Origin of the sequence: Pseudomonas helleri, assembly GCF_045830615.1 — a bacterium.
In the GTDB taxonomy this organism is placed as follows: Bacteria; Pseudomonadota; Gammaproteobacteria; order Pseudomonadales; family Pseudomonadaceae; genus Aquipseudomonas; species Aquipseudomonas helleri.
The window spans coordinates 4,807,413-4,922,755 of sequence record NZ_CP174501.1; the positions used below are offsets into that span (position 1 = coordinate 4,807,413).

The 115,343-nt window shown below is 58.1% G+C and carries 87 protein-coding genes, 2 tRNA genes, 6 rRNA genes and 1 pseudogene (2 of these 96 cut by a window edge); 40 read left to right on the forward strand and 56 right to left on the reverse strand.

Translation table 11 applies throughout. The annotated features are described in order from the left end of the window. The 15 genes from ACJJU9_RS21730 to ACJJU9_RS21800 form a co-directional block, all read right to left on the reverse strand. A protein-coding gene (locus ACJJU9_RS21730) for a diguanylate cyclase domain-containing protein (RefSeq protein WP_407729503.1) crosses the window boundary here: on the reverse strand, positions 1–694 show its 5' portion. 578 nt of this gene lie to the left of the window's left edge; only the first 694 of its 1,272 coding nucleotides appear in the window; the start codon lies at positions 692–694; the stop codon falls past the left edge of the window. Beyond that, positions 691–1,266 (reverse strand): YfiR family protein, encoded by a 576-nt coding sequence (locus ACJJU9_RS21735; protein WP_407729504.1) that lies wholly within the window; start codon positions 1,264–1,266, stop codon positions 691–693. The genes ACJJU9_RS21730 and ACJJU9_RS21735 overlap by 4 nt, the downstream gene beginning before the upstream one ends. Before the next feature lie 114 nt (positions 1,267–1,380). After that, positions 1,381–3,465 (reverse strand): exodeoxyribonuclease V subunit alpha, encoded by a 2,085-nt coding sequence (gene recD / locus ACJJU9_RS21740; RefSeq protein WP_407729505.1) that lies wholly within the window; start codon positions 3,463–3,465, stop codon positions 1,381–1,383. Next, a complete protein-coding gene (recB, locus tag ACJJU9_RS21745) occupies positions 3,462–7,151 on the reverse strand; it encodes an exodeoxyribonuclease V subunit beta (protein WP_407729506.1) in 3,690 nt (1,229 codons plus the stop codon). Before recB ends, recD begins: the two co-directional genes overlap by 4 nt. Then, positions 7,151–10,600 (reverse strand): exodeoxyribonuclease V subunit gamma, encoded by a 3,450-nt coding sequence (recC, locus tag ACJJU9_RS21750; RefSeq protein ID WP_407729507.1) that lies wholly within the window; start codon positions 10,598–10,600, stop codon positions 7,151–7,153. The genes recB and recC overlap by 1 nt, the downstream gene beginning before the upstream one ends. Before the next feature lie 377 nt (positions 10,601–10,977). Then, a 5S ribosomal RNA gene (gene rrf / locus ACJJU9_RS21755) occupies positions 10,978–11,093 on the reverse strand. Between the two features lie 160 nt (positions 11,094–11,253). Then, positions 11,254–14,144: ribosomal RNA gene (locus ACJJU9_RS21760) — 23S ribosomal RNA — on the reverse strand. Positions 14,145–14,389: 245 nt separating this feature from the next. Further along, positions 14,390–14,465, reverse strand: a tRNA-Ala gene (locus ACJJU9_RS21765). A gap of 30 nt (positions 14,466–14,495) precedes the next feature. Then, positions 14,496–14,572 (reverse strand) — tRNA-Ile (locus tag ACJJU9_RS21770). Positions 14,573–14,695: 123 nt separating this feature from the next. Further along, positions 14,696–16,232, reverse strand: a 16S ribosomal RNA gene (locus ACJJU9_RS21775). Positions 16,233–16,702: 470 nt separating this feature from the next. After that, positions 16,703–16,818 (reverse strand): 5S ribosomal RNA (rrf, locus tag ACJJU9_RS21780). 160 nt (positions 16,819–16,978) lie between these two features. Beyond that, positions 16,979–19,870: ribosomal RNA gene (locus ACJJU9_RS21785) — 23S ribosomal RNA — on the reverse strand. A gap of 323 nt (positions 19,871–20,193) precedes the next feature. After that, positions 20,194–21,730, reverse strand: a 16S ribosomal RNA gene (locus ACJJU9_RS21790). Together the 16S, 23S and 5S rRNA genes with 2 tRNA genes alongside form the textbook arrangement of a ribosomal RNA operon. 565 nt (positions 21,731–22,295) lie before the next feature. After that, the gene (locus ACJJU9_RS21795) at positions 22,296–23,789 is read right to left on the reverse strand and encodes a CoA-acylating methylmalonate-semialdehyde dehydrogenase (protein WP_153434661.1); all 1,494 of its coding nucleotides are present in this window, start codon (positions 23,787–23,789) and stop codon (positions 22,296–22,298) included. A gap of 81 nt (positions 23,790–23,870) precedes the next feature. Beyond that, positions 23,871–25,220 (reverse strand): aspartate aminotransferase family protein, encoded by a 1,350-nt coding sequence (locus tag ACJJU9_RS21800; RefSeq protein WP_048366455.1) that lies wholly within the window; start codon positions 25,218–25,220, stop codon positions 23,871–23,873. Positions 25,221–25,343: 123 nt separating this feature from the next. Here ACJJU9_RS21800 and ACJJU9_RS21805 point away from each other — a divergent pair, with 123 nt between their 5' ends. The 3 genes from ACJJU9_RS21805 to ACJJU9_RS21815 all read left to right on the forward strand — a co-directional run bounded on the left by ACJJU9_RS21805 (position 25,344) and on the right by ACJJU9_RS21815 (position 28,078). Then, complete coding sequence (locus tag ACJJU9_RS21805; RefSeq protein WP_048390343.1) at positions 25,344–26,264, forward strand: LysR family transcriptional regulator; 921 nt, start codon at positions 25,344–25,346, stop codon at positions 26,262–26,264. Between the two features lie 44 nt (positions 26,265–26,308). Further along, a complete protein-coding gene (locus tag ACJJU9_RS21810; protein WP_153331932.1) occupies positions 26,309–26,911 on the forward strand; it encodes a YigZ family protein in 603 nt (200 codons plus the stop codon). A gap of 483 nt (positions 26,912–27,394) precedes the next feature. Further along, the gene (locus ACJJU9_RS21815; protein WP_407729508.1) at positions 27,395–28,078 is read left to right on the forward strand and encodes an SDR family oxidoreductase; all 684 of its coding nucleotides are present in this window, start codon (positions 27,395–27,397) and stop codon (positions 28,076–28,078) included. A gap of 36 nt (positions 28,079–28,114) precedes the next feature. On the opposite strand, the gene ACJJU9_RS21820 is transcribed toward ACJJU9_RS21815, so the two are convergent. After that, positions 28,115–29,200: a calcium:proton antiporter gene (locus tag ACJJU9_RS21820; protein ID WP_407729509.1), complete on the reverse strand. Its 1,086-nt coding sequence runs from the start codon at positions 29,198–29,200 to the stop codon at positions 28,115–28,117. A 224-nt stretch (positions 29,201–29,424) separates the two neighbouring features. Between ACJJU9_RS21820 and ACJJU9_RS21825 the strand changes: the two genes are divergently transcribed. Next, a complete protein-coding gene (locus ACJJU9_RS21825) occupies positions 29,425–30,378 on the forward strand; it encodes an adenosine deaminase (protein WP_048366460.1) in 954 nt (317 codons plus the stop codon). 75 nt (positions 30,379–30,453) lie between these two features. Here ACJJU9_RS21825 and ACJJU9_RS21830 read toward each other — a convergent pair whose 3' ends face one another. Beyond that, entirely contained in the window at positions 30,454–31,368 is a 915-nt protein-coding gene (locus ACJJU9_RS21830) for a LysR family transcriptional regulator (protein WP_407729510.1), read from the reverse strand. A 118-nt stretch (positions 31,369–31,486) separates the two neighbouring features. Here ACJJU9_RS21830 and ACJJU9_RS21835 point away from each other — a divergent pair, with 118 nt between their 5' ends. Then, positions 31,487–32,500, forward strand: a complete 1,014-nt coding sequence (locus tag ACJJU9_RS21835; RefSeq protein WP_407729511.1) for a zinc-binding alcohol dehydrogenase family protein — start codon at positions 31,487–31,489, stop codon at positions 32,498–32,500. Positions 32,501–32,621: 121 nt separating this feature from the next. Further along, a complete protein-coding gene (locus ACJJU9_RS21840; RefSeq protein ID WP_164488133.1) occupies positions 32,622–32,792 on the forward strand; it encodes a hypothetical protein in 171 nt (56 codons plus the stop codon). Between the two features lies 1 nt (position 32,793). Here ACJJU9_RS21840 and ACJJU9_RS21845 read toward each other — a convergent pair whose 3' ends face one another. Beyond that, positions 32,794–33,990, reverse strand: coding sequence for a multidrug effflux MFS transporter (locus ACJJU9_RS21845; RefSeq protein WP_407729512.1), 1,197 nt, complete (start codon positions 33,988–33,990; stop codon positions 32,794–32,796). A gap of 260 nt (positions 33,991–34,250) precedes the next feature. Then, entirely contained in the window at positions 34,251–34,451 is a 201-nt protein-coding gene (locus ACJJU9_RS21850) for a heavy-metal-associated domain-containing protein (protein WP_123751255.1), read from the reverse strand. 146 nt (positions 34,452–34,597) lie between these two features. On the opposite strand from ACJJU9_RS21850, the gene ACJJU9_RS21855 reads away from it, so the two are divergent. From ACJJU9_RS21855 to cueR, 3 genes are all read left to right on the forward strand, one after another. Next, complete coding sequence (locus ACJJU9_RS21855) at positions 34,598–34,978, forward strand: hypothetical protein (protein ID WP_048366465.1); 381 nt, start codon at positions 34,598–34,600, stop codon at positions 34,976–34,978. A 90-nt stretch (positions 34,979–35,068) separates the two neighbouring features. Beyond that, positions 35,069–37,462, forward strand: coding sequence for a heavy metal translocating P-type ATPase (locus ACJJU9_RS21860; protein WP_407731022.1), 2,394 nt, complete (start codon positions 35,069–35,071; stop codon positions 37,460–37,462). 13 nt (positions 37,463–37,475) lie between these two features. Then, positions 37,476–37,898 (forward strand): Cu(I)-responsive transcriptional regulator, encoded by a 423-nt coding sequence (gene cueR, locus ACJJU9_RS21865; RefSeq protein WP_153331927.1) that lies wholly within the window; start codon positions 37,476–37,478, stop codon positions 37,896–37,898. Positions 37,899–38,033: 135 nt separating this feature from the next. Here cueR and ACJJU9_RS21870 read toward each other — a convergent pair whose 3' ends face one another. The 3 genes from ACJJU9_RS21870 to ACJJU9_RS21880 all read right to left on the reverse strand — a co-directional run bounded on the left by ACJJU9_RS21870 (position 38,034) and on the right by ACJJU9_RS21880 (position 40,807). Next, complete coding sequence (locus ACJJU9_RS21870; RefSeq protein WP_048366467.1) at positions 38,034–38,834, reverse strand: sulfite exporter TauE/SafE family protein; 801 nt, start codon at positions 38,832–38,834, stop codon at positions 38,034–38,036. A gap of 8 nt (positions 38,835–38,842) precedes the next feature. Beyond that, entirely contained in the window at positions 38,843–40,408 is a 1,566-nt protein-coding gene (locus tag ACJJU9_RS21875) for a TIGR01244 family sulfur transferase (protein WP_407729513.1), read from the reverse strand. A gap of 69 nt (positions 40,409–40,477) precedes the next feature. Beyond that, on the reverse strand, positions 40,478–40,807 hold the full coding sequence (locus tag ACJJU9_RS21880; RefSeq protein WP_048366468.1) for a helix-turn-helix transcriptional regulator: 330 nt from the start codon (positions 40,805–40,807) through the stop codon (positions 40,478–40,480). Positions 40,808–40,900: 93 nt separating this feature from the next. Between ACJJU9_RS21880 and ACJJU9_RS21885 the strand changes: the two genes are divergently transcribed. Continuing rightward, entirely contained in the window at positions 40,901–41,764 is an 864-nt protein-coding gene (locus ACJJU9_RS21885) for an MBL fold metallo-hydrolase (protein ID WP_314918712.1), read from the forward strand. 51 nt (positions 41,765–41,815) lie between these two features. Here ACJJU9_RS21885 and ACJJU9_RS21890 read toward each other — a convergent pair whose 3' ends face one another. Further along, a complete protein-coding gene (locus tag ACJJU9_RS21890; RefSeq protein WP_048366470.1) occupies positions 41,816–42,709 on the reverse strand; it encodes a PA4780 family RIO1-like protein kinase in 894 nt (297 codons plus the stop codon). A gap of 253 nt (positions 42,710–42,962) precedes the next feature. Next, the gene (locus ACJJU9_RS21895) at positions 42,963–43,754 is read right to left on the reverse strand and encodes an AraC family transcriptional regulator (RefSeq protein WP_407729514.1); all 792 of its coding nucleotides are present in this window, start codon (positions 43,752–43,754) and stop codon (positions 42,963–42,965) included. A gap of 82 nt (positions 43,755–43,836) precedes the next feature. Here ACJJU9_RS21895 and ACJJU9_RS21900 point away from each other — a divergent pair, with 82 nt between their 5' ends. After that, positions 43,837–44,865, forward strand: coding sequence for a bile acid:sodium symporter family protein (locus ACJJU9_RS21900; protein WP_153330325.1), 1,029 nt, complete (start codon positions 43,837–43,839; stop codon positions 44,863–44,865). 24 nt (positions 44,866–44,889) lie between these two features. Here ACJJU9_RS21900 and ACJJU9_RS21905 read toward each other — a convergent pair whose 3' ends face one another. After that, positions 44,890–46,167: an acetyl-CoA C-acetyltransferase gene (locus ACJJU9_RS21905; protein ID WP_407729515.1), complete on the reverse strand. Its 1,278-nt coding sequence runs from the start codon at positions 46,165–46,167 to the stop codon at positions 44,890–44,892. Between the two features lie 122 nt (positions 46,168–46,289). Between ACJJU9_RS21905 and ACJJU9_RS21910 the strand changes: the two genes are divergently transcribed. The 7 genes from ACJJU9_RS21910 to ACJJU9_RS21940 all read left to right on the forward strand — a co-directional run bounded on the left by ACJJU9_RS21910 (position 46,290) and on the right by ACJJU9_RS21940 (position 53,161). Continuing rightward, a complete protein-coding gene (locus tag ACJJU9_RS21910; RefSeq protein WP_407729516.1) occupies positions 46,290–47,642 on the forward strand; it encodes a 3-oxoacyl-ACP reductase in 1,353 nt (450 codons plus the stop codon). Between the two features lie 3 nt (positions 47,643–47,645). Further along, positions 47,646–48,500, forward strand: a complete 855-nt coding sequence (locus ACJJU9_RS21915; RefSeq protein ID WP_407729517.1) for a MaoC family dehydratase — start codon at positions 47,646–47,648, stop codon at positions 48,498–48,500. Positions 48,501–48,663: 163 nt separating this feature from the next. Then, on the forward strand, positions 48,664–48,969 hold the full coding sequence (locus ACJJU9_RS21920) for a nucleotide pyrophosphohydrolase (RefSeq protein ID WP_048390322.1): 306 nt from the start codon (positions 48,664–48,666) through the stop codon (positions 48,967–48,969). Next, positions 48,966–49,715 (forward strand): methyltransferase domain-containing protein, encoded by a 750-nt coding sequence (locus tag ACJJU9_RS21925; RefSeq protein WP_407729518.1) that lies wholly within the window; start codon positions 48,966–48,968, stop codon positions 49,713–49,715. The genes ACJJU9_RS21920 and ACJJU9_RS21925 overlap by 4 nt, the downstream gene beginning before the upstream one ends. Before the next feature lie 21 nt (positions 49,716–49,736). Then, positions 49,737–50,351 carry a DUF4136 domain-containing protein gene (locus ACJJU9_RS21930; RefSeq protein WP_048390317.1) on the forward strand — a complete coding sequence of 205 codons (615 nt, stop codon included), beginning with the start codon at positions 49,737–49,739 and terminating at the stop codon, positions 50,349–50,351. Positions 50,352–50,378: 27 nt separating this feature from the next. Further along, positions 50,379–50,978 (forward strand): DUF4136 domain-containing protein, encoded by a 600-nt coding sequence (locus ACJJU9_RS21935; RefSeq protein WP_407729519.1) that lies wholly within the window; start codon positions 50,379–50,381, stop codon positions 50,976–50,978. Positions 50,979–51,211: 233 nt separating this feature from the next. After that, a complete protein-coding gene (locus ACJJU9_RS21940; protein ID WP_407729520.1) occupies positions 51,212–53,161 on the forward strand; it encodes a pilus assembly protein TadG-related protein in 1,950 nt (649 codons plus the stop codon). Here the strand turns inward: ACJJU9_RS21940 and ACJJU9_RS21945 are convergent. Further along, positions 53,158–55,893: an ATP-binding protein gene (locus ACJJU9_RS21945; protein ID WP_407729521.1), complete on the reverse strand. Its 2,736-nt coding sequence runs from the start codon at positions 55,891–55,893 to the stop codon at positions 53,158–53,160. The two genes, ACJJU9_RS21940 and ACJJU9_RS21945, sit on opposite strands and share 4 nt — an antisense overlap. Then, the gene (locus tag ACJJU9_RS21950; protein WP_273222328.1) at positions 55,890–56,330 is read right to left on the reverse strand and encodes a TadE family protein; all 441 of its coding nucleotides are present in this window, start codon (positions 56,328–56,330) and stop codon (positions 55,890–55,892) included. The genes ACJJU9_RS21945 and ACJJU9_RS21950 overlap by 4 nt, the downstream gene beginning before the upstream one ends. Before the next feature lie 70 nt (positions 56,331–56,400). Here ACJJU9_RS21950 and ACJJU9_RS21955 point away from each other — a divergent pair, with 70 nt between their 5' ends. Together ACJJU9_RS21955 and ACJJU9_RS21960 are read left to right on the forward strand one after the other, a co-directional pair. Continuing rightward, positions 56,401–56,874 (forward strand): prepilin peptidase, encoded by a 474-nt coding sequence (locus ACJJU9_RS21955; protein WP_407729522.1) that lies wholly within the window; start codon positions 56,401–56,403, stop codon positions 56,872–56,874. A 123-nt stretch (positions 56,875–56,997) separates the two neighbouring features. Further along, positions 56,998–57,774 carry a response regulator transcription factor gene (locus tag ACJJU9_RS21960; RefSeq protein ID WP_407729523.1) on the forward strand — a complete coding sequence of 259 codons (777 nt, stop codon included), beginning with the start codon at positions 56,998–57,000 and terminating at the stop codon, positions 57,772–57,774. A gap of 349 nt (positions 57,775–58,123) precedes the next feature. On the opposite strand, the gene ACJJU9_RS21965 is transcribed toward ACJJU9_RS21960, so the two are convergent. From ACJJU9_RS21965 to cpaB, 8 genes are read right to left on the reverse strand one after another with little or no spacing between them, the layout of a single operon-like run. Next, on the reverse strand, positions 58,124–58,390 hold the full coding sequence (locus ACJJU9_RS21965) for a DUF3613 domain-containing protein (RefSeq protein WP_407729524.1): 267 nt from the start codon (positions 58,388–58,390) through the stop codon (positions 58,124–58,126). Between the two features lie 17 nt (positions 58,391–58,407). Next, entirely contained in the window at positions 58,408–59,103 is a 696-nt protein-coding gene (locus tag ACJJU9_RS21970) for a lipopolysaccharide assembly protein LapB (protein ID WP_048366484.1), read from the reverse strand. A gap of 14 nt (positions 59,104–59,117) precedes the next feature. Further along, entirely contained in the window at positions 59,118–60,002 is an 885-nt protein-coding gene (locus ACJJU9_RS21975; protein WP_407729525.1) for a type II secretion system F family protein, read from the reverse strand. Between the two features lies 1 nt (position 60,003). Continuing rightward, a complete protein-coding gene (locus ACJJU9_RS21980) occupies positions 60,004–60,888 on the reverse strand; it encodes a type II secretion system F family protein (protein ID WP_407729526.1) in 885 nt (294 codons plus the stop codon). A gap of 10 nt (positions 60,889–60,898) precedes the next feature. Next, entirely contained in the window at positions 60,899–62,173 is a 1,275-nt protein-coding gene (locus ACJJU9_RS21985) for a CpaF family protein (protein WP_048366486.1), read from the reverse strand. Next, on the reverse strand, positions 62,170–63,369 hold the full coding sequence (locus ACJJU9_RS21990) for a pilus assembly protein (protein WP_048366487.1): 1,200 nt from the start codon (positions 63,367–63,369) through the stop codon (positions 62,170–62,172). The genes ACJJU9_RS21985 and ACJJU9_RS21990 overlap by 4 nt, the downstream gene beginning before the upstream one ends. Continuing rightward, on the reverse strand, positions 63,366–64,592 hold the full coding sequence (locus tag ACJJU9_RS21995) for a type II and III secretion system protein family protein (RefSeq protein WP_048390302.1): 1,227 nt from the start codon (positions 64,590–64,592) through the stop codon (positions 63,366–63,368). Before ACJJU9_RS21995 ends, ACJJU9_RS21990 begins: the two co-directional genes overlap by 4 nt. Before the next feature lie 28 nt (positions 64,593–64,620). After that, entirely contained in the window at positions 64,621–65,565 is a 945-nt protein-coding gene (gene cpaB, locus ACJJU9_RS22000) for a Flp pilus assembly protein CpaB (RefSeq protein WP_407729527.1), read from the reverse strand. Positions 65,566–65,897: 332 nt separating this feature from the next. Here cpaB and ACJJU9_RS22005 point away from each other — a divergent pair, with 332 nt between their 5' ends. The 3 genes from ACJJU9_RS22005 to ACJJU9_RS22015 all read left to right on the forward strand — a co-directional run bounded on the left by ACJJU9_RS22005 (position 65,898) and on the right by ACJJU9_RS22015 (position 66,820). Continuing rightward, a complete protein-coding gene (locus tag ACJJU9_RS22005) occupies positions 65,898–66,122 on the forward strand; it encodes a Flp family type IVb pilin (RefSeq protein WP_407729528.1) in 225 nt (74 codons plus the stop codon). Positions 66,123–66,183: 61 nt separating this feature from the next. Next, a complete protein-coding gene (locus ACJJU9_RS22010; RefSeq protein ID WP_407729529.1) occupies positions 66,184–66,405 on the forward strand; it encodes a Flp family type IVb pilin in 222 nt (73 codons plus the stop codon). A 4-nt stretch (positions 66,406–66,409) separates the two neighbouring features. Then, positions 66,410–66,820: a response regulator gene (locus ACJJU9_RS22015; RefSeq protein WP_048366492.1), complete on the forward strand. Its 411-nt coding sequence runs from the start codon at positions 66,410–66,412 to the stop codon at positions 66,818–66,820. A 74-nt stretch (positions 66,821–66,894) separates the two neighbouring features. Here the strand turns inward: ACJJU9_RS22015 and ACJJU9_RS22020 are convergent, their stop codons facing one another. The 3 genes from ACJJU9_RS22020 to pbpC all read right to left on the reverse strand — a co-directional run bounded on the left by ACJJU9_RS22020 (position 66,895) and on the right by pbpC (position 72,820). Continuing rightward, the gene (locus ACJJU9_RS22020; RefSeq protein ID WP_407729530.1) at positions 66,895–68,577 is read right to left on the reverse strand and encodes a ShlB/FhaC/HecB family hemolysin secretion/activation protein; all 1,683 of its coding nucleotides are present in this window, start codon (positions 68,575–68,577) and stop codon (positions 66,895–66,897) included. A 184-nt stretch (positions 68,578–68,761) separates the two neighbouring features. Next, positions 68,762–70,204: a collagen-like triple helix repeat-containing protein gene (locus ACJJU9_RS22025; protein ID WP_407729531.1), complete on the reverse strand. Its 1,443-nt coding sequence runs from the start codon at positions 70,202–70,204 to the stop codon at positions 68,762–68,764. 288 nt (positions 70,205–70,492) lie between these two features. Next, positions 70,493–72,820: a peptidoglycan glycosyltransferase PbpC gene (pbpC, locus tag ACJJU9_RS22030; protein WP_407729532.1), complete on the reverse strand. Its 2,328-nt coding sequence runs from the start codon at positions 72,818–72,820 to the stop codon at positions 70,493–70,495. Positions 72,821–72,905: 85 nt separating this feature from the next. Here pbpC and ACJJU9_RS22035 point away from each other — a divergent pair, with 85 nt between their 5' ends. Continuing rightward, positions 72,906–73,199, forward strand: coding sequence for a hypothetical protein (locus ACJJU9_RS22035; protein ID WP_048366495.1), 294 nt, complete (start codon positions 72,906–72,908; stop codon positions 73,197–73,199). Between the two features lie 69 nt (positions 73,200–73,268). Here ACJJU9_RS22035 and ACJJU9_RS22040 read toward each other — a convergent pair whose 3' ends face one another. After that, a complete protein-coding gene (locus tag ACJJU9_RS22040; protein WP_407729533.1) occupies positions 73,269–78,161 on the reverse strand; it encodes an alpha-2-macroglobulin family protein in 4,893 nt (1,630 codons plus the stop codon). A gap of 187 nt (positions 78,162–78,348) precedes the next feature. Here ACJJU9_RS22040 and ACJJU9_RS22045 point away from each other — a divergent pair, with 187 nt between their 5' ends. Next, positions 78,349–79,677 carry an MATE family efflux transporter gene (locus tag ACJJU9_RS22045; RefSeq protein ID WP_153351505.1) on the forward strand — a complete coding sequence of 443 codons (1,329 nt, stop codon included), beginning with the start codon at positions 78,349–78,351 and terminating at the stop codon, positions 79,675–79,677. A gap of 84 nt (positions 79,678–79,761) precedes the next feature. Here the strand turns inward: ACJJU9_RS22045 and speA are convergent, their stop codons facing one another. The 4 genes from speA to ACJJU9_RS22065 form a co-directional block, all read right to left on the reverse strand. Next, on the reverse strand, positions 79,762–81,675 hold the full coding sequence (speA, locus tag ACJJU9_RS22050) for an arginine decarboxylase (protein ID WP_048366498.1): 1,914 nt from the start codon (positions 81,673–81,675) through the stop codon (positions 79,762–79,764). Between the two features lie 217 nt (positions 81,676–81,892). Then, a complete protein-coding gene (locus tag ACJJU9_RS22055) occupies positions 81,893–82,264 on the reverse strand; it encodes a translation initiation factor Sui1 (RefSeq protein ID WP_048366499.1) in 372 nt (123 codons plus the stop codon). A gap of 762 nt (positions 82,265–83,026) precedes the next feature. Next, positions 83,027–83,569 carry an NUDIX hydrolase gene (locus tag ACJJU9_RS22060; protein WP_048390900.1) on the reverse strand — a complete coding sequence of 181 codons (543 nt, stop codon included), beginning with the start codon at positions 83,567–83,569 and terminating at the stop codon, positions 83,027–83,029. Between the two features lie 3 nt (positions 83,570–83,572). Further along, positions 83,573–84,532 (reverse strand): DUF2333 family protein, encoded by a 960-nt coding sequence (locus ACJJU9_RS22065; protein ID WP_371929025.1) that lies wholly within the window; start codon positions 84,530–84,532, stop codon positions 83,573–83,575. Between the two features lie 397 nt (positions 84,533–84,929). Here ACJJU9_RS22065 and ACJJU9_RS22070 point away from each other — a divergent pair, with 397 nt between their 5' ends. From ACJJU9_RS22070 to accC, 7 genes are all read left to right on the forward strand, one after another. Next, a complete protein-coding gene (locus ACJJU9_RS22070) occupies positions 84,930–86,546 on the forward strand; it encodes a diguanylate cyclase (RefSeq protein ID WP_407729534.1) in 1,617 nt (538 codons plus the stop codon). Between the two features lie 1,109 nt (positions 86,547–87,655). Beyond that, positions 87,656–88,615, forward strand: a complete 960-nt coding sequence (locus ACJJU9_RS22075; RefSeq protein WP_407731023.1) for a methyl-accepting chemotaxis protein — start codon at positions 87,656–87,658, stop codon at positions 88,613–88,615. Positions 88,616–88,744: 129 nt separating this feature from the next. Further along, positions 88,745–89,266 (forward strand): hypothetical protein, encoded by a 522-nt coding sequence (locus tag ACJJU9_RS22080; protein WP_407729535.1) that lies wholly within the window; start codon positions 88,745–88,747, stop codon positions 89,264–89,266. 111 nt (positions 89,267–89,377) lie between these two features. Then, a complete protein-coding gene (locus ACJJU9_RS22085) occupies positions 89,378–91,156 on the forward strand; it encodes a protein-disulfide reductase DsbD (protein ID WP_407729536.1) in 1,779 nt (592 codons plus the stop codon). Positions 91,157–91,286: 130 nt separating this feature from the next. Continuing rightward, complete coding sequence (gene aroQ / locus ACJJU9_RS22090; RefSeq protein ID WP_003439222.1) at positions 91,287–91,742, forward strand: type II 3-dehydroquinate dehydratase; 456 nt, start codon at positions 91,287–91,289, stop codon at positions 91,740–91,742. 25 nt (positions 91,743–91,767) lie between these two features. Next, the gene (accB, locus tag ACJJU9_RS22095; protein WP_048366506.1) at positions 91,768–92,229 is read left to right on the forward strand and encodes an acetyl-CoA carboxylase biotin carboxyl carrier protein; all 462 of its coding nucleotides are present in this window, start codon (positions 91,768–91,770) and stop codon (positions 92,227–92,229) included. A 17-nt stretch (positions 92,230–92,246) separates the two neighbouring features. Continuing rightward, entirely contained in the window at positions 92,247–93,605 is a 1,359-nt protein-coding gene (gene accC, locus ACJJU9_RS22100; RefSeq protein WP_048390888.1) for an acetyl-CoA carboxylase biotin carboxylase subunit, read from the forward strand. Positions 93,606–93,730: 125 nt separating this feature from the next. Here accC and ACJJU9_RS22105 read toward each other — a convergent pair whose 3' ends face one another. The 3 genes and pseudogenes from ACJJU9_RS22105 to ACJJU9_RS22115 all read right to left on the reverse strand — a co-directional run. After that, a complete protein-coding gene (locus ACJJU9_RS22105; protein ID WP_407729537.1) occupies positions 93,731–94,174 on the reverse strand; it encodes a hypothetical protein in 444 nt (147 codons plus the stop codon). Further along, a complete protein-coding gene (locus tag ACJJU9_RS22110) occupies positions 94,171–95,094 on the reverse strand; it encodes a DUF6402 family protein (protein WP_407731024.1) in 924 nt (307 codons plus the stop codon). The genes ACJJU9_RS22105 and ACJJU9_RS22110 overlap by 4 nt, the downstream gene beginning before the upstream one ends. A 24-nt stretch (positions 95,095–95,118) precedes the next feature. Continuing rightward, positions 95,119–95,370, reverse strand: a pseudogene (locus ACJJU9_RS22115) (PAAR domain-containing protein); the annotation flags it as partial. Between the two features lie 415 nt (positions 95,371–95,785). Between ACJJU9_RS22115 and prmA the strand changes: the two are divergent. From prmA to ACJJU9_RS22150, 7 genes are all read left to right on the forward strand, one after another. Next, positions 95,786–96,664: a 50S ribosomal protein L11 methyltransferase gene (prmA, locus tag ACJJU9_RS22120; RefSeq protein WP_407729538.1), complete on the forward strand. Its 879-nt coding sequence runs from the start codon at positions 95,786–95,788 to the stop codon at positions 96,662–96,664. A 30-nt stretch (positions 96,665–96,694) separates the two neighbouring features. Beyond that, complete coding sequence (locus ACJJU9_RS22125) at positions 96,695–97,951, forward strand: DUF3426 domain-containing protein (RefSeq protein WP_407729539.1); 1,257 nt, start codon at positions 96,695–96,697, stop codon at positions 97,949–97,951. A 217-nt stretch (positions 97,952–98,168) separates the two neighbouring features. Then, on the forward strand, positions 98,169–99,182 hold the full coding sequence (gene dusB, locus ACJJU9_RS22130) for a tRNA dihydrouridine synthase DusB (protein WP_048366512.1): 1,014 nt from the start codon (positions 98,169–98,171) through the stop codon (positions 99,180–99,182). Next, a complete protein-coding gene (gene fis / locus ACJJU9_RS22135) occupies positions 99,179–99,499 on the forward strand; it encodes a DNA-binding transcriptional regulator Fis (RefSeq protein ID WP_019408796.1) in 321 nt (106 codons plus the stop codon). The genes dusB and fis overlap by 4 nt, the downstream gene beginning before the upstream one ends. 81 nt (positions 99,500–99,580) lie before the next feature. Further along, entirely contained in the window at positions 99,581–101,188 is a 1,608-nt protein-coding gene (purH, locus tag ACJJU9_RS22140) for a bifunctional phosphoribosylaminoimidazolecarboxamide formyltransferase/IMP cyclohydrolase (protein ID WP_048366513.1), read from the forward strand. Positions 101,189–101,323: 135 nt separating this feature from the next. Further along, entirely contained in the window at positions 101,324–102,619 is a 1,296-nt protein-coding gene (gene purD / locus ACJJU9_RS22145; RefSeq protein ID WP_407729540.1) for a phosphoribosylamine--glycine ligase, read from the forward strand. A gap of 103 nt (positions 102,620–102,722) precedes the next feature. Next, a complete protein-coding gene (locus tag ACJJU9_RS22150; RefSeq protein WP_407729541.1) occupies positions 102,723–105,500 on the forward strand; it encodes a response regulator in 2,778 nt (925 codons plus the stop codon). A gap of 502 nt (positions 105,501–106,002) precedes the next feature. On the opposite strand, the gene ACJJU9_RS22155 is transcribed toward ACJJU9_RS22150, so the two are convergent. Both ACJJU9_RS22155 and ACJJU9_RS22160 read right to left on the reverse strand, forming a co-directional pair. Continuing rightward, on the reverse strand, positions 106,003–106,845 hold the full coding sequence (locus ACJJU9_RS22155) for an IS3 family transposase (RefSeq protein WP_407731025.1): 843 nt from the start codon (positions 106,843–106,845) through the stop codon (positions 106,003–106,005). Next, positions 106,842–107,150, reverse strand: coding sequence for a transposase (locus ACJJU9_RS22160; RefSeq protein ID WP_076965378.1), 309 nt, complete (start codon positions 107,148–107,150; stop codon positions 106,842–106,844). The genes ACJJU9_RS22155 and ACJJU9_RS22160 overlap by 4 nt, the downstream gene beginning before the upstream one ends. Before the next feature lie 179 nt (positions 107,151–107,329). On the opposite strand from ACJJU9_RS22160, the gene ACJJU9_RS22165 reads away from it, so the two are divergent. Further along, on the forward strand, positions 107,330–107,926 hold the full coding sequence (locus ACJJU9_RS22165) for a MarC family protein (RefSeq protein WP_048366516.1): 597 nt from the start codon (positions 107,330–107,332) through the stop codon (positions 107,924–107,926). A gap of 45 nt (positions 107,927–107,971) precedes the next feature. Here the strand turns inward: ACJJU9_RS22165 and ACJJU9_RS22170 are convergent, their stop codons facing one another. The 8 genes from ACJJU9_RS22170 to ACJJU9_RS22205 form a co-directional block, all read right to left on the reverse strand. Continuing rightward, positions 107,972–108,634 carry a hypothetical protein gene (locus ACJJU9_RS22170; protein WP_407729542.1) on the reverse strand — a complete coding sequence of 221 codons (663 nt, stop codon included), beginning with the start codon at positions 108,632–108,634 and terminating at the stop codon, positions 107,972–107,974. Beyond that, positions 108,594–109,337 (reverse strand): hypothetical protein, encoded by a 744-nt coding sequence (locus ACJJU9_RS22175; protein ID WP_407729543.1) that lies wholly within the window; start codon positions 109,335–109,337, stop codon positions 108,594–108,596. The genes ACJJU9_RS22170 and ACJJU9_RS22175 overlap by 41 nt, the downstream gene beginning before the upstream one ends. A 27-nt stretch (positions 109,338–109,364) precedes the next feature. Beyond that, a complete protein-coding gene (locus tag ACJJU9_RS22180) occupies positions 109,365–110,273 on the reverse strand; it encodes a hypothetical protein (RefSeq protein ID WP_407729544.1) in 909 nt (302 codons plus the stop codon). Between the two features lie 368 nt (positions 110,274–110,641). Next, on the reverse strand, positions 110,642–112,309 hold the full coding sequence (gene cobJ, locus ACJJU9_RS22185) for a precorrin-3B C(17)-methyltransferase (RefSeq protein ID WP_407729545.1): 1,668 nt from the start codon (positions 112,307–112,309) through the stop codon (positions 110,642–110,644). After that, positions 112,306–113,037: a precorrin-2 C(20)-methyltransferase gene (locus ACJJU9_RS22190; protein ID WP_407729546.1), complete on the reverse strand. Its 732-nt coding sequence runs from the start codon at positions 113,035–113,037 to the stop codon at positions 112,306–112,308. The genes cobJ and ACJJU9_RS22190 overlap by 4 nt, the downstream gene beginning before the upstream one ends. After that, a complete protein-coding gene (locus ACJJU9_RS22195) occupies positions 113,037–113,663 on the reverse strand; it encodes a precorrin-8X methylmutase (protein WP_048366522.1) in 627 nt (208 codons plus the stop codon). The genes ACJJU9_RS22190 and ACJJU9_RS22195 overlap by 1 nt, the downstream gene beginning before the upstream one ends. Then, positions 113,656–114,987, reverse strand: a complete 1,332-nt coding sequence (cobG, locus tag ACJJU9_RS22200; RefSeq protein WP_407729547.1) for a precorrin-3B synthase — start codon at positions 114,985–114,987, stop codon at positions 113,656–113,658. Before cobG ends, ACJJU9_RS22195 begins: the two co-directional genes overlap by 8 nt. Positions 114,988–115,077: 90 nt before the next feature. After that, positions 115,078–115,343 carry the 3' end of a dermonecrotic toxin domain-containing protein gene (locus ACJJU9_RS22205; RefSeq protein WP_407729548.1) on the reverse strand. Its footprint extends 4,990 nt past the window's final position, so 266 of the gene's 5,256 nt are visible here — the last part of the coding sequence; its start codon lies off the right edge, out of view — the gene reads right to left on this strand; its stop codon occupies positions 115,078–115,080.

A 115,343-nucleotide genomic window follows, 5' to 3' on the forward strand; every position in this document is an offset into this window, starting at 1 on the left:
ACTCCAACTCGTCCAGCAATGCATTGAAGTCATTGCCCAGGCTGTCCATTTCAGCAATCTTTGCCGCGGGCACGCGGCGGTTGAAAGCTCGTTCACTGCGTGCAGCGTGGGCCACTTCAGCCAGTTTGTGCAAAGGCCCGGTGATGCCATTGAGCAAGCGCCGCGACAAGTACAGCGCACTCCAGGCGCTGAGTGCGGTACAGACGATGACGCCAAACAATCCGCTGAGCAAAAAGCGCAACAGATTAGCACCGTGCCCGCTGACGATAACCGCCCCTACCTGCTTGCCCTGATGCTCAATCGGCACGCTAATCGGTTGTTCGAGCAAACCATTGGCCAAGAGCATTTCGACCCGCGACAGAAAGCCGCTTTCCGGGCGGCGCCAGTAGGCCAGCAACTCACCCTCGACGTTGTAGATTTTGGCTTCGGCCACGGCTTCGGTGGACGCGATCATGGCCAGCGCTTCGGACGCGGCTGTTTTGTCATCAAACACCACGGCGGCCTCGACGGTGTAGTTGATGGCCCGCGCAATCAAATGCAGATTGTGGTCGGCGTATACCTTGAGCGCAAGGATGCCCAGCAGCGTCAAAGAAAGGCTGGCCAGCACCACGGCGACCAACGCCACGCTCAAATGCCCGCGCCGCAACACCGAGCGCAGCCTGCGACGGTTACGAGAACGCTTAATCAGGCTCATGGCTGCGCGACCCGACGGCGTGACAGTTGCAACACGCTGGGGTGAATACGCACGCCGCTGCGGGCAACCGAGTCGAGGTTCACTTCAAACGCCACTTGATCATCGCGCACGTTCAGGCAAAACAAGCTGCCGACCGTGCACTGGCTGACCTCTTCGCTAATGCTCAGCACGGCTTGGCCAGCCAGGATGTCGAACACGTACGTGCGCTCTTCTGTGCTTAATTTGCCCAGATAGACGGCGTGACAGGCGGTGGCAATGGCCGGATTGTTCGCCAGTAAACGAGTGACATGGACCGGCCTGCCGCTGGATTGAGTCGTACCTTTGAGTAAGTCGTCGGTGTATTCGGTAGGACCGATCACGCACAGTTCCAACTGGGCGGGCTCGGCAGGCCAACGCGCATAACTGAGGATGCCGAGCACCACTTGGGTCACAGCCTTGGCGCGCTGATCCGCCAGATTAACGGAAGTTTCAGGCTGGGCCAGACAGGGAGTGCTGAACAGCAACAGGCAAAGAGACAGGCATCGCAGCCAACCTCCAAAACGCTGCTCTGTCGATGAGACAGCCACATCCATGCAGGAAATCTCTGTATTCATTCCAGGAATAAAGTCGAAACGATACCACAGCCCGTCTAGGGGCTGTGATATCGGCCGCCTTATTGCCGGCTCAGTTCGTCCCTTTCAGGGCACTCACCCCAAGCCCAACATCAGGCCACTCAGGCGTTTGACCTTGCGCTGCACAGCCTCTTCAAAGACCCCGGCGCGGGGTTCGACCAGGCTGAACCAGTGTTTGGCGCGGGTGATGCCGGTGTAGATCAGCTCTTTGGTCAGCACGGGGTTAAGCGCTTCGGGCAGTACCAGCGCTGTGTGCGAAAACTCCGAGCCTTGGGATTTGTGCACGGTCATGGCGTACACGGTTTCCACATCATTCAGACGGCTTGGTAGCACAAAGCGGATGCCGCCCTGCCCGTCATTGCGAGCAAAGGCCACGCGCAAGACGTGGCGTTGGCTCTGGCCGTCCTGCTCGGGCAGTTTGAGGGCGATGCCAATGTCGCCGTTCATCAGCCCCAGGCCGTAGTCGTTACGGGTCATCAGCACCGGCCGCCCCTCGTACCAATGCTGGTCGCTGTCAATCAGCTTGCGGGCGAACAAGGCTCGGGTAATTCGCTCGTTGAGGCCTTCAACACCCCAGGGCCCTTTACGCACGGCGCACAGCACCTGAAACGCTTCGAAGGCTTCCAGCACTTTGCCGGCCCACGCTGCCCAGCAGGGGTCTTCAAGGCCCGCCGCCGCGAGCGGACGCTGATCGCGCAGAACCTCAAGATAATGCCGATAGCCTTTGGTCTCTGCCCCTCGGCCTTCCAGCGCCAGACGCTCAAAGGCCCGGTCTTGCTCGCCCTTGAGCGCCAAGGCAAAGAGGTCGGAGTAAGTACCCGCCGTCAACAGCGCCCGAGCTTCTTGCGGAAGTTGCTGGTTGACCCGGCGCGACAGTTGGCCGATGCCGCTGCCTTCACCAAAGCGCCGCGAATGGCGCAGCATGACCACCTGCTGAGCCAGCGGGTGGGTGCCATCGAGGTCTTGTTGCAAGCCGCTGGCGGCAAGGTTTTCACCGCTGACGCGCTCCAGCCACTCACGGGTGTGCGGGGTGTACCAGCCCGCTTCGGCATCGCGGCACAAATCGCCCAATACCGCACCCGCTTCGACCGAGGCCAACTGGTCCTTGTCACCCAGCAGCACCAGCCGGGCATGTTCGGGTAAGGCGTCCAACAGGTTGGCCATCATTTCAAGGTCGATCATCGAGGCTTCATCGACGACCAAGACGTCCAGCGGCAGGCGATTGCCTGCGTGATGCCGAAAATGCCGCGTACCGGGGCGACTGCCCAGCAAGCGGTGAACGGTGGTGACATCGCTGGGGATTTTTTGCCGAACCTTGTCGTCCACTTCCAACGATTTAACTTGCAGGCTGATGGACTCGGTCAAGCGCGCAGCCGCTTTGCCCGTGGGCGCCGCCAGACGAATCCGCAAGGGAGCGCCCGCTTCAACCGCCGGGGCCTGGAGCAGCGCCAGTAAACGCACCACGGTGGTGGTTTTGCCGGTACCCGGGCCGCCTGTGACGATGCTGAAGGCACCGCGTGTGGCCAACGCGCAGGCCAGCTTTTGCCAGTCAATCGGCGCATTGCCCTGCGCAGCACCGAAAAGCCCGTTCAGCCGCGCAGGCAAATCGGCCGGCGTGGATTCGGGAGATGAAAGACGCTGGCGCAATGCGCTGTCGATTCGTCGCTCATAGGCCCAATAGCGGCGTAGGTACAGGCGGCGTTCGCAGAGCACCAAAGGGCGGCTCGACGAGTCGGCCGATGGCTCGCCCGCCTGCTCAACCAACGCGCTGTTCTGTAGGGCTTTGCACCAAGTATCGCCATCCAGCGCCTCAAGCAGTTGCGAGGGCAACAACATGGCACCGGTTTGCGGGTCGCCTTCGGGCGGCAATGACAGCGCGAAGTCCGGTTGTTTAAGGGTTTCAAACAGGTCGAGGCAGACGTGGCCGTGGCCCAACTGGTGACTGGTCAGGGCCGCGGCCAACAGCACCAATGGGTCGCCCTGAGGGTCGCGTTCATGCACAAACGCAACAAAGGCTTTGTCCAGTGCGCGCAGCCAGCCGCGCTCAACCCAACGCTCAAGCAACAGCAGCAAATCGGCGGCGTGTTTCAAGGGCTGGAGCTGGGCCAGGCTTTCGGCCGTTAGTGGCGTGGGCAACAGTTCGGCAAACGAACGACTCATAACAACACTCCCTGTTCCCACGCCGGTTCAGCGGGTTTGAGCTGCGGTTTGCCCTGGAACAGCAAGTCCAGGTTTTCGATCAATTGTTTGGGTGGTCGGGCAAAAAACACCCCTTGGCTTTGCGAGCGCGTGCCACGCAAGAACAGGTACAGCGCGCCGCCCATGTGCTGGTCGTAGTTGTAATCCGCCAGGCGGGCCTTGAGTTGACGGTGCAGGGCCAGCAGGTACAAGACGTATTGCAGGTCGTAGCGGTTGTCCAGAATCGAGGTGTTCATCGCCTGTTCGGTGTAGGCAGAATCGTCAGCACCCAACCAATTGGATTTGTAGTCCGCCACGTAGTACCGGCCTTCGTGTTCGAATGTCAGGTCGATAAAGCCTTTGAACATGCCATTGAGCAGGCTCGGCTCAGCAGCCGCTCGCGCCGCGCCGCCGTGGGTGTGTTCGCGCACGAGCTGGTCCAGTTGCAAGACATCAACTTTGTGGCTGGCGAACCAGAATTCCATTTCGATTTGATACTGGTTCAGTTCACTCAGTACCACAGCAGGCTGGCCGTTATTCAGACGCAATGGCTCATGCTGCAGATGCTGCAACCAGTCGCTCAGGGTGTCGATCCAGCCTTGCCAGCCGCGTCGGTTACAGCGCCGGGCTACGGCGTCTTTGACGGTGTCGGCATCGGCGTTGAAGCCTTCACTGCCCGCCCACTCCAGCAAGCCGTGAAGGAAGGTCCCGGGATTTGGCCCACGCGGGAATCGGTGGATATCGCCACCGCTGAGTAACACATCACGCGGTGCGTCCGGGTCCAGTCGTTCATCGTCCGAGAGTTTTTGCGCCAGGGCGCTGTCAGGGGCTTCGGCAGGGCTGAGGCTGTCACTAATGCGCAATGCGCTGTAGGACGCAATCCACCAGTTTTCTGCCGCACGGCGCGTCGGCACCAACGGTTTGAGCAAGGTGGCCTGGTTGAGCGGTGGGTAAAAGCGGTCATCATTGACGGCTGGAACGGGGCCGTACTGGATCGCCGTGCAGTCTTGCTGCAAGTCCGCCAGCCAGCGTTCCAACGCCGTAGACTCGGCCAACAGCGCACCACCGCCCAACAGGTAGCCCAAAGCTGAAAGGTGCAGGACCGAACGATTGTTGTTGCCGCGTTTAAGATCGGCAACGCCCAGCCAGCAGGCATACTCGGCACGCGTCAGCGCCACGTAAAGCAAGCGTAGGTCTTCGGCCAGACGCTCGTCATCCGCTTGAGTGATCAGCTCGGGCGTCGGCTTCAAGCTGACGTGAGCGTTGCCCTGCGCATCGTGGTAATGCAGCGGCAAACGGCTGCCATCCACAGGTTTGGTCGAGCAGATAAACGGCAAAAATACCAAGGGGTATTGCAGGCCTTTGGATTTGTGGATGGTCACCACTTTGACCAACTGTTCATCGCTTTCAAGGCGCAGGATTTGTTCTTCGCCCGCTTGCCCGGACAAGGCCAGGTGTTCGGCCAAGTGCCGGATCAATGCTTGCTCGCCATCCAGTTCCGCAGCGGCTTGCTGCAACAGTTCCGACAGGTGCAACAGGTTGGTCAGCACGCGCTCACCGTCCGGGCGGGCGATCAAGGTCTGAGGTAATTCAAAGTCATGCAACAGGCGGCGCAACATGGCGAGTACACCCTGCTTGCGCCAGGTTTCGCGGTAGCCACGGAACTGCATGACGCGCCGCTCCCAGGCCAGTTCGTCCTGGTTCAGGCGTTCGAGTTCAATCAGCGGCAAGTCCAGGGTGATGCAGGCCAGTGCGGCGCGTAGCGGGCGCTCAACGTCCGGCTCGGCGCAGGCTTTGAGCCAGGCCAAGACATCGTGGGCTTCTTGCGCGGCGTAGACCGAATCCTTATCCGACAGGTAAACGCTGCGTACACCCCGTGCTGATAATTCTCGCCGTACGGCCTGAGCTTCCTTACCGTCGCGGACCAGAATGGCAATGTCAGCGGGCAACAGACCTTTTAAGGGCTGGTCTTCTCTGGCGAAACCACAGCGACCTTGTTGCCCGCCATTGAGCAACTCGACAATTTGGCTGGCACACACCGCCGCTAGTTGCTGGCGATACACGATGCCCGAGACGGGCTGCTCGGATGGCAATTGCCAAAATGTTAAAGGCGTGATGGGCTGGCCATCCAGTTGCAACGTGTCTTTGCGCCCAGAGGATTTAACCGGAGCAAAAGGTACCGGATTTTCAGCGCCGTCACGGAACAAAAAAGCGCCGCGCCCGGTGTCTCGCTGCTCGGCCCGCTCAAAGACCAGGTTGACCGCTTCGACCATGGCATGACTGGAGCGAAAATTGGTGTCCAGCGTATGCAGCCGGCCACTGGTGGCCTGACGGGCGCGCAAGTAGGTGTAGATGTCCGCGCCACGGAAGGCATAAATCGCCTGTTTGGGGTCGCCGATCAGGAACAAGCCCGTTTCCGGGGTGTTGTCTTCGATGCGGTAGATGGTTTCGAAGATGCGGTACTGCACCGGGTCGGTGTCCTGGAACTCATCGATCAACGCGACAGGGAATTGCTCGCGGATCAAGGTCGCCAATCGCTCACCGGCCTCAGCCTGCAGTGCGGCATCGAGCCTGAGCAGCATGTCATCAAAGCCCATCTCGGCACGGCGGCGCTTTTCTGCTTCAAAGCGTGCGCTCACCCAGCGGGCTGCGTGCTCCAGCACGGCAGCATCAGGGCTGGGCAATGCATCCAGCGCTGTTTTCAGCCCTGCCATGGCGTCCAGCCCAGGGTGATGAGGGGGTTCGCCCTTCCAGGCTTCGGCCATGCCGTCTGGTGTCAGGCGGGTAAAGCCGGTGCCCAGATCAAGTGGCTCTTGGGACTCGTCAGACGCCCACGCGCTGAGCTTTTCAAACCAGGGTTCGAAGTAACGCGCTTGCATTTTCCGACCATCAACGGCTTTGGCGGCCACGCCTTGCAGGCAGATATCGCGTAGCTCTTGAGCCCATTGCAACCATGGGGTTTTGAGCTGTGACAGCGCCTGACGACGCTCTTGCAAGCAGGCTTCAATGATCTCAGCCGGGGTTTGTTCTGCATTAGCAGTAGGACGAGAGCTGCCAAACAAGGCGCGAACACGTGGCATTAAAGCGCCAGGGCCGCCCCAGTTAGCTCGTACCCAGTTCAGCGCGTCACCGTACATGGGGTAGCAGAACAGTCGCCAGTAATCGCGCAGCACTTCGCCGAGCAAATCGCTATGGTCGGTTTCGAGGGTTTGGGTGAACAGGCTGCCACTGTCGAAGGCGTGCTCGCGCAGCATGCGTTGGCACCAACTGTGGATCGTTGAAACGGCAGCTTCATCCATCCATTGCGCGGCGATGTCGAGGCGGCCAGCACAGGCGGCCCACTGCTCAGGCGGGAACTCGTCGCGCAGTTGTTCAACCAGCGCATCCGGGGCCTTGATTTCGTCACGGAAGAACCGCGCCGCTTCAGCGAGCCGAGTGCGGATGCGATCACGCAGTTCTTTGGTGGCGGCGTCGGTGAAGGTCACTACCAAAATTTGCGGGGGCAATAACTCACGGCCAAACCCGGTCTCGGCGCCGCCATGGCCCAAGATCAGGCGCAGGTAGAGGGCCGAGATGGTGAAGGTTTTGCCGGTCCCGGCGCTGGCTTCGATCAGTTGGCTGCCACGTAGGGGAAAAGCCAGCGCTAAAGGTACTTTTTGCTCGCTCATTAGCGGGACTCCTCGCTGTTTAATGAGCGCCAAGGCGCATCAAAGAGTGGGCGATAGAGTGCATCGCACCAGTCTTCAAATTCACCGTCGGCCATCAATGCGGCGTAATCGGGGAACTGGCGCGCCAGTGCTGCACTTTCACGGCGCTCGCCGTCGCTGGTTTGACCGTCACCTTCGTAGGCTTTTTGCGCGGCGGCATCGGCCTTGGCCGGATCGCTTTGGGCCAGCCAGGCGAACGCCGTTTTTACTGCAACGGGCAGCGGACGGCCCATGCCGACCTTCCAGGCCATGAGTAAATTACCCAGAATATCGCGGGCCTGGTCGGGGCTTAGCGGGGCGAGCAGCAAGGTGTCATCACTGGCAACCAGGGCGGTAGACATGTCCAGGCCACTGGCGCAGGCCACCAAGTGATTGACCCATGAGCGCGTCAGACGATGCCATTTGCGCGTTTTAATCGCCCCAATGCTGTTAGGAATCGTGACGATAGACAGTAGGCCGTTGTCACTGCGTTGATGCAGATTGCTCAGCCACCCTTCCAGCATCAGCCCGTGCCCTTCAAAACTCACCGGCAGCGCGCTATTGAGCGGCGTTGGCCACAAAGCCAGAAGCTGTTGGTAGCGCTGCAAAACATCGGGGAGTGGCTCAATCAGTTCGTGTTGCAGGCACTCACCAAAGCCTGCCATCGGTAACAAACCACTGCCTTGAAGACGTCGGGCGCGGTGTTCTAAAGCCTGTTCCGGCTGATCTGGCTGAGCCAGGGCCGCTTCAAGCAGGCTGTCGCTGAGGGTGTAACGCTGCAGCGCGTCGAGCACGAAAGGTTCTTCATCTTCCAGCGGTACTTCAGCCGCTTCAAAGAAGACTTTCAGACGCTGACTAAAGAAGTGGCGCACAGGGTTTCGCAAGAAGTCCTGCAACTGAGTGAGGTTTAAAGGCTCTTCCTGCACGTGGGCCGCCAGTGTTCCGGGCAGCACCGGTGCAGTCTGTGGTTCGTGCAGTTGTTGCCATTCACGGGCATAGCTGAACAGGCGAGGATCACCTTCGTGAAAGTAACGCGTGCTGAAGGGCTGCAGCGGGTGCTCTTGAGTCATGGCCTCAAGCAGGTCATGGCCCGCTTGAAGGTGCCAGCCACTGGCAAGGTGATCGCGCAATTGGCCAATCAAAACGCAGGCCGGACGCTCGCTGTTGTCGCGAATACTGCGCCCTACCCAACTGATATAAAGCTGCTCGCGGGCAGATAACAGCGCCTCAAGCAGTAGGTAACGGTCATCCTCGCGGCGGGAACGATCGCCCGGGCGGTAGTCACTGCCCATCAAGTCGAAGTCCAGCGGCGGCTGCGCACGAGGGTAGTCACCATCATTCATGCCGAGCAGGCAGACGAGTTTGAAGGGGATCGCACGCATCGGCATAAGGGTGCAAAAGTTGACGGCCCCGGCGAGAAAGCGCTGAGACAACTTGCCTTGGTCAAGGCCCGCCAACCAGGCTTCACGTACCACGGTTAACGGTAATTCGTCTTGCAGGCCAACCAGTTCACAGGTTTCGAGCCAGGTCTCACGCAGCTCCTCGAGCTGGGCCAGCAAGTAGTCGTCGTGCTCGGTTTCGGCCAGGAAGAACAACTGCATCAACGCTTGCAGGCGCTCGCCCCATTGCTGCGGCAATGCTGGCTGCGACAGTTCTTGGTGGGCGATTTCCAGTGCATCAAGCAGGGCGACCAACGGGCCGATCAATACCGCATCCAGGCCGCCGATTTCATCGTAAGGCTCAATACCATCACACGCTTCACCACTGCCGACGGCATAACCCAGCAACATGCGGCGCAAGCCGAACCGCCAACTGTTTTGCTCCAGGTCCGTCGGCAAACCGAGGCCTGCACGCTGCTGTGCATTGAGCCCCCAGCGAATGCCTGCGCCTTCGATCCAACGGTGCAGCGTCGGTAAATCACGCTCTTGCACGTTGAAGCGGGCCCGCAAGGCCGGAACGTCCAGCAGGTCAAGAATTTCGCTGACCGGGAAACGGCTGTCAGGCAATTTGAGCAGGTGTTCAATGGCAATCAGTAGCGGGTCACGGCCGCGCTGACCTTGGTCGGCCAGGGTGTAGGGGATGAAGCGACGGTCGTCGCGCTCGATCTGACCAAAAACGGCTCGGATATGCGGAGCGTAGCTGTCGATGTCCGGCACCATCACGATCACATCACGCGGTTGCAGGTCCGGGTTGTCGCTAAATCGCTTGAGCAACTGGTCGTGAAGGATCTCGACTTCTCGTTGCGCACTGTGGGCAATGTGGAAGCGGATGGAGTGATCTGTTTCTAAATCGACAGCGGGCCACAGTTCACGGGTTTCGTTAAGGGGGCGCAACTCAAGAATGTCGTCTTGCAGTTGATTAAGCAGGTTGCGTGGCTCAACTTCACTGAACAGGTCGATGCGGCCATCACGAAACGCACTGCGATAGCTGTTGGGATCGTCGTAGCTATCGAGCAAGTTGATGTAGTCGCGACCTTGTTTACCCCACGCAGCAAGCAGTGGATGCGCGTGTTGGTGAAGGATGTCGAGATCCAGCGCTGTGGGCATCCCGGCTTTGCGTGCTTGGCGTTTGTACTGATGGCGTAGCAGATCTTTGTCCGCAACGATGTCAGACCAATGGTGGCGACAAGGATTGTGCACGCACAACAGGACTTGGCTAAAACGTGCGAGCCCTGCCAGGGCTTCCAGCGCTTGAGCGGGCAGTGACGAAATACCGAAAACGATCACCCGTGCAGGCAGGCCGGGCGGTGCTTGTTCGAGGCTGTTTATCTTCTCGATAAAACGTTGGTGAACCCCGGCACGGCTTTGCGACATGCCTTCCTCGCCAACGTCGAGCAGCAAGGCTCGCCATAGTTCGGCTTGCCAGCAGTTGGCAGGGCTTAAGGCTGGGCTTTCACCTCGAGCATTGCGTAATTGATGGCGACCGGCGGCCCAGTCTTCCAGCCAGTCTGCGCGATAAACCTGATATTGGTCGAACAGATCGGCCAGGCGTTCTGACAGTTGATAGCGTTTACGCAGATCGGTGTCGTGAGTCAGAAAGCGCTGTAAGGGCTCGAAGTGTGGCTGATCAATAAGGGCCGGGAGCAAGCGCATCAGACGCCACGTCAGGGGCGCTTTATCGAGCAGCGATTTGGCGGGGATTTCCTCGCTGCCTAATACCATCCGATACAACTGCCACATGAAACTGCCGGGCAATTGCACGTCTACTGCCGCCGCAATACCGCAGCCGCCCAGATCATCATCTTGAGCATCTTCGGCCAGAGCCAGCTTTAGCCATTGGGCAATACCGTTGCTCTGCACCAGAGCAATTTCGTTCTCCAGAGGCGCCAAGGGGTAGAGGCGCATCCAGCTCACGACCAGGCTGCGTAACTCATCAAGGCGGTTACCGTGGACCACCATAAAACCTGCATTGAGAGACGTAGTAACCGGCATGACGGCATCCTTAGGAGAAAGCAAAATCCAAAGGCGAACCTTAACATTGCTCGGGGGAATTGGCGCATTGCAAGCTGCAAGCTGCAAGCTGCAAGCTGCAAGCTGCAAGCTGCAAGCTGCAAGCTGCAAGCTGCAAGCTGCAAGCTGCAAGCTGCAAGCTGCAAGCTGCAAGCTGCAAGCTGCAAGCTGCAAGCTGCAAGCTGCAAGCTGCAAGCTGCAAGCTGCAAGAGCGTGGGGGCCTGGGTGGGGGTGTCCAGTGCTGATTGGGGGTTTCGCAGGGTTTATCGATTGTTTGTTGCAGGGGGATGCTCAGTGTTTTTTCGAGCACAAAAACAAAATCCCCGTCTGCGTGAGCAGACAGGGATTTTGGAATTTAATCTTGACGATGACCTACTCTCACATGGGGAAACCCCACACTACCATCGGCGATGCATCGTTTCACTACTGAGTTCGGGATGGGATCAGGTGGTTCCAATGCTCTATGGTCGTCAAGAAATTCGGTAGCCAGGTCGTTACGTGCGTAACGCTCCAGCGAATGGGTATGTAATAGAGTCGGTGTTTTGTGAGTTGCAAACTTTCGGTTTGTATCGTCTTCACACACCGCAATCTGGTCGCTTTGCTTACAAAGCCTACTCAAATTGCTTGGGTGTTATATGGTCAAGCCTCACGGGCAATTAGTATTGGTTAGCTCAACGCCTCACAGCGCTTACACACCCAACCTATCAACGTCGTAGTCTTCGACGGCCCTTTAGGGAACTCAAGGTTCCAGTGAGATCTCATCTTGAGGCAAGTTTCCCGCTTAGATGCTTTCAGCGGTTATCTTTCCCGAACATAGCTACCCGGCAATGCCACTGGCGTGACAACCGGAACACCAGAGGTTCGTCCACTCCGGTCCTCTCGTACTAGGAGCAGCCCCTCTCAAATCTCAAACGTCCACGGCAGATAGGGACCGAACTGTCTCACGACGTTCTAAACCCAGCTCGCGTACCACTTTAAATGGCGAACAGCCATACCCTTGGGACCGGCTTCAGCCCCAGGATGTGATGAGCCGACATCGAGGTGCCAAACACCGCCGTCGATATGAACTCTTGGGCGGTATCAGCCTGTTATCCCCGGAGTACCTTTTATCCGTTGAGCGATGGCCCTTCCATACAGAACCACCGGATCACTAAGACCTACTTTCGTACCTGCTCGACGTGTCTGTCTCGCAGTCAAGCGCGCTTTTGCCTTTATACTCTACGACCGATTTCCGACCGGTCTGAGCGCACCTTCGTACTCCTCCGTTACTCTTTAGGAGGAGACCGCCCCAGTCAAACTACCCACCATACACTGTCCTCGATCCGGATAACGGACCTGAGTTAGAACCTCAAAGTTGCCAGGGTGGTATTTCAAGGATGGCTCCACGCAAACTGGCGTTCACGCTTCAAAGCCTCCCACCTATCCTACACAAGCAAATTCAAAGTCCAGTGCAAAGCTATAGTAAAGGTTCACGGGGTCTTTCCGTCTAGCCGCGGATACACTGCATCTTCACAGCGATTTCAATTTCACTGAGTCTCGGGTGGAGACAGCGCCGCCATCGTTACGCCATTCGTGCAGGTCGGAACTTACCCGACAAGGAATTTCGCTACCTTAGGACCGTTATAGTTACGGCCGCCGTTTACCGGGGCTTCGATCAAGAGCTTCGCGTTAGCTAACCCCATCAATTAACCTTCCGGCACCGGGCAGGCGTCACACCCTATACGTCCACTTTCGTGTTTGCAGAGTGCTGTGTTTTTAATAAACAGTCGCAGCGGCCTGGTATCTTCGACCGACGTGAGCTTACGCAGTAAATGCTTCACCCTCATCGGCGCACCTTCTCCCGAAGTTACGGTGCCATTTTGCCTAGTTCCTTCACCCGAGTTCTCTCAAGCGCCTTGGTATTCTCTACCCAACCACCTGTGTCGGTTTGGGGTACGGTTCCTGGTTATCTGAAGCTTAGAAGCTTTTCTTGGAAGCATGGCATCAACCACTTCGTTGTCTAAAAGACAACTCGTCATCAGCTCTCGGCCTTAGAATCCCGGATTTACCTAAGATTCCAGCCTACCACCTTAAACTTGGACAACCAACGCCAAGCTGGCCTAGCCTTCTCCGTCCCTCCATCGCAATAACCAGAAGTACAGGAATATTAACCTGTTTTCCATCGACTACGCTTTTCAGCCTCGCCTTAGGGACCGACTAACCCTGCGTCGATTAACGTTGCGCAGGAAACCTTGGTCTTTCGGCGTGGGTGTTTTTCACACCCATTGTCGTTACTCATGTCAGCATTCGCACTTCTGATACCTCCAGCAAGCTTCTCAACTCACCTTCACAGGCTTACAGAACGCTCCTCTACCGCATCACCTAAGTGATACCCGTAGCTTCGGTGTATGGTTTGAGCCCCGTTAAATCTTCCGCGCAGGCCGACTCGACTAGTGAGCTATTACGCTTTCTTTAAAGGGTGGCTGCTTCTAAGCCAACCTCCTAGCTGTCTAAGCCTTCCCACATCGTTTCCCACTTAACCATAACTTTGGGACCTTAGCTGACGGTCTGGGTTGTTTCCCTTTTCACGACGGACGTTAGCACCCGCCGTGTGTCTCCCATGCTCGGCACTTGTAGGTATTCGGAGTTTGCATCGGTTTGGTAAGTCGGGATGACCCCCTAGCCGAAACAGTGCTCTACCCCCTACAGTGATACATGAGGCGCTACCTAAATAGCTTTCGAGGAGAACCAGCTATCTCCGAGCTTGATTAGCCTTTCACTCCGATCCACAGGTCATCCGCTAACTTTTCAACGGTAGTCGGTTCGGTCCTCCAGTTAGTGTTACCCAACCTTCAACCTGCCCATGGATAGATCGCCCGGTTTCGGGTCTATTCCCAGCGACTAGACGCCCTATTAAGACTCGCTTTCGCTACGCCTCCCCTATTCGGTTAAGCTTGCCACTGAAAATAAGTCGCTGACCCATTATACAAAAGGTACGCAGTCACCTAAAAAGTAGGCTCCCACTGCTTGTACGCATACGGTTTCAGGATCTATTTCACTCCCCTCTCCGGGGTTCTTTTCGCCTTTCCCTCACGGTACTAGTTCACTATCGGTCAGTCAGTAGTATTTAGCCTTGGAGGATGGTCCCCCCATATTCAGACAAAGTTTCTCGTGCTCCGTCCTACTCGATTTCACTGCAAAGATGTTTTCGCGTACAGGGCTATCACCCACTATGGCCGCACTTTCCAGAGCGTTCCGCTAACATCAATACAGCTTAAGGGCTGGTCCCCGTTCGCTCGCCACTACTAAGGGAATCTCGGTTGATTTCTTTTCCTCAGGGTACTTAGATGTTTCAGTTCCCCTGGTTCGCTTCTTAAGCCTATGTATTCAGCTTAAGATACCTAACTTATGTTAGGTGGGTTCCCCCATTCAGACATCTCCGGATCAAAGTCTGTTTGCCGACTCCCCGAAGCTTTTCGCAGGCTACCACGTCTTTCATCGCCTCTGACTGCCAAGGCATCCACCGTATGCGCTTCTTCACTTGACCATATAACCCCAAGCAATCTGGTTATACTATGAAGACAACATTCGCCGAAAATTCGCACACTCAATTAAGAGAATCACAAATTTTACCTTAGCCTGAATAAACACCAGTGAAAGTGTCATTCAGTCTATCTTTCTATCACATACCCAAATTTTTAAAGAACGATCTAATCAAAAGATCAGAAATCAACATTCACCATCGCTTGATGGAATGCTCATTTCTAAGCTTTACGATACAGAAGCAGTTTATGGTGGAGCCAAACGGGATCGAACCGTTGACCTCCTGCGTGCAAGGCAGGCGCTCTCCCAGCTGAGCTATGGCCCCATATTTCTACAGGTACTTTCCACACAAAATTGGTGGGTCTGGGCAGATTCGAACTGCCGACCTCACCCTTATCAGGGGTGCGCTCTAACCAACTGAGCTACAGACCCAATTTCGAGCTTGCAACTGTTAGCGTGAGCTATCAGCTTGTAGCTTAAAGCTGCTTATCGTCTTCTTCTTCAATGAATCAAGCAATTCGTGTGGGAACTTATGGAGCAGCTGATGTCGTCGATTAAGGAGGTGATCCAGCCGCAGGTTCCCCTACGGCTACCTTGTTACGACTTCACCCCAGTCATGAATCACACCGTGGTAACCGTCCTCCCGAAGGTTAGACTAGCTACTTCTGGTGCAACCCACTCCCATGGTGTGACGGGCGGTGTGTACAAGGCCCGGGAACGTATTCACCGTGACATTCTGATTCACGATTACTAGCGATTCCGACTTCACGCAGTCGAGTTGCAGACTGCGATCCGGACTACGATCGGTTTTATGGGATTAGCTCCACCTCGCGGCTTGGCAACCCTTTGTACCGACCATTGTAGCACGTGTGTAGCCCAGGCCGTAAGGGCCATGATGACTTGACGTCATCCCCACCTTCCTCCGGTTTGTCACCGGCAGTCTCCTTAGAGTGCCCACCATTACGTGCTGGTAACTAAGGACAAGGGTTGCGCTCGTTACGGGACTTAACCCAACATCTCACGACACGAGCTGACGACAGCCATGCAGCACCTGTCTCAATGTTCCCGAAGGCACCAATCTATCTCTAGAAAGTTCATTGGATGTCAAGGCCTGGTAAGGTTCTTCGCGTTGCTTCGAATTAAACCACATGCTCCACCGCTTGTGCGGGCCCCCGTCAATTCATTTGAGTTTTAACCTTGCGGCCGTACTCCCCAGGCGGTCAACTTAATGCGTTAGCTGCGCCACTAAGAGTTCAAGACTCCCAACGGCTAGTTGACATCGTTTACGGCGTGGACTACCAGGGTATCTAATCCTGTTTGCTCCCCACGCTTTCGCACCTCAGTGTCAGTATCAGTCCAGGTAGTCGCCTTCGCCACTGGTGTTCCTTCCTATATCTACGCATTTCACCGCTACACAGGAAATTCCACTACCCTCTACCATACTCTAGCTTGCCAGTTTTGGATGCAGTTCCCAGGTTGAGCCCGGGGATTTCACATTCAACTTAACAAACCACCTACGCGCGCTTTACGCCCAGTAATTCCGATTAACGCTTGCACCCTCTGTATTACCGCGGCTGCTGGCACAGAGTTAGCCGGTGCTTATTCTGTCGGTAACGTCAAAACAGCAAAGTATTAATTTACTGCCCTTCCTCCCAACTTAAAGTGCTTTACAATCCGAAGACCTTCTTCACACACGCGGCATGGCTGGATCAGGCTTTCGCCCATTGTCCAATATTCCCCACTGCTGCCTCCCGTAGGAGTCTGGACCGTGTCTCAGTTCCAGTGTGACTGATCATCCTCTCAGACCAGTTACGGATCGTAGCCTTGGTGAGCCATTACCTCACCAACTAGCTAATCCGACCTAGGCTCATCTGATAGCGCAAGGCCCGAAGGTCCCCTGCTTTCTCCCGTAGGACGTATGCGGTATTAGCGTCCGTTTCCGAACGTTATCCCCCACTACCAGGCAGATTCCTAGGTATTACTCACCCGTCCGCCGCTCTCAAGAGAAGCAAGCTTCTCTCTACCGCTCGACTTGCATGTGTTAGGCCTGCCGCCAGCGTTCAATCTGAGCCATGATCAAACTCTTCAGTTCAAACATCTTTGGGTTTTTAAGAAACCCTAAACTTGGCTCAGCAATCGTTGGTTACATCTTTGATTTCTCGCGGAGCAACTTGTGATGCTGATAATCTTTTTGACTATCAGTCTGACTCCACAAGCACCCACACGAATTGCTTGATTCAGTTGTTAAAGAGCGGTTGGTTAAGCTTTCGCTCAACCGAGGCGCGCATTCTACAGCAGCCTCTGTTGCTGTCAAGCGGTTATTTTGAGATGTTTTCAAAGTTTCCTCTGTAACATCAACCACTTGCGCTTTCGATCTCTCGTTAGCGGGAGGCGAATTCTACAGCGTTACACGCTGCTGTCAACACCTCATTTCCTGCTACTTTCAATCGACTTGCTAACCAGGTCATTGACCTAACTAGCAGTACAGCTTTTTACAAAGCTTGTACTTATACAAAAACAAAATCCCCGTCTGCGCGAGCAGACAGGGATTTTGGAATTTAATCTTGACGATGACCTACTCTCACATGGGGAAACCCCACACTACCATCGGCGATGCATCGTTTCACTACTGAGTTCGGGATGGGATCAGGTGGTTCCAATGCTCTATGGTCGTCAAGAAATTCGGTAGCCAGGTCGTTACTTACGTAACGCTCCAGCGAATGGGTATGTAATAGAGTCGGTGTTTTGTGAATTGCAAACTTTCGGTTTATATCGTCTTCACACACCGCAATCTGGTCGCTTTGCTTACAAAGCCTACTCAAATTGCTTGGGTGTTATATGGTCAAGCCTCACGGGCAATTAGTATTGGTTAGCTCAACGCCTCACAGCGCTTACACACCCAACCTATCAACGTCGTAGTCTTCGACGGCCCTTTAGGGAACTCAAGGTTCCAGTGAGATCTCATCTTGAGGCAAGTTTCCCGCTTAGATGCTTTCAGCGGTTATCTTTCCCGAACATAGCTACCCGGCAATGCCACTGGCGTGACAACCGGAACACCAGAGGTTCGTCCACTCCGGTCCTCTCGTACTAGGAGCAGCCCCTCTCAAATCTCAAACGTCCACGGCAGATAGGGACCGAACTGTCTCACGACGTTCTAAACCCAGCTCGCGTACCACTTTAAATGGCGAACAGCCATACCCTTGGGACCGGCTTCAGCCCCAGGATGTGATGAGCCGACATCGAGGTGCCAAACACCGCCGTCGATATGAACTCTTGGGCGGTATCAGCCTGTTATCCCCGGAGTACCTTTTATCCGTTGAGCGATGGCCCTTCCATACAGAACCACCGGATCACTAAGACCTACTTTCGTACCTGCTCGACGTGTCTGTCTCGCAGTCAAGCGCGCTTTTGCCTTTATACTCTACGACCGATTTCCGACCGGTCTGAGCGCACCTTCGTACTCCTCCGTTACTCTTTAGGAGGAGACCGCCCCAGTCAAACTACCCACCATACACTGTCCTCGATCCGGATAACGGACCTGAGTTAGAACCTCAAAGTTGCCAGGGTGGTATTTCAAGGATGGCTCCACGCAAACTGGCGTTCACGCTTCAAAGCCTCCCACCTATCCTACACAAGCAAATTCAAAGTCCAGTGCAAAGCTATAGTAAAGGTTCACGGGGTCTTTCCGTCTAGCCGCGGATACACTGCATCTTCACAGCGATTTCAATTTCACTGAGTCTCGGGTGGAGACAGCGCCGCCATCGTTACGCCATTCGTGCAGGTCGGAACTTACCCGACAAGGAATTTCGCTACCTTAGGACCGTTATAGTTACGGCCGCCGTTTACCGGGGCTTCGATCAAGAGCTTCGCGTTAGCTAACCCCATCAATTAACCTTCCGGCACCGGGCAGGCGTCACACCCTATACGTCCACTTTCGTGTTTGCAGAGTGCTGTGTTTTTAATAAACAGTCGCAGCGGCCTGGTATCTTCGACCGACGTGAGCTTACGCAGTAAATGCTTCACCCTCATCGGCGCACCTTCTCCCGAAGTTACGGTGCCATTTTGCCTAGTTCCTTCACCCGAGTTCTCTCAAGCGCCTTGGTATTCTCTACCCAACCACCTGTGTCGGTTTGGGGTACGGTTCCTGGTTATCTGAAGCTTAGAAGCTTTTCTTGGAAGCATGGCATCAACCACTTCGTTGTCTAAAAGACAACTCGTCATCAGCTCTCGGCCTTAGAATCCCGGATTTACCTAAGATTCCAGCCTACCACCTTAAACTTGGACAACCAACGCCAAGCTGGCCTAGCCTTCTCCGTCCCTCCATCGCAATAACCAGAAGTACAGGAATATTAACCTGTTTTCCATCGACTACGCTTTTCAGCCTCGCCTTAGGGACCGACTAACCCTGCGTCGATTAACGTTGCGCAGGAAACCTTGGTCTTTCGGCGTGGGTGTTTTTCACACCCATTGTCGTTACTCATGTCAGCATTCGCACTTCTGATACCTCCAGCAAGCTTCTCAACTCACCTTCACAGGCTTACAGAACGCTCCTCTACCGCATCACCTAAGTGATACCCGTAGCTTCGGTGTATGGTTTGAGCCCCGTTAAATCTTCCGCGCAGGCCGACTCGACTAGTGAGCTATTACGCTTTCTTTAAAGGGTGGCTGCTTCTAAGCCAACCTCCTAGCTGTCTAAGCCTTCCCACATCGTTTCCCACTTAACCATAACTTTGGGACCTTAGCTGACGGTCTGGGTTGTTTCCCTTTTCACGACGGACGTTAGCACCCGCCGTGTGTCTCCCATGCTCGGCACTTGTAGGTATTCGGAGTTTGCATCGGTTTGGTAAGTCGGGATGACCCCCTAGCCGAAACAGTGCTCTACCCCCTACAGTGATACATGAGGCGCTACCTAAATAGCTTTCGAGGAGAACCAGCTATCTCCGAGCTTGATTAGCCTTTCACTCCGATCCACAGGTCATCCGCTAACTTTTCAACGGTAGTCGGTTCGGTCCTCCAGTTAGTGTTACCCAACCTTCAACCTGCCCATGGATAGATCGCCCGGTTTCGGGTCTATTCCCAGCGACTAGACGCCCTATTAAGACTCGCTTTCGCTACGCCTCCCCTATTCGGTTAAGCTTGCCACTGAAAATAAGTCGCTGACCCATTATACAAAAGGTACGCAGTCACCTAACAAAGTAGGCTCCCACTGCTTGTACGCATACGGTTTCAGGATCTATTTCACTCCCCTCTCCGGGGTTCTTTTCGCCTTTCCCTCACGGTACTAGTTCACTATCGGTCAGTCAGTAGTATTTAGCCTTGGAGGATGGTCCCCCCATATTCAGACAAAGTTTCTCGTGCTCCGTCCTACTCGATTTCACTGCAAAGATGTTTTCGCGTACAGGGCTATCACCCACTATGGCCGCACTTTCCAGAGCGTTCCGCTAACATCAATACAGCTTAAGGGCTGGTCCCCGTTCGCTCGCCACTACTAAGGGAATCTCGGTTGATTTCTTTTCCTCAGGGTACTTAGATGTTTCAGTTCCCCTGGTTCGCTTCTTAAGCCTATGTATTCAGCTTAAGATACCTAACTTATGTTAGGTGGGTTCCCCCATTCAGACATCTCCGGATCAAAGTCTGTTTGCCGACTCCCCGAAGCTTTTCGCAGGCTACCACGTCTTTCATCGCCTCTGACTGCCAAGGCATCCACCGTATGCGCTTCTTCACTTGACCATATAACCCCAAGCAATCTGGTTATACTATGAAGACAACATTCGCCGAAAATTCGCATACTCAATTAAGAGAATCACAAATTTTACCTTAGCCTGAATAAACACCAGTGAAAGTGTCATTCAGTCTATCTTTCTATCACATACCCAAATTTTTAAAGAACGATCTAATCAAAAGATCAGAAATCAACATTCACCATCATTTGATGGAATGCTCATTTCTAAGCTTTACGACAGAAAAACCACAGAGTAACTCTGCAGTTATCGTCTTCTACAATGAATCAAGCAATTCGTGTGGGAACTTATGGAGCAGCTGATGTCGTCGATTAAGGAGGTGATCCAGCCGCAGGTTCCCCTACGGCTACCTTGTTACGACTTCACCCCAGTCATGAATCACACCGTGGTAACCGTCCTCCCGAAGGTTAGACTAGCTACTTCTGGTGCAACCCACTCCCATGGTGTGACGGGCGGTGTGTACAAGGCCCGGGAACGTATTCACCGTGACATTCTGATTCACGATTACTAGCGATTCCGACTTCACGCAGTCGAGTTGCAGACTGCGATCCGGACTACGATCGGTTTTATGGGATTAGCTCCACCTCGCGGCTTGGCAACCCTTTGTACCGACCATTGTAGCACGTGTGTAGCCCAGGCCGTAAGGGCCATGATGACTTGACGTCATCCCCACCTTCCTCCGGTTTGTCACCGGCAGTCTCCTTAGAGTGCCCACCATTACGTGCTGGTAACTAAGGACAAGGGTTGCGCTCGTTACGGGACTTAACCCAACATCTCACGACACGAGCTGACGACAGCCATGCAGCACCTGTCTCAATGTTCCCGAAGGCACCAATCTATCTCTAGAAAGTTCATTGGATGTCAAGGCCTGGTAAGGTTCTTCGCGTTGCTTCGAATTAAACCACATGCTCCACCGCTTGTGCGGGCCCCCGTCAATTCATTTGAGTTTTAACCTTGCGGCCGTACTCCCCAGGCGGTCAACTTAATGCGTTAGCTGCGCCACTAAGAGTTCAAGACTCCCAACGGCTAGTTGACATCGTTTACGGCGTGGACTACCAGGGTATCTAATCCTGTTTGCTCCCCACGCTTTCGCACCTCAGTGTCAGTATCAGTCCAGGTAGTCGCCTTCGCCACTGGTGTTCCTTCCTATATCTACGCATTTCACCGCTACACAGGAAATTCCACTACCCTCTACCATACTCTAGCTTGCCAGTTTTGGATGCAGTTCCCAGGTTGAGCCCGGGGATTTCACATTCAACTTAACAAACCACCTACGCGCGCTTTACGCCCAGTAATTCCGATTAACGCTTGCACCCTCTGTATTACCGCGGCTGCTGGCACAGAGTTAGCCGGTGCTTATTCTGTCGGTAACGTCAAAGCAGCAAAGTATTAATTTACTGCCCTTCCTCCCAACTTAAAGTGCTTTACAATCCGAAGACCTTCTTCACACACGCGGCATGGCTGGATCAGGCTTTCGCCCATTGTCCAATATTCCCCACTGCTGCCTCCCGTAGGAGTCTGGACCGTGTCTCAGTTCCAGTGTGACTGATCATCCTCTCAGACCAGTTACGGATCGTAGCCTTGGTGAGCCATTACCTCACCAACTAGCTAATCCGACCTAGGCTCATCTGATAGCGCAAGGCCCGAAGGTCCCCTGCTTTCTCCCGTAGGACGTATGCGGTATTAGCGTCCGTTTCCGAACGTTATCCCCCACTATCAGGCAGATTCCTAGGTATTACTCACCCGTCCGCCGCTCTCAAGAGAAGCAAGCTTCTCTCTACCGCTCGACTTGCATGTGTTAGGCCTGCCGCCAGCGTTCAATCTGAGCCATGATCAAACTCTTCAGTTCAAACATCTTTGGGTTTTTAAGAAACCCTAAACTTGGCTCAGCAATCGTTGGTTACATCTTTGATTTCTCGCGGAGTAACTTGTGATGCTGATAATCTTTTTGACTATCAGCCTGACTCCACAAGCACCCACACGAATTGCTTGATTCAGTTGTTAAAGAGCGGTTGGTTAAGCTTTCGCTCAACCGAGGCGCGCATTCTACAGCAGCCTCTGTTGCTGTCAAGCGGTTATTTTAAGATGTTTTCAAAGCTTCCTCTGTAACATCAACCACTTGCGCTTTCGATCTCTCGTTAGCGGGAGGCGAATTCTACAGCGTTACACGCTGCTGTCAACACCTCATTTCCTGCTTCGGTGAATTGAAGCTAGCACCGTCAAAATCATCCAACTCATTGATATTCAAGGAGTTTTCCGTTTCGACTGCGCCGGAAGTGGTGCGAATTATAGGCCGCTAGAATTCTGAGTCAAGCCCTAAATTCATAATTCTGTCACAACGCGCCAAAAGCCATAAAAGTAGAGGCCAGCCTAACGGCTGGCCTCTCTTCTTCTATATACAGCTGCAACCCAACTTACAGACTCGGGAATGCAAACTGCGACGCTTCATGGCTGGCACGTTGCGGCCAACGCTGAGTGATCGCCTTGCGGCGCGTATAAAACCGAACACCGTCCGGACCATAGGCATGCAGGTCACCGAAAAGGGAACGCTTCCAACCACCAAAACTGTGGTACGCCACAGGCACTGGCAGCGGAACGTTCACCCCGACCATACCCACTTCGATCTCGTCGCAGAACAGGCGAGCCGCCTCACCATCACGGGTGAAGATGCAGGTGCCGTTACCGTATTCGTGATCGTTGATCAGTTGCATCGCCTCTTCCAGGCTATTAACCCGCACGATGCACAGCACTGGACCAAAGATCTCTTCTTTATAGATGCGCATCTGTGGCGTCACACGATCAAACAGGCAGCCGCCCAGGAAGAAGCCATCTTCATGATCCTTGACGCTCAAGCCGCGACCATCGACGACCAGCTCTGCACCGGCAGCAACACCATCCTCGACATAGCCGCTGACCTTGTCACGCGCCTGCCCCGAGACCAAAGGCCCCATGTCCAGACCGCACGAAGTGCCTGCACCGATTTTCAGCGCCTTGATTTGCGGTACCAGCTTGGCCACCAACGCATCAGCAACCTGATCGCCAACACACACCGCAACCGAAATGGCCATGCAACGCTCGCCGCAAGAACCGTAAGCCGCCCCCATCAGCGCACTCACAGCGTTATCCAGATCCGCATCCGGCATCAGCACCGCGTGGTTCTTCGCCCCGCCCAACGCCTGCACACGTTTGCCGCGCTTGGTGCCTTCGGCATAAATGTATTCAGCAATCGGCGTTGAACCCACAAAACTCAGCGCTTTAACTTCCGGCGCTTCAATCAACGCATCCACAGCGCCTTTGTCACCATGCACCACGCTCAGCACGCCCTTGGGCAGACCGGCTTCATGCAGCAACTGTGCAATAAATAAGGTCGAGCTTGGATCGCGTTCCGACGGTTTGAGGATGAAACAGTTACCGCACACAATCGCCAGCGGGTACATCCACAGCGGAACCATAGCCGGGAAGTTGAAAGGCGTAATGCCTGCAACCACACCCAGCGGTTGGAAATCCGACCATGCATCAATGTTCGGTCCAACGTTACGGCTGTATTCACCCTTCAGGATTTCTGGCGCAGAGCACGCAAACTCAACGTTCTCAATTCCGCGCTTCAGTTCACCCGCAGCGTCTTCCAGGGTCTTGCCGTGTTCTTCGCTGATCAACTGGGAGATGCGCGCTTCGTTCTGCTCCAGCAACTGCTTGAAGCGGAACATCACCTGAGCACGCTTGGCCGGTGGCGTATTGCGCCAAGCCGGGAAAGCAGCCTTGGCTGAGTCGATGGCTTTTTGAATGGTTTCGCGACTGGCCAGCGGCACTTGATGAATCACTTTACCGGTCGACGGGTTAAACACATCAGCGGTACGACCAGAGTCGCTCAGAAATTCGCCATTGATGAAATGTTGAATGGTGCTCATGGGTGCTCCAAAAAGTTGTCCACAGGCGCGAACGCTGCGCGCCTGCCTCTATTCCCAAAACCGCTTCTATAGATAGAAGGATCAGTCAATCTGGTTCAGCGCTTCACCGACCGCATCGAACAAACGATCCAGGTCTTGCGGCTTGCTATTAAAGGTTGGGCCGAACTGCAGGGTGTCGCCACCAAAGCGTACGTAGAAACCCGCCTTCCACAATTTCATCGCCGCATCAAACGGACGAACAATTGCGTCACCATCACGCGGGGCAATTTGAATGGCACCCGCCAAGCCATAGTTACGAATGTCGATGACGTTTTTCACGCCCTTCAAACCATGGATCGCATTCTCAAAGTGCGGCGCGACTTCAGCAACGCTCTGCACCAGGTTTTCCTTTTGCAGCAGATCCAGCGCAGCCAGGCCCGCAGCACAGGCCACAGGGTGAGCCGAATAGGTATAGCCGTGTGGGAATTCAACCGCGTATTCAGGCGTCGGCTGATTCATGAACGTCTGATAAATCTCAGTGGTGGCAATCACCGCGCCCATCGGGATCGCGCCGTTGGTCACTTGCTTGGCAATACACATCAAGTCCGGAGTTACGCCGAAGCTGTCAGCACCAAACATCGAGCCTGTACGACCAAACCCGGTGATCACCTCATCGAACACCAACAGGATGTTGTGTTGATCGCAGATTTCACGCAGACGTTTCAGATAACCCTGAGGCGGCACCAGTACACCTGCCGAACCTGCCATAGGCTCCACAAACACCGCCGCGATATTCGACGCGTCATGCAACTCGATCAGCTTGAGCAACTCATCAGCCAGCGCAATACCACCCTGCTCCGGCATGCCGCGTGAGAACGCGTTGCTCGCCAAAAGCGTGTGCGGCAAGTGATCAACATCACTCATCGCCTGGCCAAACAGCTTACGGTTACCGTTCACACCGCCCAGGCTCGTGCCGGCAATGTTCACCCCGTGATAACCACGGGCACGGCCAATCATCTTGGTTTTGGTCGACTGGCCTTTCAAACGCCAGTAAGCCCGCACCATCTTCACCGCAGTATCCGCACACTCAGAACCCGAGTCAGTGAAAAACACGTGGTTCAAATTACCTGGGGTCAGCGAGGTGATTTTCTCTGCCAGCTGGAATGACAGCGGGTGCCCGTACTGGAACGCAGGCGAATAATCGAGGGTGCCCAGTTGCTTGGCCACTGCTTCCTGGATTTCTGTGCGTGTATGCCCAGCACCACAGGTCCACAGACCTGACAGCGAATCGTAGATTTGCCGACCTTTATCGTCCGTCAGATAACTACCTTTCGCGCCAACGATAAAACGCGGATCGCGATGGAAGTTACGGTTAGCGGTGTAAGGCATCCAATGAGCATCCAGCTTGAGCTGGCTAGTCACTGAGATTTCGGCATTTTCGGGCATGTTCATCGGCAAAACCTCGCAAAGCAGAAAGCGGCGTGGGATTGAAAGCGTTGTTGCAGCTAAATTGCCACGGCTATAAAGTCGATGAAATCCAACTCTTCTAACCTTTAGTTAGGCCCGGACTAAACTATGAGCACCCGTCGTCCCGATGCACTGGCCCAAGTCAGCGACTTTGATATTCGATTGCTCCGGATCTTTCGCAGCGTTGTCGAATGCGGTGGTTTTTCAGCCGCAGAAACCGTGCTCGGGATTGGCCGCTCGGCCATCAGCCAACAGATGAGCGACCTCGAACAACGCCTCGGTTTACGTCTGTGCCAACGGGGTCGAGCAGGGTTCTCCCTGACAGAAGAAGGCCGCGAGGTGTATCAGTCAGCGCTGCAGTTATTAGGTGCACTGGAAAGTTTTCGTACCGAGGTCAACGGCCTGCACCAACACCTGCGCGGTGAGTTGACCATTGGCCTCACCGACAACCTGGTCACCCTGCCCCACATGCGTATCACCCATGCGCTGGCACAACTCAAGGAACGCGGACCTGACGTGCAAATCCACATTCGTATGATCGCCCCCAACGAAGTGGAACAAGGCGTTCTCGACGGCCGCCTTCATGTAGGCGTCGTTCCCCAGGCCAGCGCACTCTCCGGGCTTGAATATCAGCCACTGTACAGCGAGCGCTCACTGCTTTACTGCGCCGTCGGCCACCCGCTGTTTTATGTCGATGACCGGCAACTGGAAGACCAGCGCCTCAATGACCAGGACGCCATTGCCCCGACCTTTCGCCTGCCAGCCGACATCCAGGCGCACTACCAGGCACTCAACTGCACCGCCAGCGCATCCGACCGAGAAGGCATGGCGTTCTTGATTTTGACCGGGCGCTACATCGGCTACCTGCCCGATCACTACGCCAGCTTCTGGGTACAGCAAGGCCGCCTGCGCGCCTTGAAAGCCAAAACGCGTTTTTATGACTTAAGCCTCGCCTCGGTCACCCGCAAAGGCCGACGGCCACACCTGGTGCTGGAAAGTTTCCTTGAGAGCCTGGAAGCGACGCGCTAACGTAAACGGCGGCTTCAAGCCTCCAGCCAATGTTCGGAAACCACATGCCCTCGACCCTCACCGGCCTTTGCGAATACCGCGAAGAAATCCGCAAAAGCCGCTTCATCACACTGGCCGCCCCGATTACCAGCGCCCAGCAAGCCCAAGACTTCATCGAACAACACAGCGACCTCAACGCCACCCACAACTGCTGGGCCTGGAAACTCGGCGCCCAATACCGCAGCAGCGATGATGGCGAACCTGGTGGCACCGCAGGGCGGCCGATCCTGTCGGCGATTGAAGCGCAAGACTGCGATCAAGTCGTGGTACTGGTTATCCGTTGGTACGGCGGCATCCAACTGGGCACCGGGGGGCTCGCGCGCGCCTATGGCGGTGGCGCCAATAAGTGCCTGCAAGGGGCAGAGAAACTCCCGCTCATCAGCCGCGTCCCCCTGCAGTGCACCTGCCATTTCAGTGAACTGGCCTTGGTTAAATTGCGTCTGGCCGAACTGGATGGCCTGCTCACCCAAGAAACCTTTACCGCCAACGGGGTTGATTTACAGCTGGAGCTAGGCGAAGAACACATTCCAGCTCTGCAGCAACAACTGGCCGGCATCAGTCGCGGCAGAATCCTGTTGCACCGGGACACCACAAACAGCGACGCGTAAGCGTGTAATAACCTGCGCCTCACCACTTGCCCACAATCACTGTGCACCCAACTGTGGATAACCTGAGCACACACGGCTACAGCCCTTTTATTACGGGCCTTTCAGCCATTTGTACGTTTTTTATCCAAATCAGCCGCGCTTTGAGAAAAACACAGACAAAACAATACTTTAGCGTTGCATATCGCGGTTAGAACAAAGGGATGCAGTGCTTATACCGGTGCATTCAAGTTGCGCACAGATACTGTGGAACAACCTGTGGATAACCCGTGTAAAGTCCCCGGCGATTCAGCCCCCATAACGCTTACTTAATCTTGTGCGTTTTTTAATCAATTACAGATATTCAAGACCATCACCTGACCTCTGCCTGCCTATCGTTCCTACTCATCATTTGATGAGAGCGCACACACAAGCGCTGGGCACTCGCACAGGGAAGGCGTAAAAACAGCTAACGGTGACTTCCTTAACGCTAAAGAGGGCGAATTCATGGCAGCAAAAAAAGCACTAATCGTAGGCGCCTCACGTGGGCTGGGTCTGGGACTGGTGACAGCGCTTTCCCATGACGGCTGGCAAGTAACCGCAACCGTTCGGGACCCTCAGCGCGCAGAGGCATTAAAAAAACTGGATAACGTGCAGGTCGAGCAACTCGACATCGACAACCTGCAAGCCATCAACGCCCTGCACCAGCGCTTGAGCGCAGACGTGTTTGACCTGGTTTTTATTAACGCCGGCATCAAGGGCCCGGACGATCAAACCTCCGGGGCCGCCAGCCTCGCCGAGATTGGCCAATTGTTCCTGACCAACAGCGTGGCGCCCGTTAACGTGGCTCAAGCCTTTGTCGGCAGTATCAAAAAGGACAATGGCGTTCTGGCATTCATGAGCTCAAGGCTGGGCAGCATCACCAATCCCAACGCCCCGTATCTTGCACTCTACAAAGCTAGCAAGGCCGCGCTCAATTCATTGACCAACACCTTTGTGACGCAACTCCCGGAGCCGCGACCAACCGTGCTCTCCATCCACCCGGGCGTCGTCAAAACCGACCTGACTCGCGGTACCGGCGACATTGACGTCGACACCAGCATCCGAGGCATCGTCGAACAGCTCTATGCGTATGCCGGTAAAGGCGGTCATCACTATATCGACTACAAGGGTCAGACCATTCCCTGGTAGCCGTGTGAAGGGCAGCCGTCACAGGCTGCCCATCGCTTAAAGCCCCAGCAGCGACAACATGATGAACGTGGCAAACAATACGAAATGCGTCATGCCCTCAATGGCATTGGTCTCACCGTCATTCAAATTGATCGCGCACACCACCAGCGTAATCAGCACCATCACCGTCTGCACCGGGGTCATCGCCATCTGAAAGGGTTGGCCGGTATACAGCGCCATCGCCTCCATGGCAGGCACCGTCAAAATCACCGTGGACAACGAAGCGCCCAAGGCCACATTCACCACCGATTGCATGCGGTTGGCCAACGCGGCCCGTAGCGCCGTCAGAATTTCCGGTGCCGCCGAGATGGCCGCAACCACAATTGCCGTCATCACCGGCGGCGCGCCCGTCCCCTCAAGGCCAAGGTCCAGCGCCTTGGACATCACCTCCGCCAGGGCACCGATCACAATCACCCCCAGCCCGAGAATGGCGATCGACAGCTTTACATTGGTCGGCGTCCCTTCTGGCTCGCGCTTGCGGCCTTTTTTTTCCGGGTAGCTGTAACTGAAAAAGTAACTGTGCGGCCCCACCTGCATGCGCAAAAACACCGCATACAGCAGCACCATCGCGCCAATGGTGAAGGCGGAGTAAATTTTCCAGTCGGCCTCAGGGATAAATTCCGGCACCACCATCGACACACCCATGGCCGTCAGAATCATCACGCTGTACGTGCGGGCCGAATCGTCGTTGTAGGACTGCTCGCCATGTTTGATCCCGCCCATCAGCGCGGCCAAACCGAGGATGCCGTTGATATCGAGCATCACCGCCGAATAAATCGTGTCACGCACCAAGGTCGGCGACGGCTCGTTGCTCATCATGATGGCCAGGATGACCACTTCTACCAGCACCGCAGACAGCGTAAGAATCATCGTCCCATAAGGGTCGCCGACCTTTTCAGCCAGGACCTCAGCGTGATGCGCTACCCGCATCGAAGCGCAGACAATCGCCGCAATCAGGACCAAGCCCCCGATCAGCGCCGTGGCCTGACCACTGCCCAATAACCAATGTTCCAGCGGGAAAGCCACGCCGACCATCGCCACCGCCAGGAGGAGGAGTTTTTCATCTTTCAATAAAGTCAGCATCGCAGGCCTTTTGCCGAGAGTCGAATACACGTTGTGAGGTCACAGACTGCCAAAACTCACTAACGTTTCGTTACACCTTAGTTCACAGGCACGCCATTAGAAGGGTCTGACTGGCCGCTCAAACGCAGTTGGTGCGACAAATGGCGGGGGCATTTTTACAAGCTGTGTCGTCCGACGCCTGTAGAATGCCGCCATCTGCACCTGATCTGATGAGAAAAACGAATATGTATGACTGGCTGAACGCCCTGCCAAAAGCAGAACTGCACCTGCACCTTGAAGGTTCTCTAGAGCCCGAGTTGCTGTTCTCGCTGGCCGAGCGCAACAAAGTCGCCCTCCCCTGGAACGATGTTGAAACCTTGCGCAAGGCCTATGCCTTCAATAACCTGCAAGAGTTTCTCGACCTCTACTACAAAGGCGCAGACGTACTGCGCACCTCTCAGGATTTCTACGACCTGACCTGGGCTTACCTGTTGCGCTGCAAGGCTCAGAACGTTATTCACACCGAACCCTTCTTCGACCCGCAAACCCACACCGATCGTGGCGTGCCGTTTGAAGTGGTACTGAATGGCATCGCCGCTGCACTCAAAGACGGCGAACAGCAACTGGGCATCACCAGTGGCTTGATCCTGAGCTTCCTGCGCCACTTGAGCGAAGAAGAAGCGCAAAAAACCCTCGACCAGGCACTGCCATTTCGCGATGCATTTGTCGCCGTAGGCCTGGACAGTTCAGAAATGGGCCACCCGCCGAGCAAGTTCCAGCGCGTGTTTGACCGTGCCCGCCACGAAGGTTTTCTGACCGTGGCCCACGCCGGCGAAGAAGGCCCGCCGGAGTACATCTGGGAAGCCCTCGACCTGCTGAAAATCCAGCGTATCGACCACGGCGTGCGCGCGATTGAAGACGAGCGCTTGATGCAACGCATCATCGACGAGCAAATCCCGCTGACCGTCTGCCCGCTGTCCAACACCAAACTGTGCGTGTTCGATCACATGTCGCAACACAACATTCTCGACATGCTCGAGCGCGGCGTGAAAGTCACCGTCAACTCCGACGACCCGGCCTATTTCGGCGGTTACGTGACCGAGAACTTCCACGCGCTGTACACCGACCTGGGCATGACCCAAGACCAAGCCAAGCGCCTGGCGCAAAATAGCCTCGACGCACGCCTGATCAAACCGTAAAAACCCGGCCTTGTAGGAGCGAGCTCGCCTCGCGATCTTTTGATCCTTTAAAAAGATCGCGAGACAAGCTCGCTCCTACAAGGCACTACGCTGCCCCGCCAACCCCGCACACCGCTCAATCAGCATATCGCGCAGCAACTTCACCGGTTTGCTCAACTGGGCGCGATGCCCGCACAGCAAATTCAATGGCGCATGCTCGCAGGTCAACTCCGGCAATAACACCTTGAGCCTGCCCGCCGTCACATCCTGCGCCACGTCCAGCCACGACTTGTAGGCAATCCCCGCTCCGGCAATCGCCCACAAACGCACCACATCGGCATCATCACTAAAACGGTCACCGCTCACCGTCAGCCCCAGCTCGCGCTTACCATCGTTAAATTGCCAATGGTCATGCACGCGCGTCCCGAGCATGTACAGCAGGCAGTTATGTTGCAGCAAATGTTCAAGCTGACGCGGCTCGCCTCGGCGCGCCAAATAGTCGGGTGATGCGCACAGTACGCGGCGGTTGTCGGTGGCAACCGGTAGCGCCACCAGACTGGAGTCTTCCGGCTCACCGTAACGCAGGGCGATATCCACAGGCTGGCGGAACAGATCGGCAATCCGGTCGCCCAGCAATAGACGTACGGTCAACTGCGGGTGTTCACGCTGAAACGCGTCCAGCCAGGGCAACAACAGGTTACGTCCAAAGTCTGACGGCGCGGATAGCTGCAACACCCCGCTCACTTGGTCTTGCCCACGGGCTAAAAGGCGGCGCCCTTCATCCAGGCTGCTCAAGGCCGTACGCGCATAATCGAGAAAGCCTTGGCCCTCCGCCGTCAGGCGCAAACTGCGCGTAGAACGTGCCAACAATCGAACCCCTAACTGCGCTTCGATCCGCTTGAGGGCTGCACTGGCCACCGCTGGCGACAAATCCATCACCCGCGCAGCTGCCGACAAACTGCCCAAGTCAGCAGCACGCACAAACAGTTGCAGGTCATCGAAGCGCAGCATTCATCGCCACCATTATCAAAAAAACATTGAAAGAGACTGCTGTTTTAGCCGGTTTTATCGCCCAGCGAAATGGTTAATCATCGATTCACTTTTCGTACTCACTGTCAGGACATGCCCCATGAAAGCTATCGCCTATTACCAGTCGCTGCCGATCCAGGACCCTAACGCCCTGCAAGACATCGAACTGCCCGAGCCAGTAGCCGGCCCGCGCGACGTGTTGGTTGAAGTCAAAGCCATCTCGGTCAACCCGGTGGACACCAAGGTTCGCCAAAACGCACAGCCGGAAGGCGGTGCCGCCAAAGTGCTGGGTTGGGACGTGGCCGGGGTGGTCAAGGCGGTCGGCAGTGACGTCAGCCTGTTCAAGGTCGGTGACAACGTGTTCTACGCCGGGTCTATCGCCCGGGCGGGCGGCAACAGCGAGCTGCACGTGGTCGATGAGCGAATTGTCGGGCACATGCCAAAAAGCCTCGGTTTTGCTGAAGCCGCTGCACTGCCGCTGACCGCCATTACCGCCTGGGAATTGTTGTTCGAACGCCTGGCTATTAAAGAAGGCAAAAACGACGAGCAGCAAAGCCTGTTGATTGTCGGCGCAGCAGGCGGGGTCGGCTCGATCCTGACCCAACTGGCCAGCCAGTTGACCGCCCTCAAGGTGATCGGCACGGCCTCACGCCCCGAGACCCAAGCCTGGGTGCGCGAACTGGGCGCCGATGTGATCATCGACCACACCCAGCCATTGAGCGAAGCACTCAAAGCTCAGGGCATCGACGCGGTAACCCACGTCGCCAGCCTGACGCAAACCGATCAGCACCTCGACCAACTGGTCGAAGCCCTCGCTCCACAAGGCAAGTTTGCTTTAATCGACGACCCGAAAACCTTCGACATCACCAAGCTCAAACGCAAGAGCCTGTCGCTGCACTGGGAGTTCATGTACACCCGCTCATTGTTCGAAACCCCGGACATGATTGCGCAACACGCCCTGCTCAACCGGGTGGCCGACTTGATCGACGCGGGCACTTTGCGCACCACGGTAGGCGAACACTTTGGCACCATCAACGCCGCCAACCTGCGCCGCGCACACGCGCTGCTGGAAAGCGGCAAGGCCAAAGGCAAAATCGTGCTTGAAGGGTTCTGATCACAGCAAGGGGACTAAAACGGTCAATTTTTAACCGTCAGTCAGAGACTTGATGCCTGTCATATTCTGCGGCGCTTTCAGGCATACACTGGCCGCCTTTGCCAACCAAAGGAGGCCAGCAATGAAAATCCTGATAAAGGCGTTAGCAAAATCTCCTGACTGCCAATGGCAGGTTCAAATCGACCAGCAAGCCGTTAACTTTCGCACAAAGGCTGAGGCCAAAGCCTTTGTGGATACGTTGAAATCGCGTTTGCAGGCCCCGCACAAATTGCCCGAACCCATGGCAGTGTGATTCAGACTGTTTCCTCGGCGGCGATCCGCGCCTGATACACACGGCGGGTCGCCATGCCGATCGTCACGGCCAACACCCCGCACAAGGTGATCACCATCGCCATTGGCATTGCCGTGCCATCATGCAAAACACCCACGAGTGACGCCGCACCGGCGGCCACACTGAACTGCAAAAAGCCCAGCATCGCCGAAGCACTGCCCGCCCGTGCGCCCTGCCCATTCATGGCACACGCCGAGGCATTGGGGATGATGCAGCCCAGACTGGCGATGCAGATAAACAGTGGAATCAACAACGGCCACAGTTGCTCGGTATGCAGGACGCTAATGCCCAGCAATGCCACACCTGCCGCCAGATAAACCCACACCGTACGCGCCAGCAAAAAGGCCGGTTGGCGCTTGGCCAGCAACCGTGCGTTCACTTGCGCCACCAAAATAAAGCCCGCCGCGTTACTACCGAACAACCAGCCGTAGTGTTCCGCAGGCACGCCATACAGCTTGATAAAGACGAAAGGTGAACCCGCAATGTAGGCAAACATCCCGGCCATTGCGATCCCCCCCGTCAGAGCATGCCCCAGGAACTCGCGATCCTTGAGCAAACGGCCGTATTGGCGCAGCGCCCCCGACAACGGTTGGCGCGGCACGTTGGCCGGCAAGCTTTCCGGCAACCCCAATGCCACCGCCAGGGCGGCCAGTGCACTGAAGCCGGTCAGCGCGATAAAGATCGACTGCCAGCCGTACACGTTAACCAGCAGGCCGCCAAGCATCGGCGCCAAAATCGGCGCCAGGCCCATCACCAGCATCAGTTGCGAGAACACCTTGGCCGAGCCCACCGCATCGCACTTGTCACTGACAATCGCACGTGACAGCACCATCCCGGCACACCCGCCCAGCGCCTGGACAAACCGTGCACCAATCAGCCACTCGAGCGTGGGCGCAACCGCGCAGGCCAAAGAACCCAGGGTAAACAGGCCAACACCCACCAGCAGCGGCACACGACGACCGAAGCGGTCAGCCAGCGGGCCGTACGCCAGTTGGCCGATGGACAAGCCCAGGAAATACACCGCAAGGGTCAACTGGATGTGCGTTTCATCGGTGGCAAAGGCTAGCGCCATCGCCGGGAACCCAGGCAAGTAGAAATCGATCGCCAAGGGCCCAAAAGCGCTGAGCGCGCCGAGAATCAGGAGAGTTCTAACGTTCATCAGTTGTCCAAATCGTACTGCGGTTAGCGCGGTACGACAGTCTAGCTGTGGTTGCAGACGATGAACATTAAGTTAGCGAGCTATCTAATAAATCCCCTGTAGGAGCGATCTTTTGATCCTGGCTCTTTTTACGGCCGCTGCGCGCCCGGACGTAGCCTCGCAAGGCTCGTCAACTGCTACGGGGGTACGCGATACACCTGTAGGAGCGAGCTTGCCTCGCGATCTTTTGATTGTTTAAAAGATCGCGAGGCTTTTCTGCGTCAAGCCGTGGCTGGCACGTCAAAACCGGCACCTTCAATCGCGCCGACGATGTCTTTTGCTGCCAACGAGCTCTCGACCTTCACCGTTTTGGTCTTCAGGTCCACGTCGACTTTAGACTGCGGATCAAGGCGCTGAATCGCGTTGGTCACACCGCGAACACAGCCACCACAGGTCATTCCATCCACTGTAAACGTTTGCATGACACGCCTCCTTTGGTTGAGATGGCCACAGCTTCCACCTTGCCATCGTGGCAAGGTCAAGCCCCTCGTTGTATGGGCACACTGGCAATCTGACCTTGGCTCGGCCAAGCTGAATGCCTTCTGATTTAAAAACAAGGTACCGAGCCATGCGCGGGTCCGCTTTGAGCCTAGTCAGTTTTTTAACCCTGGCCGCCTTGCCGCTGTGGGCCAATGCCGATCAAGACTACGGCGTTTTGATCATTTCTCGCGAACGCCTCGAAGTCCCCACCAGCTGCGAAGTCGGGGTGTACATCGACGATCAATTGGCCGGGCGATTGTTTCAAGAGCAGGCGCTGTCTTTCAATTTGCCCGCCGGCAATGTCGGCATTCGCCTCAAGCTGCTGCCCGGTCAGGCGCCGGGGTGCTTGCCCGGCATGCTGGTGCCACCTGCGCAGCAGTTCACGCTTAAAGCCGGTGATGTACGCAAATACCGGATCGCGCTGGGCAAGGATGGCATGTACCTCAAACCTGCCAAGTTGGAATACTGACCGCAGCGCGCGAAATAACCCACAGCAGTGGCCTTGACCTTGCCACGGGGTCAAGGTCGATTCTATGGACAGATAACTTCTTGAGGAGGACTGCTCGTGCCCACCCAATTCGATCTGCCGATTGACGGTATGACCTGTGCCAGTTGCGCCGGCCGCGTGGAAAAAGCCTTGGCCAAAGTGCCGGGGGTTGAAAGCGTCAGCGTCAACCTGGCCACTGAACAGGCGCGTATCCAGGCCCCGGCCGACAGCCTGGCGGCACTGGTCGACGCCGTGCAGCAGGCGGGTTACAGCGTGCCAGCCCACAGCCTGGAGCTGGACGTGGGCGGCATGACCTGCGCGTCCTGCTCAGGCCGCGTTGAAAAAGCCCTCAGCAAAGTCCCCGGGGTCGAGCGTGTCAGCGTTAACCTGGCCAACGAGCGGGCCCACGTCGAACTGCTGGGCCACGTCGACCCGGCCCGACTGATCGACGCGGTTACCCGGGCCGGCTACTCAGCCAGTCTGCACCAGGCAAACAACCCGCAGGCCGTGCAGGACGATCAGCAAAAGCGCTTGCAGCGCGAACGCTGGGCGTTGGTGCTGGCTATTGTCCTGGCGTTACCGCTGGTTCTGCCGATGCTGCTGATGCCATTGGGGATTCACTGGATGCTGCCCGCGTGGGCACAGTTCGTACTCGCCACCCCGGTGCAGTTTGTGTTGGGCGCACGCTTTTATCGTGCTGCCTGGAAAGCCGTCAAAGCAGGCGCCGGCAACATGGACCTGCTGGTCGCCCTCGGCACCAGCGCGGGTTACGGCCTGAGCCTCTACGAATGGGCCATTGCCGCGCCCGGCACCACACCGCATCTGTACTTCGAAGCCTCGGCCGTGGTCATCGCACTGGTGCTGCTGGGCAAATACCTCGAAAGCCGCGCCAAACGCCAGACCGCCAGCGCCATTCGAGCCCTTGAAGCCCTGCGCCCGGAGCGCGCCCTGCGCGTGGTCGATGGCCAGGAACAAGACGTCGCCATCAGCGACCTGCGCCTCAATGACCTGGTGCTGGTCAAACCCGGCGAGCGTTTTCCGGTGGATGGCGAGGTGGTCGAAGGCCAAAGCCACGCCGACGAAGCCTTGATCAGCGGCGAAAGCCTGCCCGTGCCGAAACAGCCTGGGGATAAAGTCACCGGCGGCGCGATCAATGGCGAAGGCCGTCTGGTGATCAAAACCTTGGCCCTGGGCACCGAAACCGTCCTCGCACGCATCATTCGCCTGGTCGAAGACGCGCAGGCCGGTAAAGCGCCGATCCAGAAGTTGGTAGATAAAGTCAGCCAGGTGTTCGTCCCGGTGGTGCTCGTGATCGCCCTCGCCACCCTGCTCGGCTGGTGGCTCTACGGCGCCCCGATTGAAACGGCCCTGATCAACGCCGTGGCTGTGCTGGTTATCGCCTGCCCGTGTGCGCTGGGGTTGGCGACACCCACGGCGATAATGGCCGGGACCGGTGTGGCCGCCCGCTTCGGGATCTTGATCAAAGACGCCGAAGCGCTGGAGCGTGCACACGAAGTCAGCGCCGTGGTCTTCGACAAAACCGGCACCCTCACCTCCGGCACCCCGCAAATCGCCCACTTGGCTGCGCTGGACGGTGACGAAGCCCACTTGTTGCAAGCCGCAGGCGCCCTGCAACGCGGCAGCGAACACCCCTTGGCCAAGGCCGTACTGGATGCCTGCGCCGCACGGCAGTTAAACGTGCCGGATGTAGCAGACAGCCAGTCTCTGACCGGGCGCGGCATCGCCGGCACACTCGAAGGCCGTCGTCTGGCCTTGGGCAATCGTCGCCTGCTCGACGAAACCGGCCTCACTCCAGGTTCGCTGGCAGACTCCGCAACCGCCTGGGAGAACGAAGGCCGCACCCTGTCGTGGTTGATCGAACAAAGCCCCGAGCCCCGTGTGCTCGGCCTGTTTGCCTTTGGTGACACCCTTAAAACCGGCGCGCAGTCCGCGATCCAGCAACTCACCGCACGCCACATCAGCAGCCACTTGCTGACCGGCGACAACCGCGGCAGCGCCCGTGTGGTCGCCCAAGCGTTGGGCATTACCGACGTGCACGCCGAAGTCTTGCCCGCCGACAAGGCAGCCACGGTGGCCGAACTGAAAAAAACCGGCGTGGTGGCGATGGTCGGCGACGGCATCAATGACGCCCCGGCACTGGCCGCAGCCGATATTGGTATCGCCATGGGCGGCGGCACCGACGTGGCCATGCAGGCTGCGGGCATTACCCTGATGCGCGGCGACCCGCGACTGGTGCCCGCCGCCCTGGACATCAGCCGTAAAACCTATGCAAAAATCCGCCAGAACTTGTTCTGGGCGTTTGTCTACAACGTGATCGGCATTCCGCTGGCCGCCTTTGGCTTCCTCAACCCGGTACTGGCGGGCGCGGCCATGGCATTCTCCAGCGTCAGCGTGGTCAGCAACGCACTGTTACTGAAGTTCTGGAAACCCGACGACCTAGAATGAGGAGGCAACTGTCATGAATATCGGCCAGGCCGCCAAGCACAGCGGCCTGAGCGCCAAAATGATTCGTTACTACGAGTCCATTGGCTTGCTCAAACCCGCCCACCGCAGCGACAGCGGCTATCGCCTGTACAGCGACGACGACCTGCACACACTGGCGTTTATCAAGCGCTCGCGGGACCTGGGGTTTTCACTGGAAGAGGTCGGCAAACTGCTGACCTTATGGCAAGACCGCCAACGCGCCAGCGGCGACGTAAAAGCCCTGGCGCGCCAACACATCGAGGCGTTGAATCAAAAGATTGTTGAACTGAGCAGCCTGCGTGACACCCTGCAAGTACTGGTCGAAAGCTGCCAGGGCGACCACCGCCCCGACTGCCCGATCCTCAAAGACCTGGAGTCGGGGGCGTGCTGCCTGACAAAGGAAACTCAAAAACCGTAGCAGCTGCCGCAGGCTGCGTCCGGCGGCGCAGCCGTCGTAAGGTCTGCCACGCGGTGTGTCAGGCTAATGCAGATCTCTGGTTTTACGATCGCTTCGCAATCGGACGTAGCCTTCGGCAACTGCTACGAAATCGGCTCACAGCACCATCATCAACACTTTGCCGATCATCAACACGCTGACCACCGCACACAGCACCGCAAACCCCTGTTGCATCCGCTGGCCCGAGATTTTCGGCGCCAGCACGCGGCCGATGATCATCCCCGCCAGCGTCGCGCTGATAAACAGCACGCCCTGTTCCGACAGGCTGAAGCCCTGATACACCAGATGCCCCAAGGTGCCCAAAGACACCAGCGCCACCACCATCAACGACGTGGCGACAATCCCGTGCATCGGCACATCACTGAATTTGCGAAACGCCGGGACGATCAAAAAACCACCGCCAACCCCCAGCAACCCGGTCAACAACCCCGCCGAGGCGCCGATAGACGCCAATGTGGTGGCGCAGCGCAGGTCCCACTTCAAGTGCCCGGTAGACGGGTTGAGCTGGCAGTTTTTATGCTCCATGTCTTCATCAGACGGGCAGCCCGCCCGGGCTTTCAAAAACATGCGCGCAGAAACAAACACCATCACGCCACCAAACAAGGCCATCAGTGCCGCGCCGGGCAGCAGCTTGGCCAAGTGCAGCCCCAGCGGTGACGCCAGCCAGCCGGCGCCGGCCATCAGCGCTGCCGCCTTGTAGCGCACCAAGCCTTTGCGCAACCCGTCAATGGCGCCCACCGACGCCGCCACACCCACCGCCAATAACGCAACAGGCGTGGCCTCAACCAGCGTCCAGCCCACGCCCAGGGTCAACGCCGGAATGGCCAAAATACCGCCACCCGCGCCAGTCAGCCCCAACAGCAAGCCCACCAGCGCGCCCAAGATCATAATCAGCATGGTTGAACTCAGTCCGGCTTGCAGTCAGTAAACCATTCACGCCCTTTGAGCATCCCTTGCCAGTAGAACCAGGGCAGTAATGTTGCCTTCAGGAACCAGGCAGACTGTCTTGGCACGGTAGGATCCATCGGAAAGGTTGGCAGGAGTTTTCCGCCATAACCGAACTCGGCCAGAATCACTTTGCCTTTTTCGACCGTCAGCGGGCACGAGCCATAACCGTCATAACGCTTGGGCAATGCACGGCCCTGGCGCAGGGCAATCAGGTTGTCCGCCACCACCACGACTTGCTTGCGCGCTGCCGCCGCCGTTTTGGCATTGCTGGTGCCGCACACATCGCCCGCCGCAAAAATCTCGGGGTAGCGCGGATGCTGCAAGGTGGCCGGGTCGGTTTCAAACCAGCCCGCCTTGTCGGCCAGCTCGCTGCGACGGATCACGTCCGGCGCTTGTTGCGGCGGCACGACATGCAGCATGTCGAAGCGCTTCTCGACCCGCGTGACCTGCCCGTCCGCATCGGTCACATCAAACCAGGCGGTCTTGTTCGGGCCGTCAACCTTGACCAGATTGGACTGGAACGCCAATTGCGCCTTGTAGGCTTCCACGTATTTCATCAACGGCGGGACAAACGTCGGGACGCCAAACAACGCCGCACCCGCCAGGTTGAACTCCACCGAAACCGACGCCAGCACGCCCTGCTTGCGCCAGTAATCACACGACAGATACATCGCTTTTTGCGGCGCACCGGCGCACTTGATCGGCATCCCCGGTTGCGTGAACAGCGCCTTGCCGCCGCGCAGCGAGCGCACCAGCTCCCAGGTGTAGGGCGCCAGATCATGCCGGTAATTGGACGTTACGCCATGTTTGCCGAGGGTCTCTTCCAGACCTTCGATTTTCTCCCAGGCCAGTTGCAAGCCAGGGCACACAATCAACTGCTGATAACCCAGCTCTGTGCCGTCACTGAGCAGCACCACCTTGCGCTGCGGCGCAAACGCACACAGCGACGCCTTCACCCACTGCGCGCCTTTGGGCATTACCTCGCCGGTGGGCCGCACCGTGTCTCGCACGTCGTAGGCACCGCCACCCACCAGAGTCCACGCGGGCTGATAGTAGTGCTCGGTATTGGGCTCGATCACGGCGATGCGCAAAGACGCGTCGCGCTTCAACAAGCTTGCCGTCACCGACAGCCCGGCCGAGCCGCCGCCCACCACAACCACGTCAAACTGGCGCACTTCACGGGTGCCTTGGGTCGCGGCTTCATAGAGTTTTGAAGACCGATTGCCCGTGCGGCAAAACGCCAACACCGGCTTGGGCAACTCCGCCAGCAACTCACGCAGTTGTTGCGCCTGTTCCGCGGTTGCGCCGGTGGTCTGCACCGGCAAATAAGCAAAACGCAGCCCCAACGCCTCGGCGGCCTGCTGCATAACGCCGTGCTCGGGTTGTTCGGAGCCGCCTTCATGATCGGGACGGTTGCACACCACACTGCGAAAACCCAGTGCGGGCAAGGCTTGGAGGTCAGACGGCGCGAGCTGGCCAGACACCGAGAACGTGGCGTCGATTCGCTTGATGTTTTGCTCCATTGGGCACTCCAGGCACAACAAAAATGAATGGAATAAGGGGGCGGTGAACGTCGCAGGCAATGGCCCGCATCACTTCTTCAGCGCTTGACCGCAATACAGACCCGACAACGTTTGCATCACAGACACCACTTCGAAACTGGCGAGGGAGTAGTAAATATATTTCCCCATGCGCCGGGTGTTGACCATGCCTTCATCGCGCAACACGCCGAGCTGTTGCGACAAGGTGGGCTGGCGGATCCCGGTCAGGTCTTCAAGCTCACCGACATTGCGTTCGCCTTGCGTCAGCTGGCACAGCAACAGCAGCCGGTCTTCATTGGCAAGGGCTTTGAGAAGGGTGCAGGCTTTGGACGCAGAATCGCGCAGAAGGCCGATCTCTTCACTGGTGAGTTGGGCAGACATGGAGAGCTCCGTGACGTAATGGTCGACAGTCTACGTCTCGATAATATATGTTTCAATATATTGAAATATCTTTTGATTCACGTGAGGCCCTTCATGCACGCCGACATTCAAGGTTTCTACGACCCCAACACCTCAACCGTGAGCTACGTGGTGTACGAAGCTGACGGTAGCGAGTGCGCCATCATTGACCCGGTGCTCGACTACAACGCTGCCGCCGGGCGCATCAGTACCGACAGCGCCGACAGCATCATCCGGTTTGTAGAAGCCCACGGCCTCAAGGTGCAGTGGTTGCTGGAGACCCACGCCCACGCGGATCATTTATCAGCCAGCGCCTACCTCAAGCAAAAGCTCGGCGGGCAAATCGGCATTGGTTCGGCGATTACCCAAGTCCAAGGCGTGTTTCGCGATATCTACAACCTGGAGCCTGAGTTCAGGCTCGACGGCTCGCAATTCGACCATTTATTCGAGCCGGACGAGGTGTTCCACATTGGCCGCCTGCACGTGCGCGCGCTCCATGTGCCGGGGCATACGCCAGCCGACATGGCCTACCAGCTCGAAGACCACAGCATCTTTGTCGGTGACACCTTGTTCATGCCGGATGTCGGCACCGCGCGTTGCGACTTTCCGGGGGGCGATGCGCAGCAGTTGTATCACTCCATCAAGCGCCTGCTGAGTTTGCCGGCCGATACCCGACTGTTGATGTGCCACGACTACCCGCCCGCCGGACGCGAAGCCTCGTGGTCGACCACGGTGGGCGAGCAGCGGGCACGCAACATCCACGTGAACGACAGCGTGCCGCTGGCCGACTTTGTCGACATGCGCACCACCCGCGACGCCACCTTGGGCGTACCGGCCCTGTTGATCCCGGCCATCCAGGTCAACATCCGCGCCGGCAACCTGCCGCCCGCCGATGAAAGCGGCCTGCGCAGCCTGAAAATCCCGCTCAACCGGTTTTAAAAATGGCGGGCATAAAAAATCCGGCCAAGGCCGGATTTTTTATTCATCGAATCACTGCATCCACGGCGGAGGCGGCTCTTCGGCTTTGCTCGGTGGCGCATCATCTGCGGCTCGCACCGCTTGACGACGTTCTTCATCCAGACGGGCCGCTTCGATCTCGCGGATCACACCGCCGACATCCGCCAACTCTTCAGGCTCATCAAACTCGCCGGTCAACACGCTGGTCGGCTGCAGGGTGCCCGCTTCGTAAAGCGCCCACATTTCCTTGGCGTAGCGGGTTTTCTTCAACTCCGGCGCAAAGCGTCCGAAGTACAAAGCCATGTTGCCCACGTCACGCTCCAGCATGTTGAACGCGTGGTTGTTACCCGCTGCATCCACCGCCTGAGGCAAGTCGATAATCACCGGGCCGGTTGGCGTCAGCAACACGTTGAACTCAGACAAGTCACCGTGAACCAGCCCCGTGCAGAGCATCAGCACGATCTGGGAAATCAGGTACGCGTGGTATTCGCGCGCCTGATCCGGCTCCAGCACCACATCGTTCAAGCGCGGTGCCGCGTCACCGTATTCATCGGCCACCAGTTCCATCAGCAGCACGCCTTCGAGGAAGTCGAACGGCTTGGGCACCCGTACACCGGCGCCCGCCAGCCTGAACAGGGCGGCTACTTCGGCGTTCTGCCAGGCGTCCTCGGTTTCTTTACGACCGTACTTCGAGCCCTTGGCCATCGCTCGGGCCTGCCGGCTGTTGCGAACCTTGCGACCCTCCTGATATTCAGCGGCCTGCCGGAAACTTCGTTTGTTAGCCTCCTTGTAAACCTTGGCGCATCGCAGCTCTTTGCCGCAGCGGACCACATAAACAGCTGCTTCTTTGCCACTCATGAGTGGGCGCAGCACCTCGTCGATCAGACCGTCCTCGATCAGGGGTTCTAAGCGTTTTGGAGTCTTCATCAGCTTTTATTGTGGGTCCTTTGTTACCAAACACGCGAATGTCACTCGTTATACGGCAATCCACTCACTACGGGGAGAGGGGGACCGTGCAAGAGTCGCTTGTAGGCACGCCATGTGCCAAAAATCCCGACGTTAGCCGCTCTGGATAATAGACGAGCGCCAACCATCGGGCATCGACTAATCCCGTTGATTCAGCGCGCACCCTACTAGAGCCGAGCAAAATGTATGCAGGGCGTTTCCGAAAATAGCCCGATCACTGTCGGAATAACTCGCCGGGCGTGAAGCCAAACATTTTTTTAAAGGCGGCAATAAAGGCCGACGTGGACTCATAACCACACGACAACGCCGCCAGGGTCACGCTGCCGCCCTCCTCCAGCACCCGCAGGGACGACAGCAAGCGCATGCGCTGGCGCCAACTGCGAAAACTCATGCCGGTTTCCCGGTCAAACAACCGCATCAGGGTTTTTTCCGACGTACCCAAGCGCTCGGCCCACACACTCAGGGTCACTTCAGCCTCAGGGTTTTCGATCAGCTCATTGCACAGCGCCAACAACCGCGCATGACGCGGTAATGGCAGCGAAAAACCCACCTGGTTCAGGCCCGCCAGTTGATCAAGCAACACCTGCACCAAACGTTCTTCAGGGCTGCCGCCTTGTGGATACTCCACCGGCAAGGCGCAAAAACGTTTGATCAGCTCGCGCGCCAGCGGTGTCACCTCCAATACCCGGCAATGTTCGGGTGCCCACAGGCAATCCTCACGGCGCACGTACACGCTGCGCATCTCGGCGCGCATCGAGGTCACCACCTCATGCTCCAGCCCGGCCGGGATCCAGATGCCCCACTGCGGCGGCGCATAAAAACTGCCTTCGTCGGTGTGCACACCCAGCACGCCACTGATGGCATACGAAAACTGCACCCAATCATGTCGATGGCGCGGCGTCCACGAGCCCGCGCCCAAACTCTCGGCGCGCGCGTACAGCGGCCGAGGCAAGGTTTTAAGCGCAGGAATGGCGCGTTCGGCACCACGTTGTCCGTTTGGCGGCATTGGTTGGCCTTATGTCGCAAGACGTCAGATAAACCCGACGTTAGGCTAAGTCATCAATTCTTACAATGCTCTGGTGCCCACGATGCCTGTGTTCAAACACCTCAAACGCCTGTTCACAGACTGGTTTCTGTGCGGCATGTTACTGGCGACTTTACTCGCCTACGTCTTCCCGACGTTCGGCAGCACTGGCGGCGGCATGCACGCGGAAGTGGTGATCAACATCGGCGTGTTCCTGGTGTTCTTCCTGCACGGGGTCAACCTGTCCAGCGAGCAAATCCGTCACGGCCTTAAAAACATCCGCCTGCACTTCATGGTTCAGGGCTTCACCTTTATCGTCTTTCCGCTGATCTGGGTGGTCGCCAACACACTGCTGGGCGCGCACATTCCGCCGCTGCTGATGCTGGGGTTCTTCTACCTGTGCGCCCTGCCTTCGACCATCTCCTCGTCCGTGGCCCTCACCGGCAGCGCGGGGGGCAACGTGCCTGCGGCGATTCTCAACGCCAGCCTGTCGAGCGTACTGGGGATATTTCTTACGCCATTGCTGGTGAGCTTTGTAGTCGGCAGTGGCTCGGGCGGTATCGACCTGGGCTCAACCCTGCTCGACCTGTGCGCCATGCTGTTGCTGCCATTGGTGCTTGGGCAACTGGTGCGCCCGCTGTTCGGACGTTTTTTCGCCCGCCACAAGCGCTACACCAATATCTGCGACAAAGTGGTGATCTTGCTGCTGGTGTACGCGGCGTTCTGTAACTCGATGGTCTCGGGCATGTGGCAACAGCAAGGCACCTCGGTGATCTTCAGCGCTCTGGTTGGCAGCGCGATCTTGCTCGCCATCATCCTGTGGCTGACCACCCGCACTGCGCGCGCCTTGAAATTCAGCACCGCCGATGAAATCGCCGCCGTGTTCTGCGCCAGCAAAAAATCCCTGGCGGCGGGCGCCCCGATGGCGGCCTTGATCTTTGGCGCCAACCCCGGCCTTGGCCTGATTTTGCTGCCGATCATGATCTACCACCCGCTGCAATTGATCGTCTGCTCGGTGATGGCTGAAAGCTACGCCAGCCGCAATCAACGAGAAAAAGCCGAACAAAATGCTACGGCGGTGGCCGCCAGCTAATACATACGAGCGCTCCCACACTCATTAGCCCCGCTCAAGAATCGCCGTCACACCCTGTCCTCCGGCCGCGCAGATCGAGATCAACCCTCGGCCCTGCCCGGCCGTGGCCAGCAACTTGGACAAGTTGGTGACGATGCGCCCACCCGTCGCGGCAAACGGATGCCCAACGGCCAGCGAACTGCCTTTGACGTTCAGCTTGCTGCGGTCAATGGACCCCAGCGGCGCCTCCAGCCCCAGCCTTGTCCGGCAGTATTCGGCGTCTTCCCATGCCTTCAACGTGCACAGCACCTGGGCGGCAAAGGCCTCATGAATCTCGTAGTAGTCAAAGTCCTGCAAAGTCAGGCCATTGCGCGCCAGCAGCCGTGGGACCGCATACACCGGCGCCATCAGTAACCCTTCGGCTCCGTGTACGAAATCCACAGCCGCCGTTTCGCCATCGCGCAGGTAAGCCAACACCGGCAACCCCCGCGCCTTGGCCCACTCCTCACTCGCCAATAACACCACGGACGCGCCATCAGTCAGCGGCGTCGAGTTACCCGCCGTCAAGGTGCCTTTGGCGCTACGCTCGAACACCGGTTTTAGCGCGGCCAGCTTCTCCAGGGTCAGCTCCGGGCGCAGGTTATTGTCGCGGCGCAGCCCCTGAAACGGGGTGAGCAAATCGTCTTCCCAGCCCTCGTGATACGCCGCCGACAACGCCTGATGGCTGTGCAAGGCCAAAGCATCCTGCTCGTCCCGGGGGATATGCCAGGTTTGGGCCATCAACTCGCAGTGCTGGCCCATGGACAAGCCGGTACGCGGCTCGCCATTGCGCGGGAAGGCCGGTTTCAAAAAGCTTGGGCGCAATTGCAGCAAGGCTTTGACCTTGTCCAGCGGCGCCTTGGTGCGATTGAGCTGCAACAGCCATTTGCGCAGGCCGTCATTCAAGCCAATCGGCACGTCCGAGGCGCTGTCGACACCCCCGGCAATCGCACAGTCAATCTGCCCGAGGGCAATTTTGTTGGCCACCAGCAACGCCGCTTCCAGGCCGGTGCCGCAGGCCTGTTGCAGGTCATAGGCGGGGGTTTGTGGCGACAGGCGTGAGCCCAGCACGCACTCGCGGGTCAGGCTGAAGTCCCTGGAATCCTTGAGCACCGCCCCGGCCACCACTTCGCCCATGCGCAACCCATGCAGGTTGTAGCGCTCAATCAACCCCTCCAGAGCAGCGGTCAACATCGTCTGATTGCTGGCCGTCGCGTACGCTCCGTTAGCGCGGGCAAATGGAATTCGATTACCGCCAATAATGGCTACTCGACGCAAACTCATAAGATGTTCCCTATTCTTTCAAGGCCATTGATCGTTACAAGCGTAGGTCCTATCGCTGATAACGAACGACCATGACGTGTTTGTGGTCAACCCTTTGAACCCCATCTGTCGGAGAGTGTTCCATGTCAGACCGTTATATCGACTTTGCCAACTCATCCATCGGCCACCGCGTGGTCGGTGCATTGGGTCTGCCGTCACCGGTACGACTGGAACGCTGGCAAGCGGGCCGCCTGCGCCCGGTAGAAGGTGCACTGTTATTGGGGGGCGGCGCATTGGCCGCGACGGTCGGTACTTTTGCGCAAAAACTCACCGATGCCGTATTTGCCTACGGCCCCGGCGAATGGTCGGCCAACCCGTGGATACCCGGCCAGGGGCCCAAGCTCAAAGCCGTGGTGTTCGATGCCAGCGAACTGCTGCACACCGACCAGCTCAAACAATTGCGAGAGTTCTTCCAGCCACTGCTGCGCAGCCTGGCGCCCAGCGCGCATATCGTGATCCTCGGCCGCGCCCCCGAAACCCAGCGTGACCCGTTTGCCGCCAGCGCCCAACGCGCCCTTGAAGGCTTTGCCCGCTCATTGGCCAAAGAGCTGCGCAGCGGCGGCACCTTGCAACTGCTGTATGTCGGCGAAGGGGCAGAAGACCAACTAGAAGGCGCGCTGCGTTTTTTCCTCTCGCCCAAAAGTGCCTTTGTCAGCGGCCAGGTGCTGCGCCTGAGCCCCTGCGCCACGCAGGTGCCGGACTGGACGCGGCCACTGGCCGGGCGTAAAGCCTTGGTTACAGGCGCAGCGCGGGGCATTGGCGCGTCGATTGCCGAAACCCTGGCCCGCGACGGCGCCGAGGTGGTGTTGCTCGACGTGCCTTCAGCCAAAACCGATCTCGATGCACTGGCCGCGCGCCTGGGCGGGCGCAGCCTGGCCCTGGACATTTGCGCCGCAGACGCCCCCGCGCAATTGGTCGAACACCTGCCGGACGGCATCGACATCGTGGTGCACAACGCCGGCATCACCCGCGACAAAACGCTGGCCAACATGACGCCCGAATATTGGGATGCCGTGCTCGCGGTCAACCTCAACGCGCCCCAAGTACTGACCAAAGCCCTGCTGGACAGCGGCACCTTGCGCGATAACGGCCGGGTGATTTTGCTCGCGTCCATCAGCGGTATCGCCGGTAACCGCGGGCAAACCAACTACGCCGCCAGCAAGGCCGGGCTGATTGGCCTGGCCCAGGCCTGGGCGCCGCTGCTGGGCGAGCGCGGCATCAGCATCAACGCCGTTGCGCCGGGCTTTATCGAAACCCAAATGACCGCGCACATTCCGTTTGCCCTGCGCGAAGCCGGGCGGCGCATGAGTTCACTGGGCCAGGGCGGTCTGCCACAAGACGTCGCCGAAGCGGTGGCCTGGCTCAGCCAGCCGGGCTCGGGGGCCGTCAGCGGGCAAGCGTTGCGGGTCTGTGGGCAAAGTGCCTTGGGGGCCTGAATCATGACCGTGCATTGGCTCGACCTCAGCGCCCCGCCGCACTTGCCCGCGCTGTATGCGCAAGCGGCGGCCAAACGCAAAATCACCGGCAACACCCTGCCGGAGCAAGGCTTGCGCTGCTGGGTCGACATCGATACCCAGGCGCTGGCGGCCTTTCGTGACGTTTGCGCGATTGCGCCTAGCCCGTTATTGCCGCCGACCTACCCGCATGTGTTGGCGTTCGGCCTGCAAATGCAGTTACTGACCGACAAAGACTTCCCCTTCCCGCTGCTGGGACTGATACACCTGACCAACCGGATCCGGGTCTTGCGGCCCATGGGCGGTGTGACCCGGCTTCGCATCGGCGTGTTTGTGCACAACCTGCAAAAACACCCCAAGGGCGCCACCTTTGACGTCGTGACCCAAGTCGACGATCAACTCGGGCCACTCTGGGAAGCTGAAAGCACACTGCTGTGCAAAGGCGTCGACTTGCCCGGCGAAGTGCCAGCAACCCCGACCTTTAGCCCCCTCGCCTTGACCGAGCTGACCCGCTGGTATGCGCCGTCGAACATTGGTCGCCGCTATGCCAGAGTCTCGGGCGACTACAACCCCATCCACCTCAGCGCCGCCAGCGCCAAACTGTTCGGCCTGCCCAGCGCCATCGCCCACGGCCTGTGGCTCAAGGCGCGTGCGCTGGCAGCCCTCAACGCGCACCTGCCAGCGGCCAATGTCGAGATCAGCGTGGCGTTCAAAAAGCCGGTGCGATTGCCCAGCGAAGTCATTTTGCTGAGCAGCGATGCGGGCTCAAGCGGCGACTTCCAGCTCAACGGGCACGGGGATCTGCTGCATTTGATTGGCCAGTGGCGCCCCATCAGCTGAGATCCGACCTGTAGGAGCGAGCTTGCCTCGCGATCTTTTGATCGTTTAAAAGATCGCGAGACAAGCTCGCTCCTACAGGGGATTTGCCTGAACGAAATGCCTTTCACTTGCACCAATCTGCATTCAGTCGCAAGCTTTGCTCCTTCTGGAGAACCCACCCGCGATGAACCTCGAAGAACTCACTCAGCGCATGCACCGCATCCGCGATAACAACGACTGGAAGCAATTTCACAGCCCGAAAAACCTGGCCATGGCGGCCAGTGTCGAAATGTCCGAGCTGGTTGAAATTTTCCAGTGGCTCAGCGAAGACCAATCACGCCAATTATCTGCCGACAAACTGGCCCACGCCGGGCAGGAAGTCGGTGACATCGTGCTGTACCTGTTGCTGTTATGCAGTGAGTTGGGGCTGGACATGGATCAAGTGGTGCGCAGCAAACTGGCCGACAATGAAAGGCGTTTTAGTCAATGAGTGACCGTCACTTCGATCAACTGGCCACCCGTTTCGCTGAAAAGATCTACGGCGGGGCCAAGGGCGCGATTCGTCTGGCGGTGCTGCAGGCCGACCTTGAAGAGGCGCTGCCTCAGCGCCCGTTGCGGGTGCTGGATATCGGCGCCGGGCTGGGCCACATGTCGCTGTGGCTGGCCGAGCGCGGGCATGATGTGACACTCGCCGAACCGGCCGCACCGATGCTCGAAGGCGCACGCGAGCGCTTTGCCGCTGCGGGCCAGACCGGCACCTTTATTCAGGCGCCGTGGCAAGAGCTGCCGGGGCAACTGACTGCGCCCTACGACCTGGTGATCTGCCATGCCGTACTCGAATGGCTGGCCGAGCCCCACACCATCCTGCCGGTGTTACACCAAATGACCGCCAAAGACGGTTGGCTGTCGCTGGCGTTTTATAACCGCGACGCCCTGATCTACCGCAACCTGCTCAAAGGCCACTTCCGCAAAATGCGCAAGAACACCCTGGCCGGTGAAAAACAAAGCCTGACCCCACAAGAGCCGCTCGACCCGCGAGAACTGGCCAGCGCCCTTGAAGGTCTGTGGCAGGTGCAAAGCCAAAGTGGCGTGCGGGTGTTTCACGACTACATGCCAGTGGAGTTTCAAGCCCGCGCCGACCTTGAAGCGCTGGTCGAAATGGAGCTGGCCCACCGTCGCCATCCTGCCTTCGCCGGGCTGGGACGTTATCTGCATTGGGTATGCCGCCCGGTTTAATACCCGCATGGGGAGATGATGATGTATCGCCGCGTTGCCTTGCTCGCTGTAAGTCTGGGATTGGCTGCGTGCCAGAGCCCCAACCCGTATACCGCCAGTTCCATGCCCATCCCGCCTGCTCCGCCGCAAGCGGCCAACACCCTGGACTTGAGCGCCTACCCGGCGCCGCCACGGGACTACGGCCGCTATCAAAGCTGGGCCTGGCGCAACAACCAATTGCCGGCCGGGTCGGCCTGGGCAGACTCCGCACAAATTGCCGAAGCAGTCAGCAATGCCCTCGACCAGCGTGGATTACGGCCCGCACAACCTGGCCACCCCGCTGATTTGTGGGTGAGTGCAGATTTACACACAGAAAAACGCTTGCGCCAGGTTCAGGACGACTATGGTTATGGCGGCATGTACGGCGACCGTTATGGTCGCTATGGCAACCAGTACGGCATGTACAACAGCGTACCGGTTGTACGCACCTATGAAGTCGAAGTGATGGTTGTACGGCTCAATCTGTATGACGGAAAAACAGGTCAGCCGGTCTGGAGTTCAAGTGCAGAAACCAGTAGTAAAGGCAGCCTGAGCGAACGCAGTGACGCCCTGCGCGAATCACTGAACAAGGCAGTGCAGGCTTATCCTCCCCATTAAAACTGTTTGTTTAAGCGGAGACTCACCATGTTAGGACGCATTGCTTTACTGGGACTGGCCCTGCTGCTTAGCGCGTGTAACAGCATGCAGGTCACCCATGACTACAACCCGGCGGTCAATTTTGCGCAGTTCAAGACGTGGGCCTGGAAAGACCCGGCCGTGCAATTTTTACCCGACACCCCAATGGTTAAAAACGGCCTGACAGCACAACGCGTGGTCATGGCCCTGAGCAGCCAGCTGGATCAGCGCGGTCTGACCCAGGCAGCGCCCGGCGCCAAACCCGATCTGTGGGTACAAACCTATATGGTTGTGGCCAACCGCCAGGAACAGGTCACCAACTACAGCTATGACGGCGGACCTTGGGGCGGACCTTGGGCTGGACCATGGGGCGGTTACTGGGGTGGCAACTATTGGGGCGCACCGGCATACGCCGAAACCCGCAATATCGTCTACCAGGTGGGCACCTTGCAGGTGGACCTGATTGACGCCAAAGACGGCAAACTGGTCTGGCGTGGCAACGCCGAAAAAGTCGTCGACGAAGATGCCACGCCTGCAGAGCGTAGCGCGGCGATTTCCAAGGCAGTCACTGAAATCATGAGTAATTACCCACCCAAGCCAGCGCGTTAATTAAATCAAGCCAACTCACTAACAAAGTATATAACTGCGAAGTATTAATACTTTAGTCAGTGAGTTGGCCCTACTCTTCTCTCTTTACAACCTTTCATCCAACAGTTCCCATTAGTTGCACGCGCTGGCCTTATAAAGTGTGCAACTGGCCAGCATCCTGATCACTTCTTGACTACACTCGCTAAAACTTTAGAGCGAAGCGCTGGACAGTGTTCCAGTATCAGGAGTGCTCAATGTCTCCCCCCTTACGTCGTGCGTATTTCAACGGCCCCCGCCAACAACACGGGGCGATTGGTTTAATGGCGGCACTGACGCTGGGGATGGTGCTGATCTTTATGTTGCTGGTGGTCGACGGCGGCCGCCTCTACCTTGAACAACGCAAGCTGCAGCGTGTTGCTGACATGGCGGTGCTTGAGGCGGTCAGTCGGGGTGGCAGTTGTGCTGCCACCCCGACGACCGCCACGCTGTACGCCACCCAAAGCGCCGCCCGCAACAGCTTCGTCCCGGCCGGCACGCAACAAACCCTGAATGCCACCTGCGGCACCCTGGTCACCGTCAACCAACTGCGCACCTTCCAGCTCGACCCCAGCAAAAGCGACGCTATCCGCGTGATTGCCACCAACACAATCCCTACCAGCATTGCCGGAGGTGTGTGGGATTTGGTGAGCAAAGGGACGTTGTCGACGACCACGAAGTTGACGGCGAGTGCGGTGGGGAGCAGGCCGGGACCAACGTTGGCACAAATCAGTATTCGCACCACCTTGGCCACGGTAAATACCTCGCAGTCTCCACTGCTCAATAATTTATTCTCGGGGTTGTTGGGCGGAAATGTGTCCATCTCGGCAGTTGGCTGGGATGGTTTAGCCAAAGCCAACATAAACTTGCTGCAATATTTGAATCAACTGGCAATTAACTTGGGTGTCAACGCAGGCGATTACACAACCCTGCTTAATACAAACGTTACTGTCACCCAACTCATAAAAGCAGCAGCGTCTGTTGCCACACTTAACGGCGCAACACTTGATGTTCAGACTGCGCTAGCCAACCTGCAAGTAGCCGCCATCAACAACACCCCTTTAAAAGTTGGCGACCTGTTAAAACTACAAACAGGCACATCCTCTGCGGGTTTGGATACAGACTTGAATTTGTTCTCTCTTATTCAGGCTGCCATTCAAATTGCCAATAAAAATAACGCCGTGGCTGTGAGCCTTCCTATCAATATTCTTGGCCTTGCAAAGGTGACGACTACCGTCAAAGTGATTGAACCACCCCAGTTTTCGGCAATCGGAAACCCGGCCACAGATAGAATTTATGTCCGTACAGCGCAAGTGAGATCTCTGATTACCATCGAGCTCCCCATCCTCAATACTGTCAGTGCGCTTTTGAATTTAGTCACAGACCTGCTTTCAGGTATTACTGGGCTTCTTCAAGGAGTGATCTGCGGTCTAGGACTATGCGGAACCACATTCGATCCTAAAATACTGCCTCCGCCATTAATTCTCAGTATCAACCTGGATACGGGAGGAGCAGATGCTCTGGTGACAGGGTATACCTGCCCTTCCGGGACCTCTGGCAGCAAAAGCCTGACGGTCCAGGCTAATACCGTTCTAGCCAACCTGAATATCGGAAGCATCAATGCCAGCAAAGCATTTTCCTCATCAGACCCGGTAACCGTCACCCCTTTGCCCATCGTAAATATCATAAGCAAATCAAATTGCAGCCTTCTGGGAGGGTGCACCTACAAAGATTATGGGGGGGGAGGAATTGCGCTCATGGCTACATTGCCCATTGCTAAAACACCCAGCACTTTAATTTATTCAGCGGCTACGAATTCGGTTCCGCCTAATCTTAAACAACCTCCTATGGCTAAATTTGCCAGCCCAACTACGAATATCGTAGATAGCCTAAGAAGTACTATCAGTAATGTGCCGATTAAACTTTATGCGCCTGTGGACGGCACGGGCATTTTGAGCACACTCGCAACGGGATTAACAAGTGCTGCCAATACAACGCTTCTGGCGATTGTAAACCTCGTATCCGGACTGATTCTTGGAGTCTTAAGCCCTCTACTCGACCCGATACTCAATAACCTGCTGTCACTGCTGGGCGTAAACCTCATGGCCACCGAAGTCGACGCAAACCTCTCCTGCGGCCAGGGTGGCCCCGCCCAACTCGTGCTCTAACCTTCAACCACCGGCAACTCCACACAAAACCGGGCCCCGTGCCCGGTGTTGCTGACGCTTAACCGGCCGCCCATGTTGTCGATAATCCCGTAGCTCACGGACAACCCCAGCCCTGTGCCCAGGCCGACCGGTTTGGTGGTGAAGAAGGGCTCGAAGATCCGTTCCAGCAGGCGCGGGTCGATACCGCCCGCATTGTCTTCCACCGTCACACGCACGCTGTTGTCACCCGCGCCTGCAGTCAAAGCGATCCAGGGGGTGAATTCCGGCTCGGTTTCGCGCTTGCTCATCAGTGCATCGCGGGCGTTGATCAACAGGTTGATCAGCACTTGTTCCAATTGGTCGACGTGGCCGCGCACCAGCAACGCATCGCTCAAACACTCAGTGCGCAACTCAATCCCTTTGCCGCGCAAGCCTTCGCACAGCAAGGCCAAGGCGCCTTCCAGCGCTTGCGCCGGGTTGAAGGCTTGTTGCTCAACCTCTGAACGTCGGCCGAACACGCGCATGTGGTCAACCACCCGCGCTGCCCGCTGGATCTGGGCATCGATGCGGGTGAGTTTGTCTTGCAGGTAGTCGTGCTCCACATCGCCGTTGCTCACGCGCTTGAGCATGTTGGCGATGGCCATGCGCATGACGTTCAATGGCTGATTGATTTCGTGAGCAAGGCCCGTGGCCATTTCACCCAGGGTGGCCATTTTGGCGCTTTGGGTCATTTGCTGTTGCGAGCGACGCACATCAGTGTTGTCGCGGCCCACGGCCTGGACTTCGAGCAACTGACCTTGGGCATCAAACACACCCCGGTCCGACCACACCCACCAGGCGTACTCATGCCCCGGCAGCTGCAAGCTGATTTCGGCGGTACTCACCGGGTTTTGCGGGGTTAACCGGGCAATGCGCTGCATAAATTCCGCGCGCTGCTCGGTCGACAACCAACTGCCCAGATTCACCCCCGGCAATGCCTGCGGGGTGCACTCCAGGTAAGCCGCCAGCGGCTGGTTGCCAAAGGTCAGGGTCAGGTCCGGCAGATAACGGCAAATCATCGCGGGCGAGTCTTCGACCAGCACCCGATAACGCTCTTCACTGCGCTTGACCCGTTCAGTGGTTTCGGTGGCTTCAGTTACATCCAGCCATAACCCCACCGCCTCAATCGGCAGCCCAAGGTCATCGCGCAATAATTTGGCTTCGTCCAGCAACCAGTGGTAGTTGCCCTTGCTATCACGCAGGCGATACCGACGCCGGGCGCTGCCAAAGCGCAGCAGTTGGCGGGTGCGGTCAAAGTACTGCTCGCGATCGTCGGGGTGAATCCACTCGATCAGCCCGGCCCCCTGGCTCTCGGCCAGCGTCCAACCGAGTAACGGCTGCAGGCTGGCGCTAAAAAAGGCGGGCACTAACGCTCCTTTCTCATAGCGCTGCACATAAATCACCGCCGGGGAACTGGCGATCAAGTTGTCCAGCCGCGCATGAGCGGCCGTCGCTTGCAGTTGCTGACGTTTGATTTCGCTGACATCCAGCATAAAACCGACGATACGCCGCTGGATGCCCGTGCCGACCGCTTGCCCCTGAATCCGATACCACTGGGCTTGCCCCGCGTTCTGCGGCAGGTCCAGACGCGCAACCACCATCAGGTTTTTGCCGTGTTCAATCAGCTCATCAAAACGAATACTGAGCTCATCACGATCGGCCGGATGAAACAGCGCCAGCCAGGCTTTGCAGGTTAATGGCGTGTGCGGGGCCGACAGGCTTTCGGCCAATTGCGGCGCCAACTGCACCTGCTCGGTGGCCGTCGACCACTCCCACCAGCCCGTGCCCAACAAATCCTCTAGCGCTTGCACACGCTCGCGGTGCTCAGCCTGTTGCTGCTCGCGTAAGCGCTCCAGCAGAGGCCCGGCCAAGACAGCGCACACGTGCGACCAATCACTCTCTCTCATCAGCGCAGGGCGCGTAGAAAACCCCAACAACAGCCAGGCACAGAGCCCGCGCTGATCGTGATAAGGCATGCACAAGCCATCGGTCGCGCCCAGCAGGTTGCGAAATTGAAACGGTTGCTCGTTGGCAGCGGCCTGGCCTGAATGACGCGAACCACTGAGGCTGTCCAGCGCGCTGCCCAGGCTTTGCCCCACCTCCCACAAGTGCGCTGCGCCGGGCGCCTGATAAACGCTAAAGAGGCTCCAGTCCGGCTGCCCGTCTTCACGCAGCGCCAGGGCGATGCACGGCACCTGCCATTGCTCGCCGATGCGTTGCAACGACTCCTGCGTCACCTGCGGCAAACGCGCCATGCTGCATAAGCGTAATTGCCTGGCCAGGCTCAAGCTCAGTTGCATGCACAGCTCACGGTTGTGGGCTTGCTGGCCTTCGCGCCGCAGGTCGCTAATGTCCAGCAACTGCAACAGCCAGCTGTCTGCATGTGGCTGAACCCAACCGCGGGTGTGCAGTACAGCCCCCCCGGCGCATTGGAAGTCCAGATCTAGGCTGTGCCCCAACCAATCAGCCGGGGTCCCTTCAAGTGCCTGAGTGCTGCCCGGCACCAGATAATCGAGCAATAAACGCGTAGTGTCAGCGCCGCTGACCGGCTGCACACCGAAACGCTGAGCGCCGTGTACCTCCAGCACCCGCCCCTGATGATCGAGCAACAAGTGCAAGGCCGTGTCCTTGCCGGGTTGCGCTGCATGGTGCTCAGGCAAAGGGTCTTGAGCGCGGCCCGAGAAGCGCCCAAACGGCTTGCCACCCAGGTTCAAAACTGCAGGCTCGACTGGGCCGACAAGGTGTCCGGCAAGCTCGGCACAGTGATGCCGCCCGGCAGTTTGAGCACCGGCAGAATGTTGCTGAGCGTTGCGGCCGGGAGGCTAACAGTCACGGTCAACACTCCCGCGCTGTACACCGCCGTTTTACTGATGTTGGTGGTCATCGCAGTGGGCATCCAGCCCAATTGCTGGTCCAGCACGCCCTTGGCCACCGATTCGACCTTGGCCTTGTAATCTGCGCCCGTCAATGTCGGGTCCACCGCCATGCTGCGGCGCACCGCCTCTGCCGTCGACTGGTTAAAAGACTGCATCAGCAGCAGCGGAAAGCTGTAGCTGAGCACGCCATACAGAACTGAGAAAAAGATCACAAAAACCAGGGCGAACTCAATCGCCGCCGCGCCTTTTTGTGAGTGGGGAAGGTCAACTTTCATGACTGCGTCTACCCTGACAATTCACCGTGATATCAGCATAGAATCATTCGAAGAAAAGGGACGGTAATACGTGATCCATTTAGCGGTTTTATTCATTTGGTTTGCCGCCTGCGCTGCCCAAGACCTTTACCAACGCCACATCGCCAACAGCCTGACGTTTGGTGCCGCAGCCCTGGCGTTGGTGTACCTGATTTGGACCGGCACCACCTGGCTGGGTGCCAGCGCGGCTGAAGGCAGCTGGGCCCTGTTGATTGCTTTGGTCCTGACCTTGCCCGGCTACGCCCTGAACAAACTGGGCGCTGGCGATGTAAAACTGTTAGTGGCACTCGCACTGGCAACCGATCGTCCGATACTGCTGAGCACGTTTATTGGCGCAGGTCTTAGTGCAGGGCTGTGGTTTTGGCTCTCGCCAAAAGTGCTCCCTCTATTGAATCAACGTCTTACCCATCCCCCCGGCGAAAACATCAAAGGCGCGTCAAAAAAACTGCCCTTCGCCCCTTTTCTTTTATGCGGCTTCAGCTTGTCCGTTTTGTGTCTAACCTAATCAAAACGAAGGATTTATTACATGTACAGCGTAGGAAACTACGTCTATGTTTCCTGAACCCCTCGCCATTCACGCGAGCGGTACAGGACGTCTTAAATTGGCTTGCCAGGCATGGAGTAGCGCGTGAACAAGCTCACCTCAAAAATAAAAGTGTTAGTGGTCGACGATCAGCCGTTGATTGTCGAAGAACTCAGTGAGTTCCTGCAAAGCAGCGGTTACCGTTGCGTGCCTTGCGAATCAAGCCGTGAAGCCGTGGAGGCGTTTGTCGCGGATCCCGAGATAAGTCTGGTGCTGTGTGACCTGCACATGCCCGACATGAACGGCATCGAATTAACCCAGCATCTACAGAAAATTGCCGGTAAACACCGCCTGTTTGAAAGCATCCTGTTGACCGGCCATTCCGACAAACAGGACGTGATCAAAGCCTTGCGCATTGGCATTGCCGACTACTACCCCAAACCGGTTGACCTTGCAGAATTGCTTGAGGGTATTCAGCGTCAGGAGGCCGTCCTGCGCGAACGGCAAAAGAACGAGCATCTGGGGCATTTGAACCAGAAGTTGCAGTACTTGGCTGAGTCTATCGACGACCTTTATCAAGACATGGAAACGGTGCGCCATCCGCCGCCGTTCAAGAGCACTGTGGCTGCGGACGATGAAGCCTTGTGTGACCTGCCACCGATTTTCAAGCAGTTGTCACCGCGCCAGCTGGACGTGGCCAAACTGGTCGGCAAGGGGCAGACCAACTACCAGATCGCCTGTGATTTGGGCATCACCGAAAACACGGTCAAGCTCTACGTGTCCCAGGTGTTGCGCCTGACCCACATGAACAACCGTACCCAGTTGGCGCTCGCCCTCTCCCCCAGTGCATCCGCCCAACAGCATCGGCAAACGGCGCACTGACCGCAGCCTGTAGTCGCTGACGAGGAACGAGGCTGCGATGGGCTCCGCAGCGACCCCACACGGCTGTCCGGGGCCCGCATCGCAGCCTTCGTTCCTCGTCAGCGACTACAAGAGCGCCTTGAACCCATGAGGCTGCGATGGGTTGCGCAGCGACCCCACACGGCGGTCCTCTGGCCCTCATCGCAGCCTTCGTTCCTCGTCAGCACAAGAGCAGCTTGGACCTGTAGTCGCTGCCGAAGCATGAGGCTGCGATGGGTTGCGTAGCGGCCCCACTCGGCTGTCCGGCGCCCGCATCGCAGCCTTCGTTCCTCGTCAGCGACTACAAGCATGAGGCCGCGGCGACAGTGCCTTATTGCTGCTTGGCCTTACCGCCTTCGTCCTGTTTGTAGTACTCAGGGATGGGGTGGGTGTAGCTGTCCAGCCAACGTTGCAGGCTGCGTTCGCGCTCGGCCGGGGTCGCCACCTGGCGTTCCTTGGACTGGGCCTGACCGCTGACTTGCAGCTGCAACCAGCGCTCGGTTTCCTGCTGGTACTGAGACGCCGGCCCCGGCTCAATCGCCAGCACGCTCAGCGGCATCATGCCCAACAACACGGCCAAACGAATCGAACATTTCATGGCAAACCTCCAACGCTTTATTTGATTGCAGCCACCTGATGACTGGCCGGTTTGGCAGCCTGGGTTTTCAGGGCCTGAGCCCTGGCTTGTGCGTCACTCACTTGTTCAGGGGTCAATTCAGCGCGGCTGGCCAGCTCCGCCGCCTGGTTCCATTGGTCCTGATAGATGAGCAAGGTGACCAGGTTCAACGCCGCCAATTGATCCGACTGCTTAAGCTCCAGCGCCGTCAAAAACTCAAAACGCGCTTCGTCGGTGCGCAGTTGGTTGAGGTACACCACGCCCAGGTCATTGCGGATTTTTTCGTCCGTGGGCGCCGCTTGCGCTGCGCGCTCAAGGTAAGACGCCGCCAGCGTGTTATCGCCTCGCGCAGCCGCCAACTGACCCAAGCCATGATCACCTTCAGCGCTCAAGCAGGTGCCGAGCAGCCCGCGGTACAGCGGCCCGGCTTCAGGGCGACCCAACTGGCGATAGATCCGTGCCTTGCGCAGTTGCACCTGGGCGAAGCCCTCCGGCAGGTTTTGCAAGTTGGCCAGGCTGGCGTGCAGCTTGCCCTCCTTGGCCATGTCATCGGCCAGGTTCATCGACAGTTCCTGATCGTCGCTCAACTTGCCGCAACTGCCACCGCTAAAGGCGGCCCACGGCGGGTTGCTCGGCCCCCCGGTGGCGCATCCTCCCAGCATCAACAATGCACACACGGCCATGACTGCTTTCATGCTCATACTCCTGATCAAGAGCCAAAGGCCCGTGCGATAGCAATAAAACTCGGCCCGCCCAACACAATCAGCAACGCCGGAAACAAAAACATCATCATCACCACCGACATCTTGGCGGACATTTTTGAGATGTATTCCTCCATGCGGGTGAGACGTCGGTCATCCAGCAGGCTTTTCAGTGACTGCAACGATTTCATCGCGCCACCGCCCTGCTGAAGCAATTGCTTGAGGATCACGCAGGTGTCGTCAAACTCATCCACCGCCAGCAAACTGGCCGCCTTGTCCAGTTCCTGGCTCAACTCCAGGCCCGAGTCCACGCGGGCCAGCACCAGCCGCAGCTCGCCTGTAAGCACCGGCAACAGTTGCCGCGCTTCGATGCTTAACACGCGCAGCGCTTGCTCCACCGCCATGCCCGATTCGAACAAAATGCGCAGCAGTGGAATAAACGTCGACACCTCCACCGCCGCCGCTTCCTGACGCTTTTTAGCGACGTGGGCAAGCATGCGTTTGGGGATCAGATACCCCAGCGCCAAAGCAAACAGCAGCACGATCATCAAATAGCCGGACCTTGGGTAAAACAGTTCATGCCCCAGAAACGCCAGCCCGGCCATGGCCACCGGCGTACCGACCTGGAACGCCGCAAACAGCGAACGCTGGCTTGCCGTACGCCAACCCACGCGGTTCAGCAGCACTTGGGTTTCGTTGTCCATGGACACCGAGCGCTGGCCAAACTTGCTGCTGCCCAGTGCGCGCATCCACACGCTGATCTTTCCCGGGCCGGTCTTTTCGCCCTCAAGGCGTTGCACCACCCGTTGTTGGCGCAAGCGCTGTTGAACCGCGCTATGGATCAAGACCCCAAGGCCTGCCAACAGCAACACTGCGCAAATCAGCAAGGCCATGTCATACGCTCCGTACCATGCGCCACAAGGCAAAACAGCCAATGGCTTGCAAGCCAAACGCGGCAATCAGCAAATGTTGACCACTCGCGTCGTGCCACATGTTCACCAGAAAGGTCGGGTTGGTGACCATGAAATAGCCGCCCACCAACAGCGGCAACAGCGCCAGCACCAACGCCGTGACCCGCGTTTCGCCAGTCATGGCCTTGAGCTTGCGCGCCCCTGATTCACGCTCACGAATCAACACGATGAGGTTTTCCAGCAGCTCGCTGGCGTTGCCGCCGTAGCGGTGGTTGACCTTCAAGCCCAGGGCAAACATGCGAAATTCATCGCGCTCATACAGCTCGGCAAAATCCTGCACCGCCTCGGGCAAACTCACGCCCAACTGCACGTTGCGCGCCACCCGGCTGATGCTGTCTTTGAGCGGGTCATGGGAGGCCTCGATGGCATTGAGTACCGCATCGGCCAAAGTGCGCCCGGCCTTCAGGCTGCGCACGCAGTGGTCGAGCAATTGCGGCAGTTGCTCAACCATGCGCTTGACTCGACGCTGGTAACGCCAGCTGACAAAAAGCTTTACGCAGAGCGGCGGCGCGACCAGGAACACCAGAAAAAAAAACCAGCCGCCCAGCAGAGCCGCCAACGCAACCGCCCCGGCCCAGATCAGCAGCCACAACCCCAAACGCTCCGAAGGGCGACCCAACCCCGCCTGCAAAAACGCCCGGTCCAGCCACTCGACACCCAGCGCCTTGTCCGCCAGTTGCGGATGGCCCTCGGTCAAGCGGCCCAGCACGCGGCTGGTGGTGGGATCGCGCAAGGCGCGGTAGACCAGGTTCATCGACATCATGAACATCATCAGGCTGATCGCGAACAGTATCAGGGCCGGAATCATGATCTACGCCTCAGCCGTTGGCATTCAGAATCGGGTCGCGACGCAACTTGTCGCTTGCCGGGTTCAGTGCCTCACGCACAAAGCCAAAGCCGGTGCGTTTGTCCAGCCGGAACAAGGTGTTGGTGACATACACATCGTCACGCACGCCCACCACTTCCAGCACTTCACTGACACAGCGGCGCCCGTCAGACATGCGGGTCAGCTGGATAATCACGTCGAGGGCGGCGCAGATCATCTGGCGAAGGGTTTTTTCCGCCACCGTGCGGCCGGTCAAACCCACCAGGGTTTCAAGACGCAACAGGGCGTCTTGCGCGGTGTTGGCGTGCACGGTGCTCATCGAACCATCGTGACCGGTGTTCATCGCCGTCAGCACATCGAGTACTTCCACACCTCGAATCTCGCCGAGGATGATGCGGTCCGGACGCATCCGCAGGGCGTTGCGGATCAGGTCGCTGGATTTGACTTCACCGTGCCCTTCGGAATTCGGTGGGCGGGTTTCAAGGCGCACCACGTGGGGGTGGCCCAACTGTAATTCGGCCACGTCTTCGATGGTGACCAAGCGCTCGTGCGGGTTGATCAATTGGCTGAGGATATTCAGCAACGTGGTTTTGCCGGTGCCGGTACCGCCGCTGATCAAAATGTTGCAGCGCTTGCCCACCGACTCCTGAAAAAACTCATAGATCGATTGATCGATGGTTTGCATCGCCACCAGATCGCTGCTTTTGAGCATGTCTTTGCGAAACTTCCGGATCGACAGGCAGGGACCGTCCAGCGCAATGGGCGGGATGATCGCGTTCACCCGGCTGCCGTCGGGCAGCCGTGCATCGACCATGGGTGACGACTCATCCAGGCGCCGACCCAGCGGCGCCAAAATGCGCTGCATCACACGCTCGACGTGGTGATCGTCGATAAAACGCAAATCGCTGTGGCTCAACAGACCGTCGCGTTCAACAAACACATGGTGCGGGCCGTTAACCAGAATCTCGGTAACGGCGCTGTCGCGCAGCAGCACTTCCAGCGGCCCGAACCCCGTCAGCTCGTCAACAATTTCCTCGGCCAGACGTTCCATCTCGTAGCGCGAAATGGCCAGGTGCAAGCGCGATACGTATTCGGCCACGCGGTCGGTGACAAACTGCGACAAGGCATGGCGCGAATCTTCCAGCAGGTTTTTGCCGCTCTCCTCGATGGCGTCGATGATGTAACGGTGCAGCACCATTTTCAGGCCGTCGTGGTCGGCGCGCCCGTCCTTGTGAAGCCCGGAACCGAACAACTGCTCTTTGGTCATTTGGACCCCCACAGACGGTTAAGCCATTTGTCCGCGACGGAGGACGGTTTGCCCGACGCCACAGAGCGCTTGGCCAACTGTTCACCGATCTTTTTCAAGCCTTGGCTCAAGGCCTCGCGCGGCCCCAACTCAAACAACGTGACAGCCTGATTTTTCGCATTGAGGCGTAACTCGGCGCTCAGCGGCAACGAGACCAGTACCGGTAAATCAAAACTCTTGGCCAACGCATCGACATCCGGAGCAATCCCCCGCAGGCAGCGGTCGACCACCAGCCCCGTGTGTTCGAGTTTCATGCCCTTGTTGCGCCAGAGGTTAAGTACATCCAGATTGCGGCGGCAATCGAGCACGTTCTGATCGACGTACCAGAGCAGCTTGTCGCAGTGGGTCACGAACGTGCGCAGCGCCTCGCCATCCGGCTGACCGGTGAGGTTCACCACAATGTGCTGAAAATGCTGACGCAAGGCGCTGAGCAACATGTACAACTCGGCGGCGCTGGTGTGCTCCAGAGGCTCGTCGGCGTTGCTGTGGGCCAACACCCGCAAGCCGTCCGGGGTTTTGGTGAACGCGCTGTCGATCAAGGTGCTGTCCAGGCGCCGAAGATGGCGCAGCGCATCGCCAAAAAAGAACGAGCTTTCAAGCCCCAACAGCGCCAGGCCGTCGCCACGGGGAATGCCCAAATCCAGAAACAGGGTTTTCTGCCCGCTCTTTTGCACCACCAGCGCCAGGTGGCTGGCCAGCAGCGCGCCATCGGCGTTGCATTGCGCGCTGAACAACACGCTGAGGCCGCCCAGCTCGGTATTCGGCGTCACCGGCGGCAGGCGCTTGCTCAGCCGCCGTACCAGCCCCGCCACTTCACTGGAGCGCGAGCCATAGGCGACAAAATCTCGCGCCCCGGCACGCATGGCATTGAGCACCAACTGGTTGTCCATGCCGTCGCCCAAGGCCACGATCGCCAGCATCGGCTTGGCCTCCAGCGCGCCTTCGATCAACGCGCACTGGGCCACCACTTTCTCCCGGTCCAGCCCCACAAACACCAGCCCGGCAAAGGTCACGTCAATCAACGCGAGCAGTTCATCGAGGCTGCTGGTACCCGCCCCCACCACTTGGCCGAGCGGCGCCAACGCGCCCTGCAGCCACTCAAGATCGGTGTTGTTGCGCGTCAGCGCGAGAAACGTCTGGCTCAGGCTCTGGCTCATTGGGATAACCCGCTACGGCGATTGAAATTGCCGTTTTCAAGGAAATACAAGCGATACCAGTTGGGGTCGTAATTGCGCAGTTTTTCGCCCGGCATGCTCGGCAGGGGCGCATTGGCGGCCAAGGGTTGAACCAGGTGCGGGGTTACGATCATCAGCAGCTCTTTTTCTTCGCGGCTGATGTTCGAATCGCGGAAAAACGCCCCCAGAATCGGCACGTCACCCAGCCCCGGGAATTTGTTCACCTGCGAGGTATTGCGCGTACTGATCAAGCCGCTGATGACAAAACTTTCGCCATCGGCCAGCGAAATGCTGGTGTCGGTACGGCGCACGTTAAGCCCCGGCACCAGCGTCCCGGCGATGTTTACCGCGTTGGTGTAATCCAGCTCGCTGACTTCCGGTGCGACCTTGAGCAGGATGCGGTTGTTGCCGACCACGGTCGGGGTCAGCGTAAGGCGAATACCAAACTCCTTGTACTCGATGGACACGTTATCGCTGCCGCTGCTCGGCACAGGGATCGGTACTTCGCCCCCCGCCAGAAAGGTCGCACTTTGCCCGCTCAATGACACCAGGCTCGGCCGCGCCAGGGTGTAGGCAAAACCGCTGCCCTCCAGCGCATTGATCAAGGCTCGAACCCGACCGCCGCCAAAGCCAATGTTGAAGTTTTTGCTGTTAGCGACCGGGCCGCCGGTGATGATGTTTTCAGCGTTGGTGATGAATGAGTTGGGTGAACCAAACAGAAAGTTGCTGCCCTGACCAAAGATCGACGTGCTGGCTTCCTGCAGCTTGGTCCGGCTGACCTCAACAAAGCGAATGTCGGTTTGCACCTGGCTGAGCAACGCCGGGTCTTCTGAGGGCGACACGGAGGCGCTGGTAAAGCTCTGGGTGGCTTTGCCTTTGACGAACACCATGCTCTGGCGCGGGGTTTTCGAACAGGCGGTCCAAACCATCAAGCTGGTGGTGCCCGGCGCGACACCGGTTAGCAAAAAGGCGTTGCTGCCGTTGGCATGCACATCGGCAATGCCCGGATCACCGACAGCAATGCGCGTAATGGCAACCGGCGAATCCAGAGCTTGCTGGATGCCCTGCCCCACTTCCAGCACCGCTGGCAATTGCCCTAGCGCTGAGCAATTGGAGGGCGCGGCCAGGGCCATTTCAAAAGGCAAGCTGCTTAGAACCAGAGTCCAGACAGCTCGTTTGTACAGCGCTACGCAACGATGGCTCATAGGGTCTTCCTTGCAGATCAGGCTTTTTTTATTGAGCAGGCTGTTGGGCCGTTTGGTTGCCGCGAATAATTTCGATGCCCCGCGCACGCGGAACGACGCCGCCGCCGGGGTTCGCCACCGGGGCGACTTTTGCCGGGCCGGTAAAGGCCAATTGGTTGAACTGATAAAGGTCGCGTCGGGCGTTCTCAAGCTTGCCTGGGGCGTCTTGCTCACCCGCCCAGTACTTGCTCAAGCGATCTTCCTTGGCGCTGCGCACGGCCAGGCGCAAGGTGCCCGCTTGGGCGGCGAGCATCAGTTGGCTGAGCAGCGGCGCGGGAACGGCCAGCACGGCCGAACGTGCAGTGGCCCGGCGCTGTACTTGTTTGAGGGCTTCGTCGGCACTCAGCGTTGCCTTGGATGACTGACCGTCGCTGCTCTGCCCCACCTCATCCCCCACGCTCAACACCCGCACGGCCGGCACCACCACTTGCGCCGACTGCTGCGGGTTGGACTGGTCCTCGCGCAGGGACAGCAACACGTCTACATAATCGTCAGGGGACAACTGCCCGCTGGCGCCGATCACTTCATCGATGGCCACCGCCAGTGCGCGCTCATCCGGGCGAATCATCCGCGCCAGCGGCCCGCCGACTTCAAAGCTTTGTTCATTCAGCCAGGTGCCAGCACTCAGGCTACGCCACGGGGCACGGCCCACCACCTGATCAACCGCGGCATAACTGCCTGCGGGCGCCGTGTGCAATTTTTCAAGGGTCACATCGTCGGCCGTCAAGGCCACATGCGGGGCGACATCGCGTACCAGCACCACCACAGGCTTGCGCGTCTGGTCTTCAACTGTGGCGACACTCTGCTCAACGACTTGGGTTACCGGTACCTGCGCAACCGGCTCTTGGCGGGTTATGACCAAACCCCAAAAACCCGCGGCAATGGCACCGATAAACAAGAGCGCGGCCAGGATCAAACTGCGTCGGTTATTCATTAACACACCCCCTTTGCCACTCTGCACTGCACATCTGAAAATCCATTCGCCTATTGGTCGCTATGACAGGCATTATTATTGCGACCATTTCGCTATTTGAAAGTAGCGCACACAAAGCAAAATGCCATTAGGCAACTCAAAAAAAATAAAGTGCCGCCGAAGACCTTGATTTACCGCAACTTTCACATGGACACTTTTGGATTAATACTTTTGCATTAGTGCTTTTTAACAGTTGATGGATCCCATTTTCTTGCCAATGCTGTGATGGCAAATAGTAATTACGTCGTCCCCTTGCTGTGCAGTGCCCTCTTTGGCGCACCAGGAGAAACCAGATGCTTACCAATACTGTTCTGAAAGTCTATGTTCCGACCCAACTCTTCGTGGCGCACCATGTCAAACAGTTTGCAAAGCGCACTGAAGGGGCGTCGGGTATTGAATATGCGATTATTGCAGCCATGGTTGCGATTGCTCTCGCTGCCTTTGTGACGCCTATTTCTACTCAAATCAAAGCTATGTTCACTACTATTCAAACGGCAGTGACCAAAACAGGCACATAACCTAAGCGTTTTAAAAGGAAAGACAAACTGCTGCTACTAAGGCGCTCTCAGGAGAGATCAGATGTTTTCAACAACTGTTCTGAAACTCTATGTTCCGACCCACGTATTTCTGACACGTCAAGCCAAGTTGTTCTCTCAACGTACAGAGGGCGCGTCGGGTATTGAATACGCCATTATTGCGGCAATGGTCGCTATCGCTTTAGCGGCCTTCGTCACCCCAATATCGGGCTCAATCGACACCATGTTTACAACGATTAAAAACGCTGTTACCAAACCCGCTTAATCTCATGAACAGCCGATCTAAACGCCAACAGCTTCTCTTGGTAGACGACGAAGAGGACGCTCTGCTGGAGCTGGCCGAACTGCTGGAGGGCGAGGGCTTTTGTTGCTTTACGGCAACCTCAGTCTCACTCGCCCTTCGGCAGTTGACCGTTCACCCGGACATTGCCCTGGTCATCACCGACCTGCGCATGCCCGAAGAAAGCGGCATTGCATTAATCCAGCGCCTGCGAAATCACACCGCTCGACAACACTTGCCCGTCATCGTTATTTCCGGCCATGCCGACATGGACAATGTCAGCGACTTATTGCGTTTGCAAGTCCTGGACTTGTTCCGCAAACCGATCTATCACGACCGTTTAATCCACACCCTCAATTACTTATTCCCCGTCTCCAAACTCTACTCCGTCCGCCCATAACCCCCCATCTACTGTAGGAGCGAGCTTGCCTCGCGATCTTTTGATTGTTTAAAGATCGCAAGACAAGCACATCCTTATAACTGATAACTAAAGCTCAAGGTATAACGCGGCCGACGGTTAAAACTGTCCAACGCCATATCCGACATGGGCTTGGCCACCTCCAGCGATATATTGTAATAACGCTTATCGCCAAAACGCAGCCCAATGGCTGCAGATGACATATCAGAACCTTTAAGGGGAAGTTCGTTAAACCAGGTTTTCGCCTTATCCAATACGGCATATGGCTGTAACAGTTTCACCCACTCACCGTCGCGATTAAAACTGTAGTTGAGTTCATAGGCCACACCCCAGCCTTTATCACCTGACGCTTGATCATCGGGATAACCACGGCCAAAATTTTGACCGCCGAATACAGCACGCTCACTGTCCGCCAATGTATCGTCACTCCAATACAAAGCGCCCGATACTACGCCCTGCCAATTATCGAAAAACGTATCACTTTGAACACCTGACACACGCAAGCGAAAGAAATCCAGATCATAGTGATTGCCGGTCAAGTTACTTTCCGTCTTGGCCCCCAACCCATTAATGCCTTGATATAAACCTGCACTGACAATCCGCAATTGTTGGCCCGTGGACTTGCGCCAATCCCCTTCAACCGCCAAAGCCCGTACATTGGTTTTTTCGCTGATGGTTTGCGAATAACCGACGATGTCGTAATCGGTTTTATCGTTCACCCCATATAAACGACCCGCAACGCTTAACCATTGGTCAGGCGCGACGATCAGCGGGTGGCTGACGCCAATCGAAAAGCGATCATTTTCGCGGTAGGGCTTGAGCTCAAAACCGTCACTGGTCGCAATACTGGTGGCCGGATCACTGCGATAACGCGTGCCATACAGGCTCAACTGAGTGCCTTCGGCGTTCAGATACTGGCTGTAATCAATGCGGTAGTAGTGTTCTTTGTCGTGCCCCGGCGGGAACAACCCGCTCACGGTCAATTGCTCGGCCATGGCGGTTTGCGAGTTGCTGTTGACGCTGAACAAGGCCTGGGTACTGTCGCGGCTGCCTTCGACCAGGCTCATGCCGGTGGTGAACGGTTTGCGGCTGGCCGTGACGTGCAGCGTCGCCGCCCCATCGGTGGTGCCCGGCGGCGGCACTTGCGCCTGCAACGTCACCCCCGGAATACGGCTCATCAGCGTGGCATAGCGATCAAAGGTTTTGCGGGTCAGCGGGCGTTCGCCCTTGAGTTTGTCGACCAGTTCATCAATAAAGCCTTTGACCCGCCCGACATCACCCTCCACCTGGTAATCGCGGATATACCCTTCGACCAGTACCACTCGCACCAAGCCCTGATCAAAGTTCTGCGGCGGCAAAAACGCGTACGACAACAAGTACCCATCGGTTTGGTAGCGCTGAGTGATGGTGCGCGTCGCTTCAATCAGCTCACTGAGGGTAATTTCATGCCCCAGCAACGATTTATAGGCGGCGCCCAGCTCTTGCAGCGGGTACACCGTGCCGCCCTCGATCTGCAATTTGCGGATGGTCAGGCGGGTGCTCATCATCAAGGGCTGGGCGTCGGTCGCGGCCGGTTTGGGCAGCTTTAACGCAGGTGTTTGCGGGCGATAGGCATCCACCGGCAAGTTGGGCGCGGGCAGCGACTGCAGGGTTTCGTTGCTGTTGAGATAGCGTGGAAGCGGTTCGGCCCCCACGCACGGGGCCAAGGCCAATAACAAGAACGGGACATAAGTTCGCATATGACACTCCATGGTCAACAACAGCGGCTTAATGGCCTGGACGCGCCATTAAGCAATGACGCTGTCCAAACAGCAGTCCTACAACCTGGATACAAAAAAAGACGAGGGATTCATGACAATCCCTCGTCTCAACCAAGCGTAGGCGTTGTAGGTATGGCCGTCGAACCGGCCAGGTGCAATTTCGTCAGTTTTTCTTGCCCAAATTACCCAGCCCGCCAACCACGCCTCCAACCAAACCTGTGACCAGGCCAGTTCCCGAACTTGCACCCGCACCCGCGCCAGCACCTGCTGCGGCACCCGCTCCGGCACCGACACCCGCACCTGAGGAAGAAGTACCTGCTCCCACCCCGACACCGGCGCCTACGCCCACCACCGCACCCACTCCACCACCCAACAAGCCGCCCACACCGCCTGTACCAGCGCCCGCTCCAGTGACGGTATTGACCACCCCGCCAACCGTGCTGGCAACACCGCCCACCAGGCCGCCTACTGCACCGCCTGCGCCCGTACCGGTGCCTGAACCTGCACCGCCAACGGCACCTGTCACGCCACCCAGCAACCCGCCGATGCCTGTGCTGGTGCCTGTACCGGTACCTGTTCCAGCCGCAGGGTTCACATAACCGCCCGCCTTGTCAGCCACACCGCCGACACCGACCAACGCGCCACCGACCAGATTGGTGACCGGGTTTTGATCGCCCACGCCGGTCACTTTGTTGCCAACGCCGGCCACCACTCCACCGACTTTGTTCAGCAGGCCGTCAACCGGTGCGCCCAACCCTGTGGCTGTGCCGATTTGCCCGGTGGTTTTTTCCACCAGCGAAATCACCGGCACCAGCACCTTGTCATTGACCCCGCCGGTTACTTGGCCCAATTGCCCGCTGGTGACATTGGTGGTCAACGTATTGCCCAGCATGGTGACCGTGGTCCCGACTTTATTCACCAGGCCGCCGGTGACATCCGTGACGTTACCGGCAACGCCGCCCACGATCGGGATCTGGCTGATCGGTGTGTTATTGATCACACCGCTCACGCCCTGGCCCAGTGAGGACACCCCTTTGCCGATATCAGACACGGCATTGGTTGCGCCAGCGACAGTGATGCCCAGTGAGTTTTTATCTGTACCAATCGTGCCCAGGCCTTTATCCAGGCCGTCAGTGATGGACGTCACCGCATTACCGGTGTTGGTCACCAACCCGCCTGCCGCGCCCACCACAGGCACCGTTGTCAGGGTGTTGCCCAAGTCGCTGACAGTCGAACCGACACCGCCGACAGCGCCGCTCACCTGGCTGATAACTTGCCCGGTGACCAGGGGCGTGTTGCCGGCGCCGTTGTTCCCGCCGCCGTTATTGCCGCCTCCGTTGTTGCCACCGCCGTTATTACCACCGCCATTGTTACCGCCGCCGTTATTACCACCACCGTTGTTGCCGCCGCCGTTATTGCCGCTGCCGTCACCACCGCCATTATTGCCGCCACCGCTACCATCACCACCGCCGCCCGTACCGGCATCGGGCGTACTGGCTTCAACATGACTTTTAGAACCGCCACCGCCGCTATGGCAGCCGGCCAGGCTGACGGTCATCACTAACAAAAGGGCTGTACTTGTTTTTAACCACAGTTGAGTGTTCATGATTATTCCCTTGCACCTGCTTAGCCAGAGTTCGAAGGCTCCCTGCTCTAACGTCAGAGATACGTTCATCCGTGGCTTCCATCACAACGCCGGACCGGGTATTGAACAACTCACTACTTGGTATTAAGCCCTTATATAACCAGCGCCCACGCGCAGACTAAAACCCAACAAATCAACACGTTACCCAAAACAAAACACACCACTCACTAAAGTGATAACCCCAATTCACTGTAGGAGCGAGCTCGCCTCGCGATCTTTTGATCTTTAAGAACATCGCAAGCCGGAGGCCTACTCCACGACGCTGAATTCAACCCGTGCGGTTTGCCCGCTTTCGTCGAGAACACTCAGCTCATAGCGCCCTGGCTGTTCAAGGGTGGTGTTGAGCGCTTCTTGATGGCCGCTGTCGCCCAGCGGGGTGCCATTGAGGAACCACCAGCGCCGACCGTCACCGCCCAGCGCAGTCAACGTGAGGCGCAATGACGCCTGGCTCGCCGCCGGGCGCCGCAACCGGTCCCCCTCTCGCACACCGACAATCGACAACGCTGTTACCGAGTTCAATGCCGGTGGCGGGCATTGCGTCGAGGCAGGCGGCAAGCGCGCTTCACGCCGCTCCACCCGAGGCAGCCACGGCTCCAGCGGCGCAGGCCACAACGCCACCTCACGGGGCTGCGCACCGGGGCATTGCGGGCTAACGCGCAGCCCTTGCCCATCCACCCACAGGGTTTCGCGCAAGCCCACGCCCAACGGTTGATCCGCCGCCAGCAAGGTCGGCGGCGTGGTGTTATCCAGCGTCCAGGCAAAGCGCTGGCGGCGGCAATTGGGGTCGCTCTTACTCAGCGGCTGGCCCAGCGGCCAACAAATCGCCGCCACGCCCACGCTGCCCGGCACGGGCTGCACCGGCGCGACAATGCCGCGCTGGCTGTCGCGGTTGCTCAGCACATCGTGCACTTGCAGCATCAGCGGCGCCGCCGAAGCCAGACCAAACTGCCCCGGCACCGGCGTACCGTCCGGGCGACCGATCCACACTCCAATCAAATAGCGCGGCCCTACACCAATGGCCAACGCATCGCGAAAGCCATAACTGGTGCCGGTTTTCCACGCCAGGCTGGGGCGCTGTACCAACTCGGCGGTCGGGTCACGGTCCGGCCGTGCCTGGCCGCTCAAGATGCGTCGAATAATCCACGCCGAACCCGGCGACAGCATGCGCCGCTCGACCAGTTCATCCTGCGGTTGCAGGCGCAGGTTGGCGCTTTTGCCACCCCGCGCCAGCGCGCTGTAACCGCTGACCAGATCTTCCAGACGGCTGCCGGCGCCGCCCAGAATCAACGCCAGATTAGGCTCTGCCAGCGCAGGCAAACTCAACGGCACGCCGCCGTTGCGCAGGTCGGCCGCAAAACGTTTCGGCCCGTAGGCTTCAAGCAGTTGCACTGCTGGCAAGTTAAGCGACAACGCCAACGCCGAACTGGCCGACACCGGCCCGCTAAAGCCCATCGAGAAATTACCCGGACGGTAATCGCCGTAACGCCGCGGCACGTCTTGCAACAGCGACTCGGAATGAATCAGCCCGGCATCCATCGCCATGCCATACAAAAACGGCTTGAGGGTCGAGCCCGGTGAACGCAAGGCGCTGATCATGTCGACATGGCCAAAGCGCCGCGCATCGTTGATGTCTACAGAGCCGAGGTACGCGCGCACGGCCATGTTGTCTGTTTCAACCACCAGGATCGCCGCCGAGGTGTGCTCGGGCAGCCGCGCACGCCAGCCCAGCAGCAAGTCTTCGAGACGGCGTTGCAGGTTAGCGTCCAGGGTGGTGCGGATCAGCGGCGGGCTGTGCGGGCGATTCAAACGCCGCGCCAGCAACGGCGCCAGGCTCGGTTCCAGTCGCGGCGCGAGCAACAGCGGTTCTTCCAGCGCTTCATCCACAGCCCCTTGTGGCCATACCTGATACTCGGCCAGACGCCGCAACACCTTGTCCCGTGCCACTTGCGCCCGCTCGGGATGACGGTCAGGCCGCAAGCGACTCGGCGCTTGCGGCAACACGGCCAGTAGCGCGGCTTCAGAGCGCGTGAGTTGCTGCGGTGACTTGCCCAAATACGCCCAACTGGCCGCCGCCACCCCCTGCAACGTCCCGCCAAAGGGTGCGCGATTGAGGTACAGGTTCAAGATCTCGGACTTGGACAGATGCCACTCCAGCTGCGCCGTACGCCACAACTGGCGCAACTTGCCGGGCAAGGTACGTTCATGGGGATCGAGCAAACGGGCGACCTGCATCGACAAGGTGCTGCCCCCCGACAGCACTCGTCCGCCACTGAGGTTTTGCCAGGCCGCCCGGCCCAAGGCCAGCGGGTTAACCCCCGGATGCTGATAAAACCAGCGGTCTTCGTAGGTCAGCAACGCCTCAAGGTAATACGGCGACACCTCGTCCGTTTGCACGGGGTAACGCCATACGCCATTGGCATCGGCAAAGCGCCACAGCGGCGTGCCGTCTTCGGCCAATACCACACGGGCCAAGTCATCCTTGGGCAACGGCAAGGGCCACAGCCGGTCGGCCAGCCACAGCAATGCGACTGCCAGCAACAGGCCGCAGGTGCTCCACAGCACGATCTTTTTAAGCATTACTCATTACGCAACTTTGCACCTTGTCTGGTTGCCTAAGGGGTATCTCTGGCACAGTGGCCATCTTATTGATCGGGACATCCCCATGCACGTCGAAAGCTTTATTGGAAATCTGGGCCTGTGGTTGGGCACTGTCGTTCGCTGGATCGTCGAAAGCTTGAGCGGCCTGTTCACCATGATCACTCAAGCAGGCAGCAACTTTATCGACGGTATGGCCCGCGCCTTGGGCATGGACACCTCTATCGTCAGCATCGCCGTACTGGTGCTCGGGCTGTTGTTTTTGTACAACGCCGTGCGCGCCTTTATGCGCGCCTCCATCATCGGCGGCGTGATCTGGCTGCTGTTGGGGCTGTGGGTGTTGAGCTGGATTATTAACTGACGCCGTGGCCTCGCGGTCTTTTAAACATCAAAAGATCGCGAGGCAAGCTCGCTCCTACAGAGGGTGGGGTTAGCGGGCCTTGATCACCATGTCGCCGGGGGTTTCGCCCACGGCCTGCCAGTTGGGCCGGTACATCGACTCCACTTGCGGCGGCGGTACGCGATAGGTGCCCGGCGTCACGGCACGCGCCAGATACAGCAGGTGCGTGGTGCCATAGCCGTCCAGTTTGACCGCCGCGACGTAACGGTCATCGCGGTATTCCTGATGTTGCACGCTGGCGTATTGCATCGCGTCGCGCCATTGCTTGACCTCGGTGCTGGCATTTTCAAGGCTGGCCGCACTCTGCCCCAGGTTCTGGTTTTCCAGTTCAAGCCCCGCAGGCAGCAAATCGACGACCAACGCATCCGGCACCGCCTGCTTGGCCGTGACCGCCACGTGCACCAACACCAGATCGCCGCTTTTCAGGGCCTTGATGTTCAGCGGCTCGCCATTCATGCCCAGGTAATCGCGGCGAATGCTCATGTTCTCGCCACCCGCTGCCGGGGCCTGCTGTGGATAACCCGAAATCGTCAGCTGTTGGTACACCGCGTCGCTTCCTTCGTTGCGCAACGTCAGCGGCTGCGTCAGCAATGGCCCGTCAAGCTTGAGGCCCGACTGCTGGTTATTCAGCTCGCGGGTTTGCTCGCCACTGGTGAGCTGCGCCGACCACTTGGCTTCTGGCTGGCTCAACAGGTCACGCCCAGCCAGGAACAGCGAGTTACGCTCCTGGGTCGACAACCAACGGCTGGCAGCCAACAAATCTGACAACTCAAACAGACGCTGCTCACGCTGGCCGCTCATCAGGTTGTTCTCTTCCAGCAGTGCCACGATCAGCGCCTGATCGCGCAGCGGGCTGCCGTAATCGCCCAGCCATTGATTGCCTTGGCGCTTGGCCGCCAACCCGGCCAGCAACGCCTGATCGGCACGCGGCTGATCGCCCATTTTCTGCAAGGCAATCGACAGCTGCACCAGCGGCAAGCCTGAACGCGCATCGCTGCGACGCTCAAAAATACTGCGCAATGCGCCCAGCGGCGCCTGCTGGCTGCGGGCCAGAACCAGCGCCGCATAGGCCTGCACGGCAAAGCGGGTGTGGTCGAGGTTGTCGCTGTAGTCGGCTTCGATCAGGTTGCGCTCTTGCACATACCGCAGCAGCCGCTCGTTGGCCTTTTTCAACGCATCGGCCGGTACGGCGTAGCCCTGATCACGGGCGCGCAACAGGAAGTCGGTGATGTAAGCGGTCAGCCAATACTCTTCCTGACCGTCGGCACCCCACAGGCCAAAGCTGCCGTTGTAGCGCTGCATGCCCAGCAGGCGCTCGATCCCCAGTTCAATTTTGCGGGTGCGCTCGGCGTCCGGCTCACCTTCCAGGCCCAGGCGTTTGAGCAACGCCGCGTCAGCGTACAGCGCAGGGTACAAGCCGCTGGTGGTTTGCTCGGAGCAGCCATACGGGTACGCCTTGAGCGCACGAATCTGTTCGCCCAGGTTCAACGGCGGGCGGCTCGACAGGCTCAGCAAGGCTTCGCGCCCGGCCGGTTCAAAGGCATGCAACTCACCTTCTGGCAGGCTCCACGGTTGGTCCGTGAGCACCGCCCGATAATGCTTGAGCAACGCCGGGTACGCCGGGCGCACGCCCAGCGTCCATTCGCGGCTGAACGGCGCCAGGGTTTCACCCGGCAGGTCCAGACCACTCACGGTGACCTTGACCACGCCCGTACCAAAACCGCCCAGCGCCTTGACCGGGATCTGCAATGTGCTGCGCTGCCCGGGGCTCAGCGTGACGTTTTGCGTGGCCTCACCGAGCAGGTTGAGTTGGCCGTCAGCGTTGAGGGTGACGGTCAGTTTTTGCGGTTTGTCGGTCAGGTTGGACAGGTCCAGCGCCAAGCGGGTCTCGTCCCCTCCGGCCAAAAAGCGCGGTGCGGCCAACTCGGCCACCAAGGGTGCAGCGACCACGGTTTTGGCCTGGGCCATGCCGTAGCGATCATCGGTCCAGGCTTGCGCCATCAAGCGCAGTTCGCCGTTGAAGTCCGGGATGTTGACGCTGACTTCACCTTCGCCCTGGGCATTCAGAGTGACCGGTGCACTTTGCAGCGCGACGATGTTCACGCTGGTGGCCGGGCGTTTACCGCCTTTGGCCAGGGCCGCGTCACCGCCGAATGCGAGGCTGGCCAAACGGCCCTGCCCGGCTTCGATCAGTTGCCCGTAAATATCCAGTTGGTCGGCGCCATAAGCCTTGCGCCCAAACAGGCTGGCGTACGGATCCGGGGTCGGGTAATCGGTAATGTTCAGCACCCCGACGTCCACCGCAGCCAGCAAGACATGGGCCTGTTGCGGAATGCTGCCGTCGGCGTTTTTAGCCTGAATCTTCACCGTCAGCGGTTGTTTGGGGCGCATTTTTTCAGGCGCATCGAGGGTCAGCGCCAACTTGCGCTGGGTTCGGTCAAGCGGCAGGTGCAACACGCCCACGGCACGTTTTGGGGTGATATTGGTTTTACGCTCACCGGGACGAATCACCAGCGCGCTGACATACAAATCGTGGCGCGCCCACGTCGGGTCGAGTTTGATGTCGAAGGTTTTGCCTTCAGCCGGCACTTCGATTTCTTCCCACCACAACGGCCCGTCACTGCCTTCGACCAGCAGATAACCTTTGCCCGCAGCGGGCGGCGTGACCGTGACTTTGGCGGTATCGCCATCGCTGTACGCCGCTTTGTCTAGTGCCAGCTTGACCTGATCCGGACGCACGGCGCCGCCTTCGGCGTTGTCCTGGGCACGATAACCGGCCCAGAAACGCATGCTGCTGACCAACCCGGTTTGCGGGTCTTCGACCTCCACACGGTACGGGCCCCACTCCACCGGGAAGCTGACCTTGGCGGTTTCTCCGGCCTTTACGCTGACCGTTTCTTCGTTGAGGTTCAGAAACTTCTCGTTGTAGTGATAGCTCCAGCCGTCGCTGTCCGAGTAGTTCCAGTAGTAGTCACGCCGCTCGCGCACCAAGCGCACCTTGAGGTTTTCAGCCGCCAGCTTGTTGCCCTGAGTGTCCGCTACCAACAGCTCGAATTCGGCCGGGCCATCGCCATCGGTTTCAGTCCCGTCAAATAACCCGCGAAGCCCCGGCAAGCGCTCCGCTGGCCAGACCGGCTGCACCAGCCGTCGGGTGATCGGGCGACCACCGGACTCTTGCAAGCTGGCCTGCACAATCACCTGCAGCGGCGACTTGGCTTCGCTCCATTGGCTATCAATGGTGAGGGTTTCTTTGCCATCAGCGTTGAGCACGCTCTCGTCCAGCTCCAGGTCCTGGGTCAACTCGTTCTCGGTGACAGAACCGAATTGATAACCCGGCAATGCGCTGACTGCCTCGCGCAGGGGCCGCACATACACTTGGCCGCTCAAGCGATTGCCCGCTGCCGGGGCGCCATACAAGTAACGACCCGTGACCTGAATCTCAGGGTTTTGCTCTGGACGCAGCGGCGTGTCGCTGCCTTTGAGTTCCAGCGCCATGCGCTCCGGCAAGAAGTCTTCGACCGAAAACTCATACAACTGCGGCTTGCCGTCGCCCAGATCGAACACCAACTGCCAGCGCCCGGTCGGCGCCTCGCCTGCCAGTGCCAAGGAATACTGGTAAAAGCCCGAAGCATCTGGCTCCCAGACGAACTTGCGGCTGACTTGCTCGTCCGGGCGACGTACTTCTACGCTGACCGGCTGCGGCTTGACCGGCTTGCCGTCGCGATCGCGCAGCAAGGCATTGAGCAACACGGTTTCGCCGGGGCGGTACAGATCACGCGGGCCAAACACAAAAAATTGCAGCGGGTGTGCCTGCGGACCAGCGATGTCGAACTCGGCCAAATCCAGTGCCGCCGTGTTCAAGCGCAGCAAGCTGGTCTGATCGCCCTGACGCGCCAGCAGCACTTCGGCCTTGGGCGGCAAGGCCAGCTCGGCGTGGCCTTGTTTATCGGTTTTGCCTTGGGCGAGCATTTTGCCTTTGCCGTCGAGCAACTCCAGATCCACATTGGCCAAGGCACTGCCGCCCTCCAGCGCCTGGGTGAACACATCCAGACGCTTCTGATAACGGTGCACGGAAAGGCCGATGTCACTGAGGGTGAACAAGGTGGCCGGGGTCGAATAGTTGTAGCTGCCGGACGCGGTCATCACCGCCAGGTACACGCCCGGCTGCTGCAACGGTTTGATCCCCGAGGTGGGCAAAATCAAGGTTTCGCGAGTGTTGCGAGCCGGGTTCAGGTCAAAGCGCCCGCCGTAGACCAGATCGGCCATGCTCAACAGGTCTTTGGCTTCATAGCTTTGCAGGCTGCTATTGCGGCCCCATTGGCTGAGAAAGGCAGGCAGGGATTCGGGTTTGACGCGGAAGAACTCAACGTCGACCTTGTCGACATTCAGCGCGATCACCGGCAACCCTTCGGCCAAACGTGTCGGCAGCAAGTTGCCGCGGCTGGCAAAGCCGACGGTGGGTTGCAGGTCACGGGTTTCAAGACGGCTGATGTACTCGGCGGCCAGCGTCGCCTCGTTGACGGCACGCAGGCCGGGGTCGACGGTGAGGATCAATTTGCGCTGCGGCTCAAGATGGCGCAGGTGCACTTCCATCAGGTTATCCGACAGCTCCCAGGCGCCATCGACCTTGCCGGTCTTGGCATCGACCAGGTGCAGTTTTTCTGCGAAGTTTTGCTTGGGGTCCAACGGCACCGAGAAACTCACCGACAGCGTGCTGGCACCGTCCAACTGCACTTCAGAGACATCCACCACGTTTAACTCACGCCCGGCAAAGCGCTCGGCCAGCACCTTGGGGTCTTGAACCGGCTTGGCAGCCTGCGTGACGGCGGCAGGCTTGGGCGTCTCGGGCTTGCCGGATGAAGAAGAATCGCAAGCACTGAGCAGCGCCAGCGCGCAAGCCAGAAACAGTCCTTTGTTAAGCATGGTGTACTCATTGTAGTGGCAGTGAAGGGGCGACTATATAACAGCGTGACGCGAACGGCAGATGCGCTGGTCGCAAAAGGCACCGCTCTTGTAGCCACTGACGAGGCACGAGGCTGCGATGCGGGCCGCAGGACCGCCGTTTGCAGGGTTTACTTCCGCTACAATGCCGGTCCCCAAAGGAGCCTGCATGTCTTTTCTGTTAGCCGACTGGCGCGACCGCCCGACCCATCGCCGGGTGTGGGCGCTGGCTGCGCCGATGATTTTGTCGAATATTTCTGTGCCGCTGGTGGCGTTGGTCGACAGCACAGTGATTGGCCATTTGCCCCACGCGCATCAATTGGGCGCGGTGGCGGTGGGCGCCAGCCTGTATATCTATCTGGCCTGGATGATGGGCTTTCTGCGCATGGGCACCACGGGCTTTGCCGCACAAGCGGCCGGGCGCGGGGATGGCACCGCGTTGCGACAAATCCTTGTGCAAGGGTTGCTGCTGGGGCTGGGGCTTTCGCTGTTTCTGGCGGCCATTGCACTCCCGTTCAGCCGCGTGGCGTTGAGCGTGATGCAGCCTTCAGCCGAGCTGCATGACATGACCCTGGCGTTCTTTCACAACCGCCTGTTTGGCCTGCCAGCCTCCTTGGCCAGTTATGCGCTGGTGGGCTGGTTTTTGGGGGCGCAAAACGCTCGGGCGCCGCTGGCGATTTTGCTCACCACCAACCTGATGAACATTGCCCTTAATCTGTGGTTTGTTCTCGGCCTGGACTGGGGCGTGGTCGGTTCAGCGCGGGCTTCGGTAATTGCCGAATGGAGCGGCGCCCTGCTCGGCCTGTGGCTGACACGCGGCGCACTGCGGGCGTATCCGGGCAAGATGGCGTGGGCCGCGCTGCGCGTCTGGCAAAACTGGAAACCGCTGCTAGGGGTTAACCGCGATATTTTTATCCGCAGTTTGCTGCTGCAATCGGTGTTTTTCGCCATCACCGTGCAAGGCGCCCGTTTGGGCGACGCCACCGTGGCGGCCAATGCGCTGCTGCTTAATGGTTTGCTGTTGACGGCCCACGCGCTGGACGGTCTGGCCCACGCGGTCGAAGCCTTGTGCGGGCATGCCATCGGCGCCCGTGATCGCACGGCATTACGCCGGTCGATGGTGGTTGCGTGTGGTTGGTCGTTATTCGCCAGTGCGCTGTTTGCGCTGCTGTTTTTACTGGGCGGGCACTGGTTTGTCGAGATGCAAACCGACATTGCCAGCGTGCGCGAAACCGCCTTCCAGTACTTGCCGTACCTGGCCGTTTTGCCATTGATTGCGGTGTGGAGTTATTTGCTGGACGGGCTGTTTATCGGCGCGACCCGCGCGCGGGAAATGCGCAATGCGATGCTGTTGAGCGTGGCCATTGCCTTCCCCGTTGCCTGGGCCTTGCAGGGCGATGGCAACCACGGGCTGTGGATAAGTTTCTTGCTGTTTATGGTGCTGCGCAGCGGGATATTGGGGCTATACGCCACGCGAATCCGCTGGTTTACCTCATAACCCTGTAGGAGCGAGCTTGCCTCGCGATCTTTTAAAGGGTCAAAAGATCGCGAGACGAGCTCGCTCCTACGGGTCAGTTGAGTCTTACGAAGACAAGTAAGACGAACGCGTCAGGCCCAGACGCAAGGCGTCGAGGAACTGGGTGCGCTCTTTGACGCTGATCTTGGCGCTGGCCACTTTGTCGCGGTAGTGAGTCATCAACTCCTCGGGCGACAAGTGCACGTAGCGCAGCATGTCTTCGATGGTGTCGTGGGTCTCGATACCGGCGTGGTACACGCTGCCATCGGCCTTCTGGTAGATGTTCACCGAGTCGGTGTCACCGAACAGGTTGTGCATGTCACCGAGGATTTCCTGGTAAGCCCCCACCAGGAAGATACCCAGCAGGTAGTCTTCGCCTTCGTTGAGCGCGTGAACCGGCAGGCTGGTTTCGATGCTCTGCTCGTCGACGTATTGCTTGATCTTGCCGTCGGAGTCGCAGGTCAGGTCTTGCAGCACGGCGCGGCGCAGCGGTTCTTCGTCCAGGCGATGCAACGGCAGAATCGGCAGGACCTGGCCAATCGCCCAGGTGTCCGGCAGGCTCTGGAACACCGAGAAGTTGCAGATGTACTTGTCGGCGAGCTTGTCGTTGAGTTCGTCGAGCACTTGGCGATGCGAACGCTGACGCGCTTTCAACGAGTTGTGCAAGCGACGGCACACAGCGAAGTAGCACTGCTCGGCCAGGGCTTTTTCCGACAGGGTGATTTTGCCGTCGGCGTACTGGGTGGCCACGTCGCTCATGTAGTGCGTGGCGCGCCAGTAGGTTTCGGTGACCATTTCAATGTCGGTCGGGCCCAGCAGGTCCACCAGCCACTGCACGGTCTCGGGCAGGCTTTCTTTGTTTTCGATCTCTGGCACGTCGTCGTTGTGCTTCTCGACGTCGGTCACTTGCACCACCAGCATGGCGTGGTGCGCCGTCAGCGAACGGCCGCTTTCAGAGAAGATGTGCGGGTGCGGCAGGCCTTGTGCGTCGCAGAACTCTTTGAGCATGCCGACCACAACACCGGCGTAGTCGTCCATGTCGTAGTTGATCGAGCTGGCGTTACGCGAGTGCGTGCCGTCGTAGTCAACGCCCAGACCGCCGCCCACGTCGATGTGATCAACCGGCAGGCCGAGGTTGCGCAGTTCACCGTAGTAACGGATCGCTTCTTTGAAGCCGTGCTGATAGTCGGCCAGGTTGGCGATCTGCGAACCCATGTGGAAGTGCAGCAGGCGAATGCCTTGATCCAGACCGGCGCCACGGAACCGCTCAACCACCGACAGCAACTGCGCAGCCGACAAACCGAATTTGGATTTTTCACCGCCGGTGTCAGCCCATTTGCTCGACGCCAGCGACGACAGGCGCACGCGCAAGCCGACCTGCGGCTTGACCTTGAGCGAAGCCGCCTCTTCGATCACCAGGTCCACTTCGGACTCTTTCTCGATCACGATGAACACGTTGTGGCCGAGCTTCTGGCCCATCAAAGCCAGGCGAATGAACTCACGGTCTTTGTAACCGTTGCAGACGATGGTGCCGCCTTTCGGGGCCAGCGCCAGCACGGCCAGCAGCTCTGGCTTGGAGCCGGCTTCAAGGCCAATCGAAACGTTTTGGGTGGCGATGATGTTCTCGATCACAGCTTCTTGCTGGTTCACCTTGATCGGGTACAACGCGGTGTACTGGCTCTGGTATTCCAGGCGCTCGATGTTGGCATCAAAAGCACCGGTCAACTGGCGTACACGGTCCTGCAAAATATCTGGAAAACGCACCAGCAATGGCAAGGACAAGCCACTTTGGCGCAGTTCGTCGACTTGCTCGTACAGATCGATGGGCGAGCTGTTCGGGCCGTTCGGACGGACTTCTACGCGACCGGCTTCATTGATCGCGAAATACCCGGCCCCCCAATGGCGAATCCCGTAAACACTGCGGCTGTCCGCAACTGTCCATTGGCTGCCATCGTCTTTGCGTGTGCGTCGTACGGACATCGAAGTCCCCTATATATAAGTCAAGTAGCCAAACCTGTGACCAGGTCGGCGCAGTCTAATGAGTAAAAATGACGATTAGTCTGCTCAGGGTAGACCCTGACAACAGCGCCGAGTTTAGAAACCCGCAATAACAGGCTCTGTGAAAACCATGGCAGCCGCCCTTGCCGGGCCTTATTCAGGCAGCAAGACAACGACGCGGTGGTTTTGACAGAGGCTGCTAGCCGCCGGACTTCTTGGCTTTGAAACCGTGCTTGACCAGTTCGGCCAGCAACAGCTCAACGTGGTCGCCCTGGATCTCGATGATGCCGTCTTTCAACGCACCGCCTGTGCCACAGCGTTTTTTCAACGTGGTGGCCAGTTCCTTAAGTGCGTCTTCGGCTAACGGTACGCCCGTGATGGTCGTCACCGTCTTGCCGCCGCGGCCTTTGCTTTCGCGGCGCACGCGGGCAATGCCATCACCGGCAGGGATCAGGGTTTGTTTGCAGGTACAGGCGTCTACTGGCTGACGACAGTCTGGACAGTGACGACCTGCGTCGGTGGAAAATACCAGGCCACCCAGGGCGGCGAAGGATGCGGCTTTTTTGGCCACCGGCAATCCTCATATGGAGGACAAAAAATTGGTCGGTGCATGACGCGCTTGCGCCAAGGTGTACCGACCGCGAAGCCCCACTCTGGCAGGGGCAGCGCAACTCAAGCGCAAAAGCACCTGAGCCTGAAAAGGTCGCGCAGTGTAACGACAAATTCGCCGAGGCCCAATAGCCAATTGGCGCAATTTTTAAACAAGCAATGCATAACCCGTAGGAGGGGCCGCCCCGTCTTCGACGCCGCGCTGTCGCGCAGCAAACAGGCCGCCGAGTATCTTCAGCATCCCCCAATCGGTTCCCTCTCCTTCGGGAGAGGGCTAGGGTGAGGGGGCTCTTGACTTGAGTACATATCCGTTGCTGCGGCAACGGCCACTTAGGGTTCCGGCCTTACGCCGCGTCACTTTGCAAAAGCGGCAAAGTAACCAAAACGCTTTTGCCCCTACCCCTCGGTGCCTCGCTTTGGCTCGGCATGCCCTCACCACAGGCCTTGCTCCGTAGGCCCGCCGCGATCGGCCATCCATGGCCGTGTCGCGGCTAACCCGGCGTCCTGCCGGGTTACCCACTGCGCAAAACCTGCGTTCGGCCAGCGTGGTTTAATGGGGCCTTTTAGATCAAGATCAAAAGCAAGATCTAGATCAAAAGATCGCGAGCAAGCTCGCTCCTAAAAATCCTTTAAAATCAATCACTTATTTTATGTTTGATAAAAGCTGCAGAAGGCTGCGATCTTTTGATGTTGAGGATCAAAAGATCGCAGCCTTCGGCAGCGACTACAAAGAAGACGGTTGCGCCAGATAACGCCTTAGGGCATCCAGTGAATCCGGGCAAAAGGGCTGCTGTTCACTCAGGCGCAAGGCCTCGGCCACCGGCATGAACAACGCTTGCTGGACTTCTTCGGGCTGCACCTGCAAAGGGCCGTCCCAAACCCCGGAAAACACCCCGCACCACAGGTGGTTTTGCGGGGCCTCAAAGTAGAAGCGTTCGTGGGCCGTCAGCTCAATGCCGCTCACGCCCAGTTCTTCTGCCAGTTCACGGGCGGCTGATTCTTCGTAGGTTTCATTCGCCCCGACCATACCGCCCGCCGCCACATCCCAAAAGCCCGGATACAGCGCCTTGCTAAGGGTGCGCTGGTGCACACACAGGTCGCCGGCCGAATTGAACAACAGGATGAACGTGCCACGCCCGATCAGGCTGCGCTCGCGCAATTCATGCCGCGGCAAAGCGCCCAGCACGCGGTCGTCGCGGTCCACCCAGACCACCTGTTCGACATCAGAGGCCGCACGGTGCGCGGCCTCTAAAGTGGAGATTGCCATCCCTTAGCCCTGCGACAGCAATTGACGAAGGTCCATGACCGCCGCATTCGCCCGCGAGATGTAGTTGGCCATGACCAGCGAGTGGTTAGCCAGAATGCCGAAGCCGCTGCCATTGAGGATCATCGGGCTCCAGACCGGTTCTTGGGCGGCCTCCAGCTCACGAATGATCTGGCGCACGCTGACCGTGGCGTTCTTTTTCGCCAGTACATCGGCGAAATCGACTTCGATCGCGCGCAGCAGGTGGGACAAGGCCCAGGCCTGACCACGGGCTTCGTAGAACACGTTGTCGATTTGCATCCATGGGGTTTCAACGATTTCTTCGTCCACCACAGGCACCTGGCCCGGCAGCAGGCTTTCGGTTTTCAGCGTGGTGTTGAGTTTGACCCGACCGACACTGGCCGACAGGCGCTGCGACAGCGAACCCAGGCGCGTCCCCACATCACCCAACCAGTTGTTGAGGTTGTCGGCACGAGCATAGAACAAGGCGTTTTTCTGATCGGGGTCAGACAAGCGCGCCTGATAACGGCTCAGGGAGTTGATGCCTTCCTGGTACTCCGACTCACTGGACGGCAGCATCCAGCTCTTGTTGTCAAAGTTGAAACGAGGCTCGGCCTTGGCCAGATCGGCGTCTTCGGCAGACTGCGATTGCGAGCGGGCGAAGTCTTTACGCAAGGCACGGGTCAGGTCACGCACCTGCACCAGCACGCCGTATTCCCAGCTCGGAATGTTGTCCAGCAAGACACCCGGCGGGAAGCGGTCGTTGGACAAGTAGCCGCCGGGCTTGTTGAGCAAGGTCCCGGCCACGGTTTTCAGGGTTTCTACGGTGGTGAAGCCCGGGACCATTTTCTGGCCGCTTTTTTCAGCCGCCAGCTGTGCATTTTGCTGCACCGGGAACAGGTCTGGTTCGCGGCTCCAGTACCAGCCAAGGCCCAGGCACACCACCACATAAATGCCGACCAGCATGGCAATCGAGCGGCTCAGCAGAATGCTTTTGAAATAGCCACGCGGCTTTGCTTGGGTATCCTTGACCGACTCGCGGGCGCTGTCGCCCTCTCGTTTTTTCCAGTCCAGCATGGCTATGTCCTTTCAGATGCTTGATTCAACAGTTCGACCACAACCCTACCTCATCGTGCCTTGTTGCACGATTTTTAATCACGGCTAGGCTAAGTGCCGAAACCGCAAGGCCAGATCGGCCCGGCACTATAAAACATGCGTGCAGCCACGCCTACGCAAGGGCGGCCAATGGCTAATATCGGTGTGGGCGAGTTAATTTCAAGGTAAGACCGGATCAAGCCAACACTAGGTGCTAGCATAGAGCCATCACTCGACCCCAGCATGCCCCTTACCCAGCAGCCAGGATATGACCGAGCACGAAGACCTCAGCCACGAACGCCTGAAGCACCACTTCGCCCAGCGCGTTACGCACCAGGCCCGTCAGATTCTTGAAATTTGGCAGCGCATGCAGACTCAGGAATGGTCACCCGCAGGCCTCGCTGAATTCAGCGAAGCCAACCTGCGCCTGCTGCGCTTTGCCGAGCGTTTCGACCAGCCCGAGCACAGCGAACTGTCACAGGCCACCGACGCGGTGCTGCAACAGGTGGCCGACAATCGCGGCCGACTGAGCAGCCCGTTGATCACCGAACTCAACCGGCTGATGCAACGCTTGTCGCGCACCGGCCTGCGCCACGGCGATCAACTCGGGCACACCGCCCTGCCGCCGCTGCGCAAACCGATCTACATCCTCCTGCAAGACCATGAACGCGCTCAGCGCCTGAGCACGCAACTGGAGTTTTTTGAACTCAGTGCCGTGGCCTTTGACAGCCCTGGCGCCTTTCGTCAGGCCATGATCGAGCGCCACCCGGCAGCCATCGTGATGGAAGTCGATTTCGCTGGCCCCAACCAGGGCCTGGCGTTGGCCGAAGAGGTCCAGGTCGGACTTGAGCAAAAGCTGCCGCTGTTGTTTTTCAGCCAGCATGAAACCGACACCCCTACCCGCCTGGCCGCCGTGCGCGCCGGGGGGCAAGCGTTTTTGACCGGCACCCTCGAAGTCTCCAGCCTGATGGAAAAGATCGAGGTGCTGACCTGCGTGGCACAGTACGAACCGTATAAAGTGCTGATCATCGACGACTCGCGTGCGCAGGCGCTGCACACCGAACGCCTGCTCAACAGCGCCGGGATCATCACCCGCACGCTGACCGAGCCGATTCAAACCATGGCCGAGCTGGCGGACTTTCAGCCCGACCTGATCATCCTCGACATGTACATGCCGACCTGCACCGGCACCGAGCTGGCCAAAGTCATTCGCCACAATGATCGCTACGTCAGCGTGCCGATCATTTACCTGTCGGCCGAAGACGACATGGACAAACAGCTCGACGCCATGAGCGAGGGCGGTGATGATTTTTTGACCAAGCCCATCCAGCCCCGTCACCTCATCACCACCGTGCGCAACCGCGCCGCCCGGGCCCGGCATTTAAAAGCACGCATGATTCGCGACAGCCTGACCGGCCTGTTTAACCACACGCACATCCTGCAACTGCTCGAAGATTGCACCTTCCGCGCCCGCCGTGAAAATCGGCCTTTGAGCTTTGCGATGCTCGACCTTGACCATTTCAAACGGGTCAACGACTGCTACGGCCACCCCATGGGCGACCGCGTGATAAAGAGCCTCGCGCTGTATCTCAAACAGCGCCTGCGCAAGACCGACTTTATTGGCCGCTATGGCGGTGAAGAGTTTGCGATTGTCATGCCCGACACCGATCAAGAGTCTGCCTACAACGTGCTCAACATGATTCGCCAGCGTTTTAGCGAAATCCACTACCCGGCCCAGCCCAACGATCTGTGGTGCTCATTCAGTGCGGGCGTGGTGCAGCTGCACGGCGAGTCCGACAGCCTGAAAATGGCGTCACAGGCCGATGAAGCGTTGTACTTCGCAAAGAACAATGGCCGCAATCAGGTGCAACGCTTCACTCGATAAAGGCTAATCGCCACTATTTGTGCCGAGCCAGCCCGGCTCGTCATATCGCTGTAACTTAAATGCAATAACTTCAGCCGCTTCTCACTGCGTAGTAGGCAGAATCTCTTATGCGTCTGAAGCTGCTAACCAACCTCAACATCCTGTTGCTGGTCGCCGTGTGCCTCGCGTTGGGCGCTACTTTATGGTGGTCGCAACAGGCGCTGGAGCGCCCGTATCTGTTGATGGAGCGCTACTTGAGCCTGTCGCAGCACTTTCAAAACCAGGTCGCCCGCAACATTGAAGACTACCTGGCCAGCGGCGATGCGGTGCGCCTGAGCGAAGCCAACAGCGCCCTGGAGACACTCCAGAATCAGCTTGCCCCGCTGCCACCGGCGCTGGCCGAGACCGTGCGCCCCAGCCTTGAGAACCTGAATAGCTTCAGCAATACCGAGCTGCTGGCGGCGGGCAAGCTGGCCGGCGACCCACAAGCTTTATTACTGCAAGCCGAACGCGAACTGGCCGCCAACCTCGAACAACTCAGCCAATACGCCAGCGAAGCCAACACCCCTGAAGCCCCGCATTATTTAGCGCCGCTAATGACCGCCTCGCTGCACCTGGCCAAGCTGTCGTTGAACCGCGACAAACTGGTCAGCAGCGGACGCAGTGAATTGGCCGGTGACGTAGAGCGCGAACTGGCCAGCATCCAGGCCCAGGCGCAGCAAATCGACGCCCTGCCCCTGCTCGGCGTCAGCAGCAAAAGCACTTCGGGCAATGACGACTTCGCCGCAATAATGGGCCTCGAAGCCAATCAGAGCACCCAGACCGAAGATGCCGGGATCAACCTCAAGCGGGAGCTGAACAACCTGCTGAGCCGCTACCCGGCCGAGCTTAAACGCACCCAGACGCAGATCGAACAACGTACCCAGTTGAGTACCACCACGCACCGCAAGCTGGACGCGGTGCAACACGCCATTGCCGAGCTGGAGCCGGTGGTCCGCGCCCAGCACGGGCAGATTCAAGACGAAGTACGGCTCATGCAAGGCCTGATGATTGGCCTGATCCTGCTGATTGCGCTGTTGATCGACACCCTGCAACGCAAGCTGGCGCGGGTGCTGACCTATCTGGCGCCGATGCTCTCGACCTGGGCCGAAGGCGACTTCAGCCGCGACATTCAACTGGGCAAAACCAACCGCGAACTGCATGACATCGAGGCCTCACTGAATCGCCTGCGGGCTTATCTGGTGAACCTGGTGGGCACCATCCGCCTGAACGCCGAGCAAGTCGCGGGCAGCAGCCAGACCCTGGCGCAACTGAGCACCGATTTACACGGCGGCGCCGAGCGTCAGGCCGGTGACACCGCACAAATCCGCGATGCCCTGGGTGAACTGGAAGCGACTATTTCCCAAGTGGCCGGCGATGCCAGCCAGGCCGCCGACGCCAGCCGCAGTGCCGGTGCCGCCGTGGCGCAAGGGCAATTAGTGATCGGGCAAAGCCTCACCGGCCTTTACGCGTTGGTGGGCGAAGTGCAAGGCAACGCGCAGACGGTCGAGCGCCTGGCCGAAGAGTCAGCGACCATTGGCGGCGTCCTCACGGTGATTCGCTCTATCGCTGACCAGACCAACCTGCTGGCACTCAACGCCGCCATTGAAGCCGCCCGCGCGGGCGAGATGGGCCGTGGCTTTGCTGTAGTTGCCGAAGAAGTCCGCTCCCTGGCGCAGCGCACCGCAGGCGCGACCAACGAAATCCAGAACCTGATTGCCGGGCTGCAACTGGCGGCACGCCAATCGGTTGAAGGCATGCGCGCGCAGGTGGAGCATGCCAAAGCCACCGCACAACAGGCCCAGGACGCCGATGGCGCACTGGATGAAATTGTCGGCGCCATTACCACCATCTCCGACACGGCGGTGCGTATCGCCGACGTCACTGCGCAACAAAGCGGCGCTGTGAGTGAGATCCGCGATCACAGTGAGCGCATTCATTTATTGGGCGACGACAACTTGCAACGCATCGGCATTGCCCGTAATCAAAGCCAGCAACTGTTGCAACTTGGGGGCGAACTTAATACCGCGGTGCAAGCCTTTCGGGTATGAATCAACCCTAAAGCCGGTGTACCTGTTACTTCTGACAGTATCTATTGCTGTCAGGAGTGATATTAAATTGATGTTGTATTAGGCAGCGCTTAAACAGGCTGTTTCCTGTACGACATCAACAGGTGCGCCATGAGACAAACCATTCTTCTAGTGTTTGCTCTGTATTTGCCGCTCAGTGAAAGCGCAACGCTGCACATTGAAAACCAGTCGCTCTATATAGCCGTCATTATTGACTACCCCGCCGGCTACCCCTGCGCGCCGGACCGCCAGAACGTGCGGCCGTGTCTGATTCTGCCGCTTGCGGCCACCTCGTATGAACTGCCTGAGGCTGAAACCTTGAGCGCTGTACTGCGTTTTATCTCACTGCCGGCTACTTCTAACGTGGCGCTCGGTGATTTAAAAAAACATGCCTTTAAAAGTACCGGCGACTTCACCTATCAGCCGTTGGGGGCGTTGAAGTATGAACAAGTGAAATGTGAACTACCGATGGATGAAGGCATCAGCATTACCATCATCCTGGTCGGCGTTATGGATAAAGCCTGTGAAAAAGGCACCGACCGACGTCTTTCATGGGTCTATAAACGCAATGACGTTGACTTGAAATTCATCATCAAAGACCTCCCGGCCAAACCCCACTCCCGCCCCCTGTAGGAGCGAGCTTGCCTCGCGATCTTTTGATCTTGATGATCAAAAAGCCCCCACCTTCACGATTCGCCAGCTCACTCCGTTATCATGCCCGCACGTTTTATCAGCGAGATTCTTATGCGCCGCCTGCTCTTTGTTCTCTGCCTGCTGTTTACCCTGCCGGTCATGGCCACGGGCCTGCTGGACTCGCGCCCCAGCGCAACCCTGGGGGCGATCAATAACAGTGCCGATTTTTTGCCGGTGCGCGAAGCCTTCAAGCTGAACCTGATCGACAGCAGCCCCGAGACGATCAAACTGCGCTTTGTGCCGACCGAAGGGTATTACCTCTACCGCCATCGCTTTGCCTTCAAGACCGAACCGGCTGACATCGCGCTGGGCACACCGCAATTGCCCGCAGGCGAGCAAAAACACGATGAGTACTTTGGCGACGTGGAGGTCTATCACGGCATTCTCGATGTCGATATCCCGCGCCCGGCCAACGATCAACGCCCGTTTACCCTGGTGGTCAGCTACCAGGGCTGCGCCGACAAGGGGTTGTGCTACCCGCCTGAAACCGAACGCCTGAACATTGAGGGCACACCGGGGCCAGTGGCGACTGAGAGCACGAATGCGCCCGCAACGTCGTGGAACTGGCGCGATCTGGCGCTGTTTTTCCTCGCCGGGCTGGGCCTGACCTTTACCCCTTGCGTGCTGCCCATGCTGCCGATTTTGTCGGGCGTGGTGTTGCGCGGCCAGGTTGGCGGGCTGCGTGGCTTTAGTTTGTCGCTGGCCTACGTGCTGCCGATGGCGGCCTGTTTTGCGCTGTTGGGCGCTTTGATGGGGATGTTCGGCGCACAACTGAATTTGCAGGCCCGCCTGCAATCGGTGTGGGTGCTGGTGCCCTTTGCGTTGTTCTTCGGGGTTTTTGCCCTGGCGATGTTTGGGGTATTCGAACTCAAGTTGCCGCAGGCCCTCAGCAACCGCCTGGACCGCGTCGCCAATCGCACCCAGGGCGGTTCGCTGTGGGGCGCTGCGGTGCTGGGCGTGGTCTCCAGCCTGCTGGTATCGCCGTGCGTATCGGCCCCGCTGGCCGGGGCCTTGCTGTATATCAGCGCCAGCGGCGATGCGCTGGGCGGCGGCTTGAAGCTGTTCGCCCTCGGCCTGGGCATGGGCGCCCCCCTATTGTTAGTGGCCACTGGCGGCGCGGCCTGGCTGCCGAAAAGCGGGCCGTGGCTGGTCACAGTGAAAAACGCCATCGGCGTGCTGCTGCTGGGTCTGGCGATCGGCTTGCTTAGCCGGGTACTGCCCGGCCCGCTGACGTTACTGTTGATCGGTGTACTGGCGGCCGGTGTGAGCCTGTTTCTCGGCACCCTCGAGTTCATCTACAAAGCCCCGCGCCAACGCTTGGCGCAATTGTTCGGGCTGTTTCTGCTGGTGTATGCGCTGGCCTGCTGGTTCGGCGCATTAAGCGGTCACAGTGATCCGTTCAACCCTCTGGGCCCTGCAACCGCGAGCCACGCCAGCATCACCGGCGCACCGCAAGCCGCAAGTGACTGGCAAACCATCAGCACCAAAGCCCAGCTCGACAGCGTGCTGGCCGAGGCCAAGGCGGCTGGCCAGCCGCTGTTGCTGGACTGGTATGCCGACTGGTGCATCAGTTGCAAAGTGCTTGAGCATGAGGTGCTGAACAACCCGCGTGTGCTGGACCTGCTCAAGGGTTATCGGCTGGTGCGCTTCGACATGACCGCCAGCAATGCCGAGCAGCGTGCCCTGCTCGATCACTACCAATTGTTCGGCCCACCGGCGCTGATGTTCTTCGGCAAAAATGGCCAGGAAAAAAGTGACCAACGGGTCATTGGCGAGATCAATGCAGCGGACTTCGCCGAACGTGTCGCGAACGCGAATGACCAGATCTAGAGCCTTGGTCACAAACTTTTCGCGAACATCGGTCATCGTGCTGGCTTTTGTACACAACTGGACACTGATTCAGCTTTTCGGCATAGTCGCCCGGCACTGATCACTGCGCACACATTACAAGGAACAGCAGATGGCGACTTTTCTGGTTCTGCACGGCCCCAACCTGAACCTGCTAGGCACCCGCGAACCGGGCGTTTACGGCGCGACTACCCTGGCGCAAATCAATCAGGATCTGGAGCAGCGGGCCCGCGACGCCGGTCACCATTTGCTCTACCTGCAAAGTAATGCCGAGTATGAATTGATCGACCGGATTCATGCGGCCCGCGATGAAGGGGTGGATTTCATCTTGATCAATCCGGCTGCTTTTACCCACACCAGCGTGGCATTACGTGACGCGCTGCTGGCGGTGAGCATCCCATTCATCGAAGTGCATTTGTCTAACGTGCACAAACGCGAACCTTTCCGCCATCACTCCTACTTCTCCGACGTTGCGGTAGGTGTGATCTGCGGCCTTGGCGCCAGCGGTTATCGACTGGCCTTGGAGGCCGCCCTGGAACAGCTTGAACTACAAGCTAAACGCCCCTGACCCACCCATTGGGAGTTGACGATTCATGGATATCCGTAAAGTCAAGAAACTGATCGAACTGCTGGAAGAGTCCGGCATCGACGAGCTGGAAATTAAAGAAGGCGAAGAGTCCGTACGCATCAGCCGCCACAGCAAGACCCCAGCTCAACAGTTCTACGCACCAGCACCAATGCAACAAGCTCCGGCTGCTGCGCCAGTGGCTGTTGCGCCGGTTGCCACCGTGACTGAAGCACCTGCTGCTCCAAAACTGAACGGTTTTGTGGTCAAGTCGCCAATGGTCGGCACTTTCTACCGCACGCCAGCGCCAACTTCGCCAGCCTTCGTAGAAGTGGGCCAGAGCGTTAAAGTCGGCGACACCATTTGCATCGTTGAAGCGATGAAAATGATGAACCACATCACCGCTGAAAAAGCCGGTGTCATTGAATCCATCCTGGTAGAAAACGGTCAGCCGGTTGAGTTCGACCAACCGCTGTTCACCATCGTTTGAACCACGGGGAGCCAACGATGTTGAAGCCTCAGAAGCTGGAAAAAGTCCTGATCGCCAACCGCGGCGAGATCGCCTTGCGCATCCTGCGGGCGTGCAAGGAACTGGGCATCAAGACCGTCGCGGTGTACTCCACTGCCGACAAGGAACTGATGCACCTGGGTCTGGCAGACGAAACCGTCTGCATTGGTCCGGCACCAGCCAACCTGTCTTATCTGCACATCCCGGCGATCATCGCGGCAGCCGAAGTGACGGGCGCCACGGCGATTCACCCGGGCTACGGCTTCTTGGCTGAAAACGCCGATTTCGCCGAACAAGTCGAGAAATCCGGCTTTGCCTTCATCGGCCCGAAAGCTGACACCATTCGCCTGATGGGCGACAAGGTATCGGCCAAGCACGCCATGATCGCGGCGGGCGTACCGACTGTTCCAGGCTCTGACGGCCCGCTGCCGGAAGACCCTGAAACCGCACTGCGCATTGGCCGTGAAGTCGGCTACCCGGTGATCATCAAAGCCGCTGGCGGCGGTGGTGGTCGTGGCATGCGCGTTGTGCACCGTGAAGAAGACCTGATCGAAGCCGCCAAGCAGACCCGCGAAGAAGCCGGCGCCTGGTTCAGCAACCCGATGGTCTACCTGGAAAAATACCTGACCAACCCACGTCACGTGGAAGTCCAGGTTATTTCCGACGGCCAGGGTAACGCGATCCACCTGGGCGACCGCGATTGCTCGCTGCAACGTCGTCACCAGAAGGTTCTGGAAGAAGCGCCAGCACCGGGCATCGACGAGAAGGCTCGCCAGGAAGTTCTGGCACGCTGCGTTCAGGCATGCGTTGACATCAACTACCGTGGTGCGGGTACTTTCGAGTTCCTGTACGAAAATGGTCGTTTCTACTTCATCGAGATGAACACTCGTGTGCAAGTAGAGCACCCGGTGTCCGAAATGGTCACCGGCATCGACATCGTTAAAGAGATGTTGAGCATTGCGGCAGGCAACAAGCTGTCCTTCACCCAGGCTGACGTGAACATTCACGGTCACTCGCTGGAATGCCGGATCAACGCTGAAGACCCGGCAACGTTCATGCCGAGCCCAGGCATGGTCAAGCACTTCCACGCACCGGGCGGCAACGGCGTTCGCGTCGATTCGCACCTGTACAGCGGCTACAAGGTTCCGGCCAACTACGACTCCCTGATCGGCAAGCTGATCACTTGGGGGGCGACGCGTGACGAAGCCATGGCTCGCATGCGTAACGCGCTGGACGAAATCGTGGTCGACGGGATCAAAACCAACATCCCGCTGCACCGCGACCTGGTGAATGACGAAGGCTTCTGCGAAGGCGGCGTCAACATTCACTACTTGGAACACAAACTGGCTAACAAGTAAGTTTGTATCCTGCTCAACAAAGCCGCTTTCGAGCGGCTTTGTTGTGTCTGGGGTGCCAGTTTTTTGGGTACCCGGCTACAAAATTGATTCAGGCCGCGTAGAAGCGATGGGTGGCGTCATGGCTGTCATGGCTTGCGCCTGGTTTTGCCGGAGTTATCGCCTGTGCAATCCGGGAGGTTGGAGGCGATGATGATCATACCGGCCATAACATAGCCAGAACCCTGGCCCCAACTAAGCCCGCCTCCCGCTGACTCCAGATCATAGATGTCGGTTTCTGAAATCAACTCACCACTGCGATTATCGAAAAGACGATAAAAACCTGGATAACCCCACCATGGAAACCACGCAGGGGAATTAACGCCATTAACATCAGGCTCACGATGAAAGATATTCGGAAGAACCCAATAGGGCTTGAAACTCTGGACTCGATAACAGCCATCGGGGCTGACGCTATCGGTAGCCAGTCGCGTAGCCCATCCTCTTTCCCACCAGTTCGAAGCGGTCCATAACCCGCCCGCAATGGTGATATAGGCTACGAAAAAGGCGATGCGTCTTGATGCAGGCTTCACGCCCAAACACCCAGATCAATGATTTGCCCGGAATTTCTCCACAGCACATCTGAATAGATAACGAAGTCGCCGCCTTTGCCTGTTTCTTCACGATAGTTGCGAAAATCACCATTGGTGACTGCAGCAAGAGGACCTTCCTTTAGACGCAATACAACTTGACCATGAAGGCTCAAGGTAAAAGCGGTCTCTGCCTTGGTCAGTACACGATCTTCGGTCCAGGTGCCCAGATATTGCAGACCATTGAAGTCGTAATTATCGCGAATATAGAAGCCAACTTTTTCCACATGAAATAGATAATGGAGCTGTTTGGTTACCGGGTTTATCTCCGTAAAGGCTTCACCGACTACGCCAACTTTTAAAATCGCTTTACCTAAAGCACCGTACATGTCATCGAGCGAATTCCATACTTCTCCAAATTTAACGAAATTAATTTGAGAAAAAGCATCCATTTGGAGGGCTGACATTGAGTACGATCCCAGCGCCTTAGTACCTTCACCATTCCAACCAGCGCTCTTAAGCAGCTTTTGTAGTCTTATGAGCGCATTTGGAGTCGTAAGCAAAGACTCTGCAACTTCCACAGCTTCACGACAGCGCTCAAACCCCATTGCCCACTCCATCGTCACGATGCTCTGATCGCACTCAGCGGGTTTCAGGCTTAGCGGGTTTGGTAGAGTACTTGAATCCTTCCACGACTCCGGCATCGCCCACGCCGGGCTGTCAAACCAGCGCTGCATCAAGGCCGCTGCCGTGTGCCAGCCCATCGAGCGCATGGCGCCCGGCAAGCGGCTCAGGGCAAGGCTCTGCACGACCACTTTTTTGGCCGGTGTATCGGCGGGGCTGTAGGTGTGCGAGTTGGCCTGCGGCGCGGCGAACACGCCGCCCTTAAATGCCGGGGCTGAATCGCTGACATAAGAATGCACCGTCACGGAGGCAATCAGTTCGGCCTGGCAGGGGCAACCGCTGCGGCTGTCCAGCGTGCCAGCCACCCGCCGGCCATTGCTGACAAAACCATCCACACCGCCACAGATCGGGTAGGCCTTACCGTCCTGCCCGCAGCTGACCAAGTGGCCTTCAAGGGCATGCTGAATGCCATTCCACGTAATGCCAGGGTCTGACTCCAGCACCTTGCCACCGCAGGTCGTTTTGTCGTACAGACCAATAAAATAGCCCCGAGCCATAAGCCTCTCCTTTTGCATAGCCCCTAAAGGGAGCACGGCTGAGAACCATGAGGCCCAGTCATAGAATGAATGAACCTCACACACAGTAATCAGGAAGAGAGTGCCCAGATTGGTGCTAACGGTATGTAGGACGCTTCCATAAACGCCATCATCCCAATATCAAATACCTGCACGAATGACCCTAGGACGCCCTCACACCGCAGAAATCTTGTAGTCGCTGCCGAAGGATGAGGCTGCGATGGATTGCCAAGTGGCCCGCTTCGCAGCCTCGTGCCTCGTCAGCGACTACACGCTGCGCCTTATCAGGGTTTATGTTGAAACAAGGACGCCCCACAGATGGCCTGCCATAGCAGGGAGGCCTGCGCTCGCGTAAACTGGCGCGTTTCTCGCAGCCCCTCCGGCTGCACATTCCTATTTTTCAAAGGTGCCCGCCATGCCTTGGCTGCAAGTACGCCTCGCCATCAGCCCAGAACAAGCCGAAACCTACGAAGACGCGTTCCTCGAAGTCGGTGCCGTTTCGGTAACGTTTATGGATGCCGAAGATCAGCCGATCTTTGAACCCGAACTCAACACCACGCCGCTGTGGTCGCATACCCATTTGCTGGCCCTGTTCGAAGGCGGTACCGAAGCCGAGCTGGTGCTGTCCCATCTGGAGCTGCTGACCGGCTCGCCATTGCCAGAACACCACGCCGAAGTCATCGAAGACCAGGACTGGGAACGCAGCTGGATGGACAATTTCGAACCCATGCGTTTTGGTCAGCGCCTGTGGATCGTCCCAAGCTGGCACGCTGCACCCGAGCCTAAGGCCGTGAACTTGCTGCTGGATCCGGGCCTGGCGTTTGGTACCGGCACTCACCCGACTACCGCGCTGTGCCTGGAATGGCTCGACGGCCAGGACCTCAAAGACTGCGACGTGCTGGACTTCGGTTGCGGTTCGGGCATTTTGGCCATCGCTGCACTGTTGCTGGGCGCCAAGCAAGCCGTCGGCACCGACATCGACGTGCAGGCACTGGAAGCTTCGCGCGACAACGCCGGTCGCAACAACGTTGCGCCAGAGTTATTCCCGCTGTACCTGCCTGAAGACCTGCCGCAGGTGCAGGCCGACGTGCTGGTCGCCAACATTTTAGCCGGCCCGCTGGTTTCCCTGGCCCCACAACTGTCCAGCCTGGTCAAGCCCGGCGGCCGTCTGGCGCTGTCCGGCATCCTCGCCGAGCAAGGCGAAGACGTCGCCGCTGCCTACGCTCAAGACTTTGATCTGGACCCTATCGCCAACCGCGATGGCTGGGTGCGCATCAGCGGTCGTCGACGCTAGAATACAAGCCTGCTTAACCCGGATGGCCGCATGAGCGATAGCTTCGTTACACAGTGCCCACATTGCCAAACCAGCTTCCGTGTCAGCCATGCTCAATTGAGCATGGCCCGCGGCGTGGTGCGCTGTGGTTCCTGCCTGCAAGTGTTCAATGCCGCACAGCAACTGCTGAATAAAGGCACCGAAACAGAGCAGTTGCCTACAACTGTGGCGCCACTTGTTGCAGAACCTGTGACCGTTGAGCCGCCCGCTGCGCCCAAGGCCATCAGCCCGGCGCACTGGGAAGTGGCCGAGCTGGACCTTGAGCACCTGGACCTGGACGAAGAGCTGGCCAAGCTTGAAGAACGGGAGATTCAGCCCAGCAAAAGCTTTGGTCAGTCGCAAAAAGCCAAAACCAGTGCGCTAAGCGCTCGCCGCGACACCAGCGACGCCGACGAAAGCCAATGGTCAGGCAGCTTGTTCAGTGAATCCGCAGCAGAACGTGCCGAAACCTCAGCACTCGCGGTCAAGGCCGTCGAAGACGACATCGAACCGGCTGAAACCGGGCGCACCGAGCCATCGCTGTCGCTGGACATCGACGAGCCCGACGACACGCCGCCGCTCAGGCTCAGCAAAGATGACGACGATGAACCGCAGCTGCGCGGCGAGCATTTGTCTGCAGTGGATGACGACGAGGACGATGAGCCTCTGGCCCCTGCCTCGGCGACCAAAGACAAACGCACACGCAGCGAACCGGGTGTGCGCGACGACGTGCTGCTGGACCTGGTAGACGACCCGTTGCACCTGGACTGGCAAAAACGCCGCTCGCCGTGGGGCAAGCGCCTGCTCTGGACGCTCTTGGTGTTGCTGGCCGCCGTTGCACTGGCCGGGCAATACATCGCGTATCACTTCGATGAACTGGCTCGACAGGACCAATACCGGCCGCTCTTCCAGCAACTGTGCCCGCAAATCGGCTGCAGCGTGCCTTCCAAGGTCGATATAGACCGCATTAAAAGCAGCAATCTGGTGGTGCGCAGCCACCCGGAATTCGCCGGTGCGCTGGTGGTGGACGCCATCCTCTACAACCGCGCGCCGTTTTCCCAGCCCTACCCGCTGCTGGAGCTGCGTTTTGCCGACCTGAACGGCAAAATGATCGCCAGCCGCCGTTTCAAACCCGGCGAATACCTGAGCGGAGAATTGACTGGCAAGGCCGAAATGCCGCCGCAAACGCCTATCCACATTGCCCTCGACATCCTGGATCCGGGCCCGAAAGCGGTGAATTACAGCCTGAGTTTTCATTCCCCCGAATGAGCGCGCTGCGCTTTTAGCGATAAGCGGCAAGCCGCAAGTTAGAAGCCAGCAGCAAATCTGCTGCGGCTTGAAGCTCGTAGCTTGAGGCTTGAAGCTGGCTTTCAGCCTCTATTGTTCAAAAATCATCCAATTTCGTCTTTATCCAGTCATCGAGAGCGGGTATCATGCCAACCCTTTTTCGAACTCCCCAGATCCGGCCCCACAACAGGGAAGTCCTATGTCGGCGGTACGCATCGGCCCATACACATTGCAAAACGGTTTGATTCTCGCCCCTATGGCGGGTGTCACCGACCAACCCTTTCGTCAGCTTTGCCGACGAATGGGCGCGGGCCTGGTTGTGTCGGAAATGGTGACCAGTGACATGAGTCTCTGGAACAGTCGTAAATCGCGCCTGCGCATGATTCACGACGGTGATCCCGAGCCCCGCTCGGTGCAGATCGCCGGCGGTGATGCGCAAATGCTGGCAGACGCCGCCAGGGCCAATGTGGAACTGGGCGCACAGATTATTGATATCAACATGGGTTGCCCGGCAAAAAAGGTCTGCAACAAGGCCGCCGGGTCCGCGTTACTGAAAGACGAAGCATTGGTGAACGAGATCCTGCAGGCCGTTGTGGCCGCAGTTGATGTGCCGGTCACCCTGAAAATCCGTACCGGTTGGGACCGCGACAACAAGAACGGCCTCACGGTGGCAAAAATCGCCGAACAGGCCGGGATTCAAGCGCTGGCCGTGCACGGCAGAACCCGTGCAGACCTGTACACCGGCGAGGCCGAGTACGACACCATTGCCGCGATCAAGCAGGCCGTGTCGATACCAGTGTTTGCCAATGGCGACATCGATTCACCCCATAAAGCCCGGCACGTGCTGCACGCCACCGGTGCTGATGGACTGTTAATAGGCAGGGCGGCTCAAGGGCGGCCCTGGATTTTCCGCGAAGTGGACCACTTTCTGCGTACCGGCCAGCTGTTGCCGGCACCGGAAATGGCCGAAGTGGAACGTATTCTGCTAGAGCATCTGGCCGCACTGCACACCTTCTATGGGGAGGTATTGGGGGTACGTATTGCCCGCAAGCATGTCGGTTGGTATCTCGCAACCTTGCCGGGCGCCAAGGAGTTTCGCGCCCACTTCAATCGTTTGGAAGATACGGAAGCACAATGCGCCAACGTTCAGGCGTTTTTCGCCGAACGACATAAGAGCCTGGGGACAGGGGACGAAGGATGGGTGGCCGCATGACGATGATGACCGAGACATTAGTGAGTGGAACAACGCCCGTGAGCGACAACGTCAATTTGAAACAGCACCTCAATACGCCGAGCGAAGAAGGTCAGACCCTTCGCGGGAGTGTCGAAAAGGCGCTGCACAATTATTTCGCCCACCTGGAGGGCGCTGAAGTCACGGACGTGTACAACCTGGTGCTTTCCGAAGTCGAAGCCCCTTTGCTCGAGTGCGTCATGAACTACGTCAAGGGCAACCAGACCAAGGCCTCCGAGATGCTGGGACTCAATCGCGGCACCCTGCGCAAAAAGCTCAAACAGTACGATCTGCTGTAAGCATTCAATCAAACCTGAAAGGCGTCCTGATAAAACAGGCCGCCTTTTTTGCTGACTCCTTTGCTTTTGATGGAAATCGAGATGACCGATCAGACTACCCGCCTGCCGATCCGCCGCGCTCTAATCAGCGTTTCCGATAAAACCGGAATCCTTGATTTCGCCCGTGAACTGGAAGCCCTCGGCGTCGAGATCCTCTCCACTGGCGGTACGTTCAAGCTGCTGCAAGACAACGGTGTTGCCGCTGTTGAAGTGGCGGACTACACAGGTTTTGCGGAAATGATGGACGGTCGGGTGAAGACCCTGCACCCGAAAATCCATGGCGGTATCCTCGGTCGTCGCGGCATTGACGACGACATCATGAACGAGCACGGCATCAAGCCGATCGACCTGGTGGCCGTTAACCTCTACCCGTTCGAAGCCACCATCAACAAGCCAGGCTGCGACCTGCCGACCGCGATCGAAAACATCGATATCGGCGGCCCGACCATGGTTCGCTCCGCCGCCAAAAACCACAAAGACGTGGCTATCGTGGTGAATGCCAGCGACTACGCCAACGTCCTGGAAAACCTCAAGGCCGGCGGCCTGACCTACGCACAGCGTTTCGACCTGATGCTCAAGGCGTTCGAACACACCGCCGCCTACGACGGCATGATCGCCAACTACATGGGCACCGTGAACCAGGCGGCTGAAACCCTCAGCACCGAAGGCCGCAGCCAGTTCCCGCGCACCTTCAACAGCCAGTTCATCAAGGCGCAAGAAATGCGCTACGGCGAGAACCCGCACCAGAGCGCGGCGTTCTACGTTGAGGCCAAGCCTGCCGAAGTCGGCATCGCCACCGCGACCCAACTGCAAGGTAAAGAGCTGTCGTTCAACAACGTAGCCGACACCGACGCTGCGCTGGAGTGCGTGAAGAGCTTCGTAAAACCGGCTTGCGTGATCGTCAAGCACGCCAACCCGTGTGGCGTGGCGGTCAGCCCGGACAACGAAGGCGGTATCCGTCAGGCCTACGAACTGGCTTACGCGACGGACACCGAGTCGGCGTTCGGCGGCATCATCGCCTTCAACCGTGAGCTGGACGCCGAAACGGCCAAGGCCATTGTTGAGCGTCAATTCGTTGAAGTGATCATCGCTCCGTCAGTGAGCGAAGAAGCCCGCGCCATCGTGGCCGCCAAAGCCAACGTGCGCCTGCTGGCCTGCGGCGAGTGGAGCGCAGAGCGCGCACCGGCCTGGGACTTCAAACGCGTCAACGGCGGCCTGCTGGTGCAAAGCCGTGACATCCAGATGATCGGCAGCGAAGACCTCAAAGTGGTGACCAAGCGCGCACCGACCGAGCAAGAGATCAACGACCTGATCTTCGCCTGGAAAGTGGCCAAGTACGTTAAATCCAACGCCATCGTTTACGCCAAAGGCCGTCAGACCATCGGTGTGGGCGCAGGCCAGATGAGCCGCGTAAACTCGGCCCGCATTGCCGCCATCAAGGCTGAGCACGCTGGCTTGCAGGTACAAGGTGCAGTCATGGCATCGGACGCATTCTTCCCGTTCCGTGACGGCATCGACAACGCTGCTAAAGCCGGTATCACTGCAGTGATCCAGCCAGGTGGCTCGATGCGCGACAACGAAGTAATCGCCGCCGCTGACGAAGCGGGCATTGCCATGGTGTTCACCGGCATGCGCCATTTCCGTCACTGATACACCGCTCCCCCTGTAGGAGCTGCCGCAGGCTGCGATCTTTTGATTCTGTTTTGAAAAGATCGCAGCCTCGTTGCACTCGTCAGCTCCTACAGAGGTTTGCAGCGCCTCCCACAGATTTTTGAGGTTTTTGAAATGAATGTTTTGATCATTGGCAGCGGTGGCCGTGAACACGCACTGGCCTGGAAAGTAGCGCAGGACCCGCGTGTCGCTAAAGTATTTGTTGCCCCCGGCAACGCTGGCACCGCCATTGAAGCCAAGTGCGAAAACGTTGCTATCGACGTGCTGGCCCTTGAGCAACTGGCTGATTTTGCCGAGAAGAACGTTGCCCTGACCATCGTTGGTCCAGAGGTCCCGCTGGTAGCCGGTGTGGTTGATCTGTTCCGTTCCCGTGGCCTGGATTGCTTCGGCCCGACCGCTGGCGCCGCTCAGCTGGAAGGCTCGAAAGCGTTCACCAAGGACTTCCTGGCTCGCCACAAGATCCCGACCGCCGATTACCAGAACTTCACCGAGATCGAGCCAGCGCTGGCTTACCTGCAAAAGGTTGGCGCGCCTATCGTGATCAAGGCTGACGGCCTGGCTGCGGGCAAAGGCGTCATCGTCGCCATGACCCTGGCTGAAGCCGAAGACGCCGTGCGCGACATGCTCGCTGGCAACGCCTTCGGCGAAGCCGGTTCGCGTGTGGTTATCGAAGAGTTTCTCGACGGCGAAGAAGCCAGCTTCATCGTGATGGTCGACGGCAAGAACGTCTTGCCTATGGCCACCAGCCAGGACCACAAACGCGTCGGCGACGGCGACAGCGGCCCGAACACCGGCGGCATGGGCGCTTACTCGCCTGCTCCAGTGGTCACCGCTGAAGTTCACCAGCGCGTGATGGACCAGGTGATCTGGCCGACCGTGCGTGGCATGGCTGAAGAAGGCAACGTCTACACCGGCTTCCTGTATGCCGGTCTGATGATCGACAAAGCCGGCAACCCGAAAGTCATCGAGTTCAACTGCCGCTTCGGCGACCCGGAAACTCAACCGGTCATGCTGCGTCTGCAATCGAGCCTGGTGCTGTTGATTGAAGCCGCATTGGCCCAAGCGCTGAATAAAGTTGAAGCACAATGGGATCCACGTCCAAGTTTGGGCATTGTGCTGGCGGCAGGTGGTTATCCGGCAGACTACACTAAAGGCGCTGTAATCCACGGACTGGACGCTGCAGCGAAACTGGAAGGCAAAGTATTCCACGCGGGCACCGCGCTGAATGCAGCTGGCGAAGTCGTCACCTCAGGTGGTCGCGTGCTGTGTGCAACGGCAATGGGCGACACGGTTGAGGCGGCGCAAAAGCAAGCCTACGCCTTGGCCAAAGCCATCGAGTGGGACGGCTGCTTCTACCGTCATGACATTGGCTACCGAGCCATTGCACGCGAACGCGGTGAATCCAAGTAACAAGTCTATCCATATGGATAGACGGGGATGGATCAGCCTTGCCTAACTCTTCCAGCGCCGCGCATAGTGACCGACTTGCAACAATCGACGAAGGGATTTCACCGTGCGCTGGCTTAGGATCGCCATAGGAATAACTGTCAGCCTGCTGACAACCCTGCTCTGCCTGGTGCCGGCTCATGCCGCATCAGGTGGCAGCTGGTCCATGCTGTCCGACCCGCAAGGCGACCTGCAACTGAGCGATGTGCGCTCAGCCCGATTGAACAGCCAGTTCACCTCCATCGAACTTGAAAACATGGTGGCTGCCGAACCCGGCGAAGCCCTGTGGCTGAAGTTCCGCTTACAACCCGACCAGCATGAGCAGATCCTGCGGGTGTTCGCCCCCGACCTCTCACGCCTTGATTTGTATGTCCTCGATGATCACAAACTGATCACCGAAGTGACCACCGGCAACACCCTGCCACAAAGCGAAAAACCACTGTCCAGCAGCGACTACCTGTTACCGCTGCCCCAGAGCGACCAGCCTCTGGATGTTTACCTGCGCATGGAATCTGAACACCAACTGCGCCCGCACATTACCCTCAGTACCGCCGTTGTCCTCGCAGCAGACCAAGGCACGACCCTGCTCTACGGGCTACTGCTGGGCGGCATCGCCATGCTGGTACTGCACAACCTGATCCGCTTTGCCTTCACACGCACCATCAGTTGCCTGTGGCTGGCACTGTGCGAGACTTTACTGCTGGCCAGTTCGGCGCTCTTTTTAAACTTGCTGAGCCCGTGGTTCCCGCAATGGCACAGCTGGCAAACCCCTGGCGCCTATCTGGCACTGATCCTCACCGCACCGTGCGGGTTGATGTTCACCTACAGCTTCTTCTCCAGCCGTGGGCCGCACCCGCTGCATAAACTGCTGCTGATCGACATCCTGATCGTAGGCCTGTGTGGCTTGTTGCTGCTGTTCTTCAACAGCCTGCCGCTGAACCTGACCACCTACATACTGGTTGCACTGACCAGCCTCAGCATTCTGCTGGTGGCCAGTTACCACTTGCAGCAGGGTTACCGCCCGGCTCGTTTGTTTGTCGTGGCCATGATCATTTTCAACATCGGCACCCTGCTGATCCTGCCCGCCCTGCTGGGGCTGACACTGATCGCCCCGCAAGAGCTGGTGTTGGCCCTGATGGCGGTGGTGTGTCTCAGCGGCCTGCTGATGGGCATCGCCCTGAGTGAACGAACGCGGAGCATCACCGAAGACCAACTCAGCCTGAGTTGCGACCTCGCCGCCAGCAACGCCGAGATCAATGCCAAGGCCGAGTTTCTGTCCAAGATCAGCCATGAGATCCGTACGCCAATGAACGGCGTGCTGGGCATGACAGAACTGCTGCTCGGCACGCCGTTGTCCGTCAAACAACGTGATTACGTACAAACTATCCACAGCGCCGGGAACGAGCTGCTCACGCTGATCAACGAAATCCTCGACATCTCCAAGCTGGAGTCCGGGCAGATCGAACTGGACGACGTGCAGTTCGACCTGAATGCATTGATCGATGACTGCCTGAGCATTTTCCGCACCAAGGCCGAGCAGCAAAACGTCGAACTCATCAGTTTTATCCAGCCGCAAGTGCCTCGGGTAATCAATGGCGACCCTACGCGCTTGCGCCAAACCCTGCTGAGCCTGCTGGAAAGCGCTCTGAAAAAAACCGACGAAGGCGAGATCCTCATCGTGGTTGCGCTAGAGGAACGCAGTGATGCCCCACGTTTGCGCATTGCCGTTCAAGACTCGGGCCAGCCGATGGATGAGCAAGAGCGCGAGGCACTGCTGCACGCCGAACTGCACAGCAAAAACTTCCTCGCCGCCACCCGCCTGGGCGGCCATTTGGGACTGGTCATTGCCCGTCAGTTGATCACCCTCATGGGCGGCGAGTTCGGCATCAAGACCGGGCAAACCAAGGGCACCAATTTCTGGCTCACCCTGCCATTGGACCCGCAACTGCTTGAGCACCCCACCTCCGACCTGGACAGCCCGCTCAAAGGCGCCCGCGTGCTGGTGGTAGATGACAACGACACGTGCCGCAAAGTACTGGTGCAGCAATGTTCGGCGTGGGGTTTGAATGTCAGCGCCGCCGCCTCGGGCAAAGAGGCACTGGCCTTGCTGCGCACCAAGGCGCACTTGCGCGACTACTTCGATATTGTCTTGCTGGACCAGAACATGCCGGGCATGACCGGCATGCAACTGGCCGCCAAGATCAAAGAAGACCCAAGCCTGAACCACGATATCTTGCTGGTGATGCTCACGGGCATCAGCAATGCGCCGAGCAAGATCATTGCGCGCAACTGCGGCATCAAGCGCATCCTGGCCAAACCGGTGGCGGGCTATACCCTGAAAACCACCTTGGCCGACGAGTTGACCCAACGCAACAATGGCCTTGGCGTCACACCGCCATTGGGCAGCGGGCCGTCAGCGCCCCTTAGCGTGCCCAGCAACTTCCGCATTCTGGTGGCCGAAGACAACAACATTTCAACCAAGGTGATTCGTGGCATGTTGAGCAAACTCAACTTGCACCCGGACACCGCCTCCAACGGCGAAGAAGCGCTGCAGGCCATGAAAGCCCAGCGTTACGACCTGGTGCTCATGGATTGCGAAATGCCGGTACTGGACGGCTTCTCAGCCACCGAGCAATTACGCGCCTGGGAAGTCAGCCACCAGCGCGTCCGCACGCCGGTCGTTGCCTTGACCGCGCATATTCTGACTGAGCACAAAGAGCGCGCACGCCAGGCCGGTATGGACGGCCACATGGCCAAGCCTGTCGAACTGTCGCAACTTCGCGAGCTGGTTGAGTATTGGGTGGTGCAGCGCGAGCTGCGACAGTCTCAGGCGCAGCCGTCGTAGGGCAGTTGTAGTCGCTGCCGAGGCACGAAGGCTGCGATCTTTTAAAGTCAAAAGATCGCGAGGCAAGCTCGCTCCTATCAAACACAAAATAAGTGATTGATTTTAAAGGCTTTGTAGGAGCGAGCTTGCTCGCGATCTGTTGATCTTGATCTAAGAGCCCCCCTCTCCCTAGCCCTCTCCCGAAGGAGAGGGAACCAATTGGGGGATGCTGACGATATTCGCTGTCCTGTTTGATGCGCGACAGCGCGGCGTCGAAGACGGGGTGGCCCCTCTTATCAAACATAAAATAAGTAATTGATTCTAAAGACTCTGTAGGAGCGAGCTTGCTCGCGATCTTTTGATCTTGATCTAAGAGCACCCCTCACCCTAGCCCTCTCCCGAAGGAGAGGGAACCGATTGGGGGATGCTGAAGATACTCGCTGTCCTGTTTGCTGCGCGACAGCGCGGCGTCGAAGACGGGGCGGTGAACTGGTCAAGTAATCCCGGACACCGATTACGGTGTTTATGCCGCTTTTTGCTCCATGGCTATTGGCGACAGGTAGTTGTTGTAGCTGTGGAGCCTGATTCGGTTGTATCGCATGAAGAAGCTAGTTATATCCTGCCTGGCTTCTTCAACTGTCGTGTAGCCCTTATTGGGCACCCACTCTGATTTGAGTGTCCCGAAGAAACGCTCTGTTGGCGCGTTGTCCCAGCACTGCCCTCTGCGGCTCATGCTTTGTTTTATCCCATGCTCCAGCAGCGCGGACTGAAAGAGCTGGCTGGTGTATTGGCAGCCTTGATCCGAATGAAACATCAAGCCTGCATGTTTACCTCGAACCTCCACCGCCATTCTCAGCGCTCTGCTAACCAGGTTGGCGTCATTGATCAGAGAGAACGCCCAGCCAACGATTCGGCGGGCGAACAGATCAATGACTGCTGCCAAGTGATACCAGCGTTTACCAACCATCAGGCTGGTAACGTCGCCGCACCAGACCTGATTGATTGCGGTTGGCTCGAAGTTACGCTTGAGCAGGTTCTTGGCCACAAATGCTTCGACGCCTCTAGAGCGATACTGATGGCGACGGCGCTGTCTGCTGGCCAAATTTGCCTCCGCCATGAGTTTTCCGGCCAGATGCCGCCCCACTTTGATCTGCTGGGCCTTCAAGTGCTGAGAGATCATCCGCGCGCCTGCACTTCCCCGGCTTTCGTCATGCAGTTGCACGACTTTTGCTCTGAGCGCGTCACGCTTGGTATTCGGCGCTGAACGACGCTTAAGCCAGTCATAAAACGCGCTGCGGGAAACGCTCAAAGCACTACAAAGGAGGCGGGTCGGATATGAGGTCGACTCTCTCAGCTCTTCGATCAGGAAAAACGATCGGGATCCGACATCAAGAGAGCCGTAGCTTTTTTTAAGATTTCAGCCTCGGTCTCCAGGCGCTTGACCTTGGCTCGCAGCTGTTGAAGCTCTCGTTGTTCGTCGCTGATTGCCTTGGTACCTGCCACTGGCTGCCCTTTCTGACGCTCTTTGCGAACCTGATCAATCCAGCGGCGCAGAGCGGTAGGCCCAACGTCCATCGATGCACAGACGTCAGGAACTGAGCAGCTATCATCAAGAACCATGCTTGCAGCACGTTGCTTGAACTCGCGGGTGTAGGTCTTTCGCTCTTGCATGGAACCTCCTGATTGGGCGAATCATATCGCCCTTAAGAGGTGTCCGGGAGCATTAGGCCAGTTCACGGCCCCTCCTACAGAGTGTGTCGTTGTAGCCGCAGGGTGTTTTTAACACCGCCCGACAGACCGCCAAACCCCTGATAGACTTTCGACGACTTCCTGCGATGTGAGCTCAGACCATGCTGCATGTTTTGTTCAGTGTGTACTTGAAGATGCTGGTGCTCTACAGCCCGTTCTTCGTACTGTCGTGTTTTATCAGCCTGACACGCGGTTACTCGAACAAGGAGCGTGGCCGCCTGGCATGGAAAGTAGCGCTGGCAACCGTGATTTCCAGCGTACTGCTCTACCTGTTCGGGCGCATGATTTTTAGTGTCTTTGGCATCACTGTCGATGCCTTCCGCATTGGCGCCGGCAGTGTGTTGTTCATCTCGGCGCTGGGCATGGCCCAAGGCAAGTCTGCCGTGCAAAGCGACAATGTTCAGCAAGACGTCACCATTGTGCCGCTGACCATTCCGATCACCGTTGGCCCCGGCACTATTGGTGCGTTGCTGGTGATGGGCGTCAGCCAGCCTCACTGGGATGACAAGCTGATGGCGATCACCAGTATTGTCATGGCCAGTCTGACCGTCGGGTTGGTGCTGTACTTGTCCAACAGGATCGAGCGCATTGTTGGCGAGCAGGGCTTGCAGATTATCAGCCGTTTGATGGGGCTATTCGTGTGTGCGCTGGCGGCGCAAATTATCTTTACCGGGATAAAAGGCTACTTGGTGCCCTAAGTAAATTGGCACTGCCCATGCTTGACAGCCATGGGCAGTGCTTTTTTACAACTCCACGTTTTGGATCATCGTATTCGCAAAACCACGAATAACATCCTGAACTTCATTTTTCATTGCTGCATACACAGCCGCATCAAATTGAAAACTGCCACCCTTTGAATTCAGACGTACAAAGGTCAGTGCCGGGTTCTTATCATGAGGCGTACAACTGAGTTGCAGAGCACATACAAAAACCACTAACTCACCCTGCTGAGTCCTCTCACACGGCGCACACTGATAGTGGGTGGCATGTGACGTAATGGGCGGCTCATTCAAATAACTTAAGGCATCGCGCTCCAAGTGAAGACTGTCAAATAGAACACCCAGCAGATTGGCCAGGCGCTCAGAGCTACCCATACCCGCTACCTGCACCTTGTAATCGCGAACTTGGTGAGCATCCGAAATCAATAATGGATGCTCAACGATGTAAGCCTTAAGCGAAAAACCAATGCTAAACAGAGCATATTGATAGTTTGACAACCACGTCCAAGGCCCTGAAGTCCCTCCCCTGTCGGCATACAATTGCGCATAGAGCAAACAGTCTTGAATATCCTGCTTGCTGGCCTCGGACACTTCCCCGACAAAAGAGGTGAGCGTGCTGCCAATCATTTTCGCGTTCATAGCATTATCAAAGACCTTGTTCAGTGAGGACGGGAGGGCATTGGCCATCAGCAGAGCAGGCCCAAGGCAGTACATACTGATTTTTTTTAATCTTCAGTTTTTCAGCCACCGACTCACGCAAACGAGAGAAGCATTGTGCATTTAGCTCATAGGTGTAGGCTTGGACGTGCAGCCCTGCACTTTCTTCGATCTTGATCGTCTGAAAAAGGTAATTATTTAGTAGTTTTGTGTGCGTGGTAAACGCCAACATTAGGGTATGAAGAACACCCTTTGCATCTAAAATTGCGAACTTAACGCACACATTAAACTCATCAGGTACTGGGCAATCAGTGCTGGCCGCATGATCAGAATGAACGGGCGAGACAGTTTTTTCATGCCAAATATTCAGCGCCTTTTGAGACGGCAAGAATTTAAGCTTCTTCAACAATTCAATAAAACCTGAGCTGACTCGAGAGGGAAACATACTCAGACTTTTAGCCGTTACAACATCAACAACCGTCAAGCTCCGTGAAGATTTCGACACAACGCCAGGTTGATTTAAACGAATCCAGCACAAGTTATCCAGCATCCGTTGAACAGCCTGCTCACGTTCCGTATTGTGCTGTGCTTGCGGGTGTTTTACACGAGCACTCAACTCCGCAAACAACAACGAGTTCATGACGTCTTCTTGCTGCTGCGCTGTAAGTACAGTACCGGGCAGGCACATCGCGAGTATGCCGGCATTGACATAGACTTTATTAGACTCTTCCATCGCCACAAACTCCTTGTTGCGCCTGAGTTAAATATCAATATCAATGTTTTCGATAAAGTTTTTCCCCGAAGTACCGAGCTTCTCCATAATGGTATTACGAACGACTCCATATTGGCGCCGATTAAGCGTTGTATTACTGGCGGCAGTGTACAAGCTCACATCGGTGTTACTCCACTCCCAAAAAAGAACCTTGGTCACGCGTTTTGTCGAACTGAACTGCATGCAGGTTTTTAACATCATCACTTCACCATCACTCGTTGCGATACATGGCAAGATCTGAAAGTTACCCGAATCAACACCCTTTGCCTGATTTTCAAACAGGCTGAGCGCCTTGGGGCTTTTGGCCAGAGCACCAAAAACCATGGCCACAATCTCCAGCACCGCTTTATTTGGACCGACGACACTTGCAATTATTTCCAGTGCAATTTGGTCCATTGTAAATTTCTGCTTCAGACCGGTCACTTTATGCATGGACTCGTTTGTCGTTGTCCAACCACAGTACGATAGAATCTGATTGTACAGGTTGTATCGCTCAACACGTTGCGTGTCTTTATTGGGGAATTGTTTATCTGCTGCCAACTGTGCAAACAACACGCTATCCATGACGTCCTGTTTTAGCTGTGGTTCCAAACCTCCAACAAAAGAGACAACGCTGTTGCCTGCTACAAAAGCACTGTCTTGGGTACTATCAACATTCTTAGCTGGACTATCAACATTCATACCGGAGCGAGCCGTCAGCATTAGAGAGCGAGTAAGTATCGCTGGCTCAACTACCGGAATCTCCAGGCCTTTAATGAAATCAACACAGGCCTCATCACTAAAATCTTTAATATCCATATCATTTACTCCTGCAGCCATCATGGCCGTTAAATTAATTGTCTTGCGAATGCAGACAATTGAAACCTTAGACACACCAGCCTCAACCGTCCACTGCATACCTGATCAACGAAAGACAACAATCCAGGAAATAATTTAAATTAAACAATTACTTTTTTTCAGCAATATTCCGCCCATACCTCTTGAATACTCGCCCCTGCAAACCGCGCCATTTATTTCAAAGTATATCCCTAGTACTTAATGGCAATATCCCAGGCCAGCACGAGCCTTATCGACAATCATCTGCGACTTAACTAACAAACACAGAGGAATATTCAGACACTCTCATTCCTTTAAAAAAAACGAATGAGCACCTGCAAAAGCATGGCCTCGTGATCTTTTAAACAACTACCCAAAAGTCACGAGGCCAAAGAAGGTCGATCGGCTGCCAAGGCACAGGCAGCCCCCCCTTTAATTAATTCACACGCTCAAGGCTTGTCGCCGTACCAACGCGGTGTATATACCCACTCGCGGCCATCTGCTCGCGGGAACGTGCAGGTGGTGGAGGACCCGACAATGACCATGGTGCGCATATCGACCTGTCCCGGGGTCAGTTCCCCCAGGGTGGTGACGCGTAACGTCTGGCCGGGGCGACCGATGTCGCGACCCAGTACCACCGGCGTTTGCGGCGTACGATGCCGCGCTACGATTTCCAGTGCCACGCCCAATTGCCAGGGCCGGGAACGGGAGATCGGGTTGTAGAACGCCAAAGCCAGGTCCGCCTGGGAGGCCAGGTCGAGACGTTTTTCGATGATGCTCCAGGGCTTGAGGTTGTCCGACAGCGACATCACGCAAAAGTCATGGCCCAAAGGCGCACCCGCCTGGGCTGCTGTGGCCAGCGACGCCGAAACGCCCGGCAAGATCTCCAGATCAACGTTGTGAAACTGCGGGTCAGCAGACTCATGCAGGGCCTCGAGCACGGCAGCCGCCATGGCAAACACGCCAGGGTCCCCCGAAGACACCACCACCACTGAACGACCTTGCGCCGCCAGTTCAAAGGCGTGACGCGCACGCTGCATTTCTTCACGGTTGTCGGTGCAGTGCAGCACTTGGTCAGCCCGGAACGGCCCGGCCATGCGCACGTACGTCTCGTACCCCAGCACATCATTGGCCCGCGCCAGCTCGGCTTTCACCGCGGGCACCATCAACTCGGCGGCTCCGGGGCCCAGACCAATCACGGCCAAACGCCCGCGTGCACGCCCGATGTGCTGCGGGTCCAGCGGCGCATCCGCCACGCCCACGCTCACGCCATTGGCGAGTTCACGCCAGGCGGCTGCCGCGACAGGCTCATCCGCACTGACAAAACGCAGCGGCACCGCCAGTTCGCGGGCCGCCTCGCGCAGCCCGGCACTGGCCATCATCCGGTCATCGGCCACCACGCAGGCCAGCGATTGCCAGGCCAGTTTCGCCTCATGCAACGCGTCGCGCAGAACCTGCGCCGACACTTCCTGCGTGACTTTAAGCAGGACGCTGCGCGGGTAGATCAGGAGTTCGTTGGCAGAAGGTTCGCGCTCGGCATGGCCCACGTGAATCGCCAGACGCGCTTGCTGGTCTTCGGGCAATTGCGCCTGCGCCAACCAGGGCGCCTCGCCTTCAATGCGCACCGGCTCACCAGCCAGCAAATCCGAAACAAAGCGTTTGCCTAATTCCAGATCGCCCAAGGCATAGCCACTGGGCGGGTTCAGCAAGCAGGTACCAAACCGCAGCTCACCGCTGGTGGTGATGGCAGGCGCCACCCCCAAACCCGCCGCAAGAGTACGCGCCAGATCATTCACGCCACCCAGCCCGCCCAGCAGCGGCACCACCGCGCTGGCGTCTTCGGCAACCGCCAGCACCGGCGGCTCGGCACCTTTCTCCAGCAACAAGGGCGCGAGGGTGCGGATCACGATGCCTGCCGCGCAGATCGCAATAATCGGCGTGTCCTGCTGATATAACTGACGCAGGTTGGCACCAAAATCGCTGTAAGTACGATCCGCACCGTCAACGCGATCCACCAGGCCATGGATCACGGCCTGTGGATAAAGCTGCTGGATGCGGCGCGCCGTGGCCAGGCTGCCATTGCCCAAAATCACAATGGCCGGGGCTGGGCGACTCATCCTTGCCACCGTTCGCCGGGCACGATGATCAGCGAGAAATACGGCGAAGACATCGGGTCTACGTCATTGAGCGGGACGATTTTCTGATTGCTCATGGTCGCGCGCTCGACGTACAGCGCACGGTCAGCCAGGCCCAGTTCGGCCAGCACTTCGCGCACTTTATGAAAGTTGCGGCCCAACTTCATGATCACCGCAGCATCGGCATCGGCCAGTCGACGCTTGAGATCATCGTGGGGCAGCACGCCCGACAACACCGACAGGCTCTGGTTGCGGTACACCAACGGCACGCCCAGCACCGACGCGCCACCCAGCATCGAACACACGCCCGGCACTACCTGGGCTTCAAAACGCTCAGCCAGGCGATCATGCAGGTACATGTAAGAGCCGTAGAAAAACGGGTCGCCTTCGCAGATCACCGCCACATCACGGCCAGCCTGCAGGTGCTCGGCCACTTCTTCGGCGGCCTGGTCATAGAAGTCACTGATGATCTGCTCATACGACAACGGCTCGGGCAGCACTTCGGTGGTCACCGGGTACACCAGCGGCATTTGCGTTTGTGCGGCTTGCAGGTGGGCTTCGATGATGCCGAACGCGTTGCCTTTTTTGCCTTTGGCCACAAAGTACGCCACCACCGGCGACTCGCGCAGCAAGCGCAAGGCTTTAACCGTAATCAACTCGGGATCGCCAGGGCCCACACCCAAACCGATCAAACGTCCTGGTTGGACCATTATTCGATCTCCGTTGCCAAGGCGTTAACAGCAGCCGCGGCCATGGCGCTGCCGCCACGACGGCCCTGCATCACCACGAACGGTATGCCACGGCTGTCGGCGGCCAGCATGGCCTTGGATTCGGCGGCCCCGACAAAGCCCACCGGAAAGCCGAGGATCAGCGCAGGCTTCGGCGCCCCGGCATCGATCATTTCCAGCAGGTAAAACAGCGCGGTCGGCGCATTGCCAATCACCACCACACTGCCTTCCAGGTACGGGCGCCACAGTTCCAGGGCGACAGCAGAACGGGTGTTGCCCGCCTCGCGGGCCATCTCGGCAACGCCGTCTTCTTTGAGGGTGCAAATCACTGCGTTGTTGGCCGGCAAACGCGTGCGCGTCACCCCCTCCAGCACCATGCGCGCATCACACAAAATCGGCGCGCCAGCGGCCAGCGCATCGCGCCCGGCTTTGCCGGCACCCGGTGAGAAGCACAGGTCTTCGACGGCATCGACCATCCCGCATGCATGAATCACCCGAACGGCCAGTTTTTCAAGGTCCGCCGGGATGTGCTCAAGGTTGGCCTCGGCACGAATAATGGCGAACGAATTGCGATAGATCTCTTGACCGTCGCGGATGTAATCAATCATCGGTGTTGCTCCGTTGGCGGGCTTCAAGCCAAGCACCCGCCGCTTCAATAGTAAGATTGCGTTCGCGCAGAACACCGAAACCGGCGCGTTCTGGTGCGCGTAAATAAAGGTCGTAATGACCGGGCGCCACGGCCAGCAAGGTGACCGGCGCCACATGGGCCGCCGCACAAGCGCGCTGGCAACCCGTCAGGTGAATCGTCTGGGGCTGTGACAACAGCGTCGCGAGGTGCCGTGCATCCGCTTTGGTGTCCGCCAGCCCCTTGGCACAGGCGCTGGAGCCGGTACAGGCAATCAGGTGCGCCAGCGGATCTTGCGCTTCGCAGAGCAGGCCCAATGCGTACAAGCGCTGCGTGAGTAACGGCGCGTCCGCGGCCCGCACATCCGGCAGGAGCACGCTTTGCCAAGGAGTAAAGCGCAAAGTGCCATTGCCATACTCGCTGGCCAGTTGCGCGAGACCGTTGAGCATCGCGGCATCCAGTCGCCCCAGCACCAGCGCGGCACCTACATGGACACGCCCGCGCTCACGCTGTGGATAAGTCCCGATCGGGCTTTGCAGCACCGGCCGATCACGCCGCCAGTCTGTTAGCGGGGCAATGAGTACCGGCATGCGCAACGCGAGTTGCTCAACAAAATCAGCCGCCGAGAGGTCTTTGAACAGATGACGCATGCGGGTCTGCTCAGGGCGCGCCACGTCCAGAAACAGCGTGAGCACGGCCATCACCAACTCATGCCCGTGCGCCAGCGGCACCGCCCCCAGTGGCGCATCGTGCGCCGGGCAACCCGCCAGGCCAAACGCCAGCAGGGTTTGGCCATTGCACACGAACGCCGACAGCCACAGATCATGGTGATGTTCGAGCATCGCCAAGGCTTCCGCGCCATCCAGTTGCACGGCAAATTTGGCCGACAATTCGGCAAAACGCGGGGTGCTCTCAAGGCTGGCCAGAATCTGTCGCGCCAAAGGCCAGGTGTCGATGGTTTGATACGGGTCGATCCCGGCCGTCGGGCTGAGCATCAGGTTGCGCACATCGTCACTGGCCGCATTGGCAGGCCCAAGCCCCGCCGCCAACAATGGCTCAATCAGTGCGGCATGCTCAGTGCCGACCCCACGAATTTGCAGGTTGCTGCGATTGGTGGCTTCAATCACGCCACTGGCATAACGCTGCGCCACGTCTGCCACGGCGTGCGCCTGTTGCGCGGTGATCACGCCGCCCGCCAGTTTGACCCGACAGATCCCGCCGTCCATCGCCTGGACGATGCGCAACAACCCCGGGCACCCGGTCGGGCGTACAGGAGACGTCGCTGAGAGTTTAGATGGCAGGGGCACGGGTCGGTCCAGAGCAGGCAATGCGCTATTGCAGGTCGCGCATTATGCCTGCTTTGGGCAACCGCATGAAAAGCTTGCCGGACGGAATGCCTACACCGGCGTGCTCTCCTCAGGCACAACTGGCTGCACACGCCCCAATCGAGTGATCAACAGCACCACCGTGTCAGCATTGGCCAGCATCAACTCGACCCGCTTTTCCGGGTCATCGGTAAAGATCGACCGCGCTTCAGCCAAGGTTTGTACCCCGGTAATCGCCTTGACCTTGGCCTTGCCCGGATTGCTCGGAATATCCGCCCAGGTGTGCCTCTCGACATCAAATTGCTGAAACAGATACTCAGGCTGCAAGTGGGGTGAGT

Bases quoted from the DNA above. Each gene is read 5' to 3' on its own strand.
- ACJJU9_RS21915 (WP_407729517.1), top strand. From the start codon at position 47,646: ATGACCGTGCATTGGCTCGACCTCAGCGCCCCGCCGCACTTGCCCGCG.
- ACJJU9_RS21735 (WP_407729504.1), bottom strand. From the start codon at position 1,266: ATGGATGTGGCTGTCTCATCGACAGAGCAGCGTTTTGGAGGTTGGCTG.
- ACJJU9_RS21905 (WP_407729515.1), bottom strand. From the start codon at position 46,167: ATGAGTTTGCGTCGAGTAGCCATTATTGGCGGTAATCGAATTCCATTT.
- speA (WP_048366498.1), bottom strand. From the start codon at position 81,675: ATGTCCGTACGACGCACACGCAAAGACGATGGCAGCCAATGGACAGTT.
- ACJJU9_RS22070 (WP_407729534.1), top strand. From the start codon at position 84,930: ATGACCGAGCACGAAGACCTCAGCCACGAACGCCTGAAGCACCACTTC.
- ACJJU9_RS21950 (WP_273222328.1), bottom strand. From the start codon at position 56,330: ATGAAAGTTGACCTTCCCCACTCACAAAAAGGCGCGGCGGCGATTGAG.
- purD (WP_407729540.1), top strand. From the start codon at position 101,324: ATGAATGTTTTGATCATTGGCAGCGGTGGCCGTGAACACGCACTGGCC.
- ACJJU9_RS22020 (WP_407729530.1), bottom strand. From the start codon at position 68,577: ATGCGAACTTATGTCCCGTTCTTGTTATTGGCCTTGGCCCCGTGCGTG.
- ACJJU9_RS22075 (WP_407731023.1), top strand. From the start codon at position 87,656: ATGCTCTCGACCTGGGCCGAAGGCGACTTCAGCCGCGACATTCAACTG.
- ACJJU9_RS21815 (WP_407729508.1), top strand. From the start codon at position 27,395: ATGGCAGCAAAAAAAGCACTAATCGTAGGCGCCTCACGTGGGCTGGGT.
- recC (WP_407729507.1), bottom strand. From the start codon at position 10,600: ATGCCGGTTACTACGTCTCTCAATGCAGGTTTTATGGTGGTCCACGGT.
- ACJJU9_RS21975 (WP_407729525.1), bottom strand. From the start codon at position 60,002: ATGGCCTTGCTGATTTGCGCAGTGTTGCTGTTGGCAGGCCTTGGGGTC.
- ACJJU9_RS21920 (WP_048390322.1), top strand. From the start codon at position 48,664: ATGAACCTCGAAGAACTCACTCAGCGCATGCACCGCATCCGCGATAAC.
- ACJJU9_RS21995 (WP_048390302.1), bottom strand. From the start codon at position 64,592: ATGAGCCATCGTTGCGTAGCGCTGTACAAACGAGCTGTCTGGACTCTG.
- ACJJU9_RS22125 (WP_407729539.1), top strand. From the start codon at position 96,695: ATGAGCGATAGCTTCGTTACACAGTGCCCACATTGCCAAACCAGCTTC.
- accB (WP_048366506.1), top strand. From the start codon at position 91,768: ATGGATATCCGTAAAGTCAAGAAACTGATCGAACTGCTGGAAGAGTCC.
- ACJJU9_RS21800 (WP_048366455.1), bottom strand. From the start codon at position 25,220: ATGAACATGCCCGAAAATGCCGAAATCTCAGTGACTAGCCAGCTCAAG.
- ACJJU9_RS22005 (WP_407729528.1), top strand. From the start codon at position 65,898: ATGCTTACCAATACTGTTCTGAAAGTCTATGTTCCGACCCAACTCTTC.
- ACJJU9_RS21880 (WP_048366468.1), bottom strand. From the start codon at position 40,807: ATGTCTGCCCAACTCACCAGTGAAGAGATCGGCCTTCTGCGCGATTCT.
- ACJJU9_RS21930 (WP_048390317.1), top strand. From the start codon at position 49,737: ATGTATCGCCGCGTTGCCTTGCTCGCTGTAAGTCTGGGATTGGCTGCG.
- ACJJU9_RS22160 (WP_076965378.1), bottom strand. From the start codon at position 107,150: ATGCAAGAGCGAAAGACCTACACCCGCGAGTTCAAGCAACGTGCTGCA.
- prmA (WP_407729538.1), top strand. From the start codon at position 95,786: ATGCCTTGGCTGCAAGTACGCCTCGCCATCAGCCCAGAACAAGCCGAA.
- ACJJU9_RS21985 (WP_048366486.1), bottom strand. From the start codon at position 62,173: ATGACCAAAGAGCAGTTGTTCGGTTCCGGGCTTCACAAGGACGGGCGC.
- ACJJU9_RS22170 (WP_407729542.1), bottom strand. From the start codon at position 108,634: ATGGCCAATGCCCTCCCGTCCTCACTGAACAAGGTCTTTGATAATGCT.
- ACJJU9_RS22180 (WP_407729544.1), bottom strand. From the start codon at position 110,273: ATGCAGTGGACGGTTGAGGCTGGTGTGTCTAAGGTTTCAATTGTCTGC.
- ACJJU9_RS22010 (WP_407729529.1), top strand. From the start codon at position 66,184: ATGTTTTCAACAACTGTTCTGAAACTCTATGTTCCGACCCACGTATTT.
- ACJJU9_RS21830 (WP_407729510.1), bottom strand. From the start codon at position 31,368: ATGCTGCGCTTCGATGACCTGCAACTGTTTGTGCGTGCTGCTGACTTG.
- ACJJU9_RS21965 (WP_407729524.1), bottom strand. From the start codon at position 58,390: ATGAAATGTTCGATTCGTTTGGCCGTGTTGTTGGGCATGATGCCGCTG.
- ACJJU9_RS21855 (WP_048366465.1), top strand. From the start codon at position 34,598: ATGCGCGGGTCCGCTTTGAGCCTAGTCAGTTTTTTAACCCTGGCCGCC.
- ACJJU9_RS21820 (WP_407729509.1), bottom strand. From the start codon at position 29,200: ATGCTGACTTTATTGAAAGATGAAAAACTCCTCCTCCTGGCGGTGGCG.
- cobJ (WP_407729545.1), bottom strand. From the start codon at position 112,309: ATGAGTCGCCCAGCCCCGGCCATTGTGATTTTGGGCAATGGCAGCCTG.
- ACJJU9_RS21840 (WP_164488133.1), top strand. From the start codon at position 32,622: ATGAAAATCCTGATAAAGGCGTTAGCAAAATCTCCTGACTGCCAATGG.
- ACJJU9_RS21835 (WP_407729511.1), top strand. From the start codon at position 31,487: ATGAAAGCTATCGCCTATTACCAGTCGCTGCCGATCCAGGACCCTAAC.
- dusB (WP_048366512.1), top strand. From the start codon at position 98,169: ATGTCGGCGGTACGCATCGGCCCATACACATTGCAAAACGGTTTGATT.
- ACJJU9_RS21990 (WP_048366487.1), bottom strand. From the start codon at position 63,369: ATGAGCCAGAGCCTGAGCCAGACGTTTCTCGCGCTGACGCGCAACAAC.
- ACJJU9_RS21895 (WP_407729514.1), bottom strand. From the start codon at position 43,754: ATGCCGCCAAACGGACAACGTGGTGCCGAACGCGCCATTCCTGCGCTT.
- ACJJU9_RS22040 (WP_407729533.1), bottom strand. From the start codon at position 78,161: ATGCTTAACAAAGGACTGTTTCTGGCTTGCGCGCTGGCGCTGCTCAGT.
- ACJJU9_RS21810 (WP_153331932.1), top strand. From the start codon at position 26,309: ATGCCCTCGACCCTCACCGGCCTTTGCGAATACCGCGAAGAAATCCGC.
- ACJJU9_RS21925 (WP_407729518.1), top strand. From the start codon at position 48,966: ATGAGTGACCGTCACTTCGATCAACTGGCCACCCGTTTCGCTGAAAAG.
- recB (WP_407729506.1), bottom strand. From the start codon at position 7,151: ATGAGCGAGCAAAAAGTACCTTTAGCGCTGGCTTTTCCCCTACGTGGC.
- ACJJU9_RS21845 (WP_407729512.1), bottom strand. From the start codon at position 33,990: ATGAACGTTAGAACTCTCCTGATTCTCGGCGCGCTCAGCGCTTTTGGG.
- ACJJU9_RS22045 (WP_153351505.1), top strand. From the start codon at position 78,349: ATGTCTTTTCTGTTAGCCGACTGGCGCGACCGCCCGACCCATCGCCGG.
- ACJJU9_RS21890 (WP_048366470.1), bottom strand. From the start codon at position 42,709: ATGAAGACTCCAAAACGCTTAGAACCCCTGATCGAGGACGGTCTGATC.
- ACJJU9_RS22080 (WP_407729535.1), top strand. From the start codon at position 88,745: ATGAGACAAACCATTCTTCTAGTGTTTGCTCTGTATTTGCCGCTCAGT.
- ACJJU9_RS22165 (WP_048366516.1), top strand. From the start codon at position 107,330: ATGCTGCATGTTTTGTTCAGTGTGTACTTGAAGATGCTGGTGCTCTAC.
- ACJJU9_RS21980 (WP_407729526.1), bottom strand. From the start codon at position 60,888: ATGATTCCGGCCCTGATACTGTTCGCGATCAGCCTGATGATGTTCATG.
- ACJJU9_RS21940 (WP_407729520.1), top strand. From the start codon at position 51,212: ATGTCTCCCCCCTTACGTCGTGCGTATTTCAACGGCCCCCGCCAACAA.
- aroQ (WP_003439222.1), top strand. From the start codon at position 91,287: ATGGCGACTTTTCTGGTTCTGCACGGCCCCAACCTGAACCTGCTAGGC.
- ACJJU9_RS21825 (WP_048366460.1), top strand. From the start codon at position 29,425: ATGTATGACTGGCTGAACGCCCTGCCAAAAGCAGAACTGCACCTGCAC.
- ACJJU9_RS21900 (WP_153330325.1), top strand. From the start codon at position 43,837: ATGCCTGTGTTCAAACACCTCAAACGCCTGTTCACAGACTGGTTTCTG.
- ACJJU9_RS21795 (WP_153434661.1), bottom strand. From the start codon at position 23,789: ATGAGCACCATTCAACATTTCATCAATGGCGAATTTCTGAGCGACTCT.
- ACJJU9_RS22025 (WP_407729531.1), bottom strand. From the start codon at position 70,204: ATGAACACTCAACTGTGGTTAAAAACAAGTACAGCCCTTTTGTTAGTG.
- cueR (WP_153331927.1), top strand. From the start codon at position 37,476: ATGAATATCGGCCAGGCCGCCAAGCACAGCGGCCTGAGCGCCAAAATG.
- recD (WP_407729505.1), bottom strand. From the start codon at position 3,465: ATGAGTCGTTCGTTTGCCGAACTGTTGCCCACGCCACTAACGGCCGAA.
- ACJJU9_RS21870 (WP_048366467.1), bottom strand. From the start codon at position 38,834: ATGCTGATTATGATCTTGGGCGCGCTGGTGGGCTTGCTGTTGGGGCTG.
- cpaB (WP_407729527.1), bottom strand. From the start codon at position 65,565: ATGAATAACCGACGCAGTTTGATCCTGGCCGCGCTCTTGTTTATCGGT.
- ACJJU9_RS22015 (WP_048366492.1), top strand. From the start codon at position 66,410: ATGAACAGCCGATCTAAACGCCAACAGCTTCTCTTGGTAGACGACGAA.
- ACJJU9_RS22085 (WP_407729536.1), top strand. From the start codon at position 89,378: ATGCGCCGCCTGCTCTTTGTTCTCTGCCTGCTGTTTACCCTGCCGGTC.
- ACJJU9_RS22195 (WP_048366522.1), bottom strand. From the start codon at position 113,663: ATGATTGATTACATCCGCGACGGTCAAGAGATCTATCGCAATTCGTTC.
- ACJJU9_RS21935 (WP_407729519.1), top strand. From the start codon at position 50,379: ATGTTAGGACGCATTGCTTTACTGGGACTGGCCCTGCTGCTTAGCGCG.
- ACJJU9_RS21850 (WP_123751255.1), bottom strand. From the start codon at position 34,451: ATGCAAACGTTTACAGTGGATGGAATGACCTGTGGTGGCTGTGTTCGC.
- ACJJU9_RS22060 (WP_048390900.1), bottom strand. From the start codon at position 83,569: ATGGCAATCTCCACTTTAGAGGCCGCGCACCGTGCGGCCTCTGATGTC.
- ACJJU9_RS22190 (WP_407729546.1), bottom strand. From the start codon at position 113,037: ATGGTCCAACCAGGACGTTTGATCGGTTTGGGTGTGGGCCCTGGCGAT.
- ACJJU9_RS21910 (WP_407729516.1), top strand. From the start codon at position 46,290: ATGTCAGACCGTTATATCGACTTTGCCAACTCATCCATCGGCCACCGC.
- fis (WP_019408796.1), top strand. From the start codon at position 99,179: ATGACGATGATGACCGAGACATTAGTGAGTGGAACAACGCCCGTGAGC.
- purH (WP_048366513.1), top strand. From the start codon at position 99,581: ATGACCGATCAGACTACCCGCCTGCCGATCCGCCGCGCTCTAATCAGC.
- ACJJU9_RS21875 (WP_407729513.1), bottom strand. From the start codon at position 40,408: ATGGAGCAAAACATCAAGCGAATCGACGCCACGTTCTCGGTGTCTGGC.
- ACJJU9_RS22175 (WP_407729543.1), bottom strand. From the start codon at position 109,337: ATGGAAGAGTCTAATAAAGTCTATGTCAATGCCGGCATACTCGCGATG.
- ACJJU9_RS21805 (WP_048390343.1), top strand. From the start codon at position 25,344: ATGAGCACCCGTCGTCCCGATGCACTGGCCCAAGTCAGCGACTTTGAT.
- accC (WP_048390888.1), top strand. From the start codon at position 92,247: ATGTTGAAGCCTCAGAAGCTGGAAAAAGTCCTGATCGCCAACCGCGGC.
- pbpC (WP_407729532.1), bottom strand. From the start codon at position 72,820: ATGCTTAAAAAGATCGTGCTGTGGAGCACCTGCGGCCTGTTGCTGGCA.
- ACJJU9_RS21970 (WP_048366484.1), bottom strand. From the start codon at position 59,103: ATGAAAGCAGTCATGGCCGTGTGTGCATTGTTGATGCTGGGAGGATGC.
- ACJJU9_RS21885 (WP_314918712.1), top strand. From the start codon at position 40,901: ATGCACGCCGACATTCAAGGTTTCTACGACCCCAACACCTCAACCGTG.
- ACJJU9_RS22035 (WP_048366495.1), top strand. From the start codon at position 72,906: ATGCACGTCGAAAGCTTTATTGGAAATCTGGGCCTGTGGTTGGGCACT.
- ACJJU9_RS22065 (WP_371929025.1), bottom strand. From the start codon at position 84,532: ATGCTGGTCGGCATTTATGTGGTGGTGTGCCTGGGCCTTGGCTGGTAC.